The organism is Vibrio kanaloae (assembly GCF_024347535.1).
Classification (GTDB): domain Bacteria; phylum Pseudomonadota; class Gammaproteobacteria; order Enterobacterales; family Vibrionaceae; genus Vibrio; species Vibrio kanaloae.
In genome coordinates, this window is sequence record NZ_AP025498.1 from 1326444 (window position 1) to 1441786 (window position 115343).

Annotated in this window: 100 protein-coding genes and 1 pseudogene (1 of these 101 only partly in view); 34 read left to right on the forward strand and 67 right to left on the reverse strand. The window is 43.4% G+C overall.

Features of this window, described 5'->3' with window-relative positions; genetic code table 11:
• Positions 1-304: 304 nt before the first annotated feature.
• Positions 305-634, reverse strand: coding sequence for a hypothetical protein (locus OCV24_RS20095; protein WP_150879206.1), 330 nt, complete (start codon positions 632-634; stop codon positions 305-307).
• Between the two features lie 162 nt (positions 635-796).
• The gene (locus OCV24_RS20100) at positions 797-1213 is read right to left on the reverse strand and encodes a GFA family protein (protein WP_017058393.1); all 417 of its coding nucleotides are present in this window, start codon (positions 1211-1213) and stop codon (positions 797-799) included.
• Positions 1214-1567: 354 nt separating this feature from the next.
• On the opposite strand from OCV24_RS20100, the gene OCV24_RS20105 reads away from it, so the two are divergent.
• Positions 1568-2524, forward strand: a complete 957-nt coding sequence (locus OCV24_RS20105) for an IS110 family RNA-guided transposase (protein WP_150879399.1) — start codon at positions 1568-1570, stop codon at positions 2522-2524.
• A 30-nt stretch (positions 2525-2554) separates the two neighbouring features.
• Here OCV24_RS20105 and OCV24_RS20110 read toward each other — a convergent pair whose 3' ends face one another.
• The 25 genes from OCV24_RS20110 to OCV24_RS20240 all read right to left on the reverse strand — a co-directional run bounded on the left by OCV24_RS20110 (position 2555) and on the right by OCV24_RS20240 (position 25074).
• Positions 2555-2884: a DUF2314 domain-containing protein gene (locus OCV24_RS20110; RefSeq protein WP_150879383.1), complete on the reverse strand. Its 330-nt coding sequence runs from the start codon at positions 2882-2884 to the stop codon at positions 2555-2557.
• 115 nt (positions 2885-2999) lie between these two features.
• A complete protein-coding gene (locus tag OCV24_RS20785) occupies positions 3000-3452 on the reverse strand; it encodes a hypothetical protein (RefSeq protein WP_150879381.1) in 453 nt (150 codons plus the stop codon).
• A gap of 144 nt (positions 3453-3596) precedes the next feature.
• A complete protein-coding gene (locus OCV24_RS20115) occupies positions 3597-4364 on the reverse strand; it encodes a hypothetical protein (RefSeq protein WP_150879379.1) in 768 nt (255 codons plus the stop codon).
• A gap of 702 nt (positions 4365-5066) precedes the next feature.
• Positions 5067-5399 carry a hypothetical protein gene (locus tag OCV24_RS20120; protein WP_150879378.1) on the reverse strand — a complete coding sequence of 111 codons (333 nt, stop codon included), beginning with the start codon at positions 5397-5399 and terminating at the stop codon, positions 5067-5069.
• 120 nt (positions 5400-5519) lie between these two features.
• On the reverse strand, positions 5520-6194 hold the full coding sequence (locus OCV24_RS20125) for a hypothetical protein (protein ID WP_050914892.1): 675 nt from the start codon (positions 6192-6194) through the stop codon (positions 5520-5522).
• A gap of 150 nt (positions 6195-6344) precedes the next feature.
• The gene (locus tag OCV24_RS20135) at positions 6345-7082 is read right to left on the reverse strand and encodes an SDR family NAD(P)-dependent oxidoreductase (RefSeq protein WP_150879375.1); all 738 of its coding nucleotides are present in this window, start codon (positions 7080-7082) and stop codon (positions 6345-6347) included.
• A 713-nt stretch (positions 7083-7795) separates the two neighbouring features.
• Positions 7796-8263 carry a cold shock domain-containing protein gene (locus OCV24_RS20140; RefSeq protein ID WP_077681830.1) on the reverse strand — a complete coding sequence of 156 codons (468 nt, stop codon included), beginning with the start codon at positions 8261-8263 and terminating at the stop codon, positions 7796-7798.
• A gap of 1185 nt (positions 8264-9448) precedes the next feature.
• Positions 9449-9772 (reverse strand): hypothetical protein, encoded by a 324-nt coding sequence (locus tag OCV24_RS20145; protein ID WP_150879374.1) that lies wholly within the window; start codon positions 9770-9772, stop codon positions 9449-9451.
• A gap of 135 nt (positions 9773-9907) precedes the next feature.
• Positions 9908-10465: a hypothetical protein gene (locus OCV24_RS20150; protein WP_167514288.1), complete on the reverse strand. Its 558-nt coding sequence runs from the start codon at positions 10463-10465 to the stop codon at positions 9908-9910.
• A 132-nt stretch (positions 10466-10597) separates the two neighbouring features.
• A complete protein-coding gene (locus OCV24_RS20160) occupies positions 10598-11020 on the reverse strand; it encodes a GNAT family N-acetyltransferase (protein WP_017054818.1) in 423 nt (140 codons plus the stop codon).
• A gap of 611 nt (positions 11021-11631) precedes the next feature.
• Positions 11632-12126, reverse strand: coding sequence for a GNAT family N-acetyltransferase (locus OCV24_RS20165; protein WP_150879382.1), 495 nt, complete (start codon positions 12124-12126; stop codon positions 11632-11634).
• A 141-nt stretch (positions 12127-12267) separates the two neighbouring features.
• The gene (locus OCV24_RS20170; protein ID WP_150879373.1) at positions 12268-12747 is read right to left on the reverse strand and encodes a hypothetical protein; all 480 of its coding nucleotides are present in this window, start codon (positions 12745-12747) and stop codon (positions 12268-12270) included.
• 1405 nt (positions 12748-14152) lie between these two features.
• Entirely contained in the window at positions 14153-14980 is an 828-nt protein-coding gene (locus OCV24_RS20175) for an MBL fold metallo-hydrolase (RefSeq protein WP_208806563.1), read from the reverse strand.
• A 395-nt stretch (positions 14981-15375) separates the two neighbouring features.
• Positions 15376-16281 carry a virulence-associated E family protein gene (locus tag OCV24_RS20180; RefSeq protein WP_244291748.1) on the reverse strand — a complete coding sequence of 302 codons (906 nt, stop codon included), beginning with the start codon at positions 16279-16281 and terminating at the stop codon, positions 15376-15378.
• 57 nt (positions 16282-16338) lie between these two features.
• Positions 16339-16617 carry a hypothetical protein gene (locus tag OCV24_RS20185; protein ID WP_244291747.1) on the reverse strand — a complete coding sequence of 93 codons (279 nt, stop codon included), beginning with the start codon at positions 16615-16617 and terminating at the stop codon, positions 16339-16341.
• Positions 16610-16852 carry a helix-turn-helix transcriptional regulator gene (locus OCV24_RS20190; RefSeq protein WP_017057177.1) on the reverse strand — a complete coding sequence of 81 codons (243 nt, stop codon included), beginning with the start codon at positions 16850-16852 and terminating at the stop codon, positions 16610-16612. Before OCV24_RS20190 ends, OCV24_RS20185 begins: the two co-directional genes overlap by 8 nt.
• Positions 16853-16940: 88 nt before the next feature.
• Positions 16941-17885 (reverse strand): hypothetical protein, encoded by a 945-nt coding sequence (locus tag OCV24_RS20195; RefSeq protein WP_261878792.1) that lies wholly within the window; start codon positions 17883-17885, stop codon positions 16941-16943.
• Positions 17886-17961: 76 nt separating this feature from the next.
• A complete protein-coding gene (locus OCV24_RS20200) occupies positions 17962-19140 on the reverse strand; it encodes a site-specific integrase (RefSeq protein ID WP_150879396.1) in 1179 nt (392 codons plus the stop codon).
• A 285-nt stretch (positions 19141-19425) separates the two neighbouring features.
• The gene (locus OCV24_RS20210; protein WP_150878969.1) at positions 19426-20073 is read right to left on the reverse strand and encodes a hypothetical protein; all 648 of its coding nucleotides are present in this window, start codon (positions 20071-20073) and stop codon (positions 19426-19428) included.
• A 148-nt stretch (positions 20074-20221) separates the two neighbouring features.
• A complete protein-coding gene (locus OCV24_RS20215) occupies positions 20222-20581 on the reverse strand; it encodes a hypothetical protein (RefSeq protein ID WP_139151188.1) in 360 nt (119 codons plus the stop codon).
• Between the two features lie 659 nt (positions 20582-21240).
• Positions 21241-21885 carry a DCL family protein gene (locus tag OCV24_RS20220; RefSeq protein WP_150878967.1) on the reverse strand — a complete coding sequence of 215 codons (645 nt, stop codon included), beginning with the start codon at positions 21883-21885 and terminating at the stop codon, positions 21241-21243.
• Positions 21886-22552: 667 nt separating this feature from the next.
• Complete coding sequence (locus tag OCV24_RS20225) at positions 22553-22903, reverse strand: cupin domain-containing protein (RefSeq protein WP_046874683.1); 351 nt, start codon at positions 22901-22903, stop codon at positions 22553-22555.
• Positions 22904-23089: 186 nt separating this feature from the next.
• On the reverse strand, positions 23090-23638 hold the full coding sequence (locus OCV24_RS20230) for a hypothetical protein (protein WP_150878965.1): 549 nt from the start codon (positions 23636-23638) through the stop codon (positions 23090-23092).
• 142 nt (positions 23639-23780) lie between these two features.
• A complete protein-coding gene (locus tag OCV24_RS20235) occupies positions 23781-24557 on the reverse strand; it encodes a phosphotransferase family protein (protein WP_137034291.1) in 777 nt (258 codons plus the stop codon).
• Positions 24558-24660: 103 nt separating this feature from the next.
• Positions 24661-25074 (reverse strand): hypothetical protein, encoded by a 414-nt coding sequence (locus OCV24_RS20240; RefSeq protein WP_102387212.1) that lies wholly within the window; start codon positions 25072-25074, stop codon positions 24661-24663.
• Between the two features lie 852 nt (positions 25075-25926).
• Between OCV24_RS20240 and OCV24_RS20245 the strand changes: the two genes are divergently transcribed.
• The 3 genes from OCV24_RS20245 (at position 25927) to OCV24_RS20260 (ending at position 30532) form a co-directional block, all read left to right on the forward strand.
• The gene (locus tag OCV24_RS20245; RefSeq protein WP_150878963.1) at positions 25927-26523 is read left to right on the forward strand and encodes a hypothetical protein; all 597 of its coding nucleotides are present in this window, start codon (positions 25927-25929) and stop codon (positions 26521-26523) included.
• A gap of 276 nt (positions 26524-26799) precedes the next feature.
• Entirely contained in the window at positions 26800-26922 is a 123-nt protein-coding gene (locus OCV24_RS20250) for a hypothetical protein (protein ID WP_261878793.1), read from the forward strand.
• A gap of 2857 nt (positions 26923-29779) precedes the next feature.
• Positions 29780-30532 carry an abortive infection system antitoxin AbiGi family protein gene (locus tag OCV24_RS20260; protein ID WP_150878955.1) on the forward strand — a complete coding sequence of 251 codons (753 nt, stop codon included), beginning with the start codon at positions 29780-29782 and terminating at the stop codon, positions 30530-30532.
• A 113-nt stretch (positions 30533-30645) separates the two neighbouring features.
• Here OCV24_RS20260 and OCV24_RS20265 read toward each other — a convergent pair whose 3' ends face one another.
• Together OCV24_RS20265 and OCV24_RS20270 are read right to left on the reverse strand one after the other, a co-directional pair.
• The gene (locus tag OCV24_RS20265) at positions 30646-31128 is read right to left on the reverse strand and encodes a hypothetical protein (RefSeq protein WP_146448082.1); all 483 of its coding nucleotides are present in this window, start codon (positions 31126-31128) and stop codon (positions 30646-30648) included.
• Between the two features lie 406 nt (positions 31129-31534).
• Positions 31535-34117, reverse strand: a complete 2583-nt coding sequence (locus OCV24_RS20270; RefSeq protein WP_150878953.1) for a molybdopterin oxidoreductase family protein — start codon at positions 34115-34117, stop codon at positions 31535-31537.
• A gap of 474 nt (positions 34118-34591) precedes the next feature.
• Here OCV24_RS20270 and nirB point away from each other — a divergent pair, with 474 nt between their 5' ends.
• The 4 genes from nirB to OCV24_RS20290 all read left to right on the forward strand — a co-directional run bounded on the left by nirB (position 34592) and on the right by OCV24_RS20290 (position 41208).
• Positions 34592-37174 (forward strand): nitrite reductase large subunit NirB, encoded by a 2583-nt coding sequence (gene nirB, locus OCV24_RS20275; RefSeq protein ID WP_150878949.1) that lies wholly within the window; start codon positions 34592-34594, stop codon positions 37172-37174.
• 139 nt (positions 37175-37313) lie between these two features.
• A complete protein-coding gene (gene nirD / locus OCV24_RS20280) occupies positions 37314-37658 on the forward strand; it encodes a nitrite reductase small subunit NirD (protein ID WP_048610959.1) in 345 nt (114 codons plus the stop codon).
• Between the two features lie 142 nt (positions 37659-37800).
• Positions 37801-39270 carry a NarK family nitrate/nitrite MFS transporter gene (locus tag OCV24_RS20285; RefSeq protein WP_150878947.1) on the forward strand — a complete coding sequence of 490 codons (1470 nt, stop codon included), beginning with the start codon at positions 37801-37803 and terminating at the stop codon, positions 39268-39270.
• Between the two features lie 147 nt (positions 39271-39417).
• On the forward strand, positions 39418-41208 hold the full coding sequence (locus OCV24_RS20290) for a bifunctional protein-serine/threonine kinase/phosphatase (RefSeq protein ID WP_150878946.1): 1791 nt from the start codon (positions 39418-39420) through the stop codon (positions 41206-41208).
• A gap of 85 nt (positions 41209-41293) precedes the next feature.
• Here OCV24_RS20290 and cra read toward each other — a convergent pair whose 3' ends face one another.
• Positions 41294-42298, reverse strand: a complete 1005-nt coding sequence (gene cra, locus OCV24_RS20295) for a catabolite repressor/activator (RefSeq protein WP_017058510.1) — start codon at positions 42296-42298, stop codon at positions 41294-41296.
• A 375-nt stretch (positions 42299-42673) separates the two neighbouring features.
• On the opposite strand from cra, the gene fruB reads away from it, so the two are divergent.
• The 3 genes from fruB to fruA are packed head-to-tail and all read left to right on the forward strand — an operon-like array spanning position 42674 to position 46552.
• On the forward strand, positions 42674-43807 hold the full coding sequence (gene fruB / locus OCV24_RS20300) for a fused PTS fructose transporter subunit IIA/HPr protein (RefSeq protein ID WP_150878943.1): 1134 nt from the start codon (positions 42674-42676) through the stop codon (positions 43805-43807).
• 9 nt (positions 43808-43816) lie between these two features.
• Positions 43817-44794, forward strand: coding sequence for a 1-phosphofructokinase (pfkB, locus tag OCV24_RS20305; protein WP_150878941.1), 978 nt, complete (start codon positions 43817-43819; stop codon positions 44792-44794).
• 15 nt (positions 44795-44809) lie between these two features.
• Positions 44810-46552 carry a PTS fructose transporter subunit IIBC gene (gene fruA, locus OCV24_RS20310; protein ID WP_150878939.1) on the forward strand — a complete coding sequence of 581 codons (1743 nt, stop codon included), beginning with the start codon at positions 44810-44812 and terminating at the stop codon, positions 46550-46552.
• A gap of 142 nt (positions 46553-46694) precedes the next feature.
• On the opposite strand, the gene OCV24_RS20315 is transcribed toward fruA, so the two are convergent.
• The 6 genes and pseudogenes from OCV24_RS20315 to yghU all read right to left on the reverse strand — a co-directional run bounded on the left by OCV24_RS20315 (position 46695) and on the right by yghU (position 54120).
• Entirely contained in the window at positions 46695-47708 is a 1014-nt protein-coding gene (locus tag OCV24_RS20315) for a helix-turn-helix transcriptional regulator (protein WP_046223939.1), read from the reverse strand.
• Positions 47705-50884: an efflux RND transporter permease subunit gene (locus tag OCV24_RS20320; RefSeq protein ID WP_150878937.1), complete on the reverse strand. Its 3180-nt coding sequence runs from the start codon at positions 50882-50884 to the stop codon at positions 47705-47707. The genes OCV24_RS20315 and OCV24_RS20320 overlap by 4 nt, the downstream gene beginning before the upstream one ends.
• Positions 50884-52056, reverse strand: a complete 1173-nt coding sequence (locus OCV24_RS20325; protein WP_137033776.1) for an efflux RND transporter periplasmic adaptor subunit — start codon at positions 52054-52056, stop codon at positions 50884-50886. Before OCV24_RS20325 ends, OCV24_RS20320 begins: the two co-directional genes overlap by 1 nt.
• Positions 52046-52294 (reverse strand): annotated as a pseudogene (locus tag OCV24_RS20835) (ABC transporter six-transmembrane domain-containing protein); the annotation flags it as partial. The pseudogene OCV24_RS20835 and the gene OCV24_RS20325, both read right to left, overlap by 11 nt.
• 463 nt (positions 52295-52757) lie before the next feature.
• Positions 52758-53081: a DOPA 4,5-dioxygenase family protein gene (locus tag OCV24_RS20330; RefSeq protein WP_136979864.1), complete on the reverse strand. Its 324-nt coding sequence runs from the start codon at positions 53079-53081 to the stop codon at positions 52758-52760.
• A gap of 178 nt (positions 53082-53259) precedes the next feature.
• The gene (gene yghU, locus OCV24_RS20335; protein ID WP_150878935.1) at positions 53260-54120 is read right to left on the reverse strand and encodes a glutathione-dependent disulfide-bond oxidoreductase; all 861 of its coding nucleotides are present in this window, start codon (positions 54118-54120) and stop codon (positions 53260-53262) included.
• A 286-nt stretch (positions 54121-54406) separates the two neighbouring features.
• Between yghU and OCV24_RS20340 the strand changes: the two genes are divergently transcribed.
• Positions 54407-54751 (forward strand): YajD family HNH nuclease, encoded by a 345-nt coding sequence (locus OCV24_RS20340; RefSeq protein ID WP_004730279.1) that lies wholly within the window; start codon positions 54407-54409, stop codon positions 54749-54751.
• A 167-nt stretch (positions 54752-54918) separates the two neighbouring features.
• Here the strand turns inward: OCV24_RS20340 and OCV24_RS20345 are convergent, their stop codons facing one another.
• Positions 54919-55299: a hypothetical protein gene (locus OCV24_RS20345; protein WP_017058520.1), complete on the reverse strand. Its 381-nt coding sequence runs from the start codon at positions 55297-55299 to the stop codon at positions 54919-54921.
• A gap of 596 nt (positions 55300-55895) precedes the next feature.
• On the opposite strand from OCV24_RS20345, the gene OCV24_RS20350 reads away from it, so the two are divergent.
• A complete protein-coding gene (locus OCV24_RS20350; RefSeq protein ID WP_136998248.1) occupies positions 55896-57134 on the forward strand; it encodes an L-lactate MFS transporter in 1239 nt (412 codons plus the stop codon).
• A gap of 193 nt (positions 57135-57327) precedes the next feature.
• Positions 57328-59682, forward strand: coding sequence for a fatty acid cis/trans isomerase (locus OCV24_RS20355; RefSeq protein ID WP_150878933.1), 2355 nt, complete (start codon positions 57328-57330; stop codon positions 59680-59682).
• 174 nt (positions 59683-59856) lie between these two features.
• Here the strand turns inward: OCV24_RS20355 and torS are convergent, their stop codons facing one another.
• Positions 59857-62874 carry a TMAO reductase system sensor histidine kinase/response regulator TorS gene (gene torS, locus OCV24_RS20360; protein ID WP_150878931.1) on the reverse strand — a complete coding sequence of 1006 codons (3018 nt, stop codon included), beginning with the start codon at positions 62872-62874 and terminating at the stop codon, positions 59857-59859.
• A 92-nt stretch (positions 62875-62966) separates the two neighbouring features.
• On the opposite strand from torS, the gene torT reads away from it, so the two are divergent.
• Positions 62967-63995 (forward strand): TMAO reductase system periplasmic protein TorT, encoded by a 1029-nt coding sequence (gene torT / locus OCV24_RS20365; protein ID WP_029627309.1) that lies wholly within the window; start codon positions 62967-62969, stop codon positions 63993-63995.
• 61 nt (positions 63996-64056) lie between these two features.
• Positions 64057-64512, forward strand: a complete 456-nt coding sequence (locus tag OCV24_RS20370) for a methylglyoxal synthase (RefSeq protein WP_017058525.1) — start codon at positions 64057-64059, stop codon at positions 64510-64512.
• A gap of 103 nt (positions 64513-64615) precedes the next feature.
• On the opposite strand, the gene OCV24_RS20375 is transcribed toward OCV24_RS20370, so the two are convergent.
• Both OCV24_RS20375 and helD read right to left on the reverse strand, forming a co-directional pair.
• A complete protein-coding gene (locus OCV24_RS20375; protein ID WP_017058526.1) occupies positions 64616-64966 on the reverse strand; it encodes a VOC family protein in 351 nt (116 codons plus the stop codon).
• A 59-nt stretch (positions 64967-65025) separates the two neighbouring features.
• Positions 65026-67101, reverse strand: coding sequence for a DNA helicase IV (gene helD / locus OCV24_RS20380; RefSeq protein ID WP_136979858.1), 2076 nt, complete (start codon positions 67099-67101; stop codon positions 65026-65028).
• A gap of 177 nt (positions 67102-67278) precedes the next feature.
• Here helD and yccS point away from each other — a divergent pair, with 177 nt between their 5' ends.
• The 5 genes from yccS (at position 67279) to OCV24_RS20405 (ending at position 72825) form a co-directional block, all read left to right on the forward strand.
• Complete coding sequence (gene yccS, locus OCV24_RS20385; protein ID WP_017058528.1) at positions 67279-69462, forward strand: YccS family putative transporter; 2184 nt, start codon at positions 67279-67281, stop codon at positions 69460-69462.
• Positions 69463-69789: 327 nt separating this feature from the next.
• The gene (locus tag OCV24_RS20390; RefSeq protein ID WP_017058529.1) at positions 69790-69975 is read left to right on the forward strand and encodes a hypothetical protein; all 186 of its coding nucleotides are present in this window, start codon (positions 69790-69792) and stop codon (positions 69973-69975) included.
• 121 nt (positions 69976-70096) lie between these two features.
• Complete coding sequence (locus OCV24_RS20395; protein ID WP_150878929.1) at positions 70097-70417, forward strand: hypothetical protein; 321 nt, start codon at positions 70097-70099, stop codon at positions 70415-70417.
• Positions 70418-70600: 183 nt separating this feature from the next.
• Positions 70601-71860, forward strand: a complete 1260-nt coding sequence (locus OCV24_RS20400; protein WP_029627310.1) for a hydroxymethylglutaryl-CoA reductase — start codon at positions 70601-70603, stop codon at positions 71858-71860.
• Positions 71861-71913: 53 nt separating this feature from the next.
• Complete coding sequence (locus tag OCV24_RS20405) at positions 71914-72825, forward strand: LysR family transcriptional regulator (RefSeq protein ID WP_150878927.1); 912 nt, start codon at positions 71914-71916, stop codon at positions 72823-72825.
• 67 nt (positions 72826-72892) lie between these two features.
• Here the strand turns inward: OCV24_RS20405 and OCV24_RS20410 are convergent, their stop codons facing one another.
• The 3 genes from OCV24_RS20410 to OCV24_RS20420 all read right to left on the reverse strand — a co-directional run bounded on the left by OCV24_RS20410 (position 72893) and on the right by OCV24_RS20420 (position 76307).
• The gene (locus OCV24_RS20410) at positions 72893-73807 is read right to left on the reverse strand and encodes a YjjW family glycine radical enzyme activase (protein ID WP_046223952.1); all 915 of its coding nucleotides are present in this window, start codon (positions 73805-73807) and stop codon (positions 72893-72895) included.
• 41 nt (positions 73808-73848) lie between these two features.
• Complete coding sequence (locus OCV24_RS20415) at positions 73849-75414, reverse strand: YjjI family glycine radical enzyme (RefSeq protein ID WP_046223953.1); 1566 nt, start codon at positions 75412-75414, stop codon at positions 73849-73851.
• A gap of 293 nt (positions 75415-75707) precedes the next feature.
• Positions 75708-76307, reverse strand: a complete 600-nt coding sequence (locus OCV24_RS20420) for a class I SAM-dependent DNA methyltransferase (protein WP_046223954.1) — start codon at positions 76305-76307, stop codon at positions 75708-75710.
• A gap of 161 nt (positions 76308-76468) precedes the next feature.
• Here OCV24_RS20420 and OCV24_RS20425 point away from each other — a divergent pair, with 161 nt between their 5' ends.
• Entirely contained in the window at positions 76469-77347 is an 879-nt protein-coding gene (locus tag OCV24_RS20425) for a LysR family transcriptional regulator (protein WP_017058536.1), read from the forward strand.
• 61 nt (positions 77348-77408) lie between these two features.
• On the opposite strand, the gene OCV24_RS20430 is transcribed toward OCV24_RS20425, so the two are convergent.
• A complete protein-coding gene (locus OCV24_RS20430; protein WP_017058537.1) occupies positions 77409-77759 on the reverse strand; it encodes a hypothetical protein in 351 nt (116 codons plus the stop codon).
• A 348-nt stretch (positions 77760-78107) separates the two neighbouring features.
• Between OCV24_RS20430 and OCV24_RS20435 the strand changes: the two genes are divergently transcribed.
• On the forward strand, positions 78108-79004 hold the full coding sequence (locus OCV24_RS20435; protein WP_077681594.1) for a cation diffusion facilitator family transporter: 897 nt from the start codon (positions 78108-78110) through the stop codon (positions 79002-79004).
• Between the two features lie 50 nt (positions 79005-79054).
• Here the strand turns inward: OCV24_RS20435 and yddG are convergent, their stop codons facing one another.
• Both yddG and yjjG read right to left on the reverse strand, forming a co-directional pair.
• On the reverse strand, positions 79055-79984 hold the full coding sequence (yddG, locus tag OCV24_RS20440; protein WP_017058539.1) for an aromatic amino acid DMT transporter YddG: 930 nt from the start codon (positions 79982-79984) through the stop codon (positions 79055-79057).
• A 176-nt stretch (positions 79985-80160) separates the two neighbouring features.
• Positions 80161-80835: a pyrimidine 5'-nucleotidase gene (gene yjjG, locus OCV24_RS20445; protein WP_150878925.1), complete on the reverse strand. Its 675-nt coding sequence runs from the start codon at positions 80833-80835 to the stop codon at positions 80161-80163.
• A 207-nt stretch (positions 80836-81042) separates the two neighbouring features.
• Here yjjG and OCV24_RS20450 point away from each other — a divergent pair, with 207 nt between their 5' ends.
• Together OCV24_RS20450 and yiaY are read left to right on the forward strand one after the other, a co-directional pair.
• Positions 81043-81204: a hypothetical protein gene (locus OCV24_RS20450; RefSeq protein WP_017058541.1), complete on the forward strand. Its 162-nt coding sequence runs from the start codon at positions 81043-81045 to the stop codon at positions 81202-81204.
• 237 nt (positions 81205-81441) lie between these two features.
• Positions 81442-82590 (forward strand): L-threonine dehydrogenase, encoded by a 1149-nt coding sequence (gene yiaY, locus OCV24_RS20455; RefSeq protein WP_077681596.1) that lies wholly within the window; start codon positions 81442-81444, stop codon positions 82588-82590.
• A gap of 204 nt (positions 82591-82794) precedes the next feature.
• On the opposite strand, the gene OCV24_RS20460 is transcribed toward yiaY, so the two are convergent.
• From OCV24_RS20460 to OCV24_RS20470, 3 genes are all read right to left on the reverse strand, one after another.
• Positions 82795-83229, reverse strand: coding sequence for a YccF domain-containing protein (locus OCV24_RS20460; RefSeq protein ID WP_017058543.1), 435 nt, complete (start codon positions 83227-83229; stop codon positions 82795-82797).
• Positions 83230-83799: 570 nt separating this feature from the next.
• Positions 83800-84831, reverse strand: a complete 1032-nt coding sequence (gene tdh, locus OCV24_RS20465; protein WP_017058545.1) for an L-threonine 3-dehydrogenase — start codon at positions 84829-84831, stop codon at positions 83800-83802.
• 109 nt (positions 84832-84940) lie between these two features.
• Positions 84941-86134, reverse strand: coding sequence for a glycine C-acetyltransferase (locus OCV24_RS20470; RefSeq protein ID WP_017058546.1), 1194 nt, complete (start codon positions 86132-86134; stop codon positions 84941-84943).
• A 517-nt stretch (positions 86135-86651) separates the two neighbouring features.
• Here OCV24_RS20470 and OCV24_RS20475 point away from each other — a divergent pair.
• Both OCV24_RS20475 and gloA2 read left to right on the forward strand, forming a co-directional pair.
• On the forward strand, positions 86652-87584 hold the full coding sequence (locus OCV24_RS20475; protein WP_150878923.1) for a LysR family transcriptional regulator: 933 nt from the start codon (positions 86652-86654) through the stop codon (positions 87582-87584).
• Entirely contained in the window at positions 87584-87967 is a 384-nt protein-coding gene (gene gloA2, locus OCV24_RS20480; RefSeq protein ID WP_046223968.1) for an SMU1112c/YaeR family gloxylase I-like metalloprotein, read from the forward strand. Before OCV24_RS20475 ends, gloA2 begins: the two co-directional genes overlap by 1 nt.
• 112 nt (positions 87968-88079) lie before the next feature.
• Here gloA2 and OCV24_RS20485 read toward each other — a convergent pair whose 3' ends face one another.
• The 4 genes from OCV24_RS20485 to OCV24_RS20500 all read right to left on the reverse strand — a co-directional run bounded on the left by OCV24_RS20485 (position 88080) and on the right by OCV24_RS20500 (position 91693).
• Positions 88080-89615 carry a PepSY-associated TM helix domain-containing protein gene (locus OCV24_RS20485; protein ID WP_136998239.1) on the reverse strand — a complete coding sequence of 512 codons (1536 nt, stop codon included), beginning with the start codon at positions 89613-89615 and terminating at the stop codon, positions 88080-88082.
• A 111-nt stretch (positions 89616-89726) separates the two neighbouring features.
• Complete coding sequence (locus tag OCV24_RS20490) at positions 89727-90077, reverse strand: hypothetical protein (RefSeq protein ID WP_077681600.1); 351 nt, start codon at positions 90075-90077, stop codon at positions 89727-89729.
• 307 nt (positions 90078-90384) lie between these two features.
• On the reverse strand, positions 90385-90780 hold the full coding sequence (locus tag OCV24_RS20495) for a cytochrome b562 (protein WP_017058552.1): 396 nt from the start codon (positions 90778-90780) through the stop codon (positions 90385-90387).
• A gap of 166 nt (positions 90781-90946) precedes the next feature.
• The gene (locus OCV24_RS20500; protein WP_017058553.1) at positions 90947-91693 is read right to left on the reverse strand and encodes a phosphatase; all 747 of its coding nucleotides are present in this window, start codon (positions 91691-91693) and stop codon (positions 90947-90949) included.
• A gap of 319 nt (positions 91694-92012) precedes the next feature.
• On the opposite strand from OCV24_RS20500, the gene OCV24_RS20505 reads away from it, so the two are divergent.
• The gene (locus OCV24_RS20505) at positions 92013-95030 is read left to right on the forward strand and encodes an HD domain-containing phosphohydrolase (protein WP_046223972.1); all 3018 of its coding nucleotides are present in this window, start codon (positions 92013-92015) and stop codon (positions 95028-95030) included.
• Between the two features lie 15 nt (positions 95031-95045).
• Here OCV24_RS20505 and OCV24_RS20510 read toward each other — a convergent pair whose 3' ends face one another.
• On the reverse strand, positions 95046-96065 hold the full coding sequence (locus OCV24_RS20510) for a DMT family transporter (protein ID WP_136979842.1): 1020 nt from the start codon (positions 96063-96065) through the stop codon (positions 95046-95048).
• Between the two features lie 91 nt (positions 96066-96156).
• Here OCV24_RS20510 and OCV24_RS20515 point away from each other — a divergent pair, with 91 nt between their 5' ends.
• Both OCV24_RS20515 and OCV24_RS20520 read left to right on the forward strand, forming a co-directional pair.
• Positions 96157-97056, forward strand: coding sequence for a LysR substrate-binding domain-containing protein (locus OCV24_RS20515; RefSeq protein ID WP_146442677.1), 900 nt, complete (start codon positions 96157-96159; stop codon positions 97054-97056).
• A 105-nt stretch (positions 97057-97161) separates the two neighbouring features.
• A complete protein-coding gene (locus OCV24_RS20520) occupies positions 97162-97482 on the forward strand; it encodes a heavy metal-binding domain-containing protein (protein ID WP_004730185.1) in 321 nt (106 codons plus the stop codon).
• Positions 97483-97625: 143 nt separating this feature from the next.
• On the opposite strand, the gene OCV24_RS20525 is transcribed toward OCV24_RS20520, so the two are convergent.
• The 6 genes from OCV24_RS20525 to OCV24_RS20550 form a co-directional block, all read right to left on the reverse strand.
• The gene (locus tag OCV24_RS20525) at positions 97626-98465 is read right to left on the reverse strand and encodes a tetratricopeptide repeat protein (protein ID WP_017058557.1); all 840 of its coding nucleotides are present in this window, start codon (positions 98463-98465) and stop codon (positions 97626-97628) included.
• A gap of 151 nt (positions 98466-98616) precedes the next feature.
• Entirely contained in the window at positions 98617-99051 is a 435-nt protein-coding gene (locus tag OCV24_RS20530) for a hypothetical protein (protein WP_146442674.1), read from the reverse strand.
• A gap of 73 nt (positions 99052-99124) precedes the next feature.
• Positions 99125-99409 carry a hypothetical protein gene (locus OCV24_RS20535; protein WP_146442671.1) on the reverse strand — a complete coding sequence of 95 codons (285 nt, stop codon included), beginning with the start codon at positions 99407-99409 and terminating at the stop codon, positions 99125-99127.
• Positions 99410-99642: 233 nt separating this feature from the next.
• Positions 99643-101427 (reverse strand): ABC transporter ATP-binding protein, encoded by a 1785-nt coding sequence (locus OCV24_RS20540; protein ID WP_146442668.1) that lies wholly within the window; start codon positions 101425-101427, stop codon positions 99643-99645.
• Entirely contained in the window at positions 101421-103187 is a 1767-nt protein-coding gene (locus OCV24_RS20545; RefSeq protein ID WP_146442665.1) for an ABC transporter ATP-binding protein, read from the reverse strand. Before OCV24_RS20545 ends, OCV24_RS20540 begins: the two co-directional genes overlap by 7 nt.
• Before the next feature lie 236 nt (positions 103188-103423).
• Complete coding sequence (locus OCV24_RS20550; protein ID WP_137007989.1) at positions 103424-103942, reverse strand: NUDIX hydrolase; 519 nt, start codon at positions 103940-103942, stop codon at positions 103424-103426.
• A 371-nt stretch (positions 103943-104313) separates the two neighbouring features.
• Here OCV24_RS20550 and OCV24_RS20555 point away from each other — a divergent pair, with 371 nt between their 5' ends.
• Positions 104314-104568, forward strand: coding sequence for a putative hemolysin (locus OCV24_RS20555; RefSeq protein WP_046223979.1), 255 nt, complete (start codon positions 104314-104316; stop codon positions 104566-104568).
• Between the two features lie 241 nt (positions 104569-104809).
• Positions 104810-105487: a hypothetical protein gene (locus tag OCV24_RS20560; RefSeq protein WP_017058613.1), complete on the forward strand. Its 678-nt coding sequence runs from the start codon at positions 104810-104812 to the stop codon at positions 105485-105487.
• Between the two features lie 4 nt (positions 105488-105491).
• Here OCV24_RS20560 and OCV24_RS20565 read toward each other — a convergent pair whose 3' ends face one another.
• Positions 105492-106388, reverse strand: a complete 897-nt coding sequence (locus tag OCV24_RS20565) for a YdcF family protein (RefSeq protein WP_136980405.1) — start codon at positions 106386-106388, stop codon at positions 105492-105494.
• A gap of 290 nt (positions 106389-106678) precedes the next feature.
• On the opposite strand from OCV24_RS20565, the gene OCV24_RS20570 reads away from it, so the two are divergent.
• Both OCV24_RS20570 and OCV24_RS20575 read left to right on the forward strand, forming a co-directional pair.
• Complete coding sequence (locus tag OCV24_RS20570; RefSeq protein WP_150878921.1) at positions 106679-108049, forward strand: L-serine ammonia-lyase; 1371 nt, start codon at positions 106679-106681, stop codon at positions 108047-108049.
• A gap of 328 nt (positions 108050-108377) precedes the next feature.
• Complete coding sequence (locus OCV24_RS20575; protein ID WP_150878920.1) at positions 108378-109160, forward strand: siderophore-interacting protein; 783 nt, start codon at positions 108378-108380, stop codon at positions 109158-109160.
• Between the two features lie 141 nt (positions 109161-109301).
• On the opposite strand, the gene gntR is transcribed toward OCV24_RS20575, so the two are convergent.
• The 6 genes from gntR to OCV24_RS20605 all read right to left on the reverse strand — a co-directional run.
• Complete coding sequence (gntR, locus tag OCV24_RS20580) at positions 109302-110303, reverse strand: gluconate operon transcriptional repressor GntR (RefSeq protein ID WP_077681652.1); 1002 nt, start codon at positions 110301-110303, stop codon at positions 109302-109304.
• A 177-nt stretch (positions 110304-110480) separates the two neighbouring features.
• The gene (gene gndA / locus OCV24_RS20585; RefSeq protein WP_150878918.1) at positions 110481-111989 is read right to left on the reverse strand and encodes an NADP-dependent phosphogluconate dehydrogenase; all 1509 of its coding nucleotides are present in this window, start codon (positions 111987-111989) and stop codon (positions 110481-110483) included.
• A 3-nt stretch (positions 111990-111992) separates the two neighbouring features.
• Positions 111993-112490: a gluconokinase gene (locus OCV24_RS20590; RefSeq protein WP_060469518.1), complete on the reverse strand. Its 498-nt coding sequence runs from the start codon at positions 112488-112490 to the stop codon at positions 111993-111995.
• Between the two features lie 118 nt (positions 112491-112608).
• Positions 112609-113931 (reverse strand): TRAP transporter large permease, encoded by a 1323-nt coding sequence (locus tag OCV24_RS20595; protein WP_150878916.1) that lies wholly within the window; start codon positions 113929-113931, stop codon positions 112609-112611.
• Positions 113924-114481, reverse strand: coding sequence for a TRAP transporter small permease subunit (locus OCV24_RS20600; protein WP_017058622.1), 558 nt, complete (start codon positions 114479-114481; stop codon positions 113924-113926). The genes OCV24_RS20595 and OCV24_RS20600 overlap by 8 nt, the downstream gene beginning before the upstream one ends.
• A gap of 65 nt (positions 114482-114546) precedes the next feature.
• On the reverse strand, positions 114547-115343 hold the 3' portion of the coding sequence (locus tag OCV24_RS20605) for a TRAP transporter substrate-binding protein (RefSeq protein ID WP_017058623.1). Its footprint extends 220 nt past the window's final position; 797 of the gene's 1017 nt are visible here — the last part of the coding sequence; its start codon lies beyond the right edge, outside the window; the stop codon is at positions 114547-114549.

The following is a 115343-nucleotide window of genomic DNA, read 5'->3' on the forward strand; positions in this document are numbered from 1 at the left end:
AACTGAATCAGCCAAACCTTCAAACCCATAGAGTTCAATATTTTCGTGTTCTCTTCGAAGAGTAAGCTTCAGAACTCCTTGTTCTTCGGTCCGAGTCGCTGTGAGATTACAAATAAAGTCAGGTCTCACACACTCGAATAGCTTCTTATAACTACTCATATTCCCTCCGAAAACATAACGCCGCGTTAAGTAGTGAGCGACGCCTGCCACCCAGCCTAACCCATTGCACCGTAAACACAAAATTCAACTTGAGCTGAAAATTCCGAGCGTTGCGAATCTGTCTTAAACGCTTGTTATGTGCGTACTACTTTAAGTTCTTAGGTAAAGAAATTGGAACCTTAAAAGCAATTCTAGAAGTTATGCTGTCCTTCGTGTCACCGGCTTTACTGAGCCCTAAACCCAACACAGAAATCTTAGCGGAACCACTCCCATTATCTTCTGTAGCGACTGCAACGTCGAACTCTACTGTTTGCATCAATGTTCTATTTTGAGCTTTCAGATGCTTGGTTGATTCTCCACCTGAAATTGGCATTTCATTTATAGACGCTCCAAACTCTGCAACTTCTTGTTGAGCTTGATGTACACCTTTGCAAAACATTATCAATGACTTAGCTACGAACCGGTCTAATTCCATACTTCACCTTACTTATCAATTTTCATCAAGCACATAACGCTAAGCTAAGTAGTGAGCAACGTAATACGAAGCCACCGCATAACACCTTAAACACATAAATCAACGCAAACTAAAAATGCCACGCGTTGCGAATCTGTCTTAAGCGCTTTGTTATATGTTTGGTTACACCTTATCCGCAAAGTAAGCCATGATTTCTTCTGTAGTCATTTCCTTAGTCTCGTTGGCAAAGCAGTAATAGCTCGGGCGCATGTCGCTAAAGTATTGCATGTCCATTTTCAAACCTTCTAAGTTTGGAAATAAGCCTACTGGCATGTTGTATTCACCTGTTTCTTTGAACTTGTAAAACAAATGAGTTCCACACTCCGTGCAGAAACCACGAGAAGCCCAAGAGGATGACTTGTACATTTTAACGTTGTTCTCACCCTCGATTTTCACTTGAGTTCCACATTTAACTGCGAAAAATGGTGCACCACCCCAAGTTCGACATGACTGACAATGACAAACTGTGAAGTTAGGGTTGATGCTTTCTGCTGTGATTTTTACAGAACCACATAGGCAGCTAGTCTCTGCGTAAGACATTAAATTACTCCTAAATTGATGAAAACATATAACGCCGCGTTAAGTGGTGAGCAACGCAGACCACCTGACCTAAACCATTGTGCCGTAAACACTAATGCTGAAACAAACCGAAAATGCCGAGCGTTGGGAATCCGTCTTAAACGCTTTGTATGGATAATAAGCACTCCAATCGGGTAAGGTGAGACCCAGACTTTAGCTGCAACTAAAGTTCTTCTATCTGATAGTTCGATTAAACGACGGCTCCTCTATTGAGAGACCGATAACAAGTACGAACGTCAGATAGAACTCCAAGCACCACACTCGAATAGTCTTCTGGGTCTCGAGCCCGCATTTGCAAGCAAGAGTTAGCTTATTATGAATACAAACACACTTCAAAACATTAATGTTGGCGTTGATACTGGTAAGTCACAATTAGACATCTATATCCGTCCACTCGACATTTATTTCACCGTACCAAATACCGATAAAGGCATCAGCGATGCCATCAAAACCATTAAGAAACACAAACCTCAACGCGTCGTAATTGAAGCTACAGGTCGATTAGAAATGCCGTTCATACTCGCATGTGACAAAGCCAAATTACCTTATGTTGTTGCCAACCCACTACGTATTAAAAGGTTTGCTGAGGCTATTGGGCAACGTGCTAAGAATGACCGCTTAGATGCCGCGCTCATCGCACATTATGCCGAAAGAGTTCAACCCGAACTGACTAAGCTAAAAAGTGAAAACATACGCCTTATGAGTGACTTAGTCACGAGGCGGAACCAACTACTCACCATGCAAACCATGGAAAGAAACCGACTACAAATATTACCTAAAAATATCTCATCGACCATTACCCCGATTCTGACCGCTCTAAAAAATCAGCTTGAAAAAGTAGAGGCAAAGATAGCAAAACTGATTGAGAGCAGTCCTGAGTACCAAGCTAAGAGCACCATTCTTCAAAGCATGCCAGGCGTTGGAAAAGTCCTAGCCGCCTCCTTAATTAGCAATGTACCCGAACTCGGTTTTATTACTAACAAGCAAGCTTCTTCTCTCATTGGCGTAGCACCTATAACAAGAGAAAGTGGACGCTTTAAAGGCAAACGGATGATAAAAGGAGGTCGACCTCAAGTTAGAACCGTTATGTATATGGCAATGATGTCTGCCATCCAATGTAACCCCGTTTTTAAGGCTACTTATGAACGATTACTCGCGGCAGGTAAACCAAAAAAAGTCGCAATCGTTGCCTGCATGAGAAAGATGGTTGTAATACTTAATTCAATGATAAGAGACGGCGTAATGTGGGATAAAGGTAGCGCCAAAAATTAAATATTGACGCCATAGTCTCTTGTTATGTGTTTATTCTTCGTAGATATCGATAATATGTTCAGGACCAAATACGACTTCATCACCGCATTTAAGTAATACATTCCCATATGGATCGTTATCCAATGTACCTACATACAAACCTTTCTCTAGCGCTATGACTGCCACCCACATTCGCTCAATGGAAACCTCTTCTTCGGAGTCAGGGTCAAGCATATTGAAGATAAGCTTAACAATAGATCCTAACTTAATTGAAGATCGGGCGTCAGAACTAGGAACCCAAAATGTGTCAGGGTGTTCTTTATTCAGTAACTCTCCATTCTCAAGAAAGTAACCGTCTTTCTCATATGTGGCTAATTCCATACTGCCTCCTACACATAACGCCGCATTAAGGTGTGAGCGACGCTTGGCTATACTTGAGCGAAGCGAAACTGCCAAGCGTTGCGAATCACTCTTAAATGCTTTGTTAGAAGTTTGCTCACCTAGTGCTCCGACTTTCCCTTTTCGCGTCATGTGGGAAACAGTTTGTATACGCACGAGCGACATGACTTTTGCCATTATCATCTACGACGACACAAACTAGATTGCACGGATTTCCCAATGCACTCCGCCAATTATGATGACGATCCTCATAATCTACTTCAAATTCAACGTAAACGTATGCTGAGCTAACCCATTCAAACGGAATTGAACGTTTTACAAGCAACCCTTTAAACATCTTTGAATAGCGTTCAGTCATGAGGTCAAAGTGCGGGTAATATGGAGCAATCTGTTGGGAAAAAAGGTCTATTGAAACATACTTGCTTTGAAGGTGGTCTACGAACAGGTAAAGCTTACCGATACCCCAATAACCATCGACATCATTGTTTCTACTCCGAAACGAGCCAACAATACCGCTTGCAATACTACCTAGTTCTCTCCTGCGTCCCATATTTATTCCTAAAACTTCTAACGCCCAATTAAGGGGTGAACAACGCCTCCCCCCGAACACAAAGCATTGTGCCATAAACACTAAATTTGAAGTAGAAGCAAAAATGCCAAGCGTTGTGAATCCCTCTTAAATTGCTTGTTATGTCTATAAGCCGAGGATATCGCTAACTAATTTTTGTTTCATTTCATATTCAATATGTTGAACCAAATCCCTAGAATTGTTCACTAGTTCTTTGACTGATTCAGGTGTTATTGCGACCTTATTGCCATTACTGTCCAAACCAGCTCGGTGAACGCAATCGTGGCGAATTTTAACCGCAGAAAACAGCCAAGATATGTTGCCAAAATCGCAGTCTAATACGGACTTATACATTGGCTTGATTATGTCCAAGCGATGAAATATTAGCTTTTTTAAATAGTCCGCTACTGTTAGCTTAAGACCTTCATGCTTCTTATAAATATCCTTCATTGTGAACTTCATGTCTGAAAATACTGGATCTGTTTCCACCAAACGACGAATCAGTTCATCTGAATTAGTTACTCTATGGATGAAAGTAGAAGCAAGATACGCCTCTAAAGAAGCAACTGTATGAGCATGCAGCATGACTAACAACGAGAATTGAGTTTCATTATCGGTAGCCACATTCAAAAGGTTTAAAATACTTTTAATTTGGCTGTCAAAAACACCAACTTGAGATTGGTCTTTGACATACCACTCTAATTCTTCATGAAGATACCAATCTAGCTCTTGTTGGCGTAACTCATGTTCAATATGGTCATCATATGCTTGTACTGCTTCTTCCCATTCATCTGAGCCTTCTTCACCAGCATCGTCACCATAATTATCCTCGATCCAGTCATACATTGGCTGCAACTCATCACGAAGTATCATTTCTTCTTTTGCTCGACCCATAATAAAAACCTCAAATATGTGGATAGACATAACGCTGCGTTAAGTAGTGAGCGACGCCACCACCTAACCTAAACCATTGCACCGTAAACACAAAATTCGACTTAAACTGAAAATGCCGAGCGTTGCGAATCTGCCTTAAACGCTTTGTTAGTTTGCCTACATGATACAGCCAAAGTTTAGCGCCAAGATGCTGAATTGGTTACAAAACTACTGGCTTTGAACACAGATGTAAAACTGAAAACTACAGAACTCAAGCCCAACTAACAAAACGCACTTGGCTAAGAAGCGACATACGCCAAACCACCACGATTTGAAGCACTCTAACTGGCAAAGGATTTGTTCGACTAACCTGACAACCAAGTGAGACCAAACCATTTGTTGAGTAATTTAGCCACCAAGAAAGAGAAGCCGCGCCAAAGAACAACACGAAAAAGCTAGAACCAGTAAGTGACTTCCCCAACACAAACGCTTCCCATATAGTGCCACCGGAAAGATGGTGAGATTGGAAAACGAACAGGTGCAAAGCACAGAAACCGGACAAAGCTCTTTGAAGATAAACGCTTTTCTACTATTGCAAACTAACGCCAAATTAAGTAATGAGCAACGCCACCACCTGACCTAAACCATTGTGCCGTAAACACTAAAACTGATTAAAACCGAAAGTGCCAAGCGTTGCGAATCTGCTTAAATTTATTGTTATAGCTATTTTCTGTACTCGAAAGTCGTTTTAGCTTTACCATGTCTATCAATGGAAAGTAGAAATCCTTCCCAGTCCCCTCCAGTATGGCTATACATCATAGAATGTAACTTCGGAACAAGCATTGTAAGTTGCTTTCGCTCAGGATAAACCAAAGGCAATGAAACTGTGTTGCCCTCATGCTCATACCAAAACTCAGCTCCTACAGATGAGCTACCATCATCTGATTCTCTGTAATCAAAATGACAGTTCAACACATCATAGGGCCCACTAAAGCTTAGACGCATAATATTACACAGTTCGCTAAGTATTAATTTATGTTCTTCAATTGGATTCATGAGTCCTTCCATACGTCTGATAGCTATAACGCCGCATTAAGGTGTGAGTAACGCGACCACGAGACTTGACCTTACCATCGTAAACACTGAACTCAACGATGGAATGAAAAATGCTAAGCGTTAGGAATCACTCTTAAATGCTTTGTTAGGCATATTTTCTGACATTAGCTGACTAACTTCCTCTGGGTACTCTTTTGAGAGAATCCAGCCTCTGCACAAGTTAAATAGAGAGTCTACAGATTCATAAAATGCTGCTACCGCCTCTAGATAGTTTTGCTCAGGAATAAAAGCTTGCTCATGAGAGATAGATACTCCGATACCTCCATTCTCATCACTTTGAGAAATGATCCCATGAATGTGCTTTTCTGATAGGTGTATAAACCCTGAACAGTTCTTATACACGCCTTCCATCCAAGGAAATTTCGGGTTAAACGTTTTCAGCAAATACCAATCTTGTAACTTTTGATTGTCTCTACTTTTAATTTTACTCACGGATTCGCCAGAGAGAACTTTATTCGCAAATTCATGAGGGTCATCAACTAATGTAGACGCAGCTAATCGAAGAATACTATCTACTTGCATTCGCAGGAACGGAGCAGCAGAAATATAGTTCCTTTCTTTAATTAGGTGAATAAATGCATGCAAATTGCATTTTGAACGATTTACAGCAGCGAGGAACAAGAAGTCCAGTGGATACATTTTTGAACCATCAGCTTCCATAATACTCTGAGCATACTTAATATGCTCTTTATCAGTTCTTTCAAGCCTTTCTAAATATTTCTCAAGCTCTACCATTTTACCCTCATATGCCTAACGCCCAATTAAGGTGTGAGGCACGCAATACCGATACTACCGCATACCACCATAACCACTAAAACCACTAAAACCAACGCATAGTAAAAATGCCACGCGTGCCGAATCACTCTTAAATTGTTTGTTAGCCGCTCATGCCAACGATAGCCCACCATCAACTACCAACGTGTGACCGACGATATAGCTGGCTTTATCTGATAATAAAAATTCAATTGCATTGACGATTTCGTCGATTTCTCCAAAGCGATTGATTGGTACTACGTCAGAAACATCAGCGCGGATATTAGAGTTTTCAAGTTGCCTTTCTTCCCATCGGGGAGTCCACGTTACACCGGGAGCAACCGCATTGATTCGAACTCCAGATTTGATGCTTTCTAGGGCAACAGATCTAGTCAGCCCCTCAAGGGCATGTTTAGCAGCACTATACATTGATGCATTAGGTGTTGGTCTAAGACCATTTACAGAGCTTACATTTACTATGGATGCGCCTGCTTCCATTAGTTTCAGTTCAGACCTTAAACACAAAGCTTGACACAAAAAATCTACATGAAGTGTTTCTTTGAGAAGTGATACATCAACTTGTGGCAGATAGCCTCTAGAAGCAAGAGCAGGAGAAGCGTTGTTGACCGCTACATCCAACTTCCCGTAGCGGTCTGCAATGTGAGCAAATAAACCGTCTAACTGTTGCTCATCGGCTATATCAACCGACTGGTAATCGACAGGTTTTAATTCTGGATATTTTTGCATGGCATTGAGCCAAACCTCCTTCGAGCGAGAGCACGTAACAACTTGATATCCCTGCTTAACGAGCCGAAGAACTGAATACAAACCGATTCCTTTTGAACCACCAGTGACTAATGCAATTTTCAATTTAGGACTCCTTTCCTATTTGTGTACTTTGACGGCTAACGCTAAGCTAAGTGGCTAACAAACCTGCCACCTTACCCAATTTGAACACCTTAAACACGCAACTGAACCAAACCAAAAATGCCGAGCGTTTGTTAGTCCGTCTTAAGCGCTTTGTTAGTTTGCCACCGCAATGAAGCCAGGGATTTAGCGCCAAGGTGCTGAATTTGCTATGAAACTACTGGCTTTGAACGCAAAAGTAAAACGAGCAGCTAAGAATTAAAACCCAACCGATAAAACGGACTTGGCTAAGAAGCGGCATACGACAAACAACCGCGGTTTGAAGCACTTTAACTGGCAAAGGATTCGTTCGACTAACCTGACAACCAAATATTACCAAGCCATTTGTTAACGAATGAGCCGCCAAGACAAAGAAAACGCATCAAAGAACTAGCAGCAATGTTAGAGCCAGTAAGTGACTCACTCACCGCAAACGCTTCCAATATAGTGCCACCGGAAAGTTCGTGAGATTGGAAAACGAACAGGTGAATAGCTAGAACGCAGAACAAGGCTTTTAGACCACAAACGCTTTTCTGCCCTTTGCAAACTAACGCCGCGTTAAGTAGTGAGTAACGCCACCACCATACTTAAACCATTGTGCCGTAAACACTAAAGCTGAATCAAACCCAAAATGCCGAGCGTTGCGAATCTGTCTTAAACGCTTTGTTATGCCGATACTACCAACTACCGCACAACTGGCTCTCACAAGGGCTACCATCATTGTCACCATCAATTTTAACTCCGGGACAGTTTGACAAGTAAAACTTGGCTTCATCACAAGATACCATCTGGCTGCAATAAGTTTTGCCTTGGCAGTTAAAGCCCATATTTTCATATGCAGGATTTAACTTTGGCTCTATTACAAAGATATATAAAACTGCACCTAAAAAACCAACAATAAGTGCAAGGAGTATAATTGAAAAAGGGTTGCTTTTTTGGGGTTCGACACCAACCAACTGTGCAATCGAAGCGCTTGGCTTAGAGGTATTCTCCGCAAGTTGAAATTCTACTTTATCTCCAACTTGTGGTCGGCGAAAACCCTTTTTGAATTTGGATACATGAACAAAAATGTCACCATTGAGATTGTCAGACTTTATAAAACCAAAACCTCTATCATCAACCCAGCGAACGATTTTCCCTTTCATATATCCTCCATTTTCTTATAGCGGCATAACGCCCAATTAAGTAGCCCGAAACGCACTGGCTAACTTTCCGCATTGCTCGGTAACACCAAACCCGACGCAAACCAAAATCGCCGAGCGTTGAGGGTCTGCTTGAATTGTTTGTTATGCGAGTTCACCTACCAAGCCAAGTTGGGCAGTGAAAAGATTACCTCAGACACGAAAAACCACAAACAAACCAAGCACTTTTTGTGATTCACTGAACAACCGAAGTCACTATGTTACAGACCAGCTTCCCACAAGTGACTAATAGTGAATTTCAGCGCATGACTCAGCTTTTGCTTCGAGAAACTCAACGCTGCGGACGACCAGCGAAGAAGAACTGCCGATAAACTTGCCCTTGCCACACTTTGCGCCAGCCAACCTCGCCACAAACCAACTCTGAAAACCAATGAGGCAACCCGCGAACTTTGGCATGTTTTACGGCCCGAGTGATTCAAGAATTTAGGCCGACAATGCTAAATTGCCGACACCGACAACCGACTGCCAAAGAGAGCGAGAAAGAGATATATAGAAGATTTTTTGCCCAGTCGCATAACGCTAAGCTAAGTAGTGAGCAACGCAATACGAAGCCACCGCATAACACCTTAAACACATAAATCAACGCATACTAAAAATGCCACGCGTTGCGAATCTGCCTTAAGCGCTTTGTTAGTTTGCCACCGCGATAAAGCCAAAGGTTTAGCGCCAAGGTGCTGAATTAGCTATAAAACTAATGGCTTTGAACGCAAAAGTAAAACGGGCAGCTCAGAATTTAAACCCAACTAACAAAACGCACTTGGCTAAGAAGACTTTCGTAGATGCCGACAGCCACAAATACCATCTTTAAATGTTCCCGCTTAACTTTCAAAACCAAAGAAGCAGCGTGCAAGAATATTGAGAAATGAACCTTACTAACACGGAAGAATTGAATGACACGAAAGCCAATTAGCCGGAAAACTGGCTACGCGAGATGCCTATTTCGATGAAGAGTCTTTGGGAAATAACAGGTGAATAGCTAGAACGTAGAACAAAGCTTTTAGACCACAAACGCTTTTCTGCCCTTTGCAAACTAACGCCTCATTAAGAGGAAATTTATAGTTGGCTAAAATGTTGAACGCAGTGAAAACAGCCAACTGTAAATTTTCCTGCTTTAATGACTTGTTAGGGTTACTTTTGCTCAAAAGGTGACACAAAGCAACCTTGCCTAAACTCTTGAATTACCATTTCAGCACTAAAACCTGAAACACCACCTTTTTGAACTAAACCATTTAAGGCATTAATAGCCTTTGACGTTTTGTCATTAGCTAATAAATGACTAGCAGTCCAACAAACTACCCAAGCATTTTCGTGGTTAAGCAAGGGAAGTAATTCAGATGAATCAGAAATATGAGCAATAGATGATTTCATGGCTTCAAAGTATTCATGATCACGAGATGATGTTCCGTCACCTTTTGAAATAGCTGATTTACAAAACTGTTTGATATGCGACATACTTTCCTTGTAACCCTAACGCCGCGTTAAGTGGTGAGCAACGCATACTACTACACTTAAAGTATTGTGCCGTAAACACTTAAACTGAAGCAAACCAAAAATGCCGAGCGTTGGGAATCCGTCTTAAACGCTTTGTTAAACATATTCTGGCGGTGGGAGTTCGCCTGCCACCATAAATGGATAGAAGAGATACTTCTCACTATACCTACGTCTCTTTAATATTTTCCACGGTAACGAACGAATGGTATTAACAAAGCCTTTGGGTAGATCGTACTCCATTATTATTTCTAAGTATTTTTGTTTGGATTGAGTGTCCAATTGCCAGTCAAAATCGAATTCGTCAAAACAGAACAAGTGTACAGAATGAGCCGGTGGCATTTGCGGGTATACATTTTTAAAAATTGGACCAAAATCCTTCATAGGCTCAGGCCGAATCATATTACCGCCGATAGTTAACTTTATATTTTCGGCTCTTTCACCACCAATATTTGTAAGTGTAAAAGATATGAAAACCTGTTGGTGACTGGTCGTGCCAACCACTAAAGAGGGGTCATCATGTGATGTAATATCGCGCCGGGGCTGCTTTAGGTTATGAATACGATGATAAACATCGAGTACTGGACGTTTTTGTGCGCTGACAACTTGAACACCAGCTTTCAACGCTCCCGATATTGCTGAACTAGATACTTCCATATTACCTCGATATGTTTAACGCCCAGTTAAGGGGTGAAGCACGCAATACCGATGTTACCGCATACCACTTCAACACCGAAACCACCGCATACCAAAAATGCCACGCGTGCTGAATCCCTCTTGAACTGTTTGTTAGGAGATTGTTCTCGACATACTGTAAAATCTATCATCAGCGCTATCCACTACAAACCCAACTCTTTCATAGAGATGGAAGGCTGGGCTGATTTTAAATACACGTAATCTTAGTCGATTAGCGCCTGATTCAATTGCTAACCTTTCACATTCAGAAAGTGCTAGTGCACCAATACCTTTATTTTGGTATTTCTCGCTGACTTGCAAGTCACGGACATAACAACCGTAGTTATCAAATGCCAAACGAATTGCTCCAACAACCTCACCATTGAACAGGATATCGAAATTGGTTAAATCATGGATTTGTTCTTCAATTTTTGAGCAATCCCAATCAACAGAATAATGCTCGTAGTATGAGCGCATATTTACGTAAGTAATTTTAGCCGAAGCTGATAAATCTTCTGTTTGTTGATACGAAACCATTGAATCTCCTAACGCCGCGTTAAGTGGTGAGCAACGCCACCACCCTACCTAAACCATTGTGACATAAACATTTAAACTGAACTAAGCCGAAAATGCCAAGCGTTGAGAATCCGTCTTAAACGCTTTGTTATGTGCCTGAGTTCACGATATATCCTATAGCTTGAACCATATAAAACAACACAGTTATTGGCACTGCTGTATTCATTGCTAGCAAAATGAGCATTGTCCATACGCTGACTGACTCTGAGCCTCCGTATACTCGCTTAACTACATCAAAACCAGTGTGCCATGCGTAGAAAATAATAAGAATACTGGACGTTAGCCCAATAACGAGCAAAGGGACTGAATGTGTATGGTCAAACAAAGCAAAGATAAACCCTGTTATCGCGGTCCAAGATAATATATTAAACCAGTTTTTTATAAGGTCCTGTTCGTACAACCATTCCGTTTTATGGGCAATGAAATCAAAGGTCTTATCTAACAAGTCTTTACTGCTCAAAACTTACACCTCATGATAGGTACATAACGCCGCATTAAGGTGTGAGCGGCGCTTGGCTATACTTGAGCGAAGCGAAACTGCCAAGCGTTGCGAATCACTCTTGAATGCTTTGTTATGTGCGTACTAAACGGTAGCGCCTTACCGTACCCTCTCTGTCATCTGTGTAGTTACCGAGGTATTCACCACCACAGTTTTCTATGACTTTTTGAGACGCGGGATTGTCAGTTGAGCAAGTAACAATAACTGAATCAGTGACAACATGGTCTCGCACCCAAGCAAGCAGAAATGAGGCTACACCCTTACCACGAGCTGACGGTCTAGTTTCGTAGCCAACATGACCAATGACATTTTCTACGTTGGCATTAGTACCTTTGCGAACTCGGATTGCACCTAAAATTTCGGAGTTCGATACACAGTAGTAAGTTGTGCTAGGTAAATATCCCTTTGGTAACTCGGAGATTGCCTTTGAACGTTCGACCAAACCTGACAAATAAGCTGTCGGATCTTGCTCCACACCCGAATATTTTGGAATACCCGATTCTAGGCATTCTTTCGCATAACTCACTAATATTGGGGCCAAATTAGGGTTGGCCTCTACCACTTCCATGTCAATTTTCTTCATAAGCACATAACGCCGCGTTAAGTGGTGAACAACGCAAACCACCAAACCTAAACCATTGCACCTTAAACACTTAAGCCAACTTGAAGTGAAATCGCCAAGCGTTGTGAATCCGTCTTAAACGCTTTGTTATGTGCATTTTAGCTGCAACTCTATTAGCTTCTTTTCACTTAGACTATCAAACTTTTCGCACTTAATATGATTCTCTTGGCAGTACTTTCCAATTAGCTCATCCAACTTTTTTTTCGTAGACGTACTACCTTTAAGTTCACGCGATAAAAGCATGCCTGTTAGGACAACATCAAGGTGAGTTTTTGATGATTGTATTGTGGATAATCCCAAATGAAACGAGTTCATTGAAAGTGCAGCAGCAATAGCCTGTCCTTTCTCCGAATCCAGGTCACAAACACTATAGCGAGCTAACATATTTGAGTTCTCGATTAAGGGTTCCGCACCTTTAGATTTCATATGTTTAAAAGCACGAATTTGGTGCTCTAGCTTACTATCATGATGTTCTTTTATATCAAATACATACTCAGACAGAACATGCAGACTAGCATATCCACCCAAACAAAATGCCACTACAAAAACTACCAATAATCGTACCAAGTTCGCCTCCCGCACATAACGCCCAGTTAAGGGGTGAAGCACCCAATACCAATGTTACCGCATGGCACTTCAACACCGAAACCAAACGCATATCAAAAATGCCACGCGTGCTGAATCCCACTTGAACTGTTTGTTAGCACGCTGCCCTTTAAGCCGTTGGCACACACCAAGATATTGAAATATAGCACAAATTTCATAACTAAAAACACTTAAGCCAAACGGGCAGCTGCCAAACTTAAAACTAGCTATAAACGCAAGTTGGCAAGAAGAAAAACAAGCGAAACTGCCCTATTTTCGCAGTAATAAAATTTGCAAAGGATTCGATCATCGGACTTGAACAACCACGACAAAGAACCAAATTTTAGGAAGGAAACCAACCGCATCAAAGAAACCGCGCCAAAGAAACAGCCCGAAAGTTAGAAACCGTAAACGCTGAAATCAAAGCGAAAACTTTACATCTAGTGCCACCGGAGCGAACGTGAGAGAAACATTTGATCAGGTGTAAATCTGGGAAAAGAAACCAATAAACATCAAGACTTTTGCCCTTTGATTCCAACCCAGTGCTAACGCTAAGCTAAGTAGTGAGCAACGCAATACGAAGCCACCGCATAACACCTTAAACACATAAATCAACGCATACTAAAAATGCCACGCGTTGCGAATCTGTCTTAAGCGCTTTGTTAGTTTGCCACCGCGATGAAACCAGAGATTTAGCACCAAGGTGCTGAATTAGTTATAAAACTACTGTCTTTAAACGCAAAAGTAAAACGGACAGCTCAGAATTTAACCCCAACCAACAAAACGCACTTGGCTAAGAAGCGACATACGACAAACAACCACGGTTTGAAGCGCTTTAACTGACAAAGGATTCGTTCGACCAACCTGACAACCAAGTGTGATCAAGCCATTTGTTAACAAATTAGCTGCCAAGAAAAAGAAAACGCACCAACGAATTAGCAACAATGTTAGAGCCAGTAAGTGACTAACGCACCGCAAACGCTTCCAACATAGTGCCACCGGAAAGTTCGTGAGATTGGAAAACGGACAGGTGTATAGCTAGAACGTAAAACAAGGCTTTTAGACTACAAACGCTTTTCTGCCCTTTGCAAACTAACGCCCTGTTAAGGTGAAATAAACAACACATCAATACCTTATATATCAACAATTTAAAACTAAAACTCAACTTTAAAATATAATACATGTAGCAAATATGTAGCTTTATAATTTTGCATTCTTACAACCAAAAACAAGCTCTTTCTAACACGTTTCTGGACACTTTCGAGCTAGAAAGTGCCATGGGTTAAAACTCAACCTCAGAAGCTTGTCAGTGGCTTTGCCAATTTAGCATTTAACGGATTATCTTCGGTATCGCTGCAGAGAAGACTACACATTATCTGCAGAACTATTACAGCCCTTTTATTTTATTCTTAGCTAAGTTTTCCTGTTGCTTAAGAAACATGAAGAAGTTTGTCTCACTAACAAATGGGTTCCCATTTGCACCTAGCTTCTCCCTATTCTCAAATAGGTAATTTTTATGTGGATGGTTCGAAAGGTTAACGCTCACAACAGGCGACTGGAGTGAAATCTTTCTAATTTTCTCCATACTACTCAAGAACTGGTCAATCATTTTTGGATCGTTGCCACTTACGCTATGGCCACCAACGATAAATGCACGATGTTCAGCGCCTTTATCTTCGACTGTAAAGCTTAGGGAAAAGTCGCCTTCTGTGTGACCCGGCGTGAGATAGAACTTAAACTCATGACCACCAATAACCATAGAGCTATCGCTTTCTATCTCTATGTCTAGGTTTGGGGGAAGGAACTTGCTCTCACCTTTGCTTTTGTTTGATTGCTGTATAGATAGCTCATGAGCGCTTTTGGTCATCACAACTTTAGAACCATACATCTTTTGAAGTAACTGAGCGCCCCCAACATGGTCAGAATGCCCATGCGTTACCAATATGTGCGTTATTGGCTTACCTTCTAACCCTAGCTTCTCAAGGTTGATTGGGACCCACTTAGAATAAGGGGAATCAAGTGTATCAACTATCACTAATCCGTCATCTGTATCAATTGCATATGATGAAACCCATTTGTCCCCAACATAATAAACATTATCAAACATCTGAAACGGTTCTACATAACCGTTCTTATCATTCATCGTTGGAACGTCTTTGCTTGAGGAAGCAAAGACCGATGCGCTGAAGAGAACACCTAATATAATTTTTTTCACGAAATCACCTGCAAACACTTATTGCTTAGTTTGAGTCCTGACTTACCAATACACTTCCTTGAGCGCTGAGTAAGTCCAAAAGGAAGCTACGATTTTGAAAGCAATTTATTGCATAATCAAGACAAAAGATATTCTATTTACTTTGTGAACTACCGATAGAACTACAGCGTTCGGATGGGGAAATAAATCTTTTTTGAAATGAGAGTTCTTGAATTGACTCTGTTGACTAAATTACTCTTATCAAATTTTGGGGCACTTTAGTGTTAGCAATGGCGATCATTACTTTAAAAGTATAGCTATTAGCAGACCTCCAAGTTGGTGAATGTTCCAAAAGCTACCCCACTTACCCCACCTAATTGCGTTTCAAGTGGAGTAAGTGGGGTAGAAATCGCAACTTACAGAAATGAAGTGTGGGGAATGACGGTAGGAAAATAGTATTGATTTGAACCATTAAGCATTTTCTTACCTAGCTTTTCTTCTTTGTGTAACTGGTTTAATGCTTTACCAACCACGTTACCTTTAGACGCATCAACTTTGAATAAGTCACAGATTTGCTTAGTCGTGAGCCATTCCCTAGCCTTGCCATGACAGGTTTCTAGTTGGTCGTTGAGCATGTTGTACCAAGTGCCTTTATCCACGTACTTAGCCGATTCTTTTGATACCAAGGCTTGAGCGTCAGGTGAAAGCATCCAAGGGTGTTTTTTTACTAAGAATAGGTGTTTCACTTCTAACCAGAATTGGCGCAGTTTCTCCGACTCTGCCAGTGTCAGCTCACCCGTTACTTGATAATTCCACCCTAGCAATTCATTAAGCTTGTCCATGTTGGTTTCAGCCACCAGTTCAATGACCGCGTAACGTGAGTTGCCCGTTTCATCTTTTAAGAAATCTGTGCCGTTTACCGTAGCAATCAGGTTCGTTTGTCGTGATTTCTTGATATCACTCCTCGCATAAGGAGGACGCACCGTATCTTGAGCGCGTGTGACGAACGCTTTGAGTGCGCCTTGGCAGTTTTTGGTAGAACGCTCTAACTCCCCTAGTTCAACTATCCAAGAACGAATCACCGATAAGACGCTGTCTTTGTTATCGGGGTTTAACTCAGCCCCTTCCAAGAAGGCACTTGGCATCACGTTAGCAATACGCTCAACAAAGGCCGTCTTCTTAAAAGACTGCTCACTTTGCAGTACTGGAACGAGCTTTGATTTGAAATTAGGCACAAGTAAACATGCTACACAGCCCACTAACCAGTGTAGCAATACCATTCTTGCCAACTGTGGATTCTTAGCCCCTAAAGAATCTAACACCGCGTCCACTCTTGACTGTCCGTCCCACTCACCGGATAACCAATCCTTGATAGGATGCTAGCTATTTTCTAACGCAACGGCGTTAAAATGGTCATCAATGGCGGGTTTAGGTAATGAATGGATAGACGCCACAGAAATCAGTTCACTTCTCACCGTATCGGGTGAGCCGATGCATTCCTTACCTTTGAAAATATCAGGCTCTAGGGTCATCTTGTTGAGCTTGGCTTCATAGCCAGAACTTTTGAGTAACGCCTTTAGGTTATCAGCCGTATTCAGCACAATGGTTTTACCGGACTCGGTGTACTTCACATGAGGGAACTCTGGCTCTTTAAGCATGGAAGCACTCCTCTTGTGATAAGTGGTCTCGCTTAGTGTGGTTATCGAGCCAACGGTCTAAATCTTCTTTAAGGTAACGAACCGCGCGACCAATCTTGATAAAAGGTGGTGCGTCTGTTCTGTTTTTGCGTTGCCCTTCCATACGTGCTTGACGTAAAAATGAACGGCTCATGCCGATGTAAGTCGAGGTTTCTTGCTCTGTGTAAGCGCGTTTGTTTTTCTCTTGGTTTTCCATACTTTAAGTACCTTCATTGTTCGTGGAGGTACTATGAAAACCTTAGAATCATTCACGGGAAGAAAAACGGGAGGATTGGCGGGAGCATTTATTCTCGTATACCCTTCCTTACCTCTGACAGCATATTTTGGAAGCGTTTAAAGGACATACCATCCGCAGTATCTTTACTAGTGTATAGACGTTCGTTATCGATGCCGTCAATAATCACATCCACATCAAACCGGTATCGTTCTTCTCTCACATCTTCACGGATCAGGTTCCAAACCTCTCTTGCTTTGGCTTGAGGATAAAGAGTGAGTATTCGATGCTGAATCATTTTAACGGGGTTGGTTTCTATTTGTGGCTTTAAGCCTTGCCCTGCTTGGTTTTCCGCTGAATTTGTAACTGGCTTAGCTTGGTTAGATAACCGGTTATCGTTACGGCTTAACTCTTGCCATGTTCGGTTAAAACTCTGGCTTAAATGGTTTGTGCAAAGCCTGATATCACTGGCTTGTAAGCCTATAGGTATGGACGATAATTGCTTGGTACTTTCACTGATGATTTCAGTGAAAGCCGACAATAGCCCACCGAGGCTTGATACCTGCCCCTGACTGGTTTTGTCTTTAGCAATCTGCATCATGCTTTCTTGCTCTGGGTACAACGCTACCAGTTTTGGCACGATGAAAGCTATATTCTTGGAGCTTAACCGTTGTTCGTGTATCCCATGAAACTGACCTTTAACCGCATTCGGGAAAGCCTGTTTAATGAGTCTCAGTTTGGAGTAAGCCAGTGTTGGTACAGCTTCAAACCGTGTTAACTGGCTTTTACCCACTAAAACCTGTAGAGATTGCTTTTGGGTTAACTCAATAAAGCCCCGTACATGCAAGCTATAGAGCAATACGTTATGGCTATCGACTGCCGCCGCATCTGGACAGTCAATTTTAGCGTGAAGCCTAAACACACCACGCTCAACCGCATCAAACACTTGTTCCTCAGTGAGTAACGTTAACTTTTCCAGTTCGTTTAAGTGTATGTAATCCCTGTTATCGTCCATCTATAAATCAGTGCTCGTAACCTAGTAAATCGTTAGCTTACTAATTTGATGCTGGCAACACATCACAACGCACTCACTATCCGATGAGGTTCACAGCTGCGGCTTTATGCTCTGGCGCTAAATGCGCGTATCTAAGGGTCATCTTCAAATCAGAATGTCCTAACAGCTCACGAACTGTATTCAAATCCACACCATTCGTCACAAGTTTACTCGCAAAGTGGTGGCGCAAATCGTGAAACCGGAAATTAGAGATATCCGCCGCTTTCAGTAGGCACTGCCAAGGGTATTGAATCAGAGGTGCAGAGTCTCGGTGATTAGGGGTAAACACGTAAATTTGATTGGGGTTTTGCGCTCGCCACTGACTAAGAAGGTTAAACACGGTGTCATTAAGCGGTATACGCCTTGTTTTCTTAGACTTGGCATTTTCAGCTTTAACGGTCAGATAACGATTCTCAAACGACACATCTTCCCAAGATAAGCTCAGTAGCTCACTTTTACGTGCACCAGTGTTTATAGCAGTAATTACAAGCGGCTTAACAAAGTCTGAGTATAACTTTTCACTGCCAGACGCTCTTAGCCTGTCGTTACGTTCGTCAAGGGCAATAAGTAAGGCGCTTTCTTCTTCACTAGAAAGATAACGAACGCGAGTATTATCCTCAGTGACCAGTTTCACTTTATCCAGTGAGTGAGAGTCTAGTAGTTCCCACTCAACCGCTCTGGTGAGTGCCGCTTTGAACGACATAAAGGTTCGGCTCATTGTTGCGGGCGCTCGCCCTTGTTTCCGTTTGAGGGTGTACCACTCTTGAATGTCACGAGCGGTAATATCGGTGAGGCGTTTTTCTCCTAGGTGAGCAAACGTATTCTTAATTGAATTAAACGACTGGTTAGCCGTTCGAGGGTTCAAAGCCATCAAATAGTCTTGGTAATGTTCGTCAAGAAAACGGGTTAACGTCAGTCCCTCACGGGCTTCTAATTTCTTAGCTTCGTGACGACTTTCTTGTACGTCTTCCCCACTGGCGACTTGTCCTGATTTCTCTTTGGCTAAGTCTCTAGCTTGAGCGGGTGTTAATGAATTAGCCGCCCCTAAGAAATAGTTTCGCTGCTTGCCGTTAATTCGATAGTACAGGTAATACTTCACCGTTCCTTTTGGGGAGATACGCGCATGAAAACCGCTGACTTCGGTATCGTTCAGGCGCTTATCTTCAATGGTGAGATTCTTGATAGAGCTGTTGGTGATCTTCTGCTTTAATGCCATGACACAATCCTTAGTGTAGCAAATATGTAGCAGAAAAATTGCAACTTGAGGCATTATAGAGAACAACCATGAACCAACCAATCATAGCTATCTTACTGTATTTATTCGGTTAATTTATCATTTTAGTTCATAGCCGTTCATTGCGTTACATTACCGAATCGCACTGTTAAGGTGTGAGCAACGCAATACCGATGCTTCCGCATACCACCTTAAACACTAAAATCAACGCATAGTAAAAATGCCACGCGTTGCGAATCACTCTTAAACAGTTTGTTAGCAGTCTACTTAAAACTCCCACCAAAACTTGTTATTTTCCTCAGACAGTTGCTTTAAGTTGTCTAGCACATTGGATAAACACGACTCCATTAATTCATAATCAAGATCTGGTAATTTCACATCATTGTACATTGCTGTGAAAGTGAAAGGTTCATGTGAAATATTATGAACAATTTCACTTCTAACTTTCGAGTACGCAATAGAACCGATAGAACCTTTATGGATATGGTCTTCAAACCATTTTCTTTGATTAAAGTTAAGGTGCAGTTCTTTTACCTGTTCTCTTACAAACTCTGGTTCTCTGACTGATTCACCAATTTCTGTTAGCTTGACTACATAGGCATCATAGTTTCGGCTAAAGCTTTTACTAGGTAAGCAACCTAATAACCCTACTGGGTGAATTTTATCCCAAAACTCATAACCGCTGAACTTCACTAAAGTATCAGTAAATGCTTCTGCTTTTGAATATCTTGTCTTGCTCTCTGCACCGTCTCCGGAAAGCTGAAACCTCCTACTACCGATCGCCTCGATATAGCAACAGCACAGAGCTAACGCTTCTTCTTCAGAGGTTTGAGCAATTTCTCTTATTTTTGCTAATTTCAGTTCTAGGTGTTCCAAATACACCTTATGAGAAATTATTTTTACTACTGTATTCATTATTACCTCTGTGACTGCTAACGCCGCGTTAAGTGGTGAACAACGCTAACCACCAAACCTAAGCCATTGTGTCGTAACCACTAAAGCTGATTCAAACTAAAAATGCCAAGCGTTGTGAATCCGCCTTAAACGCTTTGTTATGCGACTTTCAATGTAAGCAGTTTGATTGAGAAAAGATTTCGTAGTCGTTCAATGAACCGTAACGAAATTTGAAGTCCACAACCTTGCAAACTTCTGTCGTTTCACTCATATAGATAATTTTGCCTTTCGCATAGGCTGTATCGCCATCTTTAAACGCTGATTCAATTTCATGACTTAGACTAGCTGAACCATTTGGTAAAGACCTCAAACCTTCAAGCGCATCAAACCATTGTTCTTTAATAGCAATTTGAGTCAACATACGCTCTGACACAAAGTTCAGCTCTTTGGGTTGTACGACATATCTATCATAGGCGAAATAACCAAGTCCGCACGCTATTATCAATATGATTAGATTCGACTTTTTCACGCATTCCTCCTAGTCGCATAACGCTAAGCTAAGTGGCTAACAAACCTGCCACCTTACCCAATTTGAACACCTTAAACACACAACTTAACCAAACCAAAAATGCCGAACGTTTGTTAGTCCGTCTTAAGCGCTTTGTTAGTTTGCCACCGCGATGAAACTAGAGGTTTAGCGCCAAGATGCTGAATTAGCTATAAAACTAATGGCTTTGAACGCAAAAGTAAAACGGGCCGCTCAGAATTTAACCCCAACTAACAAAACGCACTTGGCTAAGAAGACTTTCGTAGATGCCGACAGCCACAAATACCATCTTTCAATGTTCCCGCTTAACTTTCAAAGCCAAAGAAGAAGCGCGCAAGAACATTGAGAAATGAACCTTACTAACACGAAAGAATTGAATTATACGAAAGCCAATTAACCGAAAAACTGACTACGCGAGATGCCTATTTCGATGAAAAGTCTTTGGGAAATAACAGGTGAATAGCTAGAACGTAGAACAAGGCTTTTAGACCATAAATGCTTTTCTGCCCTTTGCAAACTAACGCCCGCTTAAGTGGTGAGCAACGCTACCACAATACTCAATTATTGCGCCGTAAACACAAAAGCCGAATCAAACTAAAACCGCCGAGCGTTGCGAATCCGTCTTAAAGCGTTTGTTAGTTTTATTTGCTTAAGTTAGCCTCAATACTAAGCAACTCAAAGCTTGCTCTTGATTGATGGTATTTCTGCCAACTTTCCATGACCACATTATTGGCAAGCTTTCCTCGCTGATCGGTATCACTATACTCTGGATCAATCAATTCAACTGACTCGTAAGTAAGACCATTTTCAGCAAGGAAATTGGTAAGCATGTCATCAAAGGAAAGTGAGGCATAAGAAACATGGCTATTGTCGAATGTCAGATTAATGCCTAGCTTTGGACATATAGCGCCATTAGAAATAGCTTCATTTTTAAACGTCATCACTGTATTTTTAACAGCCCTTCGAAAAGCGTAAGAAACAACCATTTTCTTTGTATATGGCTTAACACAATGTAGCCAGCTAATTACGACTCTGGAGTCATCGTTTCTGATTATGAACAGACATTTTTTGCGATGAAAATCTAATCCCACTTCAATGTCTTTAATACCACACCCCACCTTCTCGTCATACTCACTATGCAATGTAAACAAAGCCTCAAAAAAAGCTTTGTCATCCAAAGTCATTATTGAGCCGGGAGTATATGAGTTAATGCGACGACGAACATCTTCTTTACATGCCTTTTGGGTACCGAATTTAAATTGACCAAATGAAATAGGTTTTGCCACAATTTTCTCCTATAAAACTAACGCTAAGCTAAGTGGCTAACAAACCTGCCACCCAACTCAATTTGAACACCTTAAACGCGCAACGAAACCGAACCAAAAATGCCGAACGTTTGTTAGTCCGTCTTAAGCGCTTTGTTAGTTTGCCACCGCGATGAAGCCAAAGGTTTAGCGCCAAGGTGCTGAATTAGCTATAAAATTAATGGCTTTGAACACAAAAGTAAAACGGCCGGCTCAGAATTTAAACCCAACCAAAAAAACGCACTTGGCTAAGAAGACTTTCGTAGATGCCGACAGCCACAAATACCATCTTTCAATGCTCCCGCTTAACTTTCAAAACCAAAGAAGCAGCGCGCAAGAACATTGAGAAGTGAACCTTACTAACACGGAAGAATTGAATAACACGAAAGTCAATTAACCGAAAAACTGGCTACGCGAGATGCCTATTTCGATGAAAAAGTCTTTGGGAAATAACAGGTGAATAGCTAGAACGCAGAACAAAGCTTTTAGACCACAAACGCTTTTCTGCCCTTTGCAAACTAACGCCGCGTTAAGGGGCGACAACGCATTCCACCCAACTTAAGTCATTGTGCCGTAAACACATAAACCAAACTTTGAACCAAAACCGCCGAGCGTTGAGAGTCCCTCTTGAACGCTTTGTTATGGTGATTTATTTTAGACTTGCTTGAATGATGAGCAACTCAATTTCATTAGCCGATGTATTAACCAGACCATGAGTGCCAAAACGTTTATTAACTATCATATCTCCTGAAGTCACTTTTCTTTCCTCACCTTCAATGGTCATAGTGCCTTCACCTTTCAAAATGATATACATTTCTTCATCGTCTCCGTGAGTATGCTCACCCATAGAACTTCCTGGTGGCATAACTACACGGATAGCGAAATCCCAAGCACCATTGAAATCTTTACGCCTAAATGCACGATAGATATCAATTGAACCTTCTCCATCATGGCTATTTTCGTCGATTTCTTTGTCACAAGTGTAAAAATTACGTATCATTTTTTCCGAATTCCTTTCTGATTATTTTCCGCAGATCCTTAAAGCACCATAACGCCCAATTAAGGGGTGAACAACGCCTCCACCCAACCTAAACATTGTGCCATAAACACCAAATTTGAAGTAGAAGCAAAAATGCCAAGCGTTGTGAATCCCTCTTAAATTGCTTGTTAGGTGAAAAACTACAAATTACAGATAATTACCAGCTTTTTCATAAGCTTCCAGCTCTATTGGTGATTCCCGATAGCCAAAGATTGCTAGTTGCAACAAATACGTTTTTGTAAACTCGTCTAGACCTAACTCTTCCACTTGCTTTACATGAATTAACTCATGTGAAAGAAGCAATTTGTCTCCCTTTGCTTTAGTGGAAATCCAAACGCCATAGCCAAATGTATTGCCTGTAAAATATGGAGAGTCAAGGCCTAACCTTTGCATCTGAAATAAAAGTGACTCGTTTTCAGGTAAAGGCAATTTATCCGCATAATAAACACGTACTTTCTCAGGGTGTTTAATGCCAATCCTACGTGCTATTTCGAGATATTGAGGCAACAAAGGTTCGCCTCGAGTTAAGGCTATTTCTTCATTTTTTCTTACATACTTGATGGATAACGGAAAATAAGCCTCTATTTGTTCTACCAAGTGACCAGGAGGATTTGCATAGACCTCAGATTTATCTTGGCAACCCAGAGCTGAAACAATCGATACCACTAACATTAAGGATTTTAAGACGGTCTTCATATTTTGAGTGAACTCCTTTCACCTAACGCCGCGTTAAGTAGTGAGCAACGCCACAACGAAACCTAAACATACCACCATAAACACAAAACCAAACTATGGAATGAAAAATGCCATGCGTTGGGAATCTGTCTTAAACGCTTTGTTATAACGCATCTTCAACTGAAGCTAACCACTTGGGAATGTTAGCCCTATACCAGTTTATGTACTTTTCTTGCTCTGGGTTGTTTCGGCTATTTAAGATGTTTACGACTTCTATAACTATCCAGCACTTAGCTATAATAAGATGCTCAATTAGCTCGATGTTGGAGAGTCCTGGGTTGTGTTTGATGTATTGAGTAACAATTTTCTTGTATTCAGCGACGCTACCAAGGCCGCTAACTAGAGGTGCCAAATCAATAGCAGGACTACCTTGACCAAAACGCTCCCAGTCGAACAACACTAGATCTCCGTTTTTTCGGGTTCCCCAGTTACCGTCATTGGTGTCACCAGATATCAGCGCCTTGCAATCAAAGATATTATAGGAGAGTGACTGTATCCCTTTTATTGAGGACTCCACAACACCGGGAAGGTTTAATATTTTAAGGGCTTCGTCAGTTGCGAAGGCTGTCCATTTATGCTTCTTAACTTCAAAAGTAGGAGTGTATTCAGAACAATGAAGAGCTGCCAATTGAGTAAATAAATCAGACTTAGTTCGTAAGTCTTTGAGCGATATACGATTTGGAATATGTTCTATGTATAGATGGTTTCTGTCTATTTTTAACAATCTTGGAGTGTTTATCCCCTTTAATTTCGGTGCAGCTGATTGGTAAAAATGTATCTCCACTTCTGATGCACCTTGCTTAAGCACACAGTTAACCCCACTTAAAGTCTCAATAGATACTCTAGCAGAACCCATCTTTGATAAGTCTTGTGTACTCATAGCTCTCCTGCGTTATAACGCCGCATTAAGGTGTGAGCAGCGCTTGGCTATACTTGAGCGAAGCGAAACTGCCAAGCGTTGCGAATCACTCTTAAATGCTTTGTTAGGCTAGTGCTTCAACATATGCGGAAAGCTCTGCCTTGCAAATACCTTTCTTACGCCAGTCACGAAGAAAGCCAGATCGAAGGTTACCATTAACGCTAGATTCCTCAGTAAATCGAGAGGCATTCCAGTGCTTGATTTCACTCGTACCATCATTTTTAGTTAGCTTAATATAAGCTTCCTTACACGCTAGAAGATCTGTCTTAAACTGGATGTCATTTGGATAGTAAATAATATCCAAATGAATTGCTTCCTTGAGTGGTGTACTGGCTTCTACCAACTGATTAGGCGAACCATCACTGTTTTCATAGAAGTCCAACAACTTTTCGATGATATTCTGCGGAGTATCAAAACCCACAGCATGATTTTCTAAGCGACGGTATATCTCGTCAGAAATTCGTATAACTTGGCTCATAGTAACCACCTTATTTGATCAACTACATACTAAACGTAGTTTTGGTTACCAAATTTGTCAAATTATAGCCTAACGCTAAGCTAAGTAGTGAGCAACGCAATACGAAGTCACTGCATAACACCTTAAACACATAAACCAACGCATACTAAAAATGCTACGCGTTGCGAATCTGCCTTAAGCGTTTTGTTAGTTTGCCACCGCGATGAAGCCAAAGGTTTAGCGCCAAGATGCTGAATTAGCTATGAAACTAATGGTTTTAAACGCAAAAGTAAAACGGGCAGCTCAGAATTTAAACCCAACTAACAAAACGCACTTGGCTAAGAAAACTTTCGTAGATGCCGACGGCCACAAATGCAATTCTCAATGTTCCCGCTTAACGTTCAAAACCAAAGAAGCAGCGCGCAAGAACATTGAGAAATAAACCTTACTAACACGAAAGGATTGAATAACACGAAAGCCAATTAACCGAAAAACGGGCTACGCGAGATGCCTATTTCGATGAAGAGTCTTTGGGAAATAACAGGTGAATAGCTAGAACGCAGAACAAGGCTTTTAGACCACAAACGCTTTTCTGCCCTTTGCAAACTAACGCCGCGTTAAGGGGTGAACAACGCCACCATCTAGCCTAAACCATTGTGCCGTAAACACTAAAGCCGAATCAAACTGAAAATGCCAAGCGTTGAGAATCCCTCTTAAACGCCTTGTTAGCCACTACTGTGCGCAGAAAACATACACCTAGACTCACAGATTTATATGCAAGTTGATGAAATAACCACTTTGACTCAATGGTTACATTGCATTCAATTGCACTTAAAATTAACGTGATATTGCCCCAAAAAATGAGGAATACATATGCCAGAATTAGGTGTATCCGAGTTTTCTACGATTGTAGTAGCGTCAGGAAAACCAAAGCAAACAAAGATTAGAAGCTTATCGAAACGCGGTCCATACGCTTTTTACAAAGATTATTATTTGCCGCTTCGAACAGCCATTAAGCACTTGTTCACTAAGAAAAGACATATTTCATATCTTTACGAAGTCTGCCGCAAGCAAAAAGACTCACGTAAAAAAGTTAACTTTGAGTTGGTAGCTAATCATTTTAGGGACTGGCAGTCTGGTAAAAACATAACTGCTTTTACACCACCAAGAGATTACTATAACTACTCACGTACAAGTATAAACTGCAATCCCGAGTTACACGTCGTGTTACACGGGCAACCCAGATTAGTCAAACTTCACTTCAGCGGCTCCGACAAGATGACTCAAGAACGTGCAAACATTATTTGTGCATTGACAGAGGAAGCCATCGGTGATCATGAGTTCGAGTATTCAGTCCTAGATCTTACAACAGGAAAAGAGTTCTTTTTTAATGGTGATTATGAAAAAACGTTCATTCGCATTAATAAAGAGATCAAGAATCTTGAAGAGTTTTGGGAAGAAGCAGCATAACCAAAGGACATGGACGTCTTTTGTATGGCTAACGCCGCGTTAAGTGGTGAGCAACGCAGACCACCTTATCTAAACCATTGTGCCGTAAACACTAAAGCTGAATCAAACCGAAAATGCCGAGCGTTGGGAATCCGTCTTAAACGCTTTGTTATGTGCGTACTTTCGTTCAGCAAAGAACACTGACCTAACATACAGCACTGGTTTTGTATCCAGATAAACTGGTTGTATAATACGTAGAGCAATATTGCTAACAACCAGCTTATAGAGGTGACATATATGAGCATTAAACGTGGACCAAAACCTAAAGCGGAATCTACTGGAAAAACAGACCAAAGACGTCGTGTTACTCCAGAAAATAAGCCTAAGCATCCAAGTTTGAAAACACACGACCATAAATAACACTATGACAAAAGCCCTATATTTAGGGCTTTTAGCTTCCAATTTGTTATAAACACTCTTTCAAGCACATAACGCTAAGCTAAGTAGTGAGCAACGCAATACGAAGTCACCGCATAACACCTTAAACACATAAATCAACGCATAGTAAAAATGCCACGCGTTGCGAATCTGTCTTAAGCGCTTTGTTAGTTTGCCACCGCGATGAAGCCGGAGGTTTAGCGCCAAGATGCTGAATTAGCTATAAAACTAATGACTTTGAACGCAAAAGTAAAACGGGCAGCTCAGAATTTAAACCCAACCAACAAAACGCACTTGGCTAAGAAGACTTTCGTAGATGCCGACAGCCACAAATACCACCTTTCAATGTTCCCGCTTAACTTTCAAAACCAAAGAAGCAGCGTGCAAGAATATTGAGAAATGAACCTTACTAACACGGAAGAATTGAATAACACGACCGCCAATTAACCGAAAAACGTGCTACGCGAGATGCCTATTTCGATGAAGAGTCTTTGGGAAATAACAGGTGTATAGCTAGAACGTAGAACAAAGCTTTTAGATCATAAACGCCTTTCTGCCCTTTGCAAACTAACGCTAAGCTAAGTAGTGAGCAACGTAATACAAAGTCACTGCATAACACCTTAAACACATAAATAAACGCATACTAAAAATGCCACGCGTTGCGAGTCTGCCTGCCTTAAGCGCTTTGTTAGTTTGCTACCGTGATGAAGCCAAAGGTTTAGCGCCAAGGTGCTGAATTAGCTATGAAACTACTGGCTTTAAACCCAAAAGTAAAACGGGTAGCTCAGAATTTAAACCCAACCAACAAAATGCACTTGGCCAAGAAGACTTTCGTAGATGCCGACAGCCACACATGCAATTCTCAATGTTCACACTTAACTTTCAAAACCAAAGAAGCAGCGCGCAAGAATATTGAGAAATGAACCTTACTAACACGACAGAATTGAATAATACGAAAGCCAATTAACCGAAAAACGGGCTACACGAGATGCCTATTTCGATGAAAAGTCTTTGGGAAATAACAGGTGAATAGCTAGAACGCAGAGCAAGGCTTTTAGACCACAAACGCTTTTCTGCTCCTTGCAAACTAACGCTAAGCTAAGTAGTGAGCAACGTAATACGAAGTCACTGCATAACACCTTAAACACATAAATCAACGCATACTAAAAATGCCACGCGTTGCGAGTCTGTCTTAAGCGCTTTGTTAGTTTGCAACCGCGATAAAGCCAAAGGCTTAGCGCCAAAGTGCTGAATTAGCTATAAAACTAATGGCTTTGAACGCAAAAGTAAAACGGGCAGCTCAGAATTTAAACCCAACCAACAAAACGCACTTGGCTAAGAAGACTTTCGTAGATACCGACAGCCACAAATGCAATGTTCAATGCTCACACTTAACTTCCAAAACCAAAGAAGCAGCGCGCAAGAACATTGAGAAATGAACCTTACTAACACGAAAGAAATGAGTAACACGGAAACCAATTAGCCGAAAAACGGGCTACGCGAGATGCCTATTTCGATGAAAAGTCTTTGGGAAATAACAGGTGAATAGCTAGAGCGCAGAACACGGCTTTTAGACCATAAACGCTTTTCTGCCCTTTGCAAACTAACGCTAAGCTAAGTAGTGAGCAACGTAATACGAAGCCACCGCATAACACCTTAAACACATATATCAACGCATACTAAAAATGCCACGCGTTGCGAGTCTGCCTTAAGCGCTTTGTTAGTTTGCCACCACGATGAAGCCAAAGGCTTAGCGCCAAGGTGCTGAATTAGCTATAAAACTAATGGCTTTGAACACAAAAGTAAAACGGACAGCTCAGAATTTAACCCCAACCAACAAAACGCACTTGGCTAAGAAGACTTTCGAAGATGCCGACAGCCACAAATACCACCTTTCAATGCTCCCGCTTAACTTTCAAAACCAAAGAAGAAGCGCGCAAGAACGTTGAGAAATGAATCTTACTAACACGAAAGAATTGAATAGCACGGAAGCTAATTAACCGAAAAACTGACTACGCGAGATGCCTATTTCGATGAAAAAGTCTTTGGAAAATAACAGGTGAATAGCTAGAACGCAGAACAAAGCTTTTAGACCACAAACGCTTTTCTGCTCCTTGCAAACTAACGCTAAGCTAAGTAGTGAGCAACGCAATACGAAGCCACCGCATAACACCTTAAACACATAAATCAACGCATACTAAAAATGCCACACGTTGCGAATCTGCCTTAAGCGCTTTGTTAGTTTGCCACCGCGATGCAACTAGAGGTTTAGCGCCAAGGTGTTGAATTAGTTGTGAAGCTACTGACTTTGAACACAAAAGTAAAACGGACAGCTCAGAATTCAAACCCAACCAACAAAACGTACTTGACTAAGAAGCGACATGCGGAATATAACCACGGTTTGAAGCGCTTTAACTGGCAAAGGATTCGTTCGACCAGCCTGACAACCAAGTGTGACCAAGCCATTTGTTAGCGAAATTAGTCACCAAGACAAAGAAAACGCACCAACGAATTAGCAACAATGTTAGAGCCAGTAAGTGACTAACCTACCTCAAACACTTCCAATATAGTGCCACCGGAAAGTTAGTGAGATTGAAAAACGAACAGGTGAATAGCTAGAGCGTAGAACAACGCTTTTAGACCACAAACGCTTTTCTGCCCTTTGCAAACTAACGCCGCATTAAGGTGTGAGCAACGCTACCACGAAACCCAACCAGACCACCGTAAACACTAAACCCGACGATGGAATGAAAAATGCCAAGCGTTGGGAATCACTCTTAAATGCTTTGTTATGTGCTATAAGTAATAGATTGCACACAAATCATACAGAAAGTTAGCCATGGCACTTAGTTCAAATTCATTAATTCATTTTACAAATACGAAGAAAGCACTCCTTGGAATATTAACATCAGGATTTAGAGTAAGCTATTGTAAAGAAACTGTTTTCTTGAATAATCAAGAGTATGTAATGTACGTGCCAATGGTAAGCTTTTGCGACATTCCTTTATCGCAAATTAAAGATCATGTCAAAAAGTATGGCAAATACGGTATAGGATTAACAAAAACTTGGGCTGAACAAGCAAAGCTCAATCCAGTACTGTATATAGAAAAGCAATCTAATATTGGTCAGTGTTTAGACCTAGCTTACGACAAGTTTGTACATGAAATTGAAGGTGATATCGACCATTTACCAAAAGCAAATCGCTGTTTCTACGATATTTTCAGATACATCAAGAACTATGAGGCCGATTTAATTCGAAAGAACACTGTTTATGAAAACTATAGATTTTATGATGAGAGAGAGTGGAGGTTTGTGCCTGATACTTGTGCAGATTGTCTAATGGTTATGGGAGAAGAAATTTTTAATAGTTCAGAAAATGATCCTTTGCGATCAAAAGCAATGCAAAAAATTAAAAACCAAGTATTAAAATTTGATATCAGCCATATCAAGTACCTGATTGTCAAAGACGAATCAGACATTAAAACTCTTGTTCACCATCTCAAACAAACAAACGGAAACATTCCTTACGACGATATGGATAAACTACTAACGCGAGTTCTTACAGCTGAGCAGATACACACGGACTTGTAAATTGAGATAGCACATAACGCCGCATTAAGGTGTGAGCGGCGCTTGGCTATACTTGAGCGAAGCGAAACTGCCAAGCGTTGCGAATCACTCTTAAATGCTTTGTTAGGCATTAATTATTCGCACTGCTTGCCACAAGCGTGTCCAGTTCCGCAGTTTCCACCTGAGAGTACATTCCCAAAAAGAACTAAGGTTGTCGGTATTTTTTCCCACTGGAAAGTACCGTAAAAGCTTTGAATGGCAGATTGATCCGAGTTCTTTTGAATTAAATTATCAGACCAAAGAAATGCAAATGAATCATCATACTTATTGTCGATACGTCCTTGCCAAGTTGTCCCATCTGGATATATGACAAAAGCTTCAATTTTTTTAAAACCAGATTTATTCGATACACTTCTACTTTTTGAACCATTATCTAAAATAAGAAATGCCTCATTGGTAGGTGGGATTGTTAAAGATGATGCAGAACTAAATCGTGTAGGATCCAAGACTATACCGCCGACGTTATCGTTTAATGGCTCAACAAATTCCTTTGTTCCATCATTGAACTCAACTATTGCTCTTACGACAGTACCTTTATGAGTGTTTAAAGATTTCATATATTTACCCTTACTGTTGTTAAATTTAAAGCTTAGTGCCTAACAGTTATTAGACCGAGAAATTCTACATTTTATCCCTGAAACTATTCTGTCTAGTCACCTATCCAGATCAGCTCGAGTCTAATAAGCTATTTAATAACAGTACCTTACTGATTAACTCACGCAATAGATGTGACTAAATACAGATTTTATCTATAAAACATCAGAAAAATGCAGAAAACGAATGACTAGGTCGCAGTGTGACAATGAACGATTACGCCTTCGGTGCCGTGTACCCCAAATAATAGCAACATGATTGTCGAGATTACGCTATAAAGATGAGCGGCTTAGAGATAGTCTCTAATTTGGGCGAGTAGCCGCAATATATAGACCCTTGGGGTATTGCTCTATATTACGAAGGTGTCCTCTACTTCGCCATGGTGCTCAAAAATTCGGCTTCGAATTCTTCATCGGCTTCTCGGGTTAGGCATTCCACCAGCCAGTTGATGCTTTCATGATCTAGGTTACTATTTACCACGAACGCCTGTTTCACGCCAAACTTACCAAGCTTGGCAGAACCGTAGTTCTTGAATGATTTATTGCCGTGGTAATGGAGTGATTTTATCGCCTCCGCGTTAGGTTCTGGCAAGGCATCGAGGGTGTTAGCTAGCTGAATCACCAACTCCATTGGGTTCTTGGATGACGAGATACGATACAGAAAACCGCCCTCCACTCTTTGGCGTACCCAGTAATCAAAACCACTGCAATCCATCACCTTGTCACTGACCAGTGCGGCTTCACTGCGATAACCACATGGTTCAACCACTACTGGGGTATGTTTGAATTCAGGTTGACCAGATGCGGCATCGGTATGAGGCAAGATCAAGTCACACGGTTTGCTGTCTTTGGCGGTCGGTGCATTCCAGTGGATAGGCATGAAGACTTGTTCGCGGCGCATCTCTTTGGTCACCACTAAGCGGGCTTGACATTCCCCTTGTGCGCTGCGCACTTTCACCACTGGATTAATGGTCGCGTGGTTAAACGCATCTAGCCCGAATTCATCCAAGTTCAGTTCTGAAACCGTATCTGGGTGCATCGCAACAAAAGGCTCTGGGGTGTGTTCACCTAAACCTGCCGCCAAACCTGTGCGGCTCATGGTGTGCCATTGGTCTCGGATTCGACCTGTGTTCATGATAAGCGGGAATTCGACACTGGTATCGGCAATCGGTTTGTCGTGCTCGACTGCAATAAACTGCGCTTTGCCAGATTCAGTAAAGAACTCGCCATTGGTAAACATACGCTGCTCTATGATCTCTGCTTGATACTCAAGTACTGGCCATTGCTGTGGAGTGAGTTCGCCATAGCCTTTTTCATCCAGTTGCGTGAGTCCAATTAAGCACAAGTCTCGCGCTTTACCTGTTTCATTGCCGAGCGCTGTCATCTCGCAATACTCTTTGAAGATCTCACCTTCGTGGCGGAACTCGAATTGCTCTTTGAATCCCATTTTTTGTGCGACTTCTTTTAATATCCACCAATCGGGTTTGGCTTCCCCTGGGCTTGGTAACACGCGGCGTTGGCGTGAGATTCGGCGTTCAGAGTTGGTCACAGTGCCCGACTTCTCGCTCCACCCTTGTGCGGGTAACACCACATCGGCCAAGCGAGTGGTTTCAGTGTCGGCAATGCAGTCCGACACCACCACAAATGGGCACTTCTCTAGTGCGGCTTTGATTTTTTCGCTGTCAGGCAGGCTCACGACTGGGTTGGTCGCCATGATCCACACGGCTTTGATTTTGCCTTCATTCATGGCATCAAACAGGTCAATCGCTTTTAAACCCGCATGTGTGGCTAAGCTGTCGGTTTGCCAGAACTCGCTCACCGTTTGGTGTGATTGCGGGTCACCAAATTCAAAGTGCGCCGCTAAAGTATTGGCTAAACCGCCCACTTCTCGCCCACCCATCGCGTTCGGCTGGCCCGTTACAGAGAATGGCCCCATGCCCGGTTTGCCAATTTTCCCGGTCGCTAGATGGCAGTTAATAATGGCGTTCACCTTGTCACACCCTTGTGTGGATTGGTTCACGCCTTGAGAATAAATGGTCAGCACCTTCTCATTCGATGCAAACAAACTGTAGAACTGTTTTAGCTGCTGCTCTGTTAACCCTGTGAGCTCAGGGACGCTTTTGTCGCCCCAGCCAGCTTCGGTATAGCGGTATTGGGTTGCAGATCGAATCGATTCAGTAAAGCCTTGAGTGTGGTTTTCTATGTAGTCTGCATCTAGCTTGTCGTTATCGTCGAGGTAGCCTAATAAGCCGTTAAACAGCGCCACGTCTGAGCCGGATTCCAATGCCAAGTGAATGTCTGCGATTTCACAGGTGTCGGTATAACGCGGGTCGATGACGATCACTTTCAATGCTGGGTTGGCTTGTTTCGCGGCTCTTAGCCTTTGGAAAAGTACCGGGTGACACCATGCTAGGTTGGAACCTGTAATCACGACTAGATCAGCTTGCTCGAGATCTTCATAGCAAACCGGTACTGTGTCTGCGCCAAATGCTCGCTTATGCCCGACCACGGTTGAAGCCATACATAGCCTAGAGTTACTGTCGATGTTGCCACTACCAATGAAGCCTTTCATCAGTTTATTGGCAACATAGTAGTCTTCGGTAAGCAGCTGACCAGACACATAGAACGCAACCGAATCGGCCCCAAATTCTTCGATGGTTTGATTGAATTTGTCTGCGACCAACTGAGTGGCCCTGTTCCAATCCAGCTGTTGTTTTTGCTCATTCTGAATATAAGCAGGCTGTGTAAGACGACCTAAAGGCGTGACGGTATCACCAAGCGCAATTCCTTTAGTACATAACTTTCCATAGTTTGATGGATGATCTTTATCACCACGAACTTCAAGTTTTCCTAGCGATGTCGGTCTCGCTTCTATTCCACACCCTACACCACAATAAGCACAGGTCGATTTTATCCAGCCGCTGTTTGAATCGGTCATCCGTTTCTCGCTCAATTATCCATAATTGTAATAATTGAAACCAAGCAAATAACACGCCACTTAATAGCAGCTGATGAATAGAAAATAATTTTATTGAAAAACAACAACTTAATAAAAACAAAAATATCAACAACGAACCAATTAGAACTTAACCAAGATAGAAACTTAATTTTTGCACCATCTTGCGGAAAGTTGCACCACAAATGCTCATTTATATAAATCTAACAAAAATTTTAAATACCACTTTAGGGGTAATTGCGTGCTACCCTTATTTTTTAAATCACTGAAAATTATAAGTTATTTTTTATTTAAATCAACAAACCGTAATCTGGCACCCTCCTTGCTCCACTAAAAACCAAGACTTAGAAAAAAAACATTTTTGTTTTTCTTGATGATTATGAATTGAGTGGAATCTCAACCCGGTATTCATCTGCTAACGACTAGAAATTAGATGCTAGTAATGGTGACGCCGAGAATAAGGAATGGATTATGAGCAAGAAGAAAATCGTCGTTGTTGGTAACGGCATGGTTGGACACAAATTTATCGACAACATCCTGCAATCAGACAGTGATGAATTTGATGTGATTACTTTCAGTGAAGAGCCAAGGCTAGCATACGACCGTGTTCAGCTAACGGCTTACTTTAATGGTAAAAGCGCTGATGACCTGTCATTGACCAGTGAAGAATATTACCAAAGCAACGGCGTGAACTATTTGTTGAACCAGAAGGTTGCCAAGCTAGACACCGCCAATCAACAAGTCATCACTGAAAGTGGCCATGTTGAAAGTTACGACAAGCTAATCTTGGCGACGGGCTCTTTCCCTTTTGTTCCCCCTATTCCCGGTAACGACCAAGAACACTGTCACGTTTATCGCACCATCGAAGACTTAGACGCCATCGAACTTTCAAGCAAAGGCAGCAAATCTGGCGTGGTGATTGGTGGTGGTCTGCTTGGTTTAGAGGCCGCAAACGCAGTCAAAAACCTTGGTTTGGAAACCCATGTAGTTGAATTCGCGCCTCGCCTAATGGCCGTTCAATTAGATGACGGTGGCGGTGCCCTACTGCGCAGAAAAATTGAAGACCTTGGTGTGCAGGTTCATACCGAGAAAGCGACCTCTGAAATAGTCGACGGTGAAAACGCTCGCTACCGCATGAACTTCGCCGATGGCACCCATTTAGAAACCGATATGATCGTATTCTCTGCCGGTATTCGCCCTCAAGATGAGCTAGCAAGAAGCTCTGATGTCGAGATTGGCGAGCGTGGCGGTATTGTGATCAACAATCACTGTCAAACCAATATCGACAACGTCTACGCCATTGGAGAATGTGCGCTTTGGGACAACAAGATCTTCGGCTTAGTGGCGCCCGGTTATTCCATGGCGAAAGTCGCGGCTTCGCATATTGTTTCTGACGGTACTGACGACGCTGCGTTCACTGGCGCTGACATGAGCACCAAGCTCAAGCTGCTTGGCGTCGATGTGGCCAGTATTGGTGAAGTACACGGCAAGACGGAAGGCGCTCAATCGTATACCTATAACGATGAAATTGAACAAGTTTATAAGCGCCTGATCATCTCGGCTGATGGTAAGAAGATTGTCGGTGCTGTTTTAGTCGGTGACGCCGAAGCTTACGGTTCGCTACTGCAAATAAAGCAAAATGACATGCCTCTTCCTGAAAACCCATCAGTGTTGATTTTACCTAACGTGGCCGATGATTCAGGTTCGGCAATGGGTGTTGAAGCTCTGCCTGATAGTGCAGTGATTTGTTCATGTTTCGATGTGACCAAAGGTGACATTAAAGACGCCGTTTCAGCAGGCTGCACCACGATGGCTGCATTGAAAGAAACCACTAATGCTTCAACAGGTTGTGGCGGTTGTTCTGCCCTTGCTAAACAGGTTCTCGATAGCGAGCTAAGTAACCTAGGTGTGGAAGTCTCTAACGATATCTGTGAGCACTTTGCTTATTCTCGCCAAGAGCTTACCGACATCATCAGAGTCAACAAAATCAAAACCTTCGATGAGCTGTTAGATTCTCACGGCAACGGATTGGGCTGTACCGTGTGTAAACCGGCTGTCGGTTCGATTCTGGCTTCGTACTGGAACGATTACATCCTTGAAGATCAACACATAGAACTGCAAGACACCAACGACATATACCTTGGCAACATGCAAAAAGACGGCACTTACTCGGTGGTTCCGCGTATTGCTGGCGGTGAAATTACTCCAGATAAATTGATCGTGCTTGGTGAAGTCGCTAAAGAGTTCGACTTGTATACCAAAATCACAGGCGGTCAGCGTGTCGACTTGTTTGGCGCACAACTTAACGAACTGCCTATCATCTGGAAAAAACTGATTGATGCAGGCTTTGAAACGGGCCACGCCTACGGTAAATCGGTACGTACCGTGAAATCGTGTGTCGGTAGCACTTGGTGTCGATACGGCGTCGACGACAGTGTTGGCTTAGCGATTCGACTAGAAAACCGCTACAAAGGCTTACGTTCACCACATAAGATCAAGTTTGCGGTTTCAGGCTGTACTCGTGAATGTGCAGAAGCCCAATCGAAAGACATTGGTGTTATCGCTACCGACAAAGGTTGGAACCTCTACATCTGTGGTAACGGCGGTATGCGCCCTCGCCATGGTGACCTTTTCGCGACCGACCTTGATGAAACCACCCTGCTGCAATACATCGACCGCATTCTGATGTTCTACACACGTACCGCAGACCGCCTACAGCGTACATCGGTATGGATGGAGAACCTCGAAGGCGGCATTGAATACCTCAAACAAGTCGTGATTGAAGACAAGCTCAACGTTGCTGAAGAACTCGAAGCGGACATCGCACTCAACATCGAGAAGTACCAGTGTGAATGGAAAACCACCATCGAAAACCCTGAAAAAATGAAACGTTTCCAGCACTACATCAACAGCGAAGAAATGGACACTAGCCTGTCATTCATCAAAGAACGAGAGCAGCGTTTTCCTAAGCCGAGCTTGAGTGATGGTTCAAATTCAAAACGCGATGAAAAGCTAACCAAGGCTGACCAAATCGAAGTCACGGAAGTTTCGTAAGCCGAATTGACGGTCAGTGAATCAGTAACAACTAAACCCAATATCGATAGTCGACAGCGGCGCAGCCCAAGAAAACTGCTGTCGGCTATCACCCTAATTAAATTGATTATTAGTTTTATGTTTTGACTAGGAGAAAGTCATGGAAAATTGGACAACCGTATGCAACACCCGGGACTTAACCCCAAACGGTGGTATTTGCGCCAAAGTAGACGATAACCAAGTGGCTATTTTTTACTGCAAGCGCAGTGACACGCTTTATGGGCTCTCTAATTACGACCCTATCGGCAAGGCGAATGTGATGTCACGTGGTATAATTGGTTCATTAAGCGGAGAACCTTACGTGGCCTCACCCTTATACAAGCAGCATTACCACTTAGAAACTGGCGAATGTCTTGAACAGCCTGAGCTCAAGCTCGTGAAATTTGAAGTTCGCAAGCAAGGAGAACAGGTTCAGGTTCTCGCACCGCTTGCTATCGCCAGTTAACTAAACGCCGACATCATCATGTAAACGCTTTATCAGCGTGAGCAATTTCGGCACAGGGTTTAGCCACATTAATGCGTTCGAATTTCGGAAGTAACGCACGAGCTAAAGCCGGGTAATTTTCCAGATTTAAAGGATTTAAACCATGGATAACACAAAATTTTCGCTGCTTTCATTTACGGGTAAGATGAAAACCTTACACCTAAGTTGGATGGCCTTTTTTATCACCTTTGTTGTGTGGTTCAACTTTGCCCCACTACTGCAAATGGTAAAAACGTCACTTGGTCTTTCTACTGAAGAGATCAAAACACTGCTTATTCTCAACGTTGCATTGACCATTCCGGCGCGTGTCGCCATTGGTATGTTGACCGACAGATATGGCCCAAGATTGGTCTACTCTTCGCTACTCGCTATCTGTTCAATCCCTTGTTTTATGTTTGCTCTGGCAGACTCTTTCATTCAAGCGGCAATCGCTCGTTTCCTACTGGGCTTCATTGGTGCAGGTTTCGTTGTCGGTATTCGCCTTGTGTCTGAGTGGTTCCCACACAATGAATTGGGTACTGCAGAAGGTATTTACGGCGGTTGGGGTAACTTCGGTTCAGCAGCGGCAGCATTCACGCTTCCAACTCTGGCTTTAGCATTTGGTGGTGAAGACGGCTGGCGTTATGCGGTCGGTATTACTGGCCTTATGAGCTTAGCGTTCTCGTTTATCTTCTACAAAAACGTGTCAGATACACCAAAAGGTTCGACTTACTTCAAACCAGCTCAAGTAACGGCAATGGAAGTGACATCAAAGGGTGACTTTTTCTTCCTACTTATTATGAAAATCCCAATGTATGCCGCACTAGCGCTACTGACATGGAAGCTATCACCAAGCAACATCAACATGTTATCTGACATGGCGGTTTACTCTGTGTATGCAGGTTTAGCTGCGCTTTACGTGTACGAAGTGTCGCAAGTTTGGAAAGTAAACAAGAACGTATTTAAAGAAGAAGTACCAGAGATTCACCAGTACAAATTCAAGCAAGTTGCGGTACTTAACGTATTGTACTTCGCGACATTTGGTTCTGAACTGGCTGTGGTTTCTATGCTGCCGTTGTTCTTCTCTGAAACCTTTGAATTAACACCGGTTCTTGCAGGTATGGTTGCATCGGCTTACGCCTTTATGAACCTAATGTCTCGCCCAGGTGGCGGTTGGATTTCAGATAAGTTCGGTCGTAAACCAACACTGCTTATTCTGACGATTGGTCTTGCTGCGGGTTACTTCGCAATGGGGCAAGTCGACAGCACATGGCCTGTATGGCTAGCGGTTGTCGCGGCGATGGCGTGTTCTTTCTTCGTGCAAGCAGGTGAAGGTGCGGTATTCGCAACAGTTCCTCTAATCAAGCGTCGTATGACAGGTCAGATTGCTGGTATGACAGGGGCTTACGGTAACGTGGGTGCGGTAGTTTACCTAACTGTGTTGTCATTCGTGAGCTACCAAACGTTCTTCTTAGTGATTGCTGCAACAGCGGTACTTGGCTTTGTAACTCTACTGTTCATGGAAGAGCCTAACGGTCAAATCGCCGAAGTAAACGACGACGGTAGCGTGACCTTGATTAACGTATCGAGCTAACCACTCATTGAATCGGGAGTAGTACCGAGGTGTGTTTCACCACTTTGGTACTGCGTTCAAAGGCTCTAGGTTCACTAGGGCTTTTGTTCTTCCTAGGGTGTTCTGTCAAGGAAGCGGGAAGAAAAGCAGGTAATAAGAAGACCAATTATGACAATTTCATTCAGCCAAGGGCAAGTTATCACGCCAGAATCCAACAACCAGTTAACGCTTAAGTTTGGTGGTTATTCGAATAAAGGCATACGTGATGAAAACCAAGACGCCATCATTGTAAAGCACCCCAAAACTCGTACTGAGCAAGAGTTGAAAGGCAGTGTCGCCTGCATAGCAGACGGCGCAAGTTGCAGTGAACATGGCCAGAAAGCCAGTCACACCAGCGTGATGCAGTTTATCGACGACTATTACGCTACTCCCCAAAGCTGGAGCATTCAACGTTCGGCGCAAAAGGTCTTAACGTCCCTCAATTCTTGGCTCTTCAACACGTCTGTTTCTAATATTCATCCCGCACAACAAGTGAACCACAATGCCCTCGTTTCGACGTTCAGCAGCGTGATATTAAAATCGAACACCGCACATATCTTCCACGTTGGCGACAGTCGCATTTACTTACTAAGAGATGGTGAATTACGCCAACTGACCCGCGACCACACCCGTAAAAATATGGGCCAGAAGCATTATCTAACACGCGCCTTAGGCATGGATAACCAACTCAACGTTGACTATCAAACGCTTCCTATTAAAAAAAACGACTGTTTTATCCTGACATCTGATGGTGTACACGAGTTTGTGTCTCCCAATACCTTTAAAGAACACATCGATAAGCCCGGAGTGGATTTCGAATACGCCGCTCAAACCATATGTAACACAGCGTTAAGCCACAACAGTTCGGACAACGTAAGCTGCTTGATTGTTCAAATAAGTCATCTACCTAAACCTTCGCTCATTGAATTCCATGAGAAGCTGGCTAAACGTGCCATCCCACCCGCGTTAAAGCTTGGGCAAAGTATCGACAACTTTATGGTGCTTGAGGTGTTGTATGCTGGATCTAGAAGTCACGTATACCGAGTCATGCAAAAAGAGACACAAACAGAGTTCGTACTCAAAGTACCGTCGGTTCAATATCATGACGACCCAGCACAGCTGAGAGCTTTCTTTAACGAGCAATGGGCAGGTATCTTGTTGAATAACAATAAAGTAATGAAGGTTTACCCAACGCCTGAACACTCTCAATTCCTATATCAAATTTGTGAATGGGTTGAAGGGGTGACGCTAAGGCAATGGATGTACGACAACCCTAAGCCTTCGCTCGAACAGGTTCGCGAGATCCTAGAAAAAATCACACAAGGTATTCGTGTATTACAACGTGCCGACATGGTTCACAGAGACTTAAAGCCCGAGAACATCATGATCCAACGCGATGGCAACATCAAAATCATCGACCTTGGTGCGGTGTTAGTGAGAGGCCTTGAAGAGGGGGGGCTCACCGACAAGGACGACACACCATTAGGCGCGGTCAATTACATTGCACCCGAGACCATCAAGCACAACACGGCCACCACCAGCTCAGATCTGTTCTCTATTGCTATGATCGGCTATGAGATGCTAACAGGTGCATTACCCTACTCTGAAATGACCGCGCAATCGCTTAAGCAATCTCGCCACCATCAATGGGAATACCAACCCATCACTCAGAAACGAGCGGACTTACCAAGCTGGGTGGATTTGGTGTTACAGAAAGCCTGCTCGGAATCGCCAAGCGAACGTCATCAAGTGTTGGGAGATTTTGTGGCAGACCTTTACACACCAAACCAAAGCTTGGTCAAAAGCAAAGCCAAGCAACCTTTGATAAACCGAAACCCAATCCAGTTTTGGAAAGTGTTGGCTTTGTTGCTCGGCATTGTTGCCATTGTAGAAATGGGCTTATTGCTGAGTTCTAGTTAATTACAGGTTCGAGTTAAAACCAAGTGCGGATTAAAACCCAAGTTCGAGCTAAACGCGAGGCTTCAAGCTAACCGTAAAGATCGATCTAGCCTCGTTTCACTAAGCTTCTCGGCACGAGCTCAATGCCAGCTTGATAACGCTTAGCCGATGCATTTAACGCCAAAGCAAAGGCACTATCGGCAATCACTTCAAACTGCTGCGGCAGTGAGTGGACTTTGAAAGGCAAGAAGTCGAGCAGCCGGTTATCACCAAAGGTCGCCAACTTCACTTGATTAACCAGTTCTGGCTTTTCGACCATCACATCCAGCACACCTTCTAACAAGGTGTAAGACATAGTGACAATCGCATCGGGCACCGTGCCTTTGGCAATCCAACCCTCAAAAATCTCACGCCCAGATTCTCTGTCAAAATGCGCGCCGTAACCCACAACGGTAGGTTTGTCTTCTGACAGTCCGATTTGTTGACCATACGCTTTGTTTGCCGCTTCGAAACCCAACTGGCGTTCACGTGATATGTTTAGATCTGGCAATGCACCTATCAAACCAACACTATCAATACTGTCATCGAGAATCGAATGCGTCAGTTCAAACGCAGCTTCAAAATCTTCACTAAGTACGCAAGCAAAGTGCTCGTCATCTAACGGACGGTCAATTGCGATCACAGGCGTTCCTGAGTTTTGCAACTTTAAGTAGAACTCGTTGGCGTCTGGCATGGAACTCGCAACCAGCAAAGCATCGATACGACGACTCACCAAGGCTTCCGCAACTTTACGTTCGGTTTCAGCGTCATCATCAGAACAACCAATCAAAATCTGGTAGCCCACTTTACGTGAGTTCTGCTCTATCAGTTTTGCTAAACGCGCGTAACTGCTGTTTTCCAAATCCGGAATAATCAAACCAAATGAACGGCTATTACCAGCACGCAACGACGACGCTGCATGGTCTGGACGGTAGTTGAACTCTTCCACAACCGCCATGACTTTCTGCTGAGTCTTCTCGCTGATTCTGTATTTCTGCGCCTTGCCGTTGATCACATAACTGGCCGTGGTTTTCGATACTCCAGCCAATTTAGCAATTTCATCAAGTGTCATATGGGTGACCTGTATTTTGTGCGTAGGATCATATAACCAATGATCTGATCCTCGGATTAGTTGAATTATAGGCTGAATCGATTCAGTATGAAAGCTGAAAGGATTCAGCAAAATCTGAAAAGTGACTTCAATCATCCTTTTGTATGGATTAAGCGTCATTTGTTGTGATTCAACTTCTAGTTATTAACGAAACTGAAATTACGACACGCAGCAAAACTATTTTGAAAACCAAAATCGGCTTTGCTGAATTTTTTTACACTGAATGCTGAATCGATTCAGCCAACGTCGAACAAAGAGCAAAGCAACGAGAAAATATTGTTCTAGACTGAATCGTAGCGATACACAAATTCTCAAGCTATACGCTAAAGAGGCACCATGCTTAAATTATCAAAATCTGACATCACTCTAGGCCAATCTGCCGAAGACAAATTCAAAGCTATCCAGAACATTGCTGGCGACCTGACCGCGAAAGGCTTAGTTGACTCTGGCTACGTTGAAGGAATGCTGAACCGTGAAAACCAGAACTCTACGTTCCTAGGTAACGGCATCGCGATTCCTCACGGAACGACGGATACTCGTGGCCTAGTGAAAGAGACAGGCGTTGCGGTACACCACTTCCCTGAAGGTATTGATTGGGCAGACGGCAACCGTGTTTACGTAGCAATTGGTATTGCGGCGAAATCAGACGAGCACTTAGGCATCCTTAAGCAGCTAACGAAGGTTCTAGCAGCAGACGGTGTTGAAGAGAAATTAAAGCAAGCGAAATCAGAAGACGAAATCATCGCCCTACTTAACGGTGACGTTCAGCTAGAAGCCGACCTAGACGCTTCTTTGGTTCAGCTATTGTTCCCTGCAAGCGACATGATTCAAATGTCTGCTGTTGCAGGTGGCCTACTTAAGAACACAGGTTGCACAGACAACGCATTCGTTGCTGACCTAGTAACAAAAACACCGACTCACCTAGGCCAAGGCCTGTGGTTGTTGGGCAGCGATAAAGGCGTAACTCGCACTGGCGTATCTTTCGTTTCAACAGCGAACCATTGTGAATTCGAAGGCACACCAGTGAAAGCATTGGTTGCATTCGCCGCTTGTAACAGCGCGCACCAATCGATTCTAGCAAACCTAAGCAAGATGGTTTTCGAAGGTAAACAGCAACAACTGTTAACCGCTGACGCAGCGCAAGTAATTGGCCTTCTAAAAGGTGAAGCGGTTTCTACAGCGTCTCAAGACGATGACAACTGCGCAGTATTCAAAATCAAAAACGCACACGGTCTGCACGCTCGTCCGGGTGCAATGCTAGTGGCTGAAGCGAAGAAATTCGAATCAACGATCCGCGTTTCAAACCTAGATGGCGACGGAAAAGAAGTGAACGCGAAGAGCTTGATGAAAGTCATCGCACTTGGCGTTAAACACGGCCACCAGCTTCAGTTTGTTGCTGAAGGTGACGATGCAGCACAAGCACTTGAATCGATTGGTAAAGCTATCGCTTCAGGCCTTGGCGAAGGTTAAGGAGTCGATATGTCTGATAAACAAATCAAAGCCGTTACCGTAACGCTTAACCCTGCTCTAGACCTGACAGGCGCTATCGACGCACTAAATGTAGGTTCAGTTAGCCTAGTAAACAAAGGCTCTCTGCATGCAGCGGGCAAAGGCGTAAACGTCGCAAAAGTTCTTTCAGAGCTTGGCGCGAAAGTGACCGTAACAGGTTTCCTTGGTCGCAATAACGAAGAAGCGTTCTGCCAACTGTTTGAAGAGATGGGCGCAACTGACCGCTTCATCCGTGTTGATGGCGCAACTCGCATTAACGTGAAATTGGTAGAGAATTCAGGCCAAGTAAGCGACATCAACTTCCCAGGTGTTCCTGTTGATGCTGACGCGATTAAAGCGTTCGAAGAAACCCTATTAGAACTTGCTGAAACGCACGATTATTTCGTCATTGCAGGCAGCTTGCCACAAGGTATCTCTCCTGAGCTTTGCGCTTCTTGGGTTCAACGCTTACACGATTTAGGTAAGAAGGTGCTATTTGATAGCAGCCGTGACGCACTTAAAGCCGGTATCAATGCACAACCATGGTTAATCAAACCAAACGATGAAGAGCTGTCTCAGCTGTTCAATGCAGAGCTGACAACTCGTGACCAATGCCAACACGCGGGCCAAGCCCTAAGTGAAAAAGGCATCGAGAATATCGTGGTATCACTTGGCGCTGAAGGCGTGATGTGGCTTAACCAAGGTGAATGGTTACATGCTCAACCACCGCGCATGCAAGTAGTCAGCACGGTAGGCGCAGGTGACACATTGGTTGCTGGTCTATGTTGGGGTCACATGCAACAGATGCCAAAACCAGAACTTATTAAATTCGCAACCGCCCTATCTGCTCTAGCAGTTTCACAGGTAGGCGTGGGCATCACCAGCCAACAAGAGCTGGAATCAGTACTACAAAATATCCAATTACAGTCGCTTAGTGCTCCAACTAGCCAGTTAGACACAAGCAAATAGGACAAAAGGTTTATTATGAATATTACCATTATCACAGCTTGCCCTAGTGGCGTAGCAAACAGCATCATCGCCGCAGGCTTGTTAGAGCAAGCGACAAAAGCACTGGGTTGGAACGCCGCTATTGAATGTCAATCAAGCGTGTTACCTGACTCAACCGTATCGCAAGACGCTATCGACAGCAGCGACGTTGTGGTTATCGCAGCCAACACAAACGTTGATAAAGCGCGCTTTGTCGGCAAGAAAGTATACCAAGCGGCAATCTCTGAATGCACAGCTGATGCAAAAGCATTTCTTGAGAAAGCGACAGCAGAAGCAACAGTATTAGACGCATCTCAAGTTGAAAAAACGGTTGCGGTTACTGGCACATCACCAGCGACGGGCAGCAAGAAGATCGTAGCGATTACCGCTTGCCCAACTGGTGTTGCACACACCTTTATGGCCGCTGAAGCGCTTGAAGCAGAAGGCAAACGCCTAGGTCACCAAATCAAAGTGGAAACTCGCGGCTCTGTAGGTGCGAAGAACCAACTGACAGACCAAGAAATCGCAGACGCTGACCTTGTTATCATCGCAGCCGACATTGACGTTCCACTGGATCGTTTTAACGGCAAAGCGCTATACAAAACAACAACAAGTCCTGCTTTGAAGAAAACAAAGCAAGAAATGGAAAAAGCGTTCGCAGAAGCTAAACCATACCAACATACAGCATCTTCAAATTCAGCGCCTGCTGACGAGAAGAAAGGCGTGTACAAGCACCTAATGACAGGTGTATCGCACATGCTTCCTGTAGTTGTTGCGGGTGGTTTGATCATCGCTCTTTCTTTCGTATTCGGTATCGAAGCGTTTAAAGAAGAAGGCACACTAGCAGCAGCACTGATGACTATCGGTGGTGGTTCAGCATTCGCACTGATGATTCCTGTTCTTGCTGGTTTCATTGCATTCTCAATTGCTGACCGTCCGGGTCTGGCTCCAGGTCTAATCGGCGGTATGTTGGCTAGCTCAACGGGCGCAGGTTTCCTAGGTGGTATCGCAGCAGGTTTCATTGCCGGTTACGCAGCGAAATTCATTGCCGACAAGGTTCAACTTCCACAGTCCATGGAAGCCCTCAAGCCAATCCTGATCATTCCGTTTATCGCGAGTTTGTTCACTGGTCTTGTGATGGTTTACATCGTGGGTGGCCCTGTTTCTGGCGTGATGAGCGCAATGACAACTTTCCTAAACAACATGGGAACGTCTAACGCGATTCTTCTGGGTGTGATTCTAGGCGCAATGATGTGTTTCGACCTTGGTGGCCCTGTAAACAAAGCGGCTTACACGTTTGGTGTTGGTCTACTGGCTTCGCAAACTTACGCACCAATGGCTGCAATCATGGCAGCAGGTATGGTTCCAGCTCTAGGTATGGGTCTTGCGACTTTCCTAGTGAAAGACAAGTTTGAAGCAGGCGAGCGTGAAGCAGGTAAAGCATCATTCGTTCTTGGCCTATGTTTCATCTCTGAAGGTGCAATTCCATTCGCAGCGAAAGATCCAATGCGTGTTATCCCAGCTTGTATGGCAGGTGGTGCACTAACTGGCGCACTATCAATGATGTTTGGTGCTCAGCTAATGGCTCCACACGGCGGTCTATTCGTACTACTAATTCCTGGTGCTATCTCTCCAGTTCTTATGTACCTAGTGGCGATTGCAGCGGGTACAGCTGTAACTGGTTTCGGTTACGCTGCGCTTAAAAAGATGAGCGACTCTAAGGCAACTGCAGAGGCTTAATCCCCCTACTCTGGTTAACGGTTCAACCCGATAACCAGAGGCTCTTGATAACCGGTTTCTTGGTAAAACGGCTCCTTAAAACAAAGGCTCCTCATTTGAGGAGCCTTTTTATTGGAACTATCTAGAAACGCTCGCTCTGGAGTTACTTTTCTGAGGTCGCTAACACAGGTAACTGGAATGCAAACGTCACACCTTCGACATCATCCGTGTCGATCTGACGAATCATCTCTACCAAATAACCTTGCACATCTAACTTCAAACCTTGTTGCTCAACCGCCTTAAACAGAGCTTCTAAGGCCGTGCTATACGCCACATCCGAAACCAGATAAACATCGCTACACAAGTAGTAGCCTTCTGGAATGATCTTATCGTAACGGTCTTTAGCGACTTGCCAGTTTCCAATTTCAACGTCGATGTCGTCCCACTTATTTCTCATTTGTTTAATCGGTGTGGTGCCCATCAACTGAGTCGACTTCTGACCATACATCTCAAACACAGTGTCCCAGTCAGGATCGTCTAGTTTAAGCTTCTGCATGCCACGCTCTGGATACCAAGCCAATTCGGTAGGCATCGACTTAACCAGTTCTTCTTCCATTGAAGACTGCACGCCCGGATGGGCCAATTTCTGAATGAAATCTGCCGTTTCTTTAGGAGTCGCGTTATAGCCCATTTCTCGAATGTGCTTCGCCGTGACGCCAAGTTCACGCTTGAGCGCCTTACCTAACGACTGTGACGATGAAAACCCGCAATACTGAGCAATTTCAATAACGCTCCACGGCTCATCATTGAGCAACAAACTGACCGCGACTTGCAGCCGAACTCGACCTAAATATTGGCCCGGCGTTTCGTTGAACAGCTCAGTAAACTGCCGATGAAAGTGATAGGGAGAAATCGCACTCTCGGTTGCTATCTCCTCCCAAGTACGTCGCTCACCCCACTCTTCATGCATCAAATTAAGCGCATGTGAAAAGCGTTTTTGAAGATGTTCTGGCAAAGATTCAATCAATGCAATCTCTGGCACGAGTTTGAAACCAGGCACCAATTGATAATCAGGTTTGTTCTCTTGCTTCATACGGTCTTTGTTCTCAGGTACATTGGGTCTGATCTCGGATAGCTTGACTTCACTATCGTCTTTGTCCTTTATAAAATCAATCACGATCGCCCCAAAGTGAGTTCTTCTGATGAATCTTTTTCGCCCGGTTCTTTTTCAATTAAATTTTCAAGTAAAGGTGGCTTACGGCAAAACAAACCAAGCAGTACGGGAATCAAAATCAGCGTTACCGCTGTGGCAAACAACTCACCAAACACTAACGACACCGCCGCAGGCTTTAAGTATTGTGCTTGTTCCGCAGTTTCGCTTAACAAAGGCAACAACCCACACACAGTGGTAATCGTGGTTAAGAAAATCGCTCTCAAACGGCTAGTACCTGCGATTACTAACGCTTTCTGTAACGGCACGCCTTGGCGATATTCAACATTAAAACGCGTGATCAGCACCAGCGAGTCATTAATCACAATCCCCGTCATGGCCGTCATGCCAAACATAGAAAGAATGCTGATTGGCAAATCCATCAAGTAATGACCAAAAATCGCGCCTGCGAATCCGAATGGTATTACCGCCATGATGATCATTGGTTGCCAATAAGACTTCAATGGCACCGCCAACAAAATGTAGATCATGATGAGCGTTAGTATCATCGCTGATTTGAAGCCGTTTGACACCTCACCGATTTCTTCAAACTCGCCGCCCGCTTTGATGGTCACGCTTGGAAACTGTAAGTGCAAAGATTCAATTGTATCTTCGAGTTGCTCACGTGTTTTCTCTGGGGATTGTAGGTCACGGTTCTGCTTCCAATACAGGTTGATGACTTGCTCTCGGTCACGGCGGTAAACCACTTGCGGCTCTTGCTCGTGGCGGAACTCAGCAATATCGCCAATCATCACACTACCACCATTCGGCAACATAATAATGGCTTCTTCCAACTGAGCTAAGGTTCTACGCTCATCCCTTGGATATTGCAGCAGCACCTTAGTTTCTTGCCCGTTTTCCAACAGACGATGCACTTCTCTTTCGCCAAACGCTTCTCCTGCGAGTTGAGCTAGCGTGGCTTGAGTTAACCCAAGCTGTTGCCCATATTGATTTAACACCAAGCGAACTTGCGGTAAACCGTCCTGACCATCGTCGTAAACATCCGAAACGCCTTTCAACGACGCTAATGTATTGGCTAACTGCTCGCTTACTCTTGATGCAAGCTCACGTTCATTGGAAGAGATCGTTAAGAATGTGCCACCAGCAGGCTCCTCAGCTGCGCTGAATTTAACCGAGTAAGCGCCTTCAATTTGCCCAGTTTTTTCTCGCCATCGCTTCAACAGTAGGTTACCCGGCAATAAGCTTAAAGATTCATTGGTGAGCTCGGCAGTGACTTCAATTTCACCATAGCCATCAGACCAAGCGAGCAGGTTCACAACAGGCTTCTCTTGCAACGGATAATCTTCCATTAAACCCTTTTCGACCTGCGTCATTGCTTGCTCTACTTGCAACAAAGCTTGGCGCTGTAAAGGCAACGGCGCGCCATCTTCTAGCTCAATAACCGCAGTGATGTAACGCCCCGGAATTTCAGGGAACAACGCACTGCGAATCGCACCATTCGACCACATGCCATAAGCCAGTGAAATAACCGCCACAAACCCAAGCAAAGACGCCACTTTGTAGCCAAGAGCAAACTCCAATACCGGCTTATAAATGTTGAGATTGAACCACTGCAACCCGCCTTGAGCAGCATTCTGCACCTTGGCAAAGATACTTGTTGATGGCTTTTTCACTGAAAGCTGTGCCAAGTGTGACGGCAGAATAAATTTGCTCTCGATAAGTGAGAAGATCAAAGCGAAGATCACTACTGCAGAAAACCCCGCAAGCACCTTGGCTAACTCATTGTTAATCCATAACATTGGAGAAAACGCTGCGATGGTTGTCAGCACACCGAATACAGTTGCCACTGACACGGAGTGCACGCCCTGCCAAGCGGCTGTCTTCCCGTTTAGATTTGAGGAGCCGTTTATATTTGAGAAACCATTGGTATTAGGAGAATAGCCGACGTTACCCGTCCGTTTTTCATGTATCGCTTCCCCGACAACAACTGCATCGTCCACCAGCACACCGAGCACCAAGATAAAGCCAAACAGGGTGATGTCGTTGATGCTGTAGTTAAACCACTGCATTGCGGCTAGCGTTCCAGTCAGCGCAATCGGAATCCCCATTGCGACCCAAAACGCGAGCCTAATTTCAAGGAATACGCCAAGCAAAATCAGAACTATTAACAAGCCTTGCCATGCGTTCTCACTCAGGCGAAATAACTGGTCTTCGATGTAAGGTGCCATGTCGGCCATGGTATTCAACTCAATATCCGACGGCAAAATCGCGCGTTGTACAGCCAATGTTTCGCTAATCGCTTCACTGACTTTAAGCAAATTGTCGGTTTGGCTAGTGCTGACCAATAAGGCGATGGCGTTAGAGCCGTTGTTACGCACGATAGAACCACTGTACTGGTAGCCACGACTTAACTTGGCGATATCACCCAACAGTATTTTTCCGTTGCTTCCCGAAATTACGACAAGCTGATTCAGCTTCTGTAGATCATCGGCATAACCCTCACCACGAATCACCATTCGGCCTTTGTCACTGATCAGTTCACCGCTACGAGTCTCAAGCGAACGCTGCTCAACGAGCTCTGCGAGATCTTCTAAACTCAACCCCAACGCTTTCAGTTGGTCAGGATCTGGCTCGATAACCAATTGAGATGCGCGAGTTCCCCAATTTGATACTTTCGAGATACGCGGGTTCTTCTTCAGTGCTTGTTCAAGTTGCTTGGCGATAGGTTGCAGTTCGTCATCGGTTCTTGGCCCAGACACCACCACAAACGCCGCTAAATTGGTAAATTCGTTACGCACGACTTGCGGCCTTTCTGCTTGCACGGGAAAGCCATTGATGGCGTTAACTTGATTACGAATGTCATCCAACAGCTTGTCTAAATCTGCGCTGCTGGTTTTACGCACCACGACTCTAGAAACGCTAGCACTCGACTGACTGGTGATCTGTTTGATGACTGGAATACCGCTGATCGACTCTTCGATTCGCTGGGTCACGCTCTCATCGATCTGTTGCGCTGTACCGCCGGGGTAAGCCACGGTAATGCTGATTGAAGATGGTGCAATTTGTGGAAACGACTCAACACGTAACAGCCCAAATGCCAGCACGCCACTAATAACAATCGCCATCATCAACAAATTAGCGGCGACTGGATTGTTAATAAACCATTTAGTCATCCAACTCATTAGTTTGATTCCTTAATCTGTGCTGCATCAGATTTGCCGGCAAGCATTGCTTCAGAGCGTCCTTCATAGAATCTAGGCGCGACTTGTTTACCAATTAGCATCGAAGAAAGCGGATATTGCACCACACGGCGAGCTTTATCACTTTGATCATTGAAGCGAATATCGAGCTGTTGGCCGCCTTGTCCAATGAGCGCTACCGACTCTTTTTGTAAACGATCTTCTTTGTCTAACGTCCACACATACCCATCTCGGGTCATCGCGCTCAGAGGTACGCTTACTACGTCATCTTTTAGACCTAAGTTAACCACGGCTTGAATCTGCTGATTCGGAAACAGTCTTGGCTTGTTTTGGTAAGGGTCTTCAACCAAGAGTACCACCTGTCTTTGACGAGTCACCGAATCCACTTCCGGAGACACATAGCGCACCTTCGCCGGCCATTGATTCCCAGAACGACTGACGACACGAATACTTGGCTTAACTAAGGCGGCTTGTACTTGTTGCCAGTGCATTTCAGAGATAGGCAGCTCAATATCAATCGAATCACTGGCAGCTAATTCAAAGGTCACTTGCCCCGACTCTATCCACTCTCTCGGGCTAATGTGGCGTTTCATGATGACCGCATCAAAAGGCGCGGTAATCACCGACTCTTCCAGTAGTTTCCGCGCGCTTATGTAAGCCTGTTTTGCTTGTTTTAGATTTGCTTTCGCTGCAAGTAATTGAGGCTCTCTGCGAGCAAAGGATGAACTTGTTTTTGAGTTAAGCATTTTGAGAGCGACCGTTTGCTCATGCTTAGCCTGTTTCAACTCAAGTTCCGCTTGTTTCAATGCACTTAACGCTTGTGCCAAGTTCGCATCGACGGCACTGGTATCTAGCCTCGCTAACACATCGCCTTTGCTAACCAACTTTCCCGGCTCAATGTTTTCATTCAGCCATTTCAATTGCGCACTTCTCGACGCTTTCAGCTGAATCGGCCAACGAGCAGCGGTCAAGCCTAATACCGTTAACGTCGATTCGTGTTGTGATGGCGTCACCTCCAACACGGAAACGGGAGCCAGTACCGCTTGTTTCTTTACGGGCTCTACCGCCTCGGGTTCTAATTCATCGACAACAACCAAAGCAACAAAGATAGCCGCACAACCGACAAGTACTGAAAGTGGCTTTTTAAATCTCATAAGGCATCTCCTTGGTAGCCTGTTGAACGGAGGTGTGATTAAGTCGCTGACTGATTTCAGTAAGACGAGAAAGGGTTTGTAATGTGATTGGCAGCATTACGGCAGTTTCAACAAACTCCAGTGAATAGGTAACAATGGAGAACACTTGCCCCGCGGTTGGCCCAATAAGCCGGCTCACCATCCACAAATTGCCGACTACCGCGCCAAACAACACAGTAAAGATCAGCCCGTAGACTAAGCATCACGTTTTCAGCCAATATCATTAACCAAGTCGCGGCGACCTGTAATGGATTAAGACGAATAATCGTCAGAAGAGAGATGGGATGTTTGAATAGCATTATTGAGCCCATAAATGAATATGGCGTCAGTATTACCAATTCGGCATGGGAAAAAGTGTCCCAAATTGCTGTGTTAGGTAGGTAGTTTACAATAAGGGAGCTTTTATTTACCAAAACTCCCTTATTGTCACTCATAAGAAACGTTAGTGTGGACAGTGGTAACTATCGAGATATGTATCGCTATTTGATGGTGAGCCTAATCAACATATTAATGCACTAGGCGCTGCAGTTGTGGCGTGTTATTACAGGGGAATAGCTAGTGAAACTAACATTTCAATAAGAAGTCGATGAGCAAAACGAGGGGTGTACCGGCACACCCGACAGTACGTTTATTCGTTACGTATTGTCGGGCGAAAAATTGAATTAACTGGTTAGCGCTTCTTCAAACACACCTAACTCGCGACCAAGCCACGTAGCACGAACGGTATGATCTAAGGTCTCTTCGCCCTCCGTTACTGGGTGAATCAGCACTGACATATCTCCTCGTGCTTGCTCAAGCCACTCAACAAATCCAGATTCTTTATTAACAAAATGGACCTCAAACATTGGCATTTTATGTGGGCCTACCAAGCGCTGTATCAATGGATAAACCTCTAATACATCCTTACGCTCTGTAATAATTTTCTGACGTAGTGTCTCAGCTTGCTCTGCAAATCGCAGAGGGAAATAAACGTGACCGTGGTACATGGCACCATCCTTTAGAATTATGATATCGCGATTTTATACCTAAACCGCCTTCAATAGCTAAGTCTAAATAAGTGGACTTACTTTCCAAAGGATCCATAAGAAACAAAAATAGAGTTTGAGTCAACGTTGGCCGGTAAAACAAACTCTATGACGTGGTGTCGACCATCGCTTTGAAGACCTACGGGCGTAGTTTTAAAACACGATCAATATCTTCAGCAGAATGGCGCTCTGGTACTTGCTCCCACTCTTCGCCAAATGAGCGGTTAACGACTCGGCCGCGTTGGAAACCTTCACGCGCTTCAAGTTGCTTCGCCCAACGAACGACATTGGTGTAAGACTCAACTTGTAGGAACTCAGCAGCATCATACAGCTTGCCTAGTACAAGGTTGCCATACCAAGGCCAAATCGCGATATCAGCGATGCTAAGCTCTTCACCTGCAACAAATGTGTTGTTTGCTAACTGTTTGTCTAACACGTCTAGTTGACGCTTAGCTTCCATCGCAAAACGGTTAATTGGGTACTCTTGTTTTTCATCAGCGTAAGCGTAGAAGTGACCAAAACCACCACCTAAGAATGGCGCTGAACCTTGTGCCCAGAACAACCAATTGATAGTTTGCGTTCTTGCCTCTCCTTCTTTTGGTAGGAAGTAACCAAACTTTTCAGCCAGATGCATCAAGATAGATGCCGATTCGAAAACATTAACGTCTTCATCACCAGACTTGTCGACAAGTGCTGGTATTTTAGAGTTTGGGTTTATGCCAACAAAACCAGATGAAAATTGGTCTGACTCGCCAATATTGATCAAGTACGCATCATATTCAGCTTCTTTAACACCCGCCGCCAACAGCTCTTCTAGCATGATAGTGACTTTCTGGCCGTTAGGTGTGCCAAGAGAATACAGTTGCAAAGCATGGTCACCAACAGGAAGCTCTTTATCAAATCGAGCGCCAGATTCAGGGCTGTTAATGTTTGCCCACTTATTACCACCAGCAGCAGTATCGTTAACCCAAACTTTTGGCGGTGTGTATTGTTGTGACATGATATTTCCTTATTAATATAGGGTCTCACAAACTGATATTAGGTCACATGTCCTTGGTTAAAACCCCTGAATACGATTTATTTTCAAACTGTTAAGCATGGCTTATTCCTGAAAGACATAACCCGTTTACCAAGAGGATTCATATAAAAGGTAAGCACCTATTCTAATCTTGTTTCGAACCTCATTTAATGTTGGTCAGTCTAGAGCATCATTTAGCAACGACAGTCCTACCCGTTCCAGAAAGCTGTGATAAAATCGGGAGATTACAATTGATAAGGATTAGGCAATGTCTTCTGATTACACAGGCTCGAGTGCTGCGTACGCTCGCCAAGAGAAAGGCTACCGCGAAAAAGCACTAAAACTGTACCCTTGGGTTTGTGGTAAATGTGCACGTGAATTTGTTTACTCAAACTTAAGAGAGCTTACCGTTCACCACGTGGATCACGACCATACAAACAACCCTGAAGATGGTAGCAACTGGGAACTACTGTGCTTGTACTGTCACGATCATGAGCACTCAAAATACACGGATCATGACCGTTACGGTGTTGATGCAAAAGCCCGTTTAGACGACCATCAATCAGCAACGCACAATCCCTTTGCTGATCTAGCGAAGTTGATGAAGAAGTAACACACGTTAAGACCTGTATTTGCTAGATGATAGCGGCTAGAGACTAGATAAATAACAAGAACCCCCAGTATGTCGCCATACTGGGGGTTCTTTTATCTGCCCTACAAATTCAGCGAGGCAAGATCAAAAAAGCCTTCCGAAGAAAGCTTTTTAAGAATCAAATCGAATTACGCTGCCGCTTGTTTGCGAGACTCTTCTATCTGCTTAGCGCGCTTTTTTAGCGTCAATTTATCGCGGTATGCAAACCAAACGTAAGACACAACCACTAAGAAGAACAGGTATGACAATGAGAAAATAAACGGCGATTGAATGATATCGTTCGAGATCCCCCAAGAAACACCGATAACCGTCACAGCGATTTTCGCGAAGAAACCACACATTAATAGCATTAAAGCCAACTGCGGGAAACGCGTGCTGCGAAATGCAAGCCAATAGCAACTACCCACCGCTAATGCAGCAATATAGAAGCCAAACAAGAAAGAGTGAATATGGTCAGCTGCCGCCAAACCACCAGAAATTGACATCAATAGAATTAAAAACAGTTTCATAATACTCGCCTCGCCATAAGTTGGAAACGCATCCTTTCAAATTTGGAATCTTTGTTTGTGTGCTATTTTCCCACTTTCTCTCGACAACACAACCCCTTGTATCGGACAAAATGTAAGCAAAAGTACCCACAAAAACCACCATTAACAAGTAATTAACAACTTGTTTTTAATTGGACTCCGTTACTCCTTGTCTCATATAAACAAAGCGCTATTTTGATTTATTTTGTTACACAAAGTTAACTTTATAAAAAATTTAAAATAATTCTAAAATTTGTGATATCCGCACGAAATACAAGGCTACTCAGAAACCATGACGAAAAAATCCCTAAAGATAAATAAGATGACAGCACTAAAAAAACAAAATAGAAAGGTGTTGAAAACAATTTAAAAACCAACAAAAAACACCCTGTTAACAAAGAAAGCTTAATTGACCAAAAACGGAAAAATAGATTCCAATCACATTTTTATTGGTTATAATCCGCGCTCTTTTGCGTCACCTGTTGAAAAACGCAAACTAATTTTGAAGAAATAATCACAATAACCCGTCATTAGTTAAGTGACTCTCCACATAATTGATGACAAAACTGAGAATAAAAATGAGCAAGATTGATAAAGCAACACGTATCCTGCTGGCAGGCTTCTGTATCAACCTTTGTCTTGGCATCCTGTATGCTTGGAGTGTATTTAACAAGGCGCTAGTGACTGAAGCTGGTTGGAGTGCTGCTGAAGCATCTTCACCTTACGCTATTGCAACTATCACATTCTCTGTTTGTCTTCTTATTGCAGGCATCCTACAAGACCGCATGGGGCCACGTAAAATCCTTATTCTAGGTACAGCACTTACAGGCCTGGGCATGATTGCTTCTGGTTTCGCGACAACTCCTATGATGCTAAACCTAACGTTTGGTGTGATGACAGGTGCTGGTATCGGCTTCGGTTACGCCTGTCTTTCTCCATCTGCAATGAAATGGTTCCACTCTTCTAAGAAAGGTATGGTTAACGGTCTAATCGCAGCGGGCTTCGGTCTTGCAGCTATTTACCTAGCGCCAGTAACTTCTGCGCTAATCAACAGCATGGGTATCCAAACAAGCTTTATGATTCTTGGTGTTGGTGTACTTGCAATTGCAGTACCTCTGGCAGCAACGATCAACAACCCACCTTCGGATTACACGCCAGCTGAGCCAAAAGTAAAAGCAGGCCAAACACCTAAAGCGGTTAAGAAAACTGAAGACCTAACTTGGAAAGTAATGCTGAAGACTCCTCAGTTCTACTCTCTATGGATCATGTACGCATTTGCTGCGTCTGTTGGCCTTATGATCATCGGTAACATCACTACGATTGCTAGCGTTCAAGCGAACCTACCAAACGCCGTTTACTTAGCGTCTATCCTTGCTGTATTCAACTCAGGCGGCCGCGTTGCTGCGGGTATGCTTGCAGATAAAATCGGTGGCGTACGTACTCTACTGCTAGCGTTCATCCTTCAAGGCGCGAACATGGCTCTATTCGCTACATTCAACTCTGAATTCACGCTAATCATTGGTACGGCTATCGCAGCTGTAGGTTACGGTACGCTTCTAGCCGTATTCCCAACTCTAACTGCTGAGTTCTACGGCCTGAAAAACTACGGTACAAACTACGGCGTGCTTTATACAGCATGGGGTATCGGCGGCGCTATCGGTGCAGCGGTTGTTGGTTACTCAATGACGAATGGTGAAGGTTACGGCCTAGCTTACACAATCTCTGCAGTTATGATGGCAGTGTGTATTGTTCTAGCAATCATCACTAAGCCTATCTCTGAAGCTAAGGTGTCTGAACTAAAAGCATCTCAAGCTTAATCGTCAGAAAAGATTGAATTTGTTACTGAAGAGCTTAGCCTGAGGGTTAGGCTCTTTTTGTATCAAACGACAATCGAACCCGAGTCCTCATCTCTCTCCTACTGATTAACCCTATTAACCACTTTGTCCGTAACATTGTTAGAACATAAGCCTTTTCGATATAATTGGAAAAACTCCTAATATTTAAATACCTATGAATTTGAAAAAAATATTCATTTTAGCTTTCGTAAGCGTCTTCTCAGGTTGTGCCGTATACGCGGGTTTAAACTTCGATGAACTATTTGGTGAACAGCAAGTTCGTAATCACCAAGTTCCTATTCTTTCTGCTCAAGCACAGCACTTCATTGACGAAGTAAAGCCCATCATTAATAACCGATGTGTGGTGTGTCATGCGTGCTACGACGCACCTTGCCAACTCAAAATGTCTTCGGTGGAAGGTATCGATCGTGGCGCAAGTAAGGCACTTGTCTACCAAGGCACTCGCTTAACCGCTTCAGCCCCTACTCGTTTGTTTGAAGACGCGTTAACCACACAAGAGTGGCGTGATGCTGATTTCCACCCGGTACTTAACGAGCGTATGCAGAACTCAACGGCTAACCTAGATGCTGGACTGGTCTCTCGCATGTTAATGCAGAAAGAAAATCACCCTCTACCCGATCAAACCCAGCTTGAAGGTTTCGACTTTTCAACCGATCGTGACCAACGGTGTCCAACCATCGAAGAATATCCTCAATATGAAAAAGACTACCCGACTTGGGGGATGCCTTATGGCATGCCAAACCTCGACAAGACGGAGTATGCGACATTAATGAGCTGGTTAGAAAACGGGGCATTGATGAACGAGCATATTCCGCTAAACGATGCCGAGAAAAGGCTTGTTAACGTCTATGAAAGCTTCCTGAATAAAAACTCGAACAAGAGTCAGCTCTCCGCGCGTTACATCTACGAGCATCTGTTTTTATCGCACGTCTATTTTTCTGATTTAGGGCGGCCAACACGTTTCTTCTCAATCGTTCGTTCCGCAACACCACCAGGCGAAACAGTCCAGCGCATTACGACTCGTCGCCCTTACGACGATCCAAAAGTCGCCCGAGTCTACTACCGATTAATTCCAGAGCAAGGCACGATTGTTGACAAGACGCACATGCCTTTCGCGCTAAATAAAGAGCGCCTACAAAAATGGAATACGTGGTTTGTAGATGCTGATTACCAAGTCAAACAACTTCCTAGCTATGACATAGATGTTGCAGCCAACCCTATGACTTCTTTCGAAGCGATGCCGGTAAACTCACGTTTCCACTTCATGTTGGATAACGCACAAAACACCATCATGGCCTTTATCAAAGGACCGGTGTGCCGCGGTCAGCTCGCACTGAATGTCATTAATGACCGTTTTTGGGTATTCTTCATTGACCCAGATAAAGCCGATTTACCGGAAATCAACGCCTTCTATGCCAGTCAAAAGAAAAACTTAAAGCTACCGAGCGAATTAAAAAGCAATACCGTCCCGGCGACTAATTGGGTACGCTACTCAAAGCAACAAGCACGATATCTCAATGCTAAATCCGATTTCACTAACCAATGGTTTGCAAGTGGCGTCAACCTAGACATTGGCATCATATGGGACGGCAATGGCATTAACCGCAATGCCGCTCTAACCATCTTTAGACACTTTGATAGCGCCTCTGTTGTCCAAGGCTTGGTTGGCCCTCAGCCGAAAACGGCATGGGTTCTTGACTATGCTCTTTTAGAACGAATTCACTACCTTCTTGTAGCAGGATTTGATGTGTATGGTAACTTTGGCCACCAACTGATTACTCGTATGTTTATGGATTTCTTACGCCTTGAGGGTGAGAGCAATTTCTTAACCCTTCTTCCTAAAGACTTCCGACATATAGAGCATTCAAGTTGGTACCAAAATCAAAGCGTACAATTAAGTGACTTTTTGCAGCGTAATATTGCTCCTTTTGAGCAGCCAACCAGCGTGATTTACAAAACCGACGATCCGAAGCGTGAACTGCTGCACATGCTCAAAGATAGACTAGCACCTGTACTCGATAATCGCTTTGATATTGTTGAGACTGGGTTTGGTAAAAAAAACGAGGCTCTGCTTAATCAAGTGAGTTTGATTCGGGGCGAAGGCTTACGTCATGTACCACAACTAGTGATGATTATGATTGAAGGCAAAAACGGCCAGGACCAGTTGTTCACCATGATTCATAACAACGCTCACAGCAACATTTCGAGCCTTTTTGATGAAGAAAGTAACCGTGATTACGCCAATGATGACTTAACGCTCGTCCGTGGTGTGTTGGGCAGCTACCCCGAAGCTTACCTATCATTAACAGAGAACGAGATTCCGAACCTCGTTAAAACACTACAAAACTTGAACACAGAAGAAGACTACATAGCGTTACTTGATAAATTTGCAGTACGACGCAGCTCTCCGAAATTTTGGTCGTTCAGTGACCGTGTGCATCGTTGGTATCAAAAAGATCAGCCTATTGAGTTTGGCTTGTTGGATTACAACCGCTTTGAAAATAGATAATAAGTGATAAGCCTTAGTTTTAGTTCTAGCTCTTGGGAGAGACTAGTTTTAAGAGGCTAGTCGTTCTGAAAGAAGGTTCACTTGCATGATATAAAAAATCCTCTGACGATATTCGTACAGAGGATTTTTTGTTGGTCTTGCTGATTGGGTATTGCTTAAAACAAACCTACACCATTAAGCAGAAACATAAGGGAGGAGAGCCTCTAACGAATCTTTAACCAATTCAGATAAAGCTTGGTCGTTATCTCTGTACTGCAGTAATGGGGCTTCGCTTGCTTCAATGCTCTGACACAAACTGTACAGGGCAGATAAACCCAAGCTACCCGCAGATCCTTTAAGCTTGTGCGCCAAAGACTTCACTTCTCGTCCACTATCGGCTTCACTCGCCTCAACTAATTCATTCAAAGTAAGGTTGCTGCTCTCCTCGAAAAGCACAACGATTTGCTTCATTTTCTCTAAACCAAGAATCGATAGGTCACCCTCTATCACCTTGGAATCAATCAGTTTCACCGGAATGTCTCCTTCATCTAAAGCGTCAGTTGTCGTCGCGCGTTTCGTCAAAACATCAGCCAACTGTGTCGAGTGCAGTTCATCATAGTTGCTCTTAGTAACACGGTTACCGTTTTGCTTACAAACGGTATCGTTTGGATCGGGCTGAGGCAGCAACAGCGTGTGGCCGTCCAACTGCTCAACAATCAATTCCGACAAGGCTTCCTTCTCTAACGGCTTAGGTAAGAAACCATCGAAGCCAGACGACAAGTAGCTTTCTACTTCTTCGTTAAACACATGAGCCGATACTGCGATCATTGGTGGTACTTTTCGAATTACGTCTTCTTCACTCTCATGCTGAAGCGCATCGTCTTTGAGTTGTTGAATTAACTCGACGCCATCGCAGTCCGGTAAGTTAATGTCCACCAGCGCAATATCGAACTCTTGCTCACTGAATATGGCTCTCGCTTCTTGTCCTGTTGTCGCGATCACAACCTCGTGCCCCAAGTTATTCAAGAAGCCTTCAGCAACGATGCAGTTTACGGGGTTGTCTTCAATCAGAAGTACCTTAGCTCGAATACACGCTTCAATGACCGGTACTTTAGTTTCTATCTTCTCACCGGCTTCAAGTGGCAGTGAGAACCAGAACTGGCTACCCTCGCTTTCTTCAGAATGAACACCAATATCCCCGTTCATTGCCAGCATGATGCTTTTGCTGATCGCTAATCCAAGCCCTGTGCCACCGGTTTTGTTGCGACCGCTGTCGGTTTGAGTAAAGGCATCAAACAGACAAGCTTGTTCGCTAGCATCAATACCGACACCGGTATCTGACACTTCAAACATCACTCGATTTTCATCTTCGATATCTAAGCTAATAAAGATATCGACCGAGCCACTTTCCGTAAACTTAATCGCGTTACCGACCAAATTATTCAAGATTTGACTGATTCGCGTTACGTCACCACGCCAATAGCGTTGCACGTCGCTTTCAATATGGAAATCAAAATTCAGCTTCTTCTCACCGGCTCTCCCTTCCATCAACTGATAAGTATCTTGAACCATTTGATGGAGGTCGAAGGAAGCGACTCGGATCTCTAAATGACCCGCTTCAATCTTCGAATAATCAAGTACATCGTTTAAAATCGCTAACAGGTTCTTACCACTGCGGTTGATGATATCAGCATAACCAGACTGTAAAGGATTTAGGCCAGTGTCTTTAAGCAATCTCGCTGTACCTAGCACCCCATTCATTGGTGTTCTGATTTCGTGACTCATGGTCGCTAGGAAAACTGACTTTGCACGGCTCGCTTGTTCTGCAGCGTGACGAGCTTTGGCGTGGTTACTTACTTCGACATTCAGTTTTTCGTTAGTTTGTTGCAATTGATATGTGCGTTCAGTGATTAACTCTTCAAGATGCTCTTTGTGCTCTTCAAGTTCTCGTTTCGCTTTAGCTTCGCCCACAGCAACCACTTGCAACGCTTGAGCCGTATTTCTGGCGGTGATAATGGCTTCCCCCATATGAGCGAGTTCATCATTACCTTTTACTGAGATATCAATGTTTAAACGCCCTTGGGCGATCGACATTAATGCAGAGGAATACTCGGTAAGACGTTTAACTACTGAAATATAAACAACACGCCACACAATGAAAATCACAATAACCAGACCTATTATGGAGATAACCGAGAGCGACCATTGAGCCAAACTCAGAGTGGATGTCAGTTCATCTACTGCTTTCTTTGTACTCCGATTTGAATCATCAATAAGTTGATTGACGGTGGTATTTAATTGAGAAAATAACTGCAAAGTATTCTGCATTAAGAGTTCGGATTGTTTGTTGTTCTCATACCTCTCTAGAGCGATATCAAACACCACTTGTCGTCGCTTCAGTTCATCCAATAATTGGGCCATCTGCGCAGAACGAGTAGGATCCTCTACCGCTTTAACACGGCGTGCCATAACTCTCAGATTAGATTCGAATTCAGCTTTTATCTGATGAATACGCTCGACATTGGTAACGGTTTGAGTTTCTTCAATTTGATTAAGCATTTTAAAGGCTAGCAGGTGCAATTCATGCAACCGTTCAGATAAATCGAGATCAACCTCAACCAGTGCATCAAGTGCTTGGTAGGCTTTATCTGTCTCTTCGGTTTCTAGCAGATCGTAGATGTGTGTGACATTAGCTACAGCAATGGTGGCCGTATTTAAAACTTGAGTACGAGTTAATTGTTCAAGCTCTTCAGCGAGTAAACGCATCTCTTCAACACGAGACGACAGTTCTTTGGCGAGCCAAAGCTTACGCTTTACAGAGACACCAAGCTCAGCCAATGTATTGATAACACTTTGAACATTGTTTTCAAGTTCATCAAGCAGCTCGGAGTCAAAACTGTCACTCCCTAGTTCCTTGATATGTTGTAATAGCGCCTCAAGCTGATCAAACAAAACAGTGCCGGCTTTTTTTCTCTCTGCTTCATTTCTTGCATTGGAAAGTGTTTGTACAGACGAAATGATGCGATTACTCAATCCGGAAACCTGACGAGCTTCAATCATCGCAGGCAGTGCCGAATCAACAACGTTTCTCTCTGTTTTTGCTACAAAGCTAAATCCAGAAACACCGATCAATGCAGACAAAAGAACGAGCATCGCCATCACTAAAAATGAGGCTAGTAGCTTGCGTCCAATACTTGCTGAAGCTAATAACATAAAATCTAAACCTTAAAACGTTCTTCTCTACCCCTGCAGAATACGCTATATTTTGCAGTGTTTCTTATCTAAGACCAACAAAACGGCAATCCATGCTATTTAAACCTTTCGCTTCAAGACTTCTCCTAGCTTTGTTTACTGTAATAAGCAGTAACGCTAGTGCTAGCATGCTTCCAAGCCCGATAGAATCGGCTACCGCTGTAATCAAAAAAGAGAAAGTTTGTGCCATTTATCCGCACCTGAAAGACTCTTATTGGTTGTCCGTTAACTACGGTATGGTCTCGGAAGCAGAAAAACAGCAAGTCGAGCTAAAAGTTTTGGAAGCAGGCGGTTACCCCAACGCAACTAAACAAGCTTCACAACTGGTGCTTTGCACTCAATGGGGGGCCGACGCCATAATTTTAGGAACGGTTTCACCTGACGCTTACCACGATAACCTGACCGATTGGGTCGGCTCAACGCCCGTTTTTGTGACGGTCAATGAGCTTACCGTCAATAAAATTCAACAGAAGATATTGAAAGGTACAGTGGGCGTTGATTGGTATCAGATGGGCTTTCAAGTTGGGGAGTATTTAGCGAAATCACACCCTAAAGGTTCCGGCAAAACCCCCATCGCCCTGTTACTTGGCCCTCAAGCTAGCGGAGGCACCAAGCCGGTTGCTCTCGGCTTTTATGATGCGATCAAGACGAGCGATGTCGAAATCGCGATCAGCTATTGGGCTGATAACGATAAAGAACTACAACGAAACCTTGTCCAGCAAGTCATTGAGCAGCCTAATATTCAATATATTGTCGGAAGCGCGGTTGCTATCGAAGCGGCGATCAGTGAACTCAGAGCAGCAGGAAAAACAAATGAAATAGGTCTGATTTCGAGCTATTTGAGTCACGGTATCTACCGCGGTTTACTGCGTAATAAAGTCCTTTTTGCACCTACGGATAAAATGGTCGAACAAGGTCGCTTGTCACTCAAGCAAGCCATTAATTACTTGAGAGGGCAACCTTATGAGAAACACAGTGCTCCAGTTATTGAACCTCTCACTCCTGCCACATTAAAAGATCAAATTATTGCCGATTCATTGTCACCTTCTGAGTTTCGACCAGTATTCAGTGTGAATCCATAGTGATATATTGAGTTAAGCACTCAATAACAATAAAAATACGAACAATAATTAGGGAACATTCATGCAAAAAACAACACGTACTATGCCAACGCATAAGAATATCGCTTTGGTTGCTCATGACCACTTCAAACCAGAGCTACTAAGATGGGTTAAGGAAAACAAAGAAAAGCTGCAAAGTCATTTTCTATATGCAACGGGTACCACGGGTTCTCTACTCAGCAAAGAAACAGGCTTAGCAATCAAAAGTATGATCAGCGGCCCAATGGGCGGCGACCAACAGCTTGGCGCGCTTATTTCAGAAGGAAATATCGATATGCTGATTTTCTTCTGGGATCCACTCAATGCTGTACCACACGATCCAGATGTGAAAGCACTACTTCGTATTGCAAGTGTGTGGAACATTCCTGTTGCAACCAACCGTGCTACCGCTAACTTCCTATTTAATTCTTCATTGCTTGAAGAAGAAGTGATCATTGAGATCCCAGATTACGAAGCGTATCTAGCTGAGCGTACTTAATCGCACGTTACATGTGCTCTCTACTGAACAGACTAAAAAGCCTGCATTATCGCAGGCTTTTTTATGTCTCGTTTTCAGACATTAAACAGTTCAGTGAGTCTCTCTACTTCTCACTCCACACCGCCATCTCATTGCCACTTGGCTCTCTAAAATGGAAACGTCTGCCGCCGGGAAAGCTAAAGATCTCACGGTTTATCTGACCACCAGCATCAATCACATCGCGCTCGGTTTGCTCAAGATCTTGGCTATAGAAAACCATCAGCGCCGCGCCGTTATCCGTATTCGACGCCAGATCTGCCAAATAGAAGCCCCCCATTAAACCTTTACCTTCGAAAGCAGAATACTCTGGGCCATAATCTTCAAAACTCCAGCCAAACACAGCACTGAAAAATGCCTTAGTTTCGGCCATATCTCGTGCAGCAAATTCAATGTAGTTGATCGATCCATGTTCCATATCGCATCCTTCTATATTCAGGTTTGAGATCTAATTTTAGACGATAACGACAAGGTATATTACTTTTTGCGTATCACAGGGTAATCAGAACCGTGAAGCTCTTGCACAAAGCCAGAACCATCACCGCTATGCGTAATCCATACCTTCTCTTTAGCACGCGTCATTGCCACGTAAAATAGGCGTCTCTCTTCGGCATAAGGAAACACATCTGATGACTCAGTCAACGCGCCATCAATATGCAGTTGTTTCTTTTTCGCCGGAAACTGCCCTTCATCAACACAAAGAATAATCACGAAGTCGGCTTCTTTACCCTTACTCGCATGACAGGTCATAAAATGAAGATCGATCGAGGTATAGATCTTTTTCCAATCATCTAACAACTCTGGTTTGTGATAGTGGTTGCGACCAAGCAGCATCACTGATTTTTTGGTTTTACCTTTAGATTGACGGTTCAAATGGTCAAGGATCTTCTCAACTTCTTTACTTGGCGCACTGTACACCGCTTTCTGCTTCTGTTGCTTGAAGCTGTTCAGTTCTTTCGGAATCTGAATTGGATTTTCTTGTACAAAGCGATTGGCAACCGCACCGAGCTGATTGTTAAATCGATAAGTGGTATCTAGGTGATGAATAGTCGAGCTTTCAAAGCGGTCCTTAAAGCCCGTTGTTAAATCAACATCGGCCCCCGCAAACTGATAAATAGACTGCCAGTCATCGCCCACAGCAAAAATAGACGCTTGGTGCTGAGCTTGCGACTGATTACACAGCGCTTCAACCAAAGCAAGACGATCGGGTGAGATATCTTGGTATTCATCGATCATGATGAACTTCCATGGTGAGATAAATTTACCCTTTTCGACGTATTGAGTCGCACGGCTGATCATGATTGAGAAGTCTATATGATTCTGTTCTTTCAGTTCCTTTTGCCACGCTGTCACACATGGCCAACACAATGAGAGTTCACTATTTAAGCGCGTATAATCTCGGTGGTCGATGAGCTGTTGCTGTACTTCTTTCTTCGATAAGCCCGACGCGTTAAGCTGCTCAAGTTGTTTTTCTAACCAAGCAATCAATTTAAGATTCGATACGTGACTGCCAAGCTCATCATCACCAGTAAGATAAGCAATTGGCCATTTAGACAGGTGCTTTTGCCAACGCTTGAAATTAGTGGGTGTCATCCAGTGCTTTTTCAACCAATCAATACACCATGCTTGGCGTTGATTGTCGTCTAATGCCAGCGGAGAAATAACGACACGTTCAGTTTCAACTTCATTTAGGATCTTCAAACCTAATTGGTGGAAAGTACTAACTTGTACCTTCTCCGCTGATAATCCAATCTTGCTGGCGAGCCGCTGTTTCATCTCATCAGCGGCTTCACGCCCAAATGCAAGTAATAGAAGTTCTTCAGCTTGAGCTTGGTGGCTTTGCAATAGATAAGCAACACGAGCGGTTAGAACACTGGTTTTACCCGAGCCAGCACCCGCTAGAATAAGGTTATGATCATCGTTCATTAATACTGCGTATTGCTGCGATAAGTTCAGAGGAGATGACTCACACTGAGCAAACAGCACTTCCCAATTTTTTCTTTCTGTCTCTATCCATTGCTGGTTTCTATCAGCTTGCTTGCTCTCCGTTTCAGACAACCATGGCTGCATTCGAGCGATGCGGTGCGGCATACGTTGAGCGGCTTCTTCTAGCGTCATGGGCATACTTTGTAAATCCGAGTGAACCATGTCGACCCAGGAGTTAACTTTTGAATGAGGAAGAAAAGCAGGAAGTTGCTCAAGGCGTGTCAGTTCTGTTTCCCATTGAGGGACGTGTTCAGCAAGTTGCTCACACTGTGTATTATGCCACCTCTGATACGCAGCAACCGATACACGTGCAAATTGACGACACTGCTCCCAAGGTAGGCCTTGTACTAACCAACTGCGCTGTTTGCCATCTTGCTGATTCGCAAAGAACTGCAATGATCCCCAAAACAACCCACGCTTTATCGCGACCTTGCCACTCCAAATAGTAAACGGGATACGTTCTTCACTGCCTACTGAAGATAGCAATAGGCGTGGACCATCAAGTTCAACTTGATGATATTCATTTTGAATAAAAAACTGTGCAGTCTTGTTAGCGCTTAGCTGCATTGGAGCGTGCTCTTTAATTGGGAATGTTGAATTTATATCATGATGCAAAGAGAATTAATAATGTCTCACATCTTATCGACGTTTTCATGACCACCTAGGGACAATTATGGATAAGTATCAAATTCTTGTGCTTGATTTCTGTTAGGATTATGGTTTTAGTGTATTAAGTGAGCGACTGTGGACTTCTCTGTCAAATTACGCCTCTATTGGGCGAATAAAACCATCAATTACAGCGTGTTAATTCTCATCACTCTACTGGGTGTTGTTATTCCTGCTTGGTATTATGAACTAAACACACTCATCACGCCTTTAATTTTAGGGGTTATTGCTGCTGCACTAGCTGAAAGTGACGACAGCTTTACGGGTCGCTTAAAGGCACTCACTCTTACGTTTATCTGTTTTGCGATCGCCGCCTTTTCCATTGAGCTACTCTTCAACACACCTTGGTTGTTCGCATTAGGTCTTTTCGCATCAACATTCTCGTTCATTATGCTTGGCGCTATTGGACCGAAATACGCAAGTATCGCATTTGGCTCTTTGTTGATAGCCATCTATGCAATGCTTGGCGCCCACGAAAGCACTAACCTATGGTTTCAACCACTGCTGCTATTAACGGGGGCAGCTTGGTATTACTTTATGTCTATGATTTGGCAGATTATATGGCCAATGCAACCGGTACAGCAAAACCTTGCAACGGTATTTGATCAAATTGGAACCTACATGGACTCTAAAGCAGAGCTATTTTACCCTGTTTCTGACCTTATCCCTCAGCCACACCGTATTATCGAGGCCAAGCTGAATGCCAGTACCGTTAATGCACTCAACATGTGTAAAGCGACGTTGCTTAACCGCTCAAAGCGTGGACACATTGATGGCCCGAGTGACCGATTCTTAAATACTTATTTTATCGCGCAAGACATTCATGAGCGTGTGAGTTCCACCCACTATCGCTATCAAGAACTCGCGAAACATTTCGAACGATCTGATGTGTTGTTCCGCTTTAAGTATCTACTAGAGTCACAAGCAACCGCATGCAAAGAAGTGGCAAGTTCACTCAAGGTTGGGGCTGTGTACCAGCATGGCAATAAGTCTGTACTGGCACTTGATGAGCTGATGTCTTCACTCAATCATTTACACCAACAGAACAAGACAGAATGGAAACCACTGCTAAACCAACTAGGTTACTTATTCGATAACCTAGCAACCGTTGAAAAACAACTGTCGAATATCAGTAATCCAGACGCCGAAAAGTTAGAGGAAGGAGTCTTGGACGATACGAATCCACACACATTAACCGCAATGTGGCAGAAAATCAGAGCCAACCTACACAAAGATTCCATGTTGTTTCGTCACGCAATTCGGTTGGCAATCACTCTAACGCTCGGCTATGGCATCATCCAAGGCTTTGATATTGAACGTGGTTATTGGATCTTACTTACTACATTGTTTGTGTGCCAACCAAACTACAGTGCCACACGAAAAAAGCTGACGGCCCGCGTTATCGGAACTGTGGCTGGCTTGTTGATAGGCGTTCCACTACTGACCTTCTTCCCTTCTCAAGAAAGCCAGTTAGTATTCATTGTTATCAGTGGTGTTATGTTCTTTGCGTTTCGCATCAATAATTACGGCTTCGCAACAAGCTTCATCACATTGCTGGTATTATTCTGCTTTAATCAGCTCGGCGAAGGTTATGCCGTGGTACTGCCAAGGCTAGCGGATACGTTTATTGGGTGTGCCCTAGCCGTGCTCGCAGTGGTTTACGTGTTGCCAGATTGGCAATCAAAGCGACTGCACAAGGTCATGGCCGATGCTCTCGATTCCAATAAAAATTACTTAGACCAAATCATTGGCCAATACCGCGTCGGAAAAAAAGACACTTTGAATTATCGTATCGCTCGTCGCAGTGCACACAATAACGACGCTAATCTAACTCTGGTCATTAGCAGTATGCTAGCTGAGCCTGATAAATATCGTACTTCTGAAGACGATAGCTTTCGATTTCTGACCCTCAATCACGCTCTGTTGAGCTATATTTCTGCATTAGGTGCTCATAGAACTCGTATTGATGACGAATCCACACATAAACTTGTGTTGGATGCACATCGTGTCATACATGATCACCTCGACGCTCTGAATGACCAGCTCTATTCCTACCATGAGCAATGTGAAATCAAAAATACCTATGATCCTGAACTTGATAAGCGCTTGAGTGAGTGGCGAGAAGAAGATGAGGGGTCTGTTAGAATGGTTCTACAACAGCTGCATTTAATTTATCGAATGCTTCCGGAACTGCATACTTTAGCGACCAAGTTTGCATTTAAAGTCAACATTAATAAATACATCAACAAGGAAACTTCTTGATGAACAAAGTGCTGTAAAAATAGACAGATAGCACCAATCGCTCAAATTTCAATCATTACGTATAGTTATATATTGCTCTACCAACCCCCAAAATAGGTAGAGCAACAACTTTCCTACCCTTGTTGTGAAAGGGCTGAATCGCTTTTACATTATAAATAATTTTTTGATTTTAACTGACAAAACTATAACTTTGCCTAACACTTCCCGGACAAAAAACGACCAAATAGATTTATAGTTGTCTTAATTTTAGGAAACTGCAAACTTCAAATAATATTCACTTAATCTTGTTTGATTTCCTGAATCAGTAGTCTATGCTCAACTAAGCATATGGATTTGAAGCAAGGTCACATTATGAATACACAACAATTTGAAGCGTTCAAACAACAGATACAGCATCTTAACCCGCAGCAATTAAAGGCGCTGCAAGGGGAGATCGATGGTAATCTTGAAACGGAAAAGCAAACTCTTCTTACCGATGAAGAGCTAAATGTACTAAACGACCTGTTCAGTTAATAGACAGACGTCACTATTTTAGCTTAAGTATACCGTTTCACTATAAATATCATTCCTTAACCATTGCGCTCAAAATATAGTCCACCTAGACTTAATCAATACGTCAATTAAAGGTTCTGCTATGTCGATATCTGGTATTCAATCTGGTTACGCCATTATTCAGCAGTCAACCAAAATGGCTGAAGAAGCCGCTATCGAGCTCAACCAAGCCTCCAAAAACGTTCCAAACTCCGATGATGCTTTCAAAAGCAGTGATCTCAGCTTTAACCAAGTAGAGTCTGAGCAATCCACTTCGTTTAAAGACAAAGAACCAGAACCCGTTTCGCCCTCGAGTGATCCCTTACTCAAGCTGACCCAAAGTGCCAATTATAACCGTGTTGGTGCGAGTGTCGTTGATCGTCAAAACGAAGCTATCGGCAGTCTTCTAGACATCCATATCTAAACTACACTTACATTTCGTACTTTTTTGATGTTCTAAACCAGTTTGATTCAACGATTTTTGACGCTTTTTGACACGATAAGCACACAAACTGTAACTCATTATATCTGACGCTTGTTTCTGGCTTATTACTCGGTAGAATCAGCGCAAACCAATTTGCTGCACAAACTTCACTTCATACTATTTATGCCAAAACTAAATCTGCATCGCCGTGACTATGTTTCTATTTTAGGAGGCGACATCTCCGCAGACGAATTAGAAAAAAAGCTTCAACCTCACTTTGAAAAGCCAGTAAACAAGCTGACACCGAGCCCCTATCTGACAGAAAAAAACCTTACACGTCGCTGGGCGGCCCTTAATAACGCAGAATCACAACAAGAGCTGCTCGATACTCATACTGAAAGTCAGATTCAAGCTTATGAAAAAAACATCGAGCACTTTATTGGAACAGTGAAAGTGCCTGTCGGTATATCTGGCCCACTAAGAGTGAATGGTCTGTTTGCTGAGGGCGATTATTTGGTGCCGCTTGCAACGACGGAAGCTGCACTTGTTGCGTCTTACAACCGTGGTTCAAAGCTGATCACCGCTTGTGGTGGCGCAAGTGCGATGTTGCTCAATGAAGGTGTAACACGTACCCCTGGTTTTGCATTCCGAGGGTTAGTTGAAGCGGGACAGTTTGTTGCTTGGGCTGTTACTCAATATGAACAGTTTAAAGCCTTGGCAGAAGCCACCACTTCACATGGCAGACTTACCGACATCAATATCAACATCGAAGGCAACCATGTTTACTTGGTGTTTGAATTCCTAACTGGAGATGCTTCTGGTCAGAACATGGTGACAATTGCCACTAATGCAGTATTTGAGTACATCATAGAAAACACGCCGGTTAAACCCGAGCATGCTTTCCTTGATGGTAATTTGTCGGGTGATAAGAAAGCCAATACCCAAACCTTACGCAGCGTTCGTGGTAAAAAGGTAACCGCTGAAATCAATATTCCTGCTGAGGTTATCGCAAAGTATCTACACACCACACCAGAGAAGATGGTCCAATTTGGCCAAATGACTACAGTGGGTGGCGCTTTGAGTGGTACTATCGGTATTAATGCCCATTATGCTAATGCACTGGCTGCACTTTATATCGCTTGTGGCCAAGACGCGGCGTGTGTTGCTGAATCTGCGATTGGTATGACGCGTATGGAGCTAAATAAAGAAGGCGGACTTTACGCTAGTGTTACACTGCCGAACTTGATGCTGGGTACGGTTGGTGGCGGTACAAGCCTCCCTAGTCAAAAAGCTTGTTTAGATCTATTAGGGTTACATGGCAACGGAAAGTCACAAGCGTTAGCAGAAGTTTGCGCGGTGCTGTGTTTAGCAGGAGAACTTTCTATTGTCGGTGCTTTCTGTGCGGGTCATTTCTCGCGAGCTCATCACAAGTTAGCACGCTAATTTCGGTTACAAACCTTAAAACCTAAACTGTCCAAGTATTGAGTGAGTTGTAAATGGATTACTTACATTTATCGAGAGTGAACCTTAAGCACCTCACTGCACTTCATATTATGCTGGACACTCATAGTGTTACTCAAACTTCTGAGCAGCTTTGTGTGAGCCCTTCAAGTGTGAGTAAAAACCTTTCTCAACTGCGTGACATCTTAGATGATGAGCTATTCTATAGAGATGGCACCAAGTTGATTCCGACACCATTTGCACTGAAAATCGCTCCTACTGTACATGCAATTCTAGCCAGTATGAACGGCTTACTTCATCAAAAAAGCTTTGCCCCGCAAGATTACCAAGGCAACTTTTCACTTTCGATGCGTGAAAGTACCTTTGAGGTGTTCGCCTCGAAGATAAGCAGAATAACGACGGAACTCGCCCCCAAAGCCAAGCTAACTATCTATTCAAAACAACAACTCGGCTTCGATGCATTATTAAGTGGCAAGATCAATTTGGTTCTACTGCCTCATGACATTTCTCAACCCCCGACAAACAACAAAGAATTAGTCTGGAAAACCATACTTCAAGATGAAATGGTTTGCTTCATGGGCGCACACCACCCACTTGCCCGACAGGAACTGACTGTTGAAGGTTACTTAAACCATAAACATATTGGGATCCTAGACAACGAACTGTCTCAGCCTTACTTTGAACAAAATCTAGTTCAATGCCACCAGCCAAGAAAGGTGGCAATATCGGTAGCAGATTTCGGTGCTGCGGCGGTGTTATGTCACCACACACCGTTCTTGTTCACTTGCTCTAAACAGTGGGCTGAAAATGCAAAACAAGCACAAGGCTTAGTGAGTAAGCCACTTCCTTTTGATTACGGTAAGGTGGCGTACAGCCTAGTATGGAACAAACCAAACATGAATGACCAAGCGATCAAATGGCTGTGTGACTTGTTCTTAGAAGCCTAGGATTGTGCTAGAAGCCGATCTAACTAACGAGACTAGTGTTTATAAAAGACTCGATTTTAATAAAAGATTAGGTATAAACCTCAGGTGTTTGCATCTGCCTTTGAACGATAGCGTAGAGCTTGTCGTGAAAGCTCTGCATTTGTTGCTCTGTACATTTAGACCACTCTAATGCTTCACCAATTACGCCATGATGTTGAAAGGCATTCAATCGAATACGAACATCACTTGGCAAGCCTTTTAAGTAATAACCGACCTGCTCTACCTCAATATCGAGGTCACTTTTATTGGGGATATGCAGCAACCTAACTTCGTGTAGTTTTCCTTTATCTGCAAGGTAGTTAATGGTTTCAAACACCCTATGATTCCCTCTGCCAACTAACCATAGATGGGTTTCCGATTGCCATGACTTTAAGTCAATCATCGCGCCATCAAGGAAAGGCAACACTTTTTCCCACCCTTGTTGTGGCAGCGAACCATTACTGTCAATAAAACACGTTAAGTGTGCTAACTGCGAATCGCTTTTGATTGCTTGAAACAATTCGATAATAAACGGCAGTTGCATGGTCGCTTCACCGCCCGAAACGGTAATACCACTCAAGAAAAATTGATTGTGCCTAACGAGTTCAAGTACCTCCGAGACCGTCATCGATGTAATTCTCGGACTCGATTTATGATTACAGATATCAATGCACTGATCGCAATTGGTACAGGCAGACGGAGCCCACTTCACTTTGCCATCAACAACGCTTAGTGCACCGCTTGGACACCCGCTGACGCAGTCCCCACAATGATTACAGTGATTAATGGTGTGTGGGTTATGACAAGTAATACAATCAAAATTACAGCCTTGTAGAAACAGTACTAGACGATTTCCCGGCCCATCAACACAAGAAAAGGTCAGCACACGGCTGACCTTCGCTTGTTTTTCTGTCTTATTGTTATTAACCCTAGCCATTTGAGTTGTTAGATCAGAAATTTTCATTATTGATATTGTTTGGTTATGGATATAGTTAGATTAAGGTTTTATTCGTACATTGGCGACATCTCTAAGCTCGCCACACGAGGTTTACGCTCTAAGATACCCGTGTTCTTCGCAGCTTCGGCTCCTAAGAAAGTCGTGTTAGTGCGAGAGCCTCGCTCGTCATATTTAGCAATGTCTGAAAGCTTAATCATGTAACCCGTCACACGAACCAAGTCGTTTGATGCCACGTTAGCGGTAAATTCACGGTAGCCCGCTTGAATCGCGCCTTTACACAGGTTGAACATCGCTTCAGGGTTAGATTTCACTGTTTCCTCGATGGTCAGAATGTCACTGATACCCGAGGTGTAAAACTTGTGGTGATCTGCTGTAGCACGAACATAAGCGACAGGATCTGGCTCCGAACCATAAGGAATACGCACACCTGGTGTTACATCTTCATCTAAGCTGATACCGCCTTGAGCGTGCAACAGAGCCCGGCCTTCCAGCCCATACTTCACTTCAGAGCTATCAACGATCTCAGCCAGTTTTTCAGAGATACGGTAACCGAGTTTATTAGCCTGTTCATCGTGGCCATAGCGCCCTGCTTTGCCTTCTTTTTCCATCAAGATGTTAACGGCTTCCGCCATGCCATAAATACCAAACATTGGCGCAAAGCGGTCTTCTTCGATCAAACCTTCTTTGGTCAAGAAACCTTCGAAGAAGTTAGACTCTTCATGTAAGAAACGGCTACGCGCGTTCATCAGTTCGACCATGATGTCACTGTAGTTAGGCAATACGTGCTGTAAGAAATCATCACTATCCTGACACTTCAACGCCACTTGCTTAAGGTTCATACGCACTAAGGTGTTTGAACCACCCGCTAAAGGCAGAGAGTTATAGCAGCTTACAATGCCAAAACGCTTGTCGCCGTAAGCTTCGGCATGCGCTGGATAGTTGGCAATGTGCGGTTTACTGCATTCACAGATATTGCTCGCCGCGTGACGAAGCAGATCATCAGGAGTGACAGTTGGGTCATACATAAAGGTCAGGTTTGGCGCGATCTGCTTCAGTTCAGCATCTACGCGCAAAATCGTACGGCAAATAATATTATCTGTCGGGCCGATATTGACGTGCATGAAGGCATCTGGCAGTGTGCGATCCAGCATGATCCAGAACAGCTTAAGCTTTTGATAAATCTGCTCTTCCGTTAAGTCGCCAACGAAAGGCATCAATACATCGTCCAGTTGACCTAAGTAAACCGGAATGGAAGTCACTGATGGAACGTGATGATAAAGGATGGTCAGCATGTTCAATGCTTCGTCGAAATTAGTTGCCGCGCTAAGCTCTAAATACTTTGAGCCTTGATGTAAGTATTTAGAATAGTCTGGAAGTACATAGCGCGGCTTAAATGGGGCGTGACCTTCAAACATGTCACATAGCACACCTTCTTGTAAGGCTTGCTCTACTTCATTGCTTACCGACATATACGGCAGGCTCGCTTCAGCTTCTAAGGCAAGATAGTGCGATTTCTGTTTTGGAGACAGATTGGCATCTGAAATGATAGTGCTAAAGCGTTGTTGTTGATCTGAAAGTGGTGAAGAAGTAGATGGCGCAGGCTGGTGGCTCATGATTAAACCCTCTATTTTATTATGGGTTTATTCTACACCTATATTTTAAGTTTCCACTAATGAAAGGTATGAAAGACTATATTTCCAAAATGGAAATTCGGTATTATTGAATAGAAAAATAATGAAAGCTAAACGAATAAACAACAGAGCTCTGTAAGTACAAATCTAGTCATTTATCTTGAAACACAAACGGGTCAAAACAAAAAACCCACATAACTGGTCATGAGACCGTTAATGTGAGCTTTGTTATTTATAGTTCACGCTATAGAGAAAGAGACGAGAGACAGTATCTGTTAAAGGTGAGGGAGCACTTGTTTACGACCAACCCCCATCAATACCTTTAAAGGTCCTTGCGGAGTGTCAATTGAGAACGGTGTTGATACTTCAACAACAGAGAAACCAGCAGCACCTAGAACATTTTTTGAACGCTCTAGACTGATGCCATAATCTTCATCGTCGTTTTCAAGGTGCCAATCCCAGTGAACAAAAATGCCATCGTTTTCGAGCAACGTATAAATCAAACTGACAGTGTCTTGTAAATTCGGAATAAAACCACATACCGAAGACGCTACGACTACATCAAATTGATTTCTGAAGGCTGGATGCTGCGCCGCAAGCCCGCGCGATAGAATATCGACAACAGCTTCAACATTGGTTAGCTCTTTTTTATCTAGCTCTTCGATCATCCCTTCAGAGATATCAAGCGCGATGACCTCTTTTGCAAAAGGAGATATTTTTTGGCTGAGTAGTCCTGTACCACAACCAAAATCAAGGACACGGGTTCCGTTCAAATCAACGAGCTGTGTCAACTGGTCAAATACGGACTGTGCGAATACTACAGTTGCGGGATCTTTATCCCAGTCAGGTGCGTACTCGTCCCATTGTTTCGCCATCATGGCCTCCATCTTTACTTCTTGTAGGTTCGGAACACGCACAGAATAAACCAAATTAGCCAATTCGTCATAGAGTTATCATGCAAAGATGGACTATTTCTAAGATAGTCAGCACAATATTCAGATAATATGTGCCTACTCCCGCTCAATATGGAAATGAAATGAACCTTTCTCAAGTCCAAGCCTTTTGTTCTGTTGCTGATTTAGGATCCGTCTCTGAAGCTGCACGTCAGTTAGAATGCAACCGAACTAAACTTAGCATGTCGATTAAAGCCTTAGAGAAAGAGTTAGATATCGAACTGTTTGTGCGCAGCGGAAACCACGTTGAGCTTTCTGAAGCAGGCAAAGCCATCTATAAAGATTGCGAAGGCATTTTGGTGACGGTAGCTCGCATTAAGCAAACTTGTCTCTATGTATCAGGTGAATTCAATGCGGAGATATGGATCGCTCGCGACGATTCATTACCCGATGCAATGTGGCAGGACTTATCACATGCACTCAACAAGAAGTATCCTTCCACCTCATTCAACTTCGTTCTTGCATCGAGTGGTGACTTAGCCAACCTAGTCGAAACCCAGCAAGTCGATTTCGCGTTTGGTGTCGATTACGAGCGTGTTGATGATCCAAGAATAATCTACAACCCACTTGGTAAGATTAGAATGATGTCTGTATGTAAAAAAGGACACGACCTGAGTGTGATGCGACGTGTATCTGATGAAGTGTTGAGAAATTCGATGCAAGTAACAATGGTTTATCTCAATGAAAAAGATAACCCTGAGCTTGAGCCCTTCTCGCGTCGCCACATCGGCTTTTCTAGCTTCGACTTTATGTTGGATACTATTCTACGTGAAAACGCTTGGGGCGTATTGCCTGAACCATTGATTCGCCACTTACTTCGTGAACAAGAGTTGGCTGTTATTAAGCATACTTACGGTCTAACGCAAGAAGATTACTGTATGTTTACAGCTGCGGGAATGGCTGAGCATCCAGGTATGAGTTGGTTAGCGGATCAAATCAGTGATTATCTATTTGATTTCTAGGCTACCAGGTTTTTTTCTATCTCAATACGTAAAATTATACGACAGCTAACACGCCCTCTCCTTAGAAAACCATAACGTGATCAACCATGTAACGTCCATCTTCTTCAACCAGTACCATTTCGGCGACAAACTCGCCTTTAGCAATGGTATACGCTTGCTTCCAAACAAAGGCGATGGAATCAGATCGTCTGAATAGCGCAACTGGCTCACGTTCAGCAAAAAATCCGTTGCTGTGCTGATAATAGCGACACACCTTTTCCAGATATTCAGGCGTAACAATATCCTTCATCCTCTGCGTAAAATCTCGGCTGTGCTGTGCATGATCAATTTTTGTTGAGCCCTCCATCAGGTTATCCATAATTGGTTTAGCAATGCCCCATAATTCACTATCGCTAAGATTGTCAAACTTCATATTTACCCATTCCTTTGAAATTCATACCATTTCGTTAAAGCTTGAACAATTTATTGATCGCACTATAACCCTGAGCCTTTATTGGAGTATCGCTTAATTTTCTAGAGCTATACAACATTTGCCAACGATATGTTTTATTAACCATAAATGTTCCCATTTCAGTTGTACTGAATCATCAACAAACACTCATCGTCAATATAATTGGCACCACAAATCAACATTAACTATTTGAATTTTAATGATTTATAATTAAAGATTAGATAAAAACTGTCAACTTCACTATATAAGGTTTGTAAAGTTAGCTCAATATCAGAACAATGAGGCTATTAAAAACATCTGGAAAATTTTATGTGTGACAGGAAAAGCCAAAACGAAAATCGAGTACTATTATTCTCAGCCCTTTTAGCATCAGGCTTCGCTATTGGCGGATTGGTGTTGGGTCTTATCGTTGGCTCTCTGGTCATAGTCTTTGACGGTGTCTATTCTCTTATAAGCTTACTGTTAACTTTATTGTCACTAGCTGCTTCAAAATACATTAATCGCCCTTCAGATAGAGAGTTCCCGTTCGGTCGAGCTATCATAGAACCGATTGTTATTGCGATAAAAGCCCTAGTCATTCTGCTTGTGGTTAGTTACTCACTTTACTCTGCGATTGGTGCCCTTATGACGGGTGGCCGTGAAGTTGATACTTCTATCGCAACTCTGTTCGGTATTGTCAATGTATTAGGTTGTGGTTACGCTTGGTGGTACATCACCAATAAGAGCAAAACTATCTCTTCCGGCCTGATTCAAGCCGAGTCAAAACAATGGCAAATGGATACATTGTTGAGTGTGGCTGTAACCGCGGGGTTCGTAGTTGCTTGGCTAGTTACTTTTTCTCCACTGTCAGCATATGCGGCTTATGCCGACCCAGTGATGATGTTGATCATGTCTTTCTACTTCATCAAAGTCCCGTTTGACATGTTGCGCGAAGCAATGCGTGAACTTCTAATGATGTCGGCAACCAAAGACATTTGTGATGCGGTGGATAAGAATGTTGTCGAGGTAAACAAAGAAGCGGATCAAAATTTAGAACTGATGGGGGTGACTAAAGTTGGCCCAGAACTCAGAATTAACGTTGATATTCATACCAACGACCAACAAGCAATTGCGTTCGATGATATTGAACGAACGCGCCGCAAACTTAAGCGACGCTTATCTAAGATGCCTTATGAGCTTCAATTGAACCTCAATGTCGCGAGTTAAGCTTTTACCTAACAAATGAGGACAAACCTCACGTACAAAGTGAAATCAGATTAAAGGGAAGATTGAACCTCTTTAGAAGCCGACACCTTTGATGTCGGCTTTTCTCTGGTTACCCACCAGCAAGCGAGCGAACCAATCGTCACCATACACACGCCCTGCCAAAACGTGATGCTCAATGACAAACCGAGAATCACGGAAGACAGTAAGGTAGAGAAGATTGGCGTAAAATACGACATGGTCGCCAGAAACATCATATTGCCACCTAATATTGCTGTATTCCAAAGTGCGTAACCTGCTCCCATACAAGCCCCAGCAAGCACTAAGTCAATCGCCGCACTCGTTGTCATTACCATGCCGGTTTCATCACTCAGTGCATATTTAATCCACAGGGTGACCGCGGTAGCGATAAAGAAAAACACAATCGCATTTTGACCTTTAGCAACCCGTTGGGTGTAATTGCAATACACAGCCCAAATAATTGCTCCGAAAAATGCCATTGAATAGGTTTTAGGATTCGTCGCAATATTAGCCGCGATTTGGTCGACCGAAAGCCCCTGATCGCCGCTGATGCTCCAAGCCACGCCAAAAAATGCCAAGAAGATACTTGGATAAACTAACCAGTTGATCTTTTTATCGCTCAACAATACCGCAAACAACACTGTCAATGCTGGCCAGAGGTAATTGATCACCGCCATTTCTAAGGCTTGATGTCGATTGTTTGCCATTCCCAAAGCCAAAGCCAAGAAGATCTCGTAGCAAACAAATAAAGCACCGCCTATCAACAAGTATGACTTAGAAAAGCGCGACGGCTTAGGTAGTCCCATAACACAAACCAACAACAGGGAGCTCACCGTATAAAGACTGGCTGCGCCACCAATGGGCCCCAGTTGTTCTGAAACGCTACGAGACAGTGCAATTAAGCAGCTCCAAAGTAAAATGGCAGTAATACCGTAGCAGCTATAGCGATGAGATTTCAGCACACCTCTTCCTTATATTCATTGCCTTGGTTCTTCAGGGCCAAGCATCAGGGCCGACTGTGCTTCAACGCTGCAATCTATGCTTTAAGCTAGATGATAAACCAGTAGAAAAATTAACCGAGCACATGCTGGTACTCGGTTGTCGATAATTAACTCATAAAGTCAAAACTAGCAGGCGGTTATGCTAGTAGAAGCGTTTGTAGGTCAGCCAGAGAGCGAACCTGATAGTGAGGGTTAATCCCCGCAGGTGTCGCTTTCTCTTGGCTATTCAGCCAACAAGTCTCAATACCAAAATCCAAACCACCCAAAATATCAGAGTGTGGGTTGTCCCCTATCATCAATATCCGTTGCTTCGATGGCAATCCGATCAGCTTATGTGCATGTTCAAAAATTTCGGCGTCTGGTTTTGCGACACCAACTTCTTCAGAAATGATCACATGGTCAAAATAGCCTGTCATTCCTGTTCGCTCTAAACGGATCGATTGTAGCTCTGTGAAGCCATTAGTGATTATGCCCATATTCACTTTGCCTTTTAACGACTCCATCAACTCTTTGGCACCAGGAAGCAGAGAACAAATGTCCGCCATTGCGGCTAAAAATGCACTGTTTAACGCTGTCGTTGTTGTCTCTAACTTTGCCGCCCAGTTTTCAAAACGCGCATGCTTCAGTTGAGCTGCCGTGATACGACCATCTTGGTAATCTACCCATAATGGTAAATTAACCTCTTGATAAACTGAATAATCCTGTTCGCTAAAGTCAACACCAAAACGGGAAAACATCAACTTCATCCCTTGAAAAGCATCAAAGTGAAACAAGGTTTCATCCGCATCAAAGAATATCCAATCGTACTTCATTTTATGTCCTCTTACTCGCACTGTTTTGTCGTTGTTTTTATCGTTGCCTCAAAGGGCGGGTCATCACTTTACTCTCAATTTTGTGAGTCTGTATATAAATCTAATAATTTATAGAAAACAAGTCGCAAGTCATGATATATCGCAAATTCTGCCACATATTAAACCAATACCATACAATAAAAATCCATTTAAGTACCGGGAGGTACTATGAAGCACTTCTTGCCATCATCCGTAATGCTTACTCCTTTTGTGGTCAAACACTACGATGAAGAACCAAATAAAAATGAAAATCCAGAAACAGAGCATAAGAACAGTTCAAACCAATGTAAAACGAGTTTGACATCTTCTAAAGCAGACGAATCAAACTAATGATACTCATTTGTTAGCCACTCAATTGACCATCACCTCAACATATTCTTCTTAATTTAGTTTTTTCTGTTGATAGTAAACTCACATAAAACCATAAAAACGATTGTCATATGCATCAAATTTAATACATAATCACAAAGTGGTAGTTCGGGGTCAAGCTTATCTAAGATCGAAGGTTTTCCTAATATTACCAACAACATAGAACAAATAAAAAACTATAATTAACGGAGTTTCCCAATGTCTAGCGCGTTTTACATCCCTACAATAAACTTCATGGGTACCGGCTGTTTGAAAGATGCTGCTGATAGCATTCAGTCTCAAGGCTTCAAAAAAGGTCTGATCGTTACGGATAAGATTCTTAACCAAATTGGCGTGGTAAAGCAGGTACAAGAGCTTCTTAGTCAACGTAGCGTTGACGCAGTTGTCTTCGATGGCACCCAACCAAACCCAACCATTACTAACGTTAATGACGGTCTTGAGCTACTTACAGACAATGATTGTGACTTTGTTGTTTCTCTCGGAGGTGGCTCTCCTCATGATTGCGCAAAAGGTATTGCTCTTATCGCATCTAATGGTGGCAAAATCTCAGATTACGAAGGTGTTGATCAGTCTGAAAAACCAATGATGCCATTAATTGCTATCAATACCACAGCAGGTACTGCATCTGAAATGACACGCTTCTGCATCATCACTGATGAAGAGCGTCACATTAAGATGGCTATCGTAGATAAGCACACAACGCCGCTTATCTCAGTAAACGATCCTGAACTGATGCTTGCTAAACCAGCATCACTAACGGCTGCAACTGGTATGGACGCGTTAACACACGCAATCGAAGCCTACGTTTCTATCGCAGCAACGCCAATCACAGACGCAGTAGCCATTAAAGCTATTGAGCTTGTGCAAGCGAACCTAAGAACAGCCGTAACGCACGGCGAAAACATTGACGCTCGTGAGCAAATGGCTTATGCACAGTTTATGGCAGGAATGGCATTCAACAACGCTTCTCTTGGCTATGTTCACGCAATGGCGCATCAATTGGGTGGTTTCTATGACCTTCCACACGGTGTATGTAACGCTATCTTGCTTCCACACGTTCAACGCTACAACGCGCAAGCTTGTCCAGAGCGTCTACGTGACGTTGCGAAAGCAATGGGCGTAAATGTTGAAGGAATGTCACCGGAGCAAGGCGCAGAAGCAGCAATTAACGCAATTGTTCAATTGGCGAATGATGTAAATATCCCAACAGGCATCGCACAGTTAGGCGCAAAACTAGAAGACATTCCAACTCTGTCAGACAACGCACTGAAAGACGCTTGTGGTTTCACTAACCCTAAACAAGCCACGCACGAAGAAATTTCAGCGATCTTCGAAGCCGCGATGTAATCTAGCTACACGTCACTTGTTCTAAAAACAGGTCAAAACAAACACAAACGGGCTCACCTTCTGAGCTCGTTTTCTTTTATCAGTCGTATCACATCAAGCCTGCGCCTCCGGCACCGTCGAATTAGATACTAGATAGACACTACGACGTAAAAAAGCACATCATACGATGTGCTTTTCAGTTCAATTAAGGCGTAGACTACAATCTTAACCTTTGTAGTTTCTTACTCGCACCGCTTCTGCTTCACGTTTATCGACAACCGTCTTACCGATTGGCGCCAGTGAGATAACCGCTAACTTTAAATGCTGGATAGCAAACGGAATACCGATGATCGTAATGAAGCACGCCACTGCTGACATGATGTGACCCATCGCAAGCCAGATTCCCGCAAATAAAAACCAAATGATATTCCCAATCACACCTAACGGACTCGTGCCTATATCCATCTCATTAGTCAGTTCATCACGCGAAATCGCTTCTTGTCCGAATGGGAAGAAAGAGAAGTTTCCCATTACAAAACACGCTCTGCCCCAAGGGATACCAACAATGGTGAGGAATGCAAGTAGCCCAAAGAACCACCAAGCCAGTCCCATAAATACACCACCAAACAGAAACCAAATGATGTTTCCTATTGTTCTCATTCTGTATTCTCCAAATTTTTTTATGCGTTTATTTCATATGCCGAGTGAGGCAATGTCTATTGTAATAAGTTCATTATTATTGAGCCTTTATGAACCACTCATGAATCACCTACACTTTATATTTTTGACGCGCACCAAGGAACTCCATAACCATATAGGTATCAACTATTTTATTTGATACCATAAATATACAACTAGAACCTTCTGTTAAACAGCGCACCACGCTAATTCATCCATGGCGTACCCAGCAGTGCAAACACTACAACTAATTTAAGGCCTAATTTATGAATAACCCTAAGCAACCTAAAAAGAAAATGAAAAACTGGGTGCCTATCGTCTTTTTCGCACTTCTGAGTACAGTTCCTGTGTTCATGTTTTTAGTCGACGTGTACATCAACCAGTATATGTAACAGAATCTGCCATCCCATCTGAGTAACAATGGATACAATAATTATGTGCTGTATTCACCTCAACTAACTGACAGTTGTTCTCGTTTAAAAACAAAAAAGGCGACAGTAATAACTGTCGCCTTTCTATTAAGCTTTTCTAAGTTAGCTTCCTAACTCAAAATTATTCCCAATCTAGGATTACTTTACCTGACATACCAGAACGCATCATGTCGAAGCCTTTCTGGAAGTCGTCCACTTTGTAGTGGTGAGTAATGATCGGTGTTAGATCTAGGCCAGACTGGATTAGTGAAGCCATCTTGTACCAAGTTTCGAACATCTCACGACCGTAGATACCTTTGATAACCAAGCCTTTGAAAATTACTTGGTTCCAGTCTACTGCCATATCTGATGGTGGAATACCTAGTAGAGAGATCTTACCGCCGTGGTTCATGTTAGTCAGCATGCTGTTGAACGCAGATGGGTTACCAGACATTTCTAGGCCTACGTCGAAACCTTCAGTCATGCCAAGATCAGCCATTACGTCTTCAAGCTTCTCTTCCATCACGTTTACTGCGCGCGTTACACCCATCTTCTTAGCAAGATCTAGGCGGTACTCGTTTACATCAGTGATTACAACGTGACGAGCACCAACGTGCTTAGCAACAGCTGCAGCCATGATGCCGATTGGGCCAGCACCCGTAATTAGCACATCTTCGCCTACTAGGTCGAAAGAAAGCGCTGTGTGTACTGCGTTGCCAAACGGGTCAAAGATTGATGCTAGATCGTCAGAGATTTCTGCAGGGATCTTAAATGCGTTGAACGCAGGGATCACCAGGAACTCAGAGAATGCACCAGTGCGGTTCACACCAACACCTGTTGTGTTACGACAAAGGTGAGTACGGCCGCCACGACAGTTACGACAGTGACCACATGTGATGTGACCTTCGCCAGATACACGGTCGCCGATTTCAAAACCACGAACTTCTTGGCCGATGCCAACAACTTCACCCACGTATTCGTGACCTACTACCATAGGTACTGGAATTGTGTTTTGTGACCACTCATCCCAGTTGTAGATATGTACGTCAGTACCACAAATTGCAGTTTTCTTAATACGGATAAGAAGATCATTATGACCCATTTCAGGTTTTTCAACCTCGGTCATCCAAATGCCTTCTTCAGGCTTAAGCTTAGAAAGTGCTTTAATTTTCATAATGTTACCTAGTTCATCTCGCCTAACTGTAAGGCGAGAATCAAAAATCTATATGTTCTATTGGGTGTTGCTCTATCTAATTAAAGGATGCCGTGGCACCCCTTTAAAATTAGATGATGCCCATGTCTTTACCAACTTGGATGAACGCATCAATTGCGCGGTCTAGTTGCTCACGAGAATGTGCAGCAGACATTTGCGTACGGATACGAGCTTGGCCTTTTGGTACTACAGGGAAAGAGAAACCTACAACGTAGATGCCTTTCTCTAGTGCGCGCTCTGCGAACTCAGCCGCTACTTTTGCATCACCAAGCATGATTGGGATGATTGCGTGATCTGCACCGCCCATAGTGAAGCCAGCTTCTTCCATGCGAGTACGGAAGTGAGCAGAGTTTTCCCATAGTTGAGTACGTAGGTCGCCAGATTCCGCTAGGAGATCTAGAACGCGAATAGACGCCGATACGATTGCAGGTGCAACAGAGTTCGAGAATAGGTATGGACGAGAACGCTGACGTAGCCAGTCGATCACTTCTTTCTTACCAGAAGTGTAACCGCCTGAAGCACCGCCCATTGCTTTACCAAGTGTGCCAGTGATGATGTCGATACGGTCTACAACGTTGTGGAACTCGTGAGTACCCGCGCCGTTTTCGCCCATGAAGCCCACAGCGTGAGAATCATCAACCATTACTAGTGCTTCGTACTTGTCAGCAAGATCACAGATAGCAGGAAGGTTAGCCACTACGCCGTCCATTGAGAACACACCGTCAGTTACGATTAGTGTGTGACGAGCGCCCGCTTCTTTAGCAGCGATAAGTTGCTGCTCTAGCTCTTCCATGTTGTTGTTCGAGTAACGGAAACGCATTGCTTTACATAGACGAACACCATCGATGATAGATGCGTGGTTTAGTGCGTCAGAGATAATTGCGTCTTCTTTACCTAGAATCGTTTCGAACAAACCAGCGTTTGCATCAAAACAAGATGTGTAAAGGATAGTGTCTTCTTTACCTAGGAACGTAGAAAGCTTTTGCTCTAGTTCTTTGTGAGAATCTTGAGTACCACAGATGAAACGTACTGAAGCCATACCAAAACCGTGCTGATCCATACCATCTTTAGCCGCTTCGATAAGAGCTGGGTGGTTAGCAAGACCTAAGTAGTTGTTTGCACAGAAGTTTAATACTTCTTCACCAGTCGAGATAGAAACCGCTGCTTTTTGTGCAGAAGTAATAATGCGCTCAGACTTGTAAAGACCTTCTTCTTTAACTTCTTCGATTTGAGTTTGAATCTGTTGGTAAAATGCAGAAGACATTGTCTCATTCCTTCCTAGTTATTATTCAGCAGCATCGCGCGCCGCATTATGTAGGGATATAAATGATCTCAACACGATCATTTACACTGTAAAACTTATGCCTATATTCTAGTTGAACATCCCCGATCCGATTATCCCTTTAGTTGGAAAAACATTAATGAATCACAGGCATCAATCATTGTTCATCCCAGTGACACAGGGCACATTAACGCCCTTAACTTGCTCTTTTAAACGCCAAATCTCCTTTAATTTCCCTCTAATTTCGCTTTCATCTCAAAACGATATAGTGATGATTCTCCGCTGCTCTCAGAATTTGCGGCCGTTACGCCGCTATGCAAATGAGCAGATAAGCAGATAAGCAGATAAGCAGATAAGCAGATAAGCAGATAAGCAGATAAGCTTCAAACACATCAATCTATCAGAGCAATCACGCTAAGCAATTAATGAAATTGATTCACAAATCCAAGCAAATCGCTCACAATCACTTTACGCTCATCGCCGAAACTCGTGGATACTTATGGTCAACCCTAAACTCATCGCCCTACTTCCAGATCTCGCCTCATTCATTTTAGTGGTAAATGAAGGGAGCTTTACTGCGGCAGCAAAACAGTTAGGGGTAACACCTTCAGCCTTGAGTAAACTCATCACTCGCTTGGAAAAAGCACTGTCGGTGAAACTGTTTGAACGAACCACTCGTACCCTTATCATCACCCAAGCAGGTCAGTTGGTATACGATCAGAGCGTGGTGATGATCAACGCGGCGCAACAAGCCGTTGAGCTTTCAACCTCCGACCATACTGAACCTGCGGGCTCTATAACGGTAGCAGCGCCTGAGGCGTTCTTAAACTCAGTGCTACAGCCTTTTGTTGTTCCATTCTTAAGTCAATATCCAGAGATCCAGCTCAAGTTAAGAGCGGCTGATGGCGACATTGATATTTTACGTCAAGGTATCGACATCGCTTTCCGCCTGACCGATAAGCCCGACGAAAGCTTAGTATTGAAAGAGTTAGGAAAAACAAACCTCGTGTTGTGTGCAAGCCCTGACTATTTAGATGCCAAGGGGATTCCTCACCACCCTACCGAGCTGTCTGAACACGACTGTTTGTATCTTGCAGAGACAGACAAAGACCACATTTGGGATTTTCTCAAAGATGACGAATTTTACACAGTACCCGTCAGTGGGCGTTACGCGATAAACCACTCGCAGATGCGACTTAAAGGCGTGAAAGAAGGTCTAGGTGTAGGTATTTTCCATGACTTCGTGATTCAAGATGCGTTGTCTGAAGGCTCTGTTGTGCAAGTGCTAGAAGATTGGACCATCAAGAGTAACTACCATGGTGCTATCGCGATGCAGTTTGCTCAAACCAAGTACATGCCCGCTCGACTGCGTGTATTCATTGATTACGCCATGGAGCACTTAGGTGACAAGTTGGCAGGAGAAATAAACTGATGCTGAAAGGAATACACCACGCGGCCATAATCTGTTCAGACTACGACGCGTCGAAACACTTTTACACTGAGATTTTGAAACTCGAGATAATTGCTGAAAACTATCGTGAGGCTCGCCAGTCGTACAAGCTTGATTTAGCGCTACCTAATGGTGCTCAGATAGAACTATTCAGCTTCCCTAACGCGCCAGAAAGACCTAGCTTTCCAGAAGCCCAAGGGCTGAGACATTTAGCCTTTTGTGTGGATGACGTTCAACACGTCAAAAGCTATTTGGAAGGACAAGGAATCGAAGTCGAACCGATCCGAATTGATGAATTTACAGGCAAAGCATTTACCTTTTTTGCCGATCCTGACGGGCTTCCGTTAGAGCTCTATGAAATCTAAAGCTTTATCAAATATAGAGTTGTATCAAGTCTAATATCTTCTTAGTAAACAGAGCATGTCATCTGATTAATGAAACTGACCTCCTCAACAAGAAGGTCAGTTTGTGTATCAATTAACTCAATGCCGTCTTGAATTTCTCGACACGTGAAAACAATAACCAATCCAATAGCATTGCTGCCACGATAGTCGCTCCCGCCAGTGGAAACAGTATTGAAATAACTATCACGGTCACTAAGCCTGCTTTCCAAAGCCCTGCATCACCGAACTTCGGTGGCGTACCAAGCTTTCTTTGACCGGAAGGTCTACGCATCCACCACATCACACCGCCAGTCACTGACACCACGATGAACGCCAAGCAAAACAAGGCATTTAGAAGCTTATTGATGATGCTGATGTCACCTTGATGCAATGAAATACCCACAGCTAACGTCTTGGCAATGAAGTTATAATCTTGCCATGTCACCTCACCCAGAATACGACCTGAGTATTGGTCGAGGTGTGTCGTACGATCCTGCGTTGGATCGATGATGTCACCGCCCATAGTGTTGGCTGTGACCGTGTAAACACCTGTTTCTGAACGCGGGAAATTCACCTTGTATTGAGTGAAACCAAGTGAGTGCGCTTTTTGGATAACATCATCAATCCCGAAACTGCTTGCTGACATCACATGTTGAGAGTGGTCTTCGCCCATCTTAGAGTGATCATGAGGTTCAGATGCCTCTTCCACGTGATGTACATGTTCTGCAGGCTTACCTTGAGACAACGGCAGCGGTGTTTGTTCTAGATTCCATGGAAGTTCTTCCTCTGAGCCATGGTTAAGCGATGTGTGCGTCTTATCAGACAGCGGAATATCATCCCACATTTGAGCAGGGAAAGTGCTCCATGCTTGAACTAATTTACCGCCCCAGAAGCCTGTCCAAGCTAATCCTGAGAGAATAAACAGCAGTAGGATGAGAGATAACGTGCCACCGATGTTTGCATGTAAATCACGCAAAAGCACGCGTGGGCCAGATGAAACTCTCAGTTTGAGAAATCCAGCACGGCTCGCGTTGTCTCGTGGCAGCCACAAGTAGATACCGCTGACAAGAAGCAGAATCGATAAGCTGATTGCGACTTCAATGAGGTAATCCCCCCAATCGCCAATCAATAATGTGCCATGAATATCATTCGCGAGTTCGTAGAGGCTTTCACTACGTGGGACTTCACCAACGACTTCGCCAGTGTATTGATTCACAGTGGCGAAAACGGAAGTGCCATCTTCAAGCGATACAGAAAATCGGTTCGCCAAATCCGGCGTTTTGCTCGGAGCAAACTGCGTCACCGAACCTTGTGGGTATTGAAGTTGTACTGCCGTTAGCTGTTGTGAAACCTTGACAGGTTCGCCCGATACAACAAGCTCAATCGCATCGTGATGGAAAGCGAGTTCGATTTCATCATCAAACAGCATCACCAAGCCAGTAATGCTCAACATTAACATAAACGGGATAACAAACAGCCCAGCATAGAAGTGCCAGCGCCAGGTTAGAAAATAGAGGATTTTATGCCGTTCTTTGCTTTTTATATTGGTTTCCGAACCGGTTGTTGCACTGCTTTTAGATTGCGAAGTTGCTTGTGCTTTCGCAGAGGTTTGAGATTCATTTCTCAACATTATGATTTCCTTTGACATACACAAACTTACCTTCTGAAAAATCAGAAAGTAACTTGAGCATGGTTAACTTTACTTAATACTTTATTTTTTAATTATTTTGGTGAGTTAGGTTTAAGCAAGATCAAAGGGAGGGCCACGTGGAGCTTGCCTCGTGTAGCGTTCACTTAGAGCCAAAAAAGCGTAGCTGTCTGAGACAATAAAACTCAATCGAGTTGTCAGTAGTGTAGTTGGAAGTTCGTCTTGGTGAAACGTGGAAAAATGGCTAAAGGGACACGGCTTACCTTTGTGAGTATTGGGTTCACCCTCTTCAATTTGAACCAGTTCAAAGCCGTTGACCGTACATAACGACGCCCATACTCCCGCACTATTACCATGAGCATTGATAACAGGCATTAGTGTTACTAACACCCAGCTTAATGCTGTGGCAAGTAACATTGGGAAGTTAAACGAGGTTCGGCGCATTATTCCTAATCTTTATAAATTTTCCTTATTATGAGGCACTTGGAATATAGGTAAACGTAAAGATTAACAGCAAGTTAAAAAATTGAAGCTAACGCACACTCTTTTTAGTTAAAAACGGGCTACAACGGAAGAGCCAAGAAAATGTGACGAAACTCTACATAACAAACTGTTTATAAAAAAGACAATAAAAAACGCCGCCTTACACCTTCCTCTAAAGAAGGGAATGTAAGGCGGCGTTTTAGAAATCGAATCTTGAGGTTTTGCTCTTTGTTACGTATCGAGCGAGCAAACGCTCATGATTTACGAATTAGCCGAAGATCTTGCTCCAGATGCTTGGGTTACGCTTCTCATGGTACTCTTCACGAAGGCCATCGATAGTGCGAAGTTCTTGCTGTGCAGACGCAAAGTCACCTTGGTCTAGCTTTTGCTCAATGTTATCAATTGATGCGCTGATCTTTTTAAAACCTTCCATGAAGTGTTCTTCTTTCTCAATTGGGTAAACACCCGTTTTCAGTTCTGCAACTAACGTGTCTATGCGTACGATAGGCTTTTGCATCTCTTCAATGCTTTGAGCTTCTGCCGCTTGTTTGAATGCAAGCTTCATTTCTTGCATATTTTTCTTAAGGTCGACATTAGCAAAAGCGTTGCCAGACAATACTGAAGCAGCGATTAAACCAGATAAAAGGATTGAGCGAGTTTTCATTATTTCTCCAAGTGAAGCGGTGTCTTCGAAGATAGCGCCATCGTTATTGTGGCACTTTGACTTTATTATTTTCGGCTAGTGTATACAAAAATCTGCCGGGTACAAAAATTGATTGTGCCGAAATGCAAACTAGCTAGCTAATTACTAAAAATTATCGGGCCTTCCATCACTCAAATACCGAAAACTCGGTGATAGATTGACGACCGCGCAGAGCTAAAAAGGCTAAGAATTGCTGTGGTGAATGGGTAACGACCTTGCTCGAATCGACGCCCACCTCATCAAGTAGTGAAGACACGAGATCCAACCCGCCTACATCTAAGCAGAAGTGGGCATCGCTTCCGGTAGTAATAAAAGCCCCTTTCGCTTTCGCAATTCTCGCGATCTCGAAACAGCGGTCGACACTACCAACACGGCTATTGCCTTTGAGTGTAGTGTTATTAATCTCGATTGCGACGTTATGTTGGGCTGCGCATTCAATCACAGGTTCGAAATCGAAATCAAAATTTGGGTTCCCTAAGTGGCCAAGTGCATCAATTCGACCGCCCTTAATCACATTCAACAAAGCCTCTGTATGAGTTGCGACATCCGACGGACGAAACACTGGCTCGTGGAAGCTGGCTATCACCCAATCCAGGTTCTTATCCACACTAGGATGAATATCGATTTCCCCCTGTGTGTTCATGATGTTTGATTCCACGCCGCGGACAATCGCAACGTCTTCGATAAAACGAGGAAGTACACGCTGATTACTGAAGAACCAATAGTGTGGCGCGCCCGGCATCGACTCTGAGTGATCGGTTGTACAAAACATTGTTAAACCGTTTTGCTTCGCCGACTTTGCGTTTTCGATCAGCGTGCTGTAAGCGTGACCACTCGCGTACGTGTGGGTATGGGTATCTACTTTTAGTTCCATGAATCAATGCCTCTAGCTTGGTCTCTAAACGTTTTTCAAAAAGGTATCCCTGATGTCGCTTTCTGAAAAGGAGTGCCTCGTGGCAACAATTTAACCAGTTTATCAGTTGAAAGTGACAATTAGCACCTAAGCATAGAGCTTTTTGTTTACTTCATACACCCTGTGGTTAGACATTGAGCTATCCAAATTTTATATAGGCTACCTCTAGAACGCTTCCTCTCATCAACGTATAACCGTACAAACTTGGTAATTACACCAATTTTTTGCAACCTACCCAAGTTCGTCAATACTTATACAAGTTAACAAACTGGAGTGTTTGATGAGAAGAAGACAATATCCGCTGAGTATCCACATCACTAGCCTTTTCTTAATTTTGACAATACTTGCCGGTGCAGTACTTATCTCAATCAGCTACCGTCATTCTCAAGAATTGTTACTAGGCACAGTGCGCGAAATTAGTAATGAGCATCGCGATAAGCTGGAATCGGTATTTAAGCAAGCCATTGCCCCCGTTATCACAACCTTGAATGTGATGGCTGTGAGCCCATTTGTGGCCCATCAAACCTTCTCTATCGAGAAAGAATCTTGGCTGGCATCAGTCGATATCATTTTCAAGCAGAATAAAAGTTTGGTTGCTTTATTCTATGCCTCTGATGATGGTGAATTCAGAATTTTCCGCCCTTTAAGTACCAATAGACAAAGAGCCGAAAACAATGCACCAGCCAAAGCGACCATGATGATCAGCAGTACGAATCTTAAAGGTGAAAATTTTATTACTTTTCTTGATGGCACACATCAAGTGATCAGTACCATGCAAGCTGAAAGCAAGTTTAATCCCACGGCCCGCCCTTGGTTCCGTAACGCAAAGCCTAATGGCTCAATACAACTTTCTGAGCCCTATCAGTTCTATTTTTTACAAACCAATGGAATTACGCTTTCTAGACGATCTGCAGACGACAAGCATGTGGTTGGGGCCGATTTCACATTAGAGTCTCTCTCGTCTCAAATCAGTGAACTGGCCTATTCCCCGCAAACCCGACTCGCCTTATTTGACAAACACTTTAACCTTCTTGGCCAACATCAGCTTGATCTACCGGTACCTAACCTTGCCCCTGATCAACCCGATGGTTCGATTAAACATAATGGCCAAGCTACAGGGAAGATTTCTGGTAGTGAACAAGAACACAGCTTCGTCAAAATGCCTAAACGAGAACAAATGGAAGCATTAAAATCATCCGTATTAGCACCTCTTATCTCTGATGAACAGAAATTTAATCTCAAGCTAAAAAACGTTGATTACAACTTAAATACTTGGGCACTAACGTTAACGCCCGTTGAGCTGACTCCAAACGTCACCCTTTATTTGGCAGAAGCAACACCGCACAATGATTTGCTCTCTGACCTTATTTCCATGCGAGATAAGCAAGTTGGCGTCGCAATTGGTATGTTATTAATCTGCTTCGGCATTGTATGGTTTGTCGCAAATCGCCTATCTCAACCACTCAATACGCTCGTGCAACTCACTGACAACATCACACGATTTGATTTCAGACGAACCCGCTCCCCCAAAAGCATGATTAAGGAAGTAGTTGACCTCACGCACTCGATTGAGCTGATGGAACACACGCTTCATGATCTTATCTCTCTACTTCGAGACACCGCAGGTAATCAGGAATTTTCGATATTAACCAAGAACATTGCTCATCAAAGCTACTTAATAACCAAAGCAGAAACCATTGTGCTCTTTACTCAATCAAAAGAAAAAGGCGTGTTTGATACAGCGGCCAACCTATCCATTATTCCTTTTAAAGCAGATATCAATGATTTCATCGAACATACTCCTTGGTTGCTATCCCAGCTCAAACATGGAGAAACTATCCACTTAAACCGAGAGGATAACGTTCTTAACTATTATCAAAACTCGATCTTCAATTCAGACCTGTTCCTGTTTCCTTTATTGAACCGCGAGAAATTATTGGTTGGTATCGTCGTGATTGGTTATGAGAGACCTATTACTAAGATTCAAGCAGACAAACATGCCTTTCTAAGAGAGCTGCTGAGTTTTGCTGAAATAGCCAAAGATAACATTGACCAAATGCAACAGCAGAAAAACATGCTCAATGCCTTAATTGAACTTATTGCGTCAGCGATTGATACCAAATCACCCTATACGCAAGGGCACTGCCAAAAAGTACCTGAACTCACCAAATGGATAACCCAAGCAACCATTGATGATGACCATTATTATCCGCAATTTTCACTCGATAATAAGCAATGGGAAGAGCTGATGCTAGCCGCCTGGCTTCATGATTGCGGTAAGGTCACTACCCCTGAATATATCGTAGACAAAGCAACCAAATTGGAGACGGTTTACGACCGTATCCATGAAGTTCGCATGCGTTTCGAGTTGTTAAAACAACAAGCTGAAACGGACTATTGGAGGGCCATAGCTAATGGTGCGCTTCAAGCAGAAAGCCTCAAGATCCTCAAACAAAAACAATCAGAACTGGACGAAGAATTTTCCTTCGTTGCTAAATGCAACCTGGGTAGTGAATCAATGACGGAAGAACAAATAGAACGCTTGGACCAAATTGCAAAACGCCAATGGAAACGCACATTAGACGATCAATTAGGCTTGTCTTGGGCTGAAAAAGAAAGGTACAGCACTAACCAAGGTACAGCAGAACAGGATGAAACAGCACCAAATAACAACAAACAGGCGCTTCCCGTAATGGAACCATTACTTGCTGATAAACCCGAACATAAAATACCGTGGGATAACGGCTTTAACCCAGCAGACGTGTGGCCAGAAGAGTTCGTACTCAAACCCGGAGAAACAAAATACAACCAAGGTGAGCTGCATAACTTGAAAGTGCGCCATGGTACGCTAAACGATGAAGAACGTTTCATGGTAAACGACCATATCATTCAGACTTTCATCATGCTCAGCAAACTCCCTTACCCATCTTATCTCAAAAACATTCCCGATCTCGCCAGCGGCCACCACGAGCGTATTGACGGTAAAGGTTATCCAAGAGGTCTAAACGAAGAGCAATTGCCCTTACCGTCTAGAGCAATAGCGATTGCCAGTGCCTTTGAAGCTTTAACGTCAAGTGACCGCCCGTACAAGAAGGGCAAACATTTAGATGAATCACTGAGTATCATGACCGACATGGCAACCAGCGGTCACATTGATCCGAAACTGTATTTACTGTTTCTGGAGAACAAGATCTATGACAAATACGCGGCTCGATTTCTTGAACCTAACCAACGGTGTAACATTGATCAGGATAAGCATATCCGTCGAGTGAAAGAGTACATGCGCTCGTTGTTCTAGCCTTAAATCTATCGTTTAGCTTTTAGCAGAGGAGCTCAACACAGAAGAGGCTATCTCATTGATTGTCGCTCGCGGTGTCTGCTTAGTTTTTGCCTTACTGTGTCTTTTGGCCAATAGCGTATTCGTTATGCTCGCGACGACAATTAGATTAATACCCATTAATTGCTGAGTTGAAAACACATCATCAAAGAACAAGCTCTGCCATAGCGCACTGAACAGCATGTTAGTGAAAATTAGAGGTGCCAACTGAGATCCACTGTCTACCATCTTATACGCTTTAGAGCGGAAAATTTGCGTATTAATAGTAAATAGCGCCAACCCAAAGACTCCAAAGCCAATCCAACTGATGCTATCAATTGACAATAAGGTCGCTAAGGCCTCATACCCTCTATCATTCCCAATTACTTCCGCTGCGGAAGAGAGCGACGTGACCGCGAGCATGGGAAAAACGAGTATTGCTGCGACTAAGAAGGTCCATGCGTTTAATTCTGCTGGTGTAAGGCTAGTCTTGGAGGCTCGATACAAACTCACTTGTGAGCCCGAATTAAACACACCAGCTAACAACCCAAGCAGCAGCTCGGGCCTAAAGAATCTCGAGCCTAATTCAAACTGAGACCAATCCCCTGCCATCAGCACTACGCCAACAAATGTCACTCCCAAGCAAATCACCGTCGTTGTATGAACTTTAGTTCCAAACATTAACTTTTCTAACAAGGGTATAAATAAAGGGCCAGTACTAAATAATACGATACCCTCAACCAATGTTAAGGTTTGTAATGATGTAAGAAAGCACCACTGACACGCAACCATGAAGATAGCCCGCATCACCAAAGGTTTCCACATCTCTCGTGAAGGCTGAGTGATTTTGTAAAAGGCCAAGAAGAAAAATAGAAATAAGCTAGGTAATAGAAACCGAGCGAAGCTCAGCAATGAGATTGCCATCGTTTCAGACAAATACTTGGCCAATAAGCCGCTTAAAGACAAACTGAATGTCGACAACAACATAAAAACTGTTGCCTTGGTAATATCAGACATAATTATCACCTCCTATGACCACTACTTTAAAGACATGACGAGATGAAAAATAGCGAGTAATATTAACCACAACTGTAAGGAAAACTTACCAATGAAGAAACTCGTACCACTAAAATCCGTTTACGCTTTCGTTGCTGTCGCAGAAACAGGCAGCATGACCGAGGCTGCTCATGTGTTATATGTCAGTCACTCAGCGGTCAGTCAGGCGATAAAATCGTTGGAACAACAGGTCAATAAACCACTGTTCCAGAGAGTGGGACGTCGCGTTGTGCTCAATGCCGCAGGTAAACGATATTATCGAAAAGTCGCACCAGCACTAGAACAAGTGATCGAAGCCACCGAGGAGCTGGCAAGAACGCCTAACGATCACCGCATAACTCTTAACATGGTGAACTCTCTCGCCATGCATTGGTGGATACCCCGAGTCCCTGATTTCCAAAATTTCGCTCCCTCACTCGATATCCGTATTTCCACGTTAACAGGGCCTTTCGATATAGAGCAAGAGGGTGTAGATATCGCCCTTGTGCATGGTAAACCCAATGAGTGGAACCAGTATTACAGCGAAAAATTAGGCGACGATGATCTGGTGTTGGTGTGCAGTCCAACTCTATTGAAAAATCAAATGGGCTTAAGCGTTGAGCAGATAGTAAAACAGCGTCCACCCATTGGTGTATTTAATCCTAGACGAAAACTAGACTGGCAAGTGTGGTGCGACCATTACCAAGTTCCAATGCCCACTTTCCACAGTAACTTGACGTTCGATGTCTCTATTCAAGCTGTGCAAGCCGCAATTCGCTCGCTTGGTGTCTTGGTCACTCATCGCCTATTTGTAAAAGATGACATAAGCCACGGTATGCTGGTTGAGCTTGGAGAGCCAGTCCCTAATCCACACCAGGATTTCTATTTTGTTTGCCCTAACAACAAATTGAAACAAGAAAGTGTGCTACAACTAAGAGCATGGTTAAGGCATGAATTCACACGCAAAAGCTAACGCTCAATAGTGATTAAATAAGCAATAACGAATAGAGCCCAACCATAACGTCAACAATAAGATCTAAACCATCTAACAATAAAGCTAGCTTAATAAGAGGACACTATGATTATTACCACCACGCAATCTGTCGAAGGCAAACGCATTGTCGATTACAAAGGGGTTATTGCCGGAGAAGCCATTCTAGGAGTGAACGTTTTCAAAGATATGTTTTCAGGAATTCGTGACTTTGTGGGTGGACGTTCTGGCACTTACGAAAAAGAGCTAGAGAAAGCACGTAACTACGCATTCAAAGAGTTGGAGCAAAAAGCGATAGAAGCAGGTGCCAACGCGGTGGTTGGTGTTGATATCGATTACGAAGTATTAGGCACAGGTAATGGTATGCTGATGGTTTCAGCAAGTGGCACAGCTGTTGTCGTAGCTTAATAGAGCAGGTAAACACGAAAATGTGTTATGTAACTATTAACCCTTCCTATCAAACTTGGAAGGGTTAAATTGTACTCATCTAGACATGAACGTCCATTCAGCAGTCAGCCAATCACATCACCGAATACTGTTTTTCGTGAGTATTACTCCTCTCGAAGCGCCTCAAAACGGTCTAGACCTCGCAACATTTCAAAGTCCGGCTCTTCAGCTAACAGTTCTCTCATTGAGCCACTAGCTTCAATAGCACGCTCTAAATCATCGATAGACTGAGCTTCAGCTCCTAATCTTGCGTATGAGCAAGCTCGTTGATACAAAGCGTGAGCATTTTGATCATCGACTTCTAATACACGGTTACATAGGCTCATTGCCCAGTGGTATTCCTGCATATCCATAGCAGCATCGGCTTTAGAGGTTAGCGCTTCTAAATCTCCAGGACGAATCTTTAATATTTCATCATAGATTTCAATCTTTTGTTCTGCCGTTTGCGCATTCTGCGCTCTCAACCATAAGTTATGAATCTCATTGATAATTTCAATCTCTCGGTTGTTATCCGAGATGATTCTGGTCTTACGCTTAAGATCCCTTTCAAGAACATTGAATTTCTTCTCATAGTCTTGAGCAATAGAATTAAGTCGCTGATCAGCCATTTCTTTAGTGGTATGTTTGAGCTCTTTAATTGATTGCCAACCAACCAAGGCAATGAGTGAAGCAACACCAGCAATGATATAGAAAAAATACGTCACAGTGACATTCGCATAGTTCAGAGACTTGTCAGCCACAGAAAGCTCACGATCCGTCATTTGAATGGTTAAGCGCCTTTCAAGATCTTGCTGTTCCATTCGCAACTGCTTCAACTCGTCTAAGATATAGCGTTCCATCAGCGGTCTATCTAAATACTCTTTTTCTGAGTAGGTAACCTCCTCGCTTGCAAAGCTCATGGTTGTTACCAGTGAGAACACTGCAATCAATAGGATTCGAAGCATTTACATATTCCTTATATATTTCATAGTTGTGTCAATGTATCTCCTAAATGAGAGACAAGCGATAAAGCCGGCAATTTTAAAACTTCAGCGTCATTCGTAAAAAACCATAGCATACTCACTATGGTTTTCTTATTTCTATTTAGTTATTTAGTTATTTAGTTTGAGTATTAAGCATCATTTGCCAGTACTCACATTTAGCTAAGAACTCTTTTAAGTAAAGCTCTGGGTTAGCAAGCTTCTCACCGCCTTTCACATCAGCACCAGTCACTCGCCAAAAGTTATGAATCACTAAGTTCCTGTGGTCAATAAATTCGTTGATTTCGCTTTTTTTAATAGGAAGCTGCGCACCAAACGTTTGTTCATAAAAACTCAGCGACGAGTCTTGTTCACTTGGTTTTTCTCTTAAAAATGTATCCAAGTTCAAGCCTAGTTGCTGCTGCGTTTCCTTTGGTAGTGCTTTAGCTAATCTAGAAACAACATTGAATAGAGCTAACTCAACTTTTTGCGCTGCTAATAAAGACGCACCTAGAAGCGCATTCTCACTGGAAATATGTTGCTCTGTTGGTGATACGGTAGCTATTGTCACTTTATTAACCTCTAATAATCATAACTGGTGTTACTGTACTAAGTTCGATTTACTAAACTTAGCGTTGCCTTGCTTACGCTATTTTGTTGATCTGAATGGCGTCTTGTAATTGAGTACGTCCAGCATCAATAATGAGGAAGCCGGATGCGTCATCATTCTTCTCAACTCGTACCTTGCCGTTAAAGCCACTTTGCGACAATTTTTTTGCTAACTGCTCTGGCGCCGTTTCAAAAACAATATCCATGAAAGGTAAAAGCTCAGCATCAACAAAGCCATACTCGTTAAACCGTTCCATTGCTTGAGATAAATGGTCTGAGTCCGTGAATTCAATAATCTCTACTACTTCTTCCAACAACATTTTCGATTCCATATTCGCCAGAAAGTGACTAACACAAGCACATACGTTTTGCTTACAGACATTTTTGTGCTCAAAGACAATCCTTAAGTTATCGCAAAATCATAACATATCAACACTCGTAAATATTCTTTATTTACCTCTAAGCTATTGGGAATACTAGAGAACAACAGAAAACTAGCCAGGCGTGATCAAGCCAAGATCGTCTGTTTAAGTGCCGCAATCTGCTGGAGATTTCAAGCTAGAATAGACTGAGAATCACTCGTTTCAACAATTGACTCTTTCAACAAACCAGCATAAATACCATTCAGAGCAACCAACGATTGATGGTTACCTTGTTCGACAATTTCCCCCTTCTCCAACACCAAAATTGTATCAGAATGACGAACGGTGCTCAGACGGTGTGCAATCGCAATCACGGTTTTTTCCCTGAAAAGACGCTGCATCGCTTTTTGGATGAGATCCTCGGTGATGGAATCCACCGAACTAGTTGCTTCATCAAGCATCATCAACTGTCCACCCTGGGCGACCGCTCTTGCGAACGAAATAAGCTGCGTTTGCCCCACAGACAAATTTGTGCCGTTCTTTTCCAAGTGGAAGTCATAACCTTGTGGCAATTGTTCAATAAACTTATCGGCGTAAACATAACGCGCTGCCTGCTCAACCTCGGTTTTAGATAGATGCGTTTTACCCAACGCAATATTGAACTGAATTGTCTCTTCAAATAAGTGCACGTCTTGCATCATCATTGAGAACAAATGAGCAGAGTCTTCGCTTGAAATCTGCGACAGCTCAATACCATTCAATAAAATGCTGCCCTCATAGTTTTGATAAGTTTTAGAAATCAAACGAAGAATCGTAGACTTGCCAGATCCAGTGGAACCGACAAGCGCAATTTGATGTCTCTTCTCCAATACAAAAGAGACATTTTTCAACACATACGGAGCATCGTCTTTGTAGCGGAAACTCACGTTCTTAAACTCAAGGCTCTCAAACTGCTCTAGCTGTTTTTCAACCTTTTTTGATGGCAATAAATGATGCTCTTCCTCTTCAGTTGGCTCAACAAACAGCTCTTCTATATGGTCAAACGCCGCGAATGAACTCTGAATCGAAGCAATCTGCGAGGTAAAATCACGGATCGGGACAAACACTTTCTCTAACGTGTTGATGAAGGCGATCAACACACCTAAGGTTAGTGCGCCTTCAATCACTTGCTCAGAGCCATACCAGATCATAATCGCGATGGTGATAGAGGTGATGCCAGAGATAAACGAGAACAAAATCGCATCGTATTTATTGATCTTCTTCTGCGCTCTTAAAAACTCATCAGTATAGCCTTGGTAGCGCTGTTCGACTTGCTCTTCCGCTCGGTACATCTGAACAGTTTTCATGCCAAACAAGACTTCTTGTAAAAAGCCAATACCCCGAGCCAGCGAAGAACGAGTCACCTTATATAAGGCACGAAGTCGGTTTCTCACATACACCGTCAAATACATCACTGGCGGCATAATGATCAATACAATCATCGTTAACTGCCAATCAATAAAGAACATCATCACCAACAGAGCAATGGTATTGATGCTGTCTTTAACTAGCCCTACAACCGACTGAACAAACGTCTCGCCGATGGTTTCCAAGTCACTGGTTAATCGTGAAAGCGTTACGCCAATCGGTGTGTTATCAAAATAGCTGCGCGGCAGTTTAAGTACGCGAGCAAACAACACTGAGCGCATGTCAGTTATCGTGTATTGCCCTGTTTTACGCAGGTTGTACGAATAGGTGGTATCCACCACATAGCTCGCCACCAGCACGGTAACAAGATAGAAGACATATTCGAGCAGACCATCCATATCCCCATGACTCAGGTGAACATCGATCACTTGAATGATCAGCCAAGGGAACAACAAACTCGTGATGACAGAAAGAGGAAGCATAGCGATGCCCAACATCGCAGAGCCTTTGTATTTCTTAGCAAACTTAAAAAAGTGCTTGAGGTACTTGAGATCAACACCTTTTAACATGCTGCTGCCTCCGTTTCATTCTGCTGTAGTTGCCATGTATCGTAATAGTAATCACAGGTTTTCAATAACGTGGCATGGTCGCCCTTCGCGATCACCTTACCTTCGTTCAACACAATGATTTCATCCATATATTCAAGAGCATTAACACGGTGTGAAACCACAAGTACTGACTGATTTTCCAATCGCTTAAACAGGCCTCCCAAAATCTTACGTTCTGTTTCATAGTCGACAGCCGATAGAACGTTATCCATGATGATCAGGTCGGTGGGTTGCAATAAAGCACGCGCAATACTTAAGCGCTGCTTCTGGCCGCCTGACAGCATAATGCCTTTCTCACCGACTAAGGTTTGGTCACCATGCTCAAAACGAGTAACGTCACTCGCCAACTGGCTGAGCTCTAACACTTCATCAACCTGACTCTTTGCCAAGTCAGTATCCAAGCTACCAAAACGAATATTGTCTTCGACGGTTGCGGAAAACAGGTAAGGATCTTGAGTAACTGTTTTAATATAGCGGCGCAAGTCACGGCGTGAGAAGCTAGTGACATCTCTTTCGCCAAGAAAAACCGAACTTTCTGGTACATCCAAGTGATGGTTCAAGCAGTTCACTAATGTCGTTTTACCCGCTCCGATTCCACCTAGCACACCCACTTTCTTGCCCGCAGGGATATCAAAGCTGATGTCATCGAGAATCAGACGCTCTTCACCCGAATAGCTGAAGCTGAGATTGCGAACGGAAAACGTTTTTCCCTTTAGCGATTCAACATCTAACTCCGTGAGCTTATTTTCATCAAGCTCTGGGACTTTGGCATTAAGAATGGTCTGTGCACTTTGAATGCCTACCATGCCACGCTGATAAATGGTCGCGATTCTGCCAAGCTGCATCAATGGCATAGCGAGCAAAACCGAGTAAGTCAGAAAGGCGGTAATCTCACCGAGAGTTAGCTCTTGTCTCATTAACATGTAGCCACCCAGCCCAAGAATGATGATTTTCATCAGGTCATTGGCGTAGTCGAGTACCGGCATGAAGAAGACTTGAATGCGTGTAATTTTGAGGCGGCATTCAAGCAATAACTGGTTAAGCTTTTCAGTTTCGGCTTTCACCCAAGGTGACATCTGTTGACTTTTAATCAGATCAATTCCAGACAAGTAACTCATCAATTGAGCCGATAGGTTTTGTAATCGCTTCATATGTTCTAAATGCAGCGTTTTCATACGCTTGAAGCCGACACGGAAAATCACAAAAGCGATTGAGATAGGAATAATCGAATAAAGCGTAAGTTCTGGCGATATGCGCCACATGTAAAGAGGCGTCAGCGACAACGCAAGCAACGCATTGAAGAACTGCAAGAAGCCGACACCAAACAGCAGTCGAATGCCACTGAGGTCATTGTTGATAATCGAGATCAGTCGACCCGAAGCAAAGCGTTCATGGAAGCTGCTCGGTAAGCGATTCAGCTTTTGTAGAAGTGTACTTTTGAGCGCTGCTTCTGTAATTCGCCCCGGATTAAGCGCATAGATACGAGACAGAATTCTCACCACCACCATGGCGACAGACATGCCGACTACAATCCAAACATAGCTTTGCAGTTGCTGATGGCCAGTTGAAGAAGCGTCATCAATTAAATCTATCGCCAATTGGATATAACGAGGGATCTCTACTTGTAACCAGTTAACGAGGAAAATGAACACGACCGCCATCAAGTAAGAGGTGCGATTCATGCGCAGGTAGTGGGCAATAAACTGTCTTTTATTCTTCATAAGGATTCTTTGCTTAAGGCAGGTTCACAGCGATTGGATATATAACCCAAGCTAAGTTGAACAATCGCGGGGGCAAATATACACCAAAACAATTTAGCTAGTAGCATCAACCACATTGAACAACCTATGTACAATGCCAAACTAAATGTTGTGTTTGGCGCTGGGGAAAGCAGACCACTTTCAGGCGGTGCACAATTAACGAGCTTAAAAAAGGAGGTTTAGAAGTCGAAGACCATTTACAACATTTCTTTAGCGATCAAGTGCAATAAAAATGTCTCACGCTCAATGCTCATGCCCTTTTTAGGGCTCTCGACCATAGTCTTCTCGTTATGAGCAATCGCATCATGAATGTTAATCCAAACAGGCTTCATCCCGTTTTTCACTTCGTAGTCTTCGTAATCCGTCTCGCCAAGCTCACGATCAATCTTGCACGAATAACAATAAGAGATCATATGCATCATATCTGCATCGTCTTTATACCAAGGACGAAATTCTTCAAATATCCCGAACGGTTTAATACTGTGAATATTCTTAGCACCAGTCTCTTCTTCAAGTTCACGAACCATACCTGCGATCACGTCTTCGCCTTCGTCCAAGCCACCACCAGGAATGGTGTAGTCGTGGTAACGTTCCGTATAGAGCATCAGAACATCCTCACCATCTAAAACAATTGCACGGGCGGCATTGCGCTTATATACCGTTTTATTATCTAAGTGTTCGATATCTGGGTGAATTGTGGTTTTTAGGTGTCTCATCGTTCTGACTGCTCAACTGAATTTGGGCGGCATCATATCATAACCAAGCGTAGATTAGAGGCTCAGAATGACCGACAAAACTCGGAAGATATTATTTTTATCGCGGGGGATTCATGGTCGTAAGAGAATAATTCCCATCTTACCAACCTCGAATCATAGGGTGTCTATCTTTTAAGGCCCCAACCTAACTGAACTTGATCTCATGCTCAAAAAACAGTTAAAAATGAGGAAATATCAACCTATTTCAATATCTTGACCAAATTAGAACAACCTTTTCTTAAATCTAAAATATACTGGTTTTATAGAGCTTCAAATTTAGTTCTGTAGAACTTAACACATTCACTTGTAGAGTTATCACTTAGGAGATAAACATGAAAAAAATTGGTTTGATGGCTGTGTTTGCCCTTGTATTAGGCGGTTGTGCGAATGACTATGCAGAATATAGCGAAGGTCAACGTGTTTCAGTCGCTAATCCAGCATCGGTTTATTGTGTTCAACAGGACGGCGAATTGGACACGGTAACGGAAAATAATCAACGAACCACTTATTGTGTATTACAAGATGGTCAGCGTATCGAACAGTGGGAATACTACCGCAATAACCACGATCAAAAAGAAAACAGCTAATCTGTGATGCTGTGATGCTGATAGCTTATGACGTCACATCGATATAATAAGCATTATTTCTTCACAACTTTCACCCAATAAAATCCCATGATATTACGTAAACTGCCCGCTACTCAGCGGCGGTTTACTTTACCGAAATAGCAATTGAACAGCGTTTTATTTATGACATAGCCCTGACATTGTGAATGTATCAGGTCGATAAAATATCGATCTGTTACAGATATTTACATGTTAAATTGATATGAAAAGCCAACCTAAAAAACAAGAAAAAGCTCATATGTCGTTTGAACTCCCTGAGTTCACGCTCTCACAATCCACCTCACAAGTTATCTATAAACGGTGTCAAACGGCGTTAGTCGTTTTAGCTATTGGTATTATCGTAAATTTGGCACTTCGAATTGATTTTGTATTGTTCAATGGATCTGTTGGCGAAGTGTCAGTGACCGAGATGCTGCAGCAGTTACTGCTTATTATTGCGTCTGGATCTTTTGCTTATCTAGCAAGAAAGAAAACCGAAGTTAAGCACGCAGCCCTGCTCATCAGCGCGTTTTTCGGTGTGATGTTTATTCGTGAAATGGATTTTTGGTTCGACAAGATCGTACATGGTGCTTGGGTAGTCCCTGCCCTATTGGTTTCTGGCAGTGCCATTTTCTACGCGATTAAAAATGGTAAACGAACCATTGACCAGCTTGCGCTTATTCTTGCATCTCCGCACATGAACCTTTTGGTTACTGGTGTAATGCTGTTATTGGTATTTTCTCGTCTGTTTGGCATGGGCAGTTTTTGGCACAACGTTATGGGGGATAATTACGTGCGCGTGGTTAAAAACATCGCCGAAGAAGGTACTGAGCTTTTAGCCTATTGTTTGATTGCTTTTGCTAGTCTTAAAACGGTTCTTGGCATCACGAGAAAGAAATAACGGCTTATCGCCACCAGCGATGTGTGTGGTCAGATTCTGGGTCTAGATATCGGTTCAACAAAGTCAGGTTTGTGTCTAGTAGCGCTAGATACTCCCTGACTTTTTTAATATTTGTACCTGCTGGAGTATGTTGAATACAGCGTTCCAATACCGGAAGTAAACTGTCTACAATATCAAACAGAGCTGACAGCGTCGCCGAGCCTTTCTTCGTGGAGCTTTTCGCGACTAGCTCTTTTACAACAACTAAGGCTTCTAAAGAGAGCCTTTCTGGTTCTTGTCTTATTGACTCTAAGTCTCGCTGAAATACCCCCGCGCAGACACCTTCAAGATAGACTCGATAAGTCGTCAGTACATCCATCAATAAAAACAAATGCCCCTGAACACTTTGATGAGGGTATGGCACCGCAACATGAGCATCTAGCCGACGGTCTACTTGAAGTTCGATCCCAAGCGAAGAACACTCCTCAACCAGAACCTTAAGCAAGCCTTGTTCATCCATCAACGCTTGAACTTCGAAAATACGCTGTAAGTGGTAGTCATTGGAAACAAACGTCACCTTCACACTTTGCCCACGCGTAAACAGACCGCTTTCAATCATTTCTGAGGCCAAATTCTGAATATTCTCAACCGTACTTGTCGATGCCTTCTCCAGTAAAATAGCCCCTAAGGTAAACGGATACTCACGCTGAGCTTCAAGTTTTCGATAATATTGGTACATCACATCCGCTTCTGAGCGGGTTTGGCCTTTGGTCACCCCACCGCAAAATGCAACCGCCAGTTTCTGATTAGATTCGACCGTAAGATAATCAACTAAAGCATCAATTCGACTCATTCCTTCATCAGTCAATTTGTTCTCATTAAGTCGCTTACCCAGCACAATAAGGAGGTGATTAATGCTCATTTTATGTTCAAGTCTCGTTTTGGTGTTCTGATGGAGTGAATTATGTATACAATACCTGTTAACAAAAGTATTTTTAAGTTCTTACATGTTGCTTACAATAATGCTCACTATTAATAGCAGTATCATAAATCACACACACAAGAGCCACGTGCCACTGTAAAGCAAAAATAGCACGATCTTGAGTTTCACCACCTATGCTTGTTAGCATTTGTCTCACTCAAAGAAATAAAGCTAACAAAACAAAATTTAACCAGAGTTCGTTCATCGAACCGTCTTCACAGGAAGTTACTATGCTGTCTATTTTTGATATTTATAAAATTGGGGTCGGGCCTTCCAGCTCCCATACAAATGGACCAATGATCGCTGGGTTTAATTTTACACAAAAAATTGAATCTGTACTTGAACAAGTTGCTCGTATTCAGATCGACCTATACGGTTCACTGTCGCTAACCGGTATCGGTCACCACACCGATCGTGCAACGCTGTTAGGTCTGCTTGGCAACCGCCCTGATACTATCAAAATAACCAGTGCTAATTTAGCAATGCGTAAAGCGATTGAAGACAAATCTCTCATGGTTAGCGGTAACCATGAGATTCACTTCAATGTAGAAAGCGACTTACTATTCCACAAAACTAACCTTCCACTTCACGAAAACGGTATGACTATCTCAGCCTTTGATGCAAGCGGCAGTCTTCTAGAAATGGAAACTTACTACTCGATTGGTGGTGGTTTCATCGTAACGGCTGACGAACTACAACACGGAAAAAAAGAGTCCGAAACAAAAGTAGAGTTCCCTTTTTCTTCTGCCGATCAGTTGTTGGAGTTGTCGGAACAAAATGGTCTCAGCCTGGGTGGTTTAATCCTGCGTAATGAAATTTCGTTCCAAGATATGGATGTAATTGACCAAAAAGCCGACCAGATCTGGAAGGTGATGTCACTTTGCATGCAACGAGGTTTTGATACCGAAGGTATTCTCGATGGTGGCCTAGAGGTCACGCGCCGTGCCCCTGCACTTTTGAAAAAGCTTGAGGCTAATGCTTCCATCGAAAGCGATCCAATGGAAATCATGGATTGGATCAATCTGTTCGCCTTTGCAGTAAGTGAAGAAAATGCGGCTGGCGGACAAGTGGTAACTTCTCCAACCAATGGTGCTGCCGGTGTTATTCCAGCCGTGTTAATGTATTACCATCGCTTCATAAAAGAACTTGATACAAAACAGCTTAAAGACTTCTTGGCAGTATCTGGTGCGATCGGCATTCTTTACAAAACCAATGCGTCTATTTCTGGTGCTGAGGTTGGCTGCCAAGGTGAAGTCGGCGTATCTTCATCAATGGCTGCTGCAGGCTTAACTGCATTACGTGGTGGTAGCAACGAACAGATCTGTATTGCTGCTGAGATAGCAATGGAACACTCACTGGGCATGACATGTGATCCAATTGGTGGACTTGTCCAAGTACCGTGTATTGAGCGTAATGCAATGGGTGCAATGAAAGCTATTAACGCATCACGCATGGCGTTGAAACGTACCAGCAAGTGCCTTATCTCTTTGGACAAAGTGATCGAGACTATGTATCAAACGGGTAAAGATATGAACAAGAAATACCGTGAGACTTCTTTAGGTGGCTTGGCAGTAATCCATATGGCGCCACCTTGTGAATAGCACAAATTAAAAATGATTAACTGATAGAAACCGAGACTGTTAGAAACCACTGTAAGAAAGCCTATACCAAAACTGCATTCTTATAATGCTAACTTCTAACAGTGCTCACTATCCAAACAAAGCCAGCCAACAACTGGCTTTTTTCTAAAGATCAAAGAGGTTTCCCCATAAAGGCGCGATGAACTTTTTTTGTCGATGACTTTCGATCTAACGGAATGATTCAAAATGCGTCACGCTTGTGTAAACAAAGGTAAATGATAACCATTACTATTGAGTGTTGTCTTATTCAGGATTATGATGTAAAAATCAAACCCTAAGAGAGCCTTTCATGAGCAAACCTAGTCCTATCACATTAACCGTTAGCCAAACCTCAACAATCACACCGAACATGCAACGTATAACGCTTAGCGGTGAGGGATTAAGTCAATACCCAACAGAGTGTGCCGGCGGATACATCAAGCTTTTATTCTCTCCATTAGGCTCAACTGATTTAAACCAATTGAAGGACGGTGATCGTCCAACCATGCGTACCTACACGGTTCGTCAATACCACCCTGACGAAAACTCTATCGAGGTTGATTTCGTTCGCCATATCACCACAGATTTGCAATGTGGTTTTGCTGCAAGATGGGCAATGAACGCACAAGTGGGCGATACTATTTCAGTGGTTGGCCCTGGCTTGATTCAAGGGCTAAACCTTGAGTCGGATTGGTTCTTCTTAGTGGCAGACATGACGTCACTGCCTGCTCTTTCAGCCAAATTAAAAACACTTCCAGAATCAGCAACGGGTTACGCTGTTGTTCAAATTAATTCTGAACAAGACAAGCAAACACTTGAAGCGCCACAAGGTATCAAGGTTAGTTGGTTAATTGCAGATGAAGTCTCAGACACCCTTTCACAAACTGTGCGCAACACAGAATGGTTAGAGGGCCAAGTTTCAGTATGGACGGCGTGTGAGTTTGAAAGCATGCGTGAACTGAGACAGTACTTCAGAAACGAAAAAGACGTAGCGAAAGAAAACATCTATATCAGCAGCTACTGGAAACGTGGCGTCACTGAAGATGGCCATAAAGTATTGAAGCAACAAGATACGCAAGCTTTAGCAAGCTAAAATGACCAGTTGTTTACTACGACTGATCTTAAGCATCTTTGAAAACGCTTAGCTCCTAATGCTGATAACAACGCCCTTAACGATGTGTCTATCTTTAAGGGCGTTTGGCTTTAATCCCGTCAAAGCAAAGCATAATACAAATTAAATACTCTCACCGATTTCAATCTCATAACCAAGATCCAGTTTCGCAACCCACTCTTTATTTCCTTGTAAACGCGCTACCACTTGTTGCGCAGCGACTTTACCAATCTGTTCTCTTGGTGTTACCACCGTAGCTAAACGAGGCGTCATCGCCACTGTGATGTCGTGTCCATGGAAACCTGCAATCGCCATCTGTTCAGGTACTTGAATACCACGCCTTACACACTCGTAGAAAGCACCAATAGCTAAGTCATCGTTAGTACAAAAGATACCGTTCACTTCAGGGTGCTTCTCGAGTAAATCGCCAATCAATTTAGCGCCTAGAGTAAACGAGGACGCGTCTTCTGTTTGCAGTGTTACTGGCACTTTATCGGCCTCTTGCATCGCATGTTCATAGCCTGCCATTTTTAAGCGAGTACGCTCATCCATACGAGCAGCTAAATAAGCGATATTCGTCCGCCCTCTGTCGAGTATGGTTTTAGTCATCGCCCTAGCGGCTTCGAAGTTATCAAAGCCAACCGCTTGTTCAATCCTTGGAGACACCGAATCCATGATTTCAATCACCGGGATCGAGACCGTTTGCAGCATTTTTCTAGCTCTATCGGTGTGAACGTTTTCTGACAAGATAATCGCATCAACGTTGTAAGAAAGCAGCGAAGCAATGCTCTGCTCTTCCAACTCAGGGCTATAGCCATAGTGGGCAATCATGGTTTGATAACCTGCTGGTGCCGTCACTTGCTCAATACCACGGATCACTTCAGCGAAAACTTGGTTGGTTAATGAGGGAACCAAAACGCCAATCGCATTACTTTTGGCGTTAGAAAGAATATCTGGGGCACGATTAGGGATATAACCCAACTCATCGACTGCTGCGTTAATCTTGTCTCGTAAAACCTCTGATACCTGACAAGGATCACGTAAACAGCGACTCACCGTCATTTTAGTTACGCCAACTAGGTTGGCAACATCTTGTAATGTAGGGCGTTTTTTCTTATTCGACATAATTAATAGTTATTATTTTTGAGTTATGTTACTGGTAACAGTGTATCCAACTGACTTGGAATTTGAAGCCTTATCTAACAAAAGGTTGATGCAACGACAAGAACATAAAGAAGATCTATCTATTGTTAATTCCCGCGCAAACAATAACGCCCTCATGGCGAGGGCGTTATACATCATTTAGGTATTAACTTTTACCTCAGTTCTTGGAGACTGACTCCAAGTTACGTGAAATTTGTCAGCTTCCTCTCTATCGACTCTTGCATAGGTATGGGAGCCAAAATAGTCACGCTGCGCTTGCAGCAAGTTCGCAGGTAACACTTCGCAGCGCAGAGAGTCGAAGTAGCTTAATGCTGAGCTTATCCCCGGCATCGACACACCAAACAAAGCGGAGTTCGCTACCGCGATACGCCAAGCAAGCTCACGCTCTTCCACTTGTTTGATGAAAGCCTCATCAAACAACAGGTTCGCTAGCTCATTATTTTGTTGGTAAGCCGCTGTAATACTTTGCAAGAAAGCCGCACGTATAATACACCCCGCTCGCCAGATTTTTGCTATTTGAGTGAAATCTAGGTTCCAACCTTCTTTGTCTGACGCTGTTTTCAACAAATCAAAGCCCTGCGCATAAACGGACAGTTTGGCGCAATACAGAGCATCGTGAAGTTCAGAAATCACTTCTGTTTTATCTAACAGGTTTGCATCAGCAATATTACCTTTTAAAAGCTGACTTCCCTGGACACGTTGTGATTTTTGACCGCTCATCGCACGCGCGTAAACCGCTTGTGCAATGGTTGGCGTTGGGCAACCTTCTTGAAGGCTATTAACCGCCGTCCACAATCCCGTGCCTTTCTGTCCAGCTTTATCTAGCACGACCTCAACGAATGGCTTACCCGTCACTACATCTTCATGCTGAAGAATATCGGCACTGATTTCCATCAGGTAACTATTAAGTACACCGTTGTTCCATTGCTCAAAGACTTGTCCAATCTCTTGAGCTGGCATATCAAGCACATCACGCATAAACTGGTAAACTTCACAAATTAGCTGCATGTCGGCATATTCAATACCGTTGTGTACCATTTTCACATAGTGCCCTGTGCCAGAAGGACCAACATACGCCGCGCACGCTTCACCCGCTTCAAACTGAGCAACCGGTAGTCCATTAGCATCCACTTTTGCAGCAATCGCTTCCCACATCGGTTTCACATATTGCCAAGCCGATTGGTCACCACTGGCCATGAGCGCTGGGCCAACACGAGCGCCTTCTTCACCACCAGAAACGGCGGTGCTGAAGAAACGGAGCTTACCTTTATAATTCTGTTCACGTGTCTCGGTATCAGTCCATAAGCTGTTACCCGTATCGATAACAATGTCGTCGCTCTCCAAACCGGCATCAAGCAGATTATTCACAACGATATCAACGGGCTTTCCAGCAGGAACCGACAGTGCGATTACACGCGGTTTTGCTAAGCCCTGCAACACATGTTCAAGACTCGTGCCTTTGGTGAACTGACCTTTACCGTCAAAGGATTCATTAAGCTGCTTTGCTTCTGAACTCGCACGCTCAATGTTGTCAGCGTTTAAATCAAAACCAGCAACGTTAAATCCATTATCGAGCAGGTTGAGTGCTAAGCTCTTACCCATCACCCCTAAGCCAATCATAGCGATGTCATTTTTTATCTGAGTCATGGTTTAGCCTATCTGCTTAATTTGTTTAACTGCACTTTCTACTACTTGCTCGACATCTTGTGAGATATCGACAAATAACGCTTCATCTAGATCAGGTTCAACCAAGGTTTCAAACTGGCTTTTCAACATCTCTTGACCATTAAAATAATGATTTTCACGAGCTTTGTGACGATTCCAAATCGTATCGAAACTGCCCTGTAGGTACACAATCACTAAATCTTCATTGTTGTTGCGCAAAATATCGCGGTATTGCGGCTTTAGTGCCGAGCAAGCAATCACTGCACTTGGTTGTTCGATATATTGCTTATTCAGTGTTTCCAGCCATCCTTGACGATCGTCGTCTGTCAGTGGAATACCTTGACGCATCTTTTCTACATTGCTTTGCGGATGGAAATCATCGCCATCAAAAAACTGGAGCGTTAATGCTTCTGCGATACGGCTACCAATCAGGCTTTTTCCGCATCCAGATACGCCCATCACGAGTATTTTTTTGCTTTTCATAAGGCAAACCTTCCCTAAGCCCCAACCAAAGCTGGGGCTGACAATCGAATCTAATAGTTAAACTTATGTTGCTGCTGATCGGTCCCCGAATACTAAATCCGCTCAAGGACCTTTACTGTTATTGCCACCAAAGTGCTAGCTGAGGGAAGATAATAACCAGCCCCAGAACCAAGACTTGAAGTGCAATGAACGGCAGTAGTGAGGTAAATATCTCGCCCAAGCTGATGTCTTTTGGTGCGACCGATTTTAGGTAGAATGCCGCAGGGCCAAACGGTGGCGACAAGAAAGACACCTGCATGTTGAGACAGAACACAACACCAAACCAAACCGGGTCAAAACCAAGGCCTGTAATGATTGGAACGAAGATTGGCATTGTTAGAAGCGCCACACCGACCCAATCAAGGAACATGCCTAAAACCAACAAGATAGCCATCATGATTAGCAGCGTTACTGTTGCGTTGCCGCCACTTAGGGCAAGGATGGTTTCTTCAACAAAATCAATACCGCCCATCAAGTTGTAGATACCTACCAGTGCACTTGCACCGATGCCAATCCACATGATCATGCCGCAGGTACGCATGGTTGCCATGGCACTCTCTTTCAACATGTTGAAGTTCAGTTCGCCACGGATCAGTGCACTGATCATGATACCAACGACCCCCAAAGCAGAAGCTTCTGTTACTGAAGCAATACCTGTGTAGATACTGCCCAAAACCGTTGCGACTGAAAGCAGTGGAAAAAACAAAGCCTTGAAGTAGCTAGGCTGATTTGAGATGTTTTCTTCAGTCTCATCATCACTTGGAATAGGCGCGAGAGAAGGGTTTAGCTTACAACGAATCAATACGTAGCCGATGTAACAACCCGCAAGAATAAACGCTGGTAAAAAAGATGCTTTAAACAAGTCACCAATCGATACGCTGGCTGTCATACCGTAGATGATCAATACAATACTTGGTGGAAGCATGGTACCTAATGCACCACCCGCACAGGTTGTACCGATAGCAAGCTTACGGTCATAACCCAAACGAAGCATCTGAGGCAAAGCGAGAATACCAAGTAGTACCGTTTCACCACCGATAACGCCCGACATTGAAGCCAATAAAACCGCGACTAATAACGTTTGTACCGCAACGCCACCGCGAACCTTACGGCCGACAGATTTCATGGCATCAAACAAATCACGCGCGATACCAGAACGGTCTAGTAAAGCGGCCATTAATACAAACATTGGAACTGCAAGAAATACATAACCAGAAGCGAAGCTGTAAGTACGGCTCGCAATCAAAGGCAAGGCATCAGGGCCAAACCAGCATAGAGTGAAGAAAATCGCGACAAAGCCTGTTACGAACGCTAGCTGCATACCAGTGAGTAGCAAACCAATCATCATAACCAGCATGAGCAAGCTGCCCCATGCGATACCAATAGAAGATAAATCAAACATCGTCATTCTTCCTTAGACCCATCAACTCTTGGATTAGGTGCAATACAAACTGGACAACAAGAACACACAAAACGACAAAGATCAGGCCTTTCAACAGCGCTGGATAAGGCGCGTTTAACACTGAGCCTGATGTCTCTAAGCGAAACTCTCCCCAAGGTGCAAACCATGCTTCTTCTGCTGTGAAGTAAGCCGCGTAAGCCAGCATGCCCGCAAAGGCCAAGCCAACTATGTGGTGAACAAGATTAAGGTACTTACGTGTTTGGTTAGACACTGAATCGTAGATAAGAACAACACGTACATGCTTATCAGCTGCGAAAGCGTAGATGCCGCCGATAATGAATAGAGAACCACCGATAAATGAAGCCGTTTCGTGTACCCATGTGGTCGGGGCATCAAATGCATAGCGCATCACAACTTCGTAAAATGAGATCAATACAGTGAAGATGAACAGCCAGCTAACTAAGTTACTGAATTTTATGATAAGACGATCAAGCCCGTTTCTTGGCTTTTCATCGTTTTCTGCTGGTGCGTGAGGGATTTTGTCTGTCATGGGCCAAATTTCCTGGGAGAAAAAGGGAGAGCAACGCCCTCCCCCATCAATAAGCTAGGTTTGAATTACAGTAGGCCGTTTTCTTCTAGGAACACGGTAACGGAAGTGTAAACTTTCCCTGCGTTGTCAGAGCGCTCTGCAAATACTTTCCATTGACCTTTTGCAATTTCACGGAACTTCTTACGCTCTTCTTGAGACCAGTCATGAATTGTGATTTCTGGATTCGCTTGTGCTTCTTTAACTGCTGCTTGATCAGCCATTTTTAGCTGAGTCGTCATGTCGTAAGAGAAATCACGTACGGATGTTTGTAGAATCGTTTGTAGATCCACAGGCATCTTGTCCCATTTCTTTTGAGAAACAGAGATATCGATTAACGGTAGCGAATGGAAACCCGGTTGAACTGGGTGGGTCGCAATGTCGTTCATGCCCGCTTTTTGGTTTGTAGAGAATACCGTATAGTCCGCGGCATCAATTACGCCCTTGCTTAGACCGGTAAATACTTCAGAACCCGGAAGGTTTACTGGAGTCGCACCCGCTGCTGCAAACACTTGTTGTACTAAGCCTTCAGGCGCACGCAATTTAAGACCTTTAAGATCCGCAACACCGTCAATTGGCTTTTTAGAAATGAAAGATTCAACACCTGTTGTTGAAGCACCAACGAACTGAACACCGTAAGGCTTGTAAAGCTCAGTCATTAGTTCGTTACCGCCACCGTAGTTCATGTACTGAAGCAGTTGTGTTGTGTCTGACCATGCACCCACCATGTTACCGATTAGGCCGAATGCTGGATCTTTACCAGAGAAGTAACCCGTTGCTGTGATATGACCATCTAAGATGCCCATTTTGATCGCGCCTAGCGTTT

Bases quoted from the DNA above. Each gene is read 5' to 3' on its own strand.
- torS (WP_150878931.1), bottom strand. From the start codon at position 62,874: ATGTTATTAGCTTCAGCAAGTATTGGACGCAAGCTACTAGCCTCATTT.
- OCV24_RS20405 (WP_150878927.1), top strand. From the start codon at position 71,914: ATGGATTACTTACATTTATCGAGAGTGAACCTTAAGCACCTCACTGCA.
- yjjG (WP_150878925.1), bottom strand. From the start codon at position 80,835: ATGAAGTACGATTGGATATTCTTTGATGCGGATGAAACCTTGTTTCAC.
- OCV24_RS20410 (WP_046223952.1), bottom strand. From the start codon at position 73,807: ATGAAAATTTCTGATCTAACAACTCAAATGGCTAGGGTTAATAACAAT.
- OCV24_RS20370 (WP_017058525.1), top strand. From the start codon at position 64,057: ATGCAAAAAACAACACGTACTATGCCAACGCATAAGAATATCGCTTTG.
- tdh (WP_017058545.1), bottom strand. From the start codon at position 84,831: ATGAAAATTAAAGCACTTTCTAAGCTTAAGCCTGAAGAAGGCATTTGG.
- OCV24_RS20225 (WP_046874683.1), bottom strand. From the start codon at position 22,903: ATGATACGTAATTTTTACACTTGTGACAAAGAAATCGACGAAAATAGC.
- gndA (WP_150878918.1), bottom strand. From the start codon at position 111,989: ATGACTCAGATAAAAAATGACATCGCTATGATTGGCTTAGGGGTGATG.
- fruA (WP_150878939.1), top strand. From the start codon at position 44,810: ATGAATATTACCATTATCACAGCTTGCCCTAGTGGCGTAGCAAACAGC.
- OCV24_RS20415 (WP_046223953.1), bottom strand. From the start codon at position 75,414: ATGAGCCACCAGCCTGCGCCATCTACTTCTTCACCACTTTCAGATCAA.
- OCV24_RS20470 (WP_017058546.1), bottom strand. From the start codon at position 86,134: ATGTCTTCTGCATTTTACCAACAGATTCAAACTCAAATCGAAGAAGTT.
- pfkB (WP_150878941.1), top strand. From the start codon at position 43,817: ATGTCTGATAAACAAATCAAAGCCGTTACCGTAACGCTTAACCCTGCT.
- OCV24_RS20485 (WP_136998239.1), bottom strand. From the start codon at position 89,615: ATGTTGAGAAATGAATCTCAAACCTCTGCGAAAGCACAAGCAACTTCG.
- OCV24_RS20125 (WP_050914892.1), bottom strand. From the start codon at position 6,194: ATGGTAGAGCTTGAGAAATATTTAGAAAGGCTTGAAAGAACTGATAAA.
- OCV24_RS20190 (WP_017057177.1), bottom strand. From the start codon at position 16,852: ATGGAAAACCAAGAGAAAAACAAACGCGCTTACACAGAGCAAGAAACC.
- OCV24_RS20140 (WP_077681830.1), bottom strand. From the start codon at position 8,263: ATGAAAGGGAAAATCGTTCGCTGGGTTGATGATAGAGGTTTTGGTTTT.
- OCV24_RS20235 (WP_137034291.1), bottom strand. From the start codon at position 24,557: ATGAGTACACAAGACTTATCAAAGATGGGTTCTGCTAGAGTATCTATT.
- OCV24_RS20325 (WP_137033776.1), bottom strand. From the start codon at position 52,056: ATGAGATTTAAAAAGCCACTTTCAGTACTTGTCGGTTGTGCGGCTATC.
- OCV24_RS20115 (WP_150879379.1), bottom strand. From the start codon at position 4,364: ATGGGTCGAGCAAAAGAAGAAATGATACTTCGTGATGAGTTGCAGCCA.
- OCV24_RS20515 (WP_146442677.1), top strand. From the start codon at position 96,157: ATGAAGAAACTCGTACCACTAAAATCCGTTTACGCTTTCGTTGCTGTC.
- OCV24_RS20510 (WP_136979842.1), bottom strand. From the start codon at position 96,065: ATGTCTGATATTACCAAGGCAACAGTTTTTATGTTGTTGTCGACATTC.
- OCV24_RS20785 (WP_150879381.1), bottom strand. From the start codon at position 3,452: ATGGGACGCAGGAGAGAACTAGGTAGTATTGCAAGCGGTATTGTTGGC.
- OCV24_RS20110 (WP_150879383.1), bottom strand. From the start codon at position 2,884: ATGGAATTAGCCACATATGAGAAAGACGGTTACTTTCTTGAGAATGGA.
- OCV24_RS20160 (WP_017054818.1), bottom strand. From the start codon at position 11,020: ATGGTTTCGTATCAACAAACAGAAGATTTATCAGCTTCGGCTAAAATT.
- OCV24_RS20345 (WP_017058520.1), bottom strand. From the start codon at position 55,299: ATGAAACTGTTTTTAATTCTATTGATGTCAATTTCTGGTGGTTTGGCG.
- gntR (WP_077681652.1), bottom strand. From the start codon at position 110,303: ATGTCGAATAAGAAAAAACGCCCTACATTACAAGATGTTGCCAACCTA.
- OCV24_RS20240 (WP_102387212.1), bottom strand. From the start codon at position 25,074: ATGAGCCAAGTTATACGAATTTCTGACGAGATATACCGTCGCTTAGAA.
- OCV24_RS20395 (WP_150878929.1), top strand. From the start codon at position 70,097: ATGTCGATATCTGGTATTCAATCTGGTTACGCCATTATTCAGCAGTCA.
- nirD (WP_048610959.1), top strand. From the start codon at position 37,314: ATGGAAAATTGGACAACCGTATGCAACACCCGGGACTTAACCCCAAAC.
- OCV24_RS20230 (WP_150878965.1), bottom strand. From the start codon at position 23,638: ATGAAGACCGTCTTAAAATCCTTAATGTTAGTGGTATCGATTGTTTCA.
- OCV24_RS20105 (WP_150879399.1), top strand. From the start codon at position 1,568: ATGAATACAAACACACTTCAAAACATTAATGTTGGCGTTGATACTGGT.
- OCV24_RS20500 (WP_017058553.1), bottom strand. From the start codon at position 91,693: ATGGAACTAAAAGTAGATACCCATACCCACACGTACGCGAGTGGTCAC.
- nirB (WP_150878949.1), top strand. From the start codon at position 34,592: ATGAGCAAGAAGAAAATCGTCGTTGTTGGTAACGGCATGGTTGGACAC.
- OCV24_RS20375 (WP_017058526.1), bottom strand. From the start codon at position 64,966: ATGGAACATGGATCGATCAACTACATTGAATTTGCTGCACGAGATATG.
- OCV24_RS20195 (WP_261878792.1), bottom strand. From the start codon at position 17,885: ATGGACGATAACAGGGATTACATACACTTAAACGAACTGGAAAAGTTA.
- OCV24_RS20185 (WP_244291747.1), bottom strand. From the start codon at position 16,617: ATGCTTAAAGAGCCAGAGTTCCCTCATGTGAAGTACACCGAGTCCGGT.
- OCV24_RS20490 (WP_077681600.1), bottom strand. From the start codon at position 90,077: ATGCGCCGAACCTCGTTTAACTTCCCAATGTTACTTGCCACAGCATTA.
- OCV24_RS20245 (WP_150878963.1), top strand. From the start codon at position 25,927: ATGCCAGAATTAGGTGTATCCGAGTTTTCTACGATTGTAGTAGCGTCA.
- OCV24_RS20330 (WP_136979864.1), bottom strand. From the start codon at position 53,081: ATGTACCACGGTCACGTTTATTTCCCTCTGCGATTTGCAGAGCAAGCT.
- OCV24_RS20545 (WP_146442665.1), bottom strand. From the start codon at position 103,187: ATGAAGAATAAAAGACAGTTTATTGCCCACTACCTGCGCATGAATCGC.
- OCV24_RS20420 (WP_046223954.1), bottom strand. From the start codon at position 76,307: ATGGCGAAACAATGGGACGAGTACGCACCTGACTGGGATAAAGATCCC.
- OCV24_RS20575 (WP_150878920.1), top strand. From the start codon at position 108,378: ATGAGCAAACCTAGTCCTATCACATTAACCGTTAGCCAAACCTCAACA.
- OCV24_RS20120 (WP_150879378.1), bottom strand. From the start codon at position 5,399: ATGAATCCAATTGAAGAACATAAATTAATACTTAGCGAACTGTGTAAT.
- yiaY (WP_077681596.1), top strand. From the start codon at position 81,442: ATGTCTAGCGCGTTTTACATCCCTACAATAAACTTCATGGGTACCGGC.
- OCV24_RS20390 (WP_017058529.1), top strand. From the start codon at position 69,790: ATGGATTTGAAGCAAGGTCACATTATGAATACACAACAATTTGAAGCG.
- fruB (WP_150878943.1), top strand. From the start codon at position 42,674: ATGCTTAAATTATCAAAATCTGACATCACTCTAGGCCAATCTGCCGAA.
- OCV24_RS20540 (WP_146442668.1), bottom strand. From the start codon at position 101,427: ATGTTAAAAGGTGTTGATCTCAAGTACCTCAAGCACTTTTTTAAGTTT.
- OCV24_RS20590 (WP_060469518.1), bottom strand. From the start codon at position 112,490: ATGAAAAGCAAAAAAATACTCGTGATGGGCGTATCTGGATGCGGAAAA.
- OCV24_RS20475 (WP_150878923.1), top strand. From the start codon at position 86,652: ATGGTCAACCCTAAACTCATCGCCCTACTTCCAGATCTCGCCTCATTC.
- OCV24_RS20260 (WP_150878955.1), top strand. From the start codon at position 29,780: ATGGCACTTAGTTCAAATTCATTAATTCATTTTACAAATACGAAGAAA.
- OCV24_RS20595 (WP_150878916.1), bottom strand. From the start codon at position 113,931: ATGTTTGATTTATCTTCTATTGGTATCGCATGGGGCAGCTTGCTCATG.
- cra (WP_017058510.1), bottom strand. From the start codon at position 42,298: ATGACACTTGATGAAATTGCTAAATTGGCTGGAGTATCGAAAACCACG.
- OCV24_RS20425 (WP_017058536.1), top strand. From the start codon at position 76,469: ATGAACCTTTCTCAAGTCCAAGCCTTTTGTTCTGTTGCTGATTTAGGA.
- OCV24_RS20555 (WP_046223979.1), top strand. From the start codon at position 104,314: ATGAAAAAAATTGGTTTGATGGCTGTGTTTGCCCTTGTATTAGGCGGT.
- OCV24_RS20400 (WP_029627310.1), top strand. From the start codon at position 70,601: ATGCCAAAACTAAATCTGCATCGCCGTGACTATGTTTCTATTTTAGGA.
- OCV24_RS20565 (WP_136980405.1), bottom strand. From the start codon at position 106,388: ATGAGCATTAATCACCTCCTTATTGTGCTGGGTAAGCGACTTAATGAG.
- OCV24_RS20355 (WP_150878933.1), top strand. From the start codon at position 57,328: ATGAATTTGAAAAAAATATTCATTTTAGCTTTCGTAAGCGTCTTCTCA.
- OCV24_RS20340 (WP_004730279.1), top strand. From the start codon at position 54,407: ATGTCTTCTGATTACACAGGCTCGAGTGCTGCGTACGCTCGCCAAGAG.
- OCV24_RS20095 (WP_150879206.1), bottom strand. From the start codon at position 634: ATGGAATTAGACCGGTTCGTAGCTAAGTCATTGATAATGTTTTGCAAA.
- helD (WP_136979858.1), bottom strand. From the start codon at position 67,101: ATGCAGCTAAGCGCTAACAAGACTGCACAGTTTTTTATTCAAAATGAA.
- OCV24_RS20430 (WP_017058537.1), bottom strand. From the start codon at position 77,759: ATGAAGTTTGACAATCTTAGCGATAGTGAATTATGGGGCATTGCTAAA.
- OCV24_RS20450 (WP_017058541.1), top strand. From the start codon at position 81,043: ATGAAGCACTTCTTGCCATCATCCGTAATGCTTACTCCTTTTGTGGTC.
- OCV24_RS20600 (WP_017058622.1), bottom strand. From the start codon at position 114,481: ATGACAGACAAAATCCCTCACGCACCAGCAGAAAACGATGAAAAGCCA.
- OCV24_RS20250 (WP_261878793.1), top strand. From the start codon at position 26,800: ATGAGCATTAAACGTGGACCAAAACCTAAAGCGGAATCTACTGGAAAA.
- OCV24_RS20505 (WP_046223972.1), top strand. From the start codon at position 92,013: ATGAGAAGAAGACAATATCCGCTGAGTATCCACATCACTAGCCTTTTC.
- OCV24_RS20520 (WP_004730185.1), top strand. From the start codon at position 97,162: ATGATTATTACCACCACGCAATCTGTCGAAGGCAAACGCATTGTCGAT.
- OCV24_RS20550 (WP_137007989.1), bottom strand. From the start codon at position 103,942: ATGAGACACCTAAAAACCACAATTCACCCAGATATCGAACACTTAGAT.
- OCV24_RS20200 (WP_150879396.1), bottom strand. From the start codon at position 19,140: ATGGCATTAAAGCAGAAGATCACCAACAGCTCTATCAAGAATCTCACC.
- OCV24_RS20560 (WP_017058613.1), top strand. From the start codon at position 104,810: ATGAAAAGCCAACCTAAAAAACAAGAAAAAGCTCATATGTCGTTTGAA.
- OCV24_RS20570 (WP_150878921.1), top strand. From the start codon at position 106,679: ATGCTGTCTATTTTTGATATTTATAAAATTGGGGTCGGGCCTTCCAGC.
- gloA2 (WP_046223968.1), top strand. From the start codon at position 87,584: ATGCTGAAAGGAATACACCACGCGGCCATAATCTGTTCAGACTACGAC.
- OCV24_RS20435 (WP_077681594.1), top strand. From the start codon at position 78,108: ATGTGTGACAGGAAAAGCCAAAACGAAAATCGAGTACTATTATTCTCA.
- torT (WP_029627309.1), top strand. From the start codon at position 62,967: ATGCTATTTAAACCTTTCGCTTCAAGACTTCTCCTAGCTTTGTTTACT.
- OCV24_RS20495 (WP_017058552.1), bottom strand. From the start codon at position 90,780: ATGAAAACTCGCTCAATCCTTTTATCTGGTTTAATCGCTGCTTCAGTA.
- OCV24_RS20265 (WP_146448082.1), bottom strand. From the start codon at position 31,128: ATGAAATCTTTAAACACTCATAAAGGTACTGTCGTAAGAGCAATAGTT.
- yghU (WP_150878935.1), bottom strand. From the start codon at position 54,120: ATGTCACAACAATACACACCGCCAAAAGTTTGGGTTAACGATACTGCT.
- OCV24_RS20285 (WP_150878947.1), top strand. From the start codon at position 37,801: ATGGATAACACAAAATTTTCGCTGCTTTCATTTACGGGTAAGATGAAA.
- OCV24_RS20535 (WP_146442671.1), bottom strand. From the start codon at position 99,409: ATGTTGTTGGAAGAAGTAGTAGAGATTATTGAATTCACGGACTCAGAC.
- OCV24_RS20350 (WP_136998248.1), top strand. From the start codon at position 55,896: ATGAGCAAGATTGATAAAGCAACACGTATCCTGCTGGCAGGCTTCTGT.
- OCV24_RS20525 (WP_017058557.1), bottom strand. From the start codon at position 98,465: ATGCTTCGAATCCTATTGATTGCAGTGTTCTCACTGGTAACAACCATG.
- OCV24_RS20150 (WP_167514288.1), bottom strand. From the start codon at position 10,465: ATGGAAGTATCTAGTTCAGCAATATCGGGAGCGTTGAAAGCTGGTGTT.
- OCV24_RS20460 (WP_017058543.1), bottom strand. From the start codon at position 83,229: ATGAGAACAATAGGAAACATCATTTGGTTTCTGTTTGGTGGTGTATTT.
- OCV24_RS20290 (WP_150878946.1), top strand. From the start codon at position 39,418: ATGACAATTTCATTCAGCCAAGGGCAAGTTATCACGCCAGAATCCAAC.
- OCV24_RS20145 (WP_150879374.1), bottom strand. From the start codon at position 9,772: ATGTCGCATATCAAACAGTTTTGTAAATCAGCTATTTCAAAAGGTGAC.
- OCV24_RS20320 (WP_150878937.1), bottom strand. From the start codon at position 50,884: ATGAGTTGGATGACTAAATGGTTTATTAACAATCCAGTCGCCGCTAAT.
- OCV24_RS20210 (WP_150878969.1), bottom strand. From the start codon at position 20,073: ATGAATACAGTAGTAAAAATAATTTCTCATAAGGTGTATTTGGAACAC.
- OCV24_RS20165 (WP_150879382.1), bottom strand. From the start codon at position 12,126: ATGGAAGTGGTAGAGGCCAACCCTAATTTGGCCCCAATATTAGTGAGT.
- OCV24_RS20100 (WP_017058393.1), bottom strand. From the start codon at position 1,213: ATGTCTTACGCAGAGACTAGCTGCCTATGTGGTTCTGTAAAAATCACA.